Origin of the sequence: Actinoplanes sp. G11-F43 (genome assembly GCF_050589265.1) — a bacterium.
Classification (GTDB): Bacteria; Actinomycetota; Actinomycetes; order Mycobacteriales; family Micromonosporaceae; genus Actinoplanes.
The window spans coordinates 114,010-226,090 of the sequence record NZ_JBNZCE010000014.1 but is presented as its reverse complement, the minus strand read 5'-3'; the positions used below and the strand labels follow the sequence as shown (position 1 = coordinate 226,090).

108 protein-coding genes and 2 tRNA genes (2 of these 110 running past the window's edge) are annotated in these 112,081 nt (G+C 71.2%); 48 read left to right on the top strand and 62 right to left on the bottom strand.

Annotated features, from left to right (window positions below):
• Positions 1-485: the final stretch of a hypothetical protein gene (locus tag ACQ0O7_RS16355; RefSeq protein WP_430782916.1), read on the top strand. 631 nt of this gene lie to the left of the window's left edge; 485 of the gene's 1,116 nt are visible here — the last part of the coding sequence; its start codon lies beyond the left edge, outside the window; it ends in the stop codon at positions 483-485.
• A gap of 72 nt (positions 486-557) precedes the next feature.
• On the opposite strand, the gene ACQ0O7_RS16350 is transcribed toward ACQ0O7_RS16355, so the two are convergent.
• Complete coding sequence (locus ACQ0O7_RS16350) at positions 558-1,604, bottom strand: LCP family protein (protein WP_430782915.1); 1,047 nt, start codon at positions 1,602-1,604, stop codon at positions 558-560.
• A 233-nt stretch (positions 1,605-1,837) separates the two neighbouring features.
• On the opposite strand from ACQ0O7_RS16350, the gene ACQ0O7_RS16345 reads away from it, so the two are divergent.
• Entirely contained in the window at positions 1,838-2,308 is a 471-nt protein-coding gene (locus tag ACQ0O7_RS16345; protein ID WP_430782914.1) for a QsdR family transcriptional regulator, read from the top strand.
• Here ACQ0O7_RS16345 and ACQ0O7_RS16340 read toward each other — a convergent pair.
• On the bottom strand, positions 2,298-3,179 hold the full coding sequence (locus ACQ0O7_RS16340; RefSeq protein WP_430782913.1) for an alpha/beta hydrolase family protein: 882 nt from the start codon (positions 3,177-3,179) through the stop codon (positions 2,298-2,300). The two genes, ACQ0O7_RS16345 and ACQ0O7_RS16340, sit on opposite strands and share 11 nt — an antisense overlap.
• Positions 3,180-3,520: 341 nt before the next feature.
• Here ACQ0O7_RS16340 and ACQ0O7_RS16335 point away from each other — a divergent pair, with 341 nt between their 5' ends.
• Complete coding sequence (locus ACQ0O7_RS16335; RefSeq protein ID WP_430782912.1) at positions 3,521-4,339, top strand: hypothetical protein; 819 nt, start codon at positions 3,521-3,523, stop codon at positions 4,337-4,339.
• Here the strand turns inward: ACQ0O7_RS16335 and ACQ0O7_RS16330 are convergent.
• Positions 4,336-4,893, bottom strand: a complete 558-nt coding sequence (locus tag ACQ0O7_RS16330; protein ID WP_430782911.1) for a TetR/AcrR family transcriptional regulator — start codon at positions 4,891-4,893, stop codon at positions 4,336-4,338. The genes ACQ0O7_RS16335 and ACQ0O7_RS16330 overlap by 4 nt on opposite strands.
• 83 nt (positions 4,894-4,976) lie before the next feature.
• Between ACQ0O7_RS16330 and ACQ0O7_RS16325 the strand changes: the two genes are divergently transcribed.
• The gene (locus ACQ0O7_RS16325) at positions 4,977-6,170 is read left to right on the top strand and encodes an MFS transporter (RefSeq protein ID WP_430782910.1); all 1,194 of its coding nucleotides are present in this window, start codon (positions 4,977-4,979) and stop codon (positions 6,168-6,170) included.
• A gap of 320 nt (positions 6,171-6,490) precedes the next feature.
• Positions 6,491-6,772, top strand: coding sequence for a hypothetical protein (locus ACQ0O7_RS16320; RefSeq protein WP_430782909.1), 282 nt, complete (start codon positions 6,491-6,493; stop codon positions 6,770-6,772).
• A 124-nt stretch (positions 6,773-6,896) separates the two neighbouring features.
• On the opposite strand, the gene ACQ0O7_RS16315 is transcribed toward ACQ0O7_RS16320, so the two are convergent.
• Positions 6,897-7,523: a phosphatase PAP2 family protein gene (locus tag ACQ0O7_RS16315; protein ID WP_430782908.1), complete on the bottom strand. Its 627-nt coding sequence runs from the start codon at positions 7,521-7,523 to the stop codon at positions 6,897-6,899.
• A gap of 142 nt (positions 7,524-7,665) precedes the next feature.
• On the opposite strand from ACQ0O7_RS16315, the gene ACQ0O7_RS16310 reads away from it, so the two are divergent.
• Positions 7,666-8,814, top strand: coding sequence for an MFS transporter (locus ACQ0O7_RS16310; protein WP_430782907.1), 1,149 nt, complete (start codon positions 7,666-7,668; stop codon positions 8,812-8,814).
• A gap of 2 nt (positions 8,815-8,816) precedes the next feature.
• Entirely contained in the window at positions 8,817-9,827 is a 1,011-nt protein-coding gene (locus tag ACQ0O7_RS16305) for a zinc-dependent alcohol dehydrogenase (RefSeq protein WP_430782906.1), read from the top strand.
• An 844-nt stretch (positions 9,828-10,671) separates the two neighbouring features.
• Here the strand turns inward: ACQ0O7_RS16305 and ACQ0O7_RS16300 are convergent.
• Positions 10,672-11,418, bottom strand: coding sequence for an SDR family NAD(P)-dependent oxidoreductase (locus tag ACQ0O7_RS16300; protein ID WP_430782954.1), 747 nt, complete (start codon positions 11,416-11,418; stop codon positions 10,672-10,674).
• A 17-nt stretch (positions 11,419-11,435) separates the two neighbouring features.
• Positions 11,436-12,500 (bottom strand): ADP-ribosylation family protein, encoded by a 1,065-nt coding sequence (locus tag ACQ0O7_RS16295; protein ID WP_430782905.1) that lies wholly within the window; start codon positions 12,498-12,500, stop codon positions 11,436-11,438.
• 73 nt (positions 12,501-12,573) lie between these two features.
• Between ACQ0O7_RS16295 and ACQ0O7_RS16290 the strand changes: the two genes are divergently transcribed.
• Positions 12,574-13,347 carry a carbon-nitrogen hydrolase family protein gene (locus ACQ0O7_RS16290; RefSeq protein WP_430782904.1) on the top strand — a complete coding sequence of 258 codons (774 nt, stop codon included), beginning with the start codon at positions 12,574-12,576 and terminating at the stop codon, positions 13,345-13,347.
• A gap of 66 nt (positions 13,348-13,413) precedes the next feature.
• A complete protein-coding gene (locus tag ACQ0O7_RS16285) occupies positions 13,414-13,995 on the top strand; it encodes a GNAT family N-acetyltransferase (RefSeq protein ID WP_430782903.1) in 582 nt (193 codons plus the stop codon).
• A gap of 212 nt (positions 13,996-14,207) precedes the next feature.
• On the opposite strand, the gene ACQ0O7_RS16280 is transcribed toward ACQ0O7_RS16285, so the two are convergent.
• Entirely contained in the window at positions 14,208-14,573 is a 366-nt protein-coding gene (locus ACQ0O7_RS16280) for a DUF2203 domain-containing protein (protein WP_430782902.1), read from the bottom strand.
• 86 nt (positions 14,574-14,659) lie between these two features.
• Here ACQ0O7_RS16280 and ACQ0O7_RS16275 point away from each other — a divergent pair, with 86 nt between their 5' ends.
• Both ACQ0O7_RS16275 and ACQ0O7_RS16270 read left to right on the top strand, forming a co-directional pair.
• The gene (locus ACQ0O7_RS16275; RefSeq protein ID WP_430782901.1) at positions 14,660-16,429 is read left to right on the top strand and encodes a DUF2079 domain-containing protein; all 1,770 of its coding nucleotides are present in this window, start codon (positions 14,660-14,662) and stop codon (positions 16,427-16,429) included.
• A gap of 421 nt (positions 16,430-16,850) precedes the next feature.
• Positions 16,851-17,054, top strand: a complete 204-nt coding sequence (locus tag ACQ0O7_RS16270; protein WP_430782900.1) for a cold-shock protein — start codon at positions 16,851-16,853, stop codon at positions 17,052-17,054.
• A 404-nt stretch (positions 17,055-17,458) separates the two neighbouring features.
• Here ACQ0O7_RS16270 and ACQ0O7_RS16265 read toward each other — a convergent pair whose 3' ends face one another.
• Positions 17,459-17,989: a GrpB family protein gene (locus tag ACQ0O7_RS16265; protein ID WP_430782899.1), complete on the bottom strand. Its 531-nt coding sequence runs from the start codon at positions 17,987-17,989 to the stop codon at positions 17,459-17,461.
• Between the two features lie 44 nt (positions 17,990-18,033).
• Between ACQ0O7_RS16265 and ACQ0O7_RS16260 the strand changes: the two genes are divergently transcribed.
• A complete protein-coding gene (locus tag ACQ0O7_RS16260) occupies positions 18,034-18,468 on the top strand; it encodes a hypothetical protein (protein ID WP_430782898.1) in 435 nt (144 codons plus the stop codon).
• Positions 18,469-18,713: 245 nt separating this feature from the next.
• Here the strand turns inward: ACQ0O7_RS16260 and ACQ0O7_RS16255 are convergent, their stop codons facing one another.
• Both ACQ0O7_RS16255 and ACQ0O7_RS16250 read right to left on the bottom strand, forming a co-directional pair.
• Positions 18,714-19,100, bottom strand: a complete 387-nt coding sequence (locus ACQ0O7_RS16255; protein WP_430782897.1) for a VOC family protein — start codon at positions 19,098-19,100, stop codon at positions 18,714-18,716.
• Between the two features lie 224 nt (positions 19,101-19,324).
• Positions 19,325-20,482 carry an MFS transporter gene (locus ACQ0O7_RS16250; RefSeq protein WP_430782896.1) on the bottom strand — a complete coding sequence of 386 codons (1,158 nt, stop codon included), beginning with the start codon at positions 20,480-20,482 and terminating at the stop codon, positions 19,325-19,327.
• A 194-nt stretch (positions 20,483-20,676) separates the two neighbouring features.
• On the opposite strand from ACQ0O7_RS16250, the gene ACQ0O7_RS16245 reads away from it, so the two are divergent.
• On the top strand, positions 20,677-20,970 hold the full coding sequence (locus ACQ0O7_RS16245; protein WP_430782895.1) for a DUF6232 family protein: 294 nt from the start codon (positions 20,677-20,679) through the stop codon (positions 20,968-20,970).
• A 345-nt stretch (positions 20,971-21,315) separates the two neighbouring features.
• Here ACQ0O7_RS16245 and ACQ0O7_RS16240 read toward each other — a convergent pair whose 3' ends face one another.
• From ACQ0O7_RS16240 to ACQ0O7_RS16215, 6 genes are all read right to left on the bottom strand, one after another.
• A complete protein-coding gene (locus ACQ0O7_RS16240) occupies positions 21,316-21,909 on the bottom strand; it encodes a class I SAM-dependent methyltransferase (protein WP_430782894.1) in 594 nt (197 codons plus the stop codon).
• Between the two features lie 40 nt (positions 21,910-21,949).
• Positions 21,950-22,828 carry a respiratory nitrate reductase subunit gamma gene (gene narI / locus ACQ0O7_RS16235; RefSeq protein ID WP_430782893.1) on the bottom strand — a complete coding sequence of 293 codons (879 nt, stop codon included), beginning with the start codon at positions 22,826-22,828 and terminating at the stop codon, positions 21,950-21,952.
• Positions 22,825-23,442 carry a nitrate reductase molybdenum cofactor assembly chaperone gene (gene narJ, locus ACQ0O7_RS16230; protein ID WP_430782892.1) on the bottom strand — a complete coding sequence of 206 codons (618 nt, stop codon included), beginning with the start codon at positions 23,440-23,442 and terminating at the stop codon, positions 22,825-22,827. The genes narI and narJ overlap by 4 nt, the downstream gene beginning before the upstream one ends.
• Complete coding sequence (gene narH, locus ACQ0O7_RS16225) at positions 23,439-24,992, bottom strand: nitrate reductase subunit beta (protein ID WP_430782891.1); 1,554 nt, start codon at positions 24,990-24,992, stop codon at positions 23,439-23,441. Before narH ends, narJ begins: the two co-directional genes overlap by 4 nt.
• Positions 24,992-28,582 (bottom strand): nitrate reductase subunit alpha, encoded by a 3,591-nt coding sequence (locus tag ACQ0O7_RS16220; RefSeq protein WP_430782953.1) that lies wholly within the window; start codon positions 28,580-28,582, stop codon positions 24,992-24,994. Before ACQ0O7_RS16220 ends, narH begins: the two co-directional genes overlap by 1 nt.
• A 134-nt stretch (positions 28,583-28,716) precedes the next feature.
• A complete protein-coding gene (locus tag ACQ0O7_RS16215) occupies positions 28,717-29,649 on the bottom strand; it encodes a helix-turn-helix transcriptional regulator (RefSeq protein WP_430782890.1) in 933 nt (310 codons plus the stop codon).
• 61 nt (positions 29,650-29,710) lie between these two features.
• On the opposite strand from ACQ0O7_RS16215, the gene ACQ0O7_RS16210 reads away from it, so the two are divergent.
• Positions 29,711-30,103: a VOC family protein gene (locus tag ACQ0O7_RS16210; RefSeq protein ID WP_430782889.1), complete on the top strand. Its 393-nt coding sequence runs from the start codon at positions 29,711-29,713 to the stop codon at positions 30,101-30,103.
• Here ACQ0O7_RS16210 and ACQ0O7_RS16205 read toward each other — a convergent pair.
• From ACQ0O7_RS16205 to ACQ0O7_RS16195, 3 genes are all read right to left on the bottom strand, one after another.
• Positions 30,090-32,816 (bottom strand): ATP-binding protein, encoded by a 2,727-nt coding sequence (locus ACQ0O7_RS16205; protein ID WP_430782888.1) that lies wholly within the window; start codon positions 32,814-32,816, stop codon positions 30,090-30,092. The genes ACQ0O7_RS16210 and ACQ0O7_RS16205 overlap by 14 nt on opposite strands.
• A 343-nt stretch (positions 32,817-33,159) precedes the next feature.
• Positions 33,160-33,528 carry a VOC family protein gene (locus ACQ0O7_RS16200; protein ID WP_430782887.1) on the bottom strand — a complete coding sequence of 123 codons (369 nt, stop codon included), beginning with the start codon at positions 33,526-33,528 and terminating at the stop codon, positions 33,160-33,162.
• A 287-nt stretch (positions 33,529-33,815) separates the two neighbouring features.
• Entirely contained in the window at positions 33,816-35,186 is a 1,371-nt protein-coding gene (locus tag ACQ0O7_RS16195; protein WP_430782886.1) for an MFS transporter, read from the bottom strand.
• 39 nt (positions 35,187-35,225) lie between these two features.
• Here ACQ0O7_RS16195 and ACQ0O7_RS16190 point away from each other — a divergent pair, with 39 nt between their 5' ends.
• Together ACQ0O7_RS16190 and ACQ0O7_RS16185 are read left to right on the top strand one after the other, a co-directional pair.
• On the top strand, positions 35,226-35,774 hold the full coding sequence (locus tag ACQ0O7_RS16190; RefSeq protein ID WP_430782884.1) for a hypothetical protein: 549 nt from the start codon (positions 35,226-35,228) through the stop codon (positions 35,772-35,774).
• Between the two features lie 84 nt (positions 35,775-35,858).
• Positions 35,859-36,314, top strand: coding sequence for a hypothetical protein (locus tag ACQ0O7_RS16185; RefSeq protein ID WP_430782883.1), 456 nt, complete (start codon positions 35,859-35,861; stop codon positions 36,312-36,314).
• Positions 36,315-36,513: 199 nt separating this feature from the next.
• Here ACQ0O7_RS16185 and ACQ0O7_RS16180 read toward each other — a convergent pair whose 3' ends face one another.
• Together ACQ0O7_RS16180 and ACQ0O7_RS16175 are read right to left on the bottom strand one after the other, a co-directional pair.
• Positions 36,514-37,173 (bottom strand): response regulator, encoded by a 660-nt coding sequence (locus ACQ0O7_RS16180; protein ID WP_430782882.1) that lies wholly within the window; start codon positions 37,171-37,173, stop codon positions 36,514-36,516.
• Complete coding sequence (locus ACQ0O7_RS16175) at positions 37,166-38,164, bottom strand: sensor histidine kinase (RefSeq protein ID WP_430782881.1); 999 nt, start codon at positions 38,162-38,164, stop codon at positions 37,166-37,168. Before ACQ0O7_RS16175 ends, ACQ0O7_RS16180 begins: the two co-directional genes overlap by 8 nt.
• A 207-nt stretch (positions 38,165-38,371) precedes the next feature.
• Here ACQ0O7_RS16175 and ACQ0O7_RS16170 point away from each other — a divergent pair, with 207 nt between their 5' ends.
• The 9 genes from ACQ0O7_RS16170 to ACQ0O7_RS16130 all read left to right on the top strand — a co-directional run bounded on the left by ACQ0O7_RS16170 (position 38,372) and on the right by ACQ0O7_RS16130 (position 46,517).
• Positions 38,372-38,842 (top strand): cation:proton antiporter regulatory subunit, encoded by a 471-nt coding sequence (locus tag ACQ0O7_RS16170; protein ID WP_430782880.1) that lies wholly within the window; start codon positions 38,372-38,374, stop codon positions 38,840-38,842.
• Positions 38,836-41,655, top strand: a complete 2,820-nt coding sequence (locus tag ACQ0O7_RS16165) for a Na+/H+ antiporter subunit A (RefSeq protein ID WP_430782879.1) — start codon at positions 38,836-38,838, stop codon at positions 41,653-41,655. Before ACQ0O7_RS16170 ends, ACQ0O7_RS16165 begins: the two co-directional genes overlap by 7 nt.
• Positions 41,652-42,086, top strand: coding sequence for a Na(+)/H(+) antiporter subunit C (locus ACQ0O7_RS16160; protein ID WP_430782878.1), 435 nt, complete (start codon positions 41,652-41,654; stop codon positions 42,084-42,086). Before ACQ0O7_RS16165 ends, ACQ0O7_RS16160 begins: the two co-directional genes overlap by 4 nt.
• Positions 42,083-43,573, top strand: a complete 1,491-nt coding sequence (locus ACQ0O7_RS16155; RefSeq protein WP_430782877.1) for a Na+/H+ antiporter subunit D — start codon at positions 42,083-42,085, stop codon at positions 43,571-43,573. The genes ACQ0O7_RS16160 and ACQ0O7_RS16155 overlap by 4 nt, the downstream gene beginning before the upstream one ends.
• Positions 43,570-44,148, top strand: a complete 579-nt coding sequence (locus tag ACQ0O7_RS16150) for a Na+/H+ antiporter subunit E (RefSeq protein WP_430782876.1) — start codon at positions 43,570-43,572, stop codon at positions 44,146-44,148. The genes ACQ0O7_RS16155 and ACQ0O7_RS16150 overlap by 4 nt, the downstream gene beginning before the upstream one ends.
• Entirely contained in the window at positions 44,145-44,774 is a 630-nt protein-coding gene (locus tag ACQ0O7_RS16145; protein ID WP_430782875.1) for a monovalent cation/H+ antiporter complex subunit F, read from the top strand. The genes ACQ0O7_RS16150 and ACQ0O7_RS16145 overlap by 4 nt, the downstream gene beginning before the upstream one ends.
• Positions 44,771-45,148, top strand: a complete 378-nt coding sequence (gene mnhG, locus ACQ0O7_RS16140) for a monovalent cation/H(+) antiporter subunit G (protein WP_430782874.1) — start codon at positions 44,771-44,773, stop codon at positions 45,146-45,148. The genes ACQ0O7_RS16145 and mnhG overlap by 4 nt, the downstream gene beginning before the upstream one ends.
• A gap of 144 nt (positions 45,149-45,292) precedes the next feature.
• A complete protein-coding gene (locus tag ACQ0O7_RS16135; RefSeq protein ID WP_430782873.1) occupies positions 45,293-45,925 on the top strand; it encodes a hypothetical protein in 633 nt (210 codons plus the stop codon).
• Positions 45,926-46,067: 142 nt separating this feature from the next.
• Entirely contained in the window at positions 46,068-46,517 is a 450-nt protein-coding gene (locus ACQ0O7_RS16130) for a hypothetical protein (protein ID WP_430782872.1), read from the top strand.
• Between the two features lie 64 nt (positions 46,518-46,581).
• Here ACQ0O7_RS16130 and cysK read toward each other — a convergent pair whose 3' ends face one another.
• Both cysK and epsC read right to left on the bottom strand, forming a co-directional pair.
• Positions 46,582-47,502 carry a cysteine synthase A gene (gene cysK, locus ACQ0O7_RS16125; RefSeq protein ID WP_430782871.1) on the bottom strand — a complete coding sequence of 307 codons (921 nt, stop codon included), beginning with the start codon at positions 47,500-47,502 and terminating at the stop codon, positions 46,582-46,584.
• Positions 47,499-48,074, bottom strand: coding sequence for a serine O-acetyltransferase EpsC (gene epsC / locus ACQ0O7_RS16120; protein WP_430782870.1), 576 nt, complete (start codon positions 48,072-48,074; stop codon positions 47,499-47,501). The genes cysK and epsC overlap by 4 nt, the downstream gene beginning before the upstream one ends.
• Before the next feature lie 360 nt (positions 48,075-48,434).
• Between epsC and ACQ0O7_RS16115 the strand changes: the two genes are divergently transcribed.
• From ACQ0O7_RS16115 to ACQ0O7_RS16095, 5 genes are read left to right on the top strand one after another with little or no spacing between them, the layout of a single operon-like run.
• Complete coding sequence (locus ACQ0O7_RS16115) at positions 48,435-49,097, top strand: helix-turn-helix transcriptional regulator (RefSeq protein WP_430782952.1); 663 nt, start codon at positions 48,435-48,437, stop codon at positions 49,095-49,097.
• Positions 49,094-50,212: a hypothetical protein gene (locus ACQ0O7_RS16110; RefSeq protein WP_430782869.1), complete on the top strand. Its 1,119-nt coding sequence runs from the start codon at positions 49,094-49,096 to the stop codon at positions 50,210-50,212. Before ACQ0O7_RS16115 ends, ACQ0O7_RS16110 begins: the two co-directional genes overlap by 4 nt.
• Positions 50,209-51,381 carry a hypothetical protein gene (locus tag ACQ0O7_RS16105; protein ID WP_430782868.1) on the top strand — a complete coding sequence of 391 codons (1,173 nt, stop codon included), beginning with the start codon at positions 50,209-50,211 and terminating at the stop codon, positions 51,379-51,381. The genes ACQ0O7_RS16110 and ACQ0O7_RS16105 overlap by 4 nt, the downstream gene beginning before the upstream one ends.
• On the top strand, positions 51,368-52,591 hold the full coding sequence (locus ACQ0O7_RS16100; RefSeq protein ID WP_430782867.1) for a multicopper oxidase domain-containing protein: 1,224 nt from the start codon (positions 51,368-51,370) through the stop codon (positions 52,589-52,591). The genes ACQ0O7_RS16105 and ACQ0O7_RS16100 overlap by 14 nt, the downstream gene beginning before the upstream one ends.
• On the top strand, positions 52,588-53,316 hold the full coding sequence (locus ACQ0O7_RS16095) for a YwiC-like family protein (RefSeq protein ID WP_430782866.1): 729 nt from the start codon (positions 52,588-52,590) through the stop codon (positions 53,314-53,316). The genes ACQ0O7_RS16100 and ACQ0O7_RS16095 overlap by 4 nt, the downstream gene beginning before the upstream one ends.
• A gap of 431 nt (positions 53,317-53,747) precedes the next feature.
• Here ACQ0O7_RS16095 and ACQ0O7_RS16090 read toward each other — a convergent pair whose 3' ends face one another.
• The 6 genes from ACQ0O7_RS16090 to ACQ0O7_RS16065 form a co-directional block, all read right to left on the bottom strand.
• Entirely contained in the window at positions 53,748-54,335 is a 588-nt protein-coding gene (locus ACQ0O7_RS16090; RefSeq protein WP_430782865.1) for a TetR/AcrR family transcriptional regulator, read from the bottom strand.
• Positions 54,336-54,412: 77 nt separating this feature from the next.
• Positions 54,413-56,707: a putative bifunctional diguanylate cyclase/phosphodiesterase gene (locus ACQ0O7_RS16085; RefSeq protein ID WP_430782864.1), complete on the bottom strand. Its 2,295-nt coding sequence runs from the start codon at positions 56,705-56,707 to the stop codon at positions 54,413-54,415.
• Between the two features lie 430 nt (positions 56,708-57,137).
• The gene (locus ACQ0O7_RS16080; protein WP_430782863.1) at positions 57,138-58,886 is read right to left on the bottom strand and encodes an acyl-CoA dehydrogenase family protein; all 1,749 of its coding nucleotides are present in this window, start codon (positions 58,884-58,886) and stop codon (positions 57,138-57,140) included.
• 11 nt (positions 58,887-58,897) lie between these two features.
• Positions 58,898-59,443 carry a PadR family transcriptional regulator gene (locus tag ACQ0O7_RS16075; RefSeq protein ID WP_430782862.1) on the bottom strand — a complete coding sequence of 182 codons (546 nt, stop codon included), beginning with the start codon at positions 59,441-59,443 and terminating at the stop codon, positions 58,898-58,900.
• Between the two features lie 95 nt (positions 59,444-59,538).
• The gene (locus tag ACQ0O7_RS16070; protein ID WP_430782861.1) at positions 59,539-60,333 is read right to left on the bottom strand and encodes an IclR family transcriptional regulator; all 795 of its coding nucleotides are present in this window, start codon (positions 60,331-60,333) and stop codon (positions 59,539-59,541) included.
• Between the two features lie 155 nt (positions 60,334-60,488).
• The gene (locus tag ACQ0O7_RS16065; protein WP_430782860.1) at positions 60,489-62,003 is read right to left on the bottom strand and encodes a sodium:solute symporter family protein; all 1,515 of its coding nucleotides are present in this window, start codon (positions 62,001-62,003) and stop codon (positions 60,489-60,491) included.
• Positions 62,004-62,178: 175 nt separating this feature from the next.
• Here ACQ0O7_RS16065 and ACQ0O7_RS16060 point away from each other — a divergent pair, with 175 nt between their 5' ends.
• On the top strand, positions 62,179-62,367 hold the full coding sequence (locus ACQ0O7_RS16060) for a tautomerase family protein (protein ID WP_430782859.1): 189 nt from the start codon (positions 62,179-62,181) through the stop codon (positions 62,365-62,367).
• Positions 62,368-62,687: 320 nt separating this feature from the next.
• Here the strand turns inward: ACQ0O7_RS16060 and ACQ0O7_RS16055 are convergent, their stop codons facing one another.
• Together ACQ0O7_RS16055 and ACQ0O7_RS16050 are read right to left on the bottom strand one after the other, a co-directional pair.
• A complete protein-coding gene (locus ACQ0O7_RS16055) occupies positions 62,688-63,701 on the bottom strand; it encodes a nitronate monooxygenase (protein ID WP_430782858.1) in 1,014 nt (337 codons plus the stop codon).
• A complete protein-coding gene (locus ACQ0O7_RS16050) occupies positions 63,689-63,985 on the bottom strand; it encodes an alpha/beta fold hydrolase (protein WP_430782857.1) in 297 nt (98 codons plus the stop codon). The genes ACQ0O7_RS16055 and ACQ0O7_RS16050 overlap by 13 nt, the downstream gene beginning before the upstream one ends.
• A 56-nt stretch (positions 63,986-64,041) precedes the next feature.
• Between ACQ0O7_RS16050 and ACQ0O7_RS16045 the strand changes: the two genes are divergently transcribed.
• Complete coding sequence (locus ACQ0O7_RS16045; protein ID WP_430782856.1) at positions 64,042-65,022, top strand: helix-turn-helix transcriptional regulator; 981 nt, start codon at positions 64,042-64,044, stop codon at positions 65,020-65,022.
• 47 nt (positions 65,023-65,069) lie between these two features.
• On the opposite strand, the gene ACQ0O7_RS16040 is transcribed toward ACQ0O7_RS16045, so the two are convergent.
• The 15 genes from ACQ0O7_RS16040 to ACQ0O7_RS15970 all read right to left on the bottom strand — a co-directional run bounded on the left by ACQ0O7_RS16040 (position 65,070) and on the right by ACQ0O7_RS15970 (position 79,350).
• Positions 65,070-65,657 (bottom strand): hypothetical protein, encoded by a 588-nt coding sequence (locus ACQ0O7_RS16040; protein WP_430782855.1) that lies wholly within the window; start codon positions 65,655-65,657, stop codon positions 65,070-65,072.
• Positions 65,654-66,985, bottom strand: coding sequence for a hypothetical protein (locus ACQ0O7_RS16035; protein WP_430782854.1), 1,332 nt, complete (start codon positions 66,983-66,985; stop codon positions 65,654-65,656). Before ACQ0O7_RS16035 ends, ACQ0O7_RS16040 begins: the two co-directional genes overlap by 4 nt.
• On the bottom strand, positions 66,982-67,785 hold the full coding sequence (locus ACQ0O7_RS16030) for an ATP-binding cassette domain-containing protein (protein ID WP_430782853.1): 804 nt from the start codon (positions 67,783-67,785) through the stop codon (positions 66,982-66,984). The genes ACQ0O7_RS16035 and ACQ0O7_RS16030 overlap by 4 nt, the downstream gene beginning before the upstream one ends.
• A gap of 12 nt (positions 67,786-67,797) precedes the next feature.
• Positions 67,798-68,592, bottom strand: a complete 795-nt coding sequence (locus ACQ0O7_RS16025) for a zf-HC2 domain-containing protein (protein ID WP_430782852.1) — start codon at positions 68,590-68,592, stop codon at positions 67,798-67,800.
• The gene (locus ACQ0O7_RS16020) at positions 68,589-69,134 is read right to left on the bottom strand and encodes an RNA polymerase sigma factor (RefSeq protein WP_430782851.1); all 546 of its coding nucleotides are present in this window, start codon (positions 69,132-69,134) and stop codon (positions 68,589-68,591) included. Before ACQ0O7_RS16020 ends, ACQ0O7_RS16025 begins: the two co-directional genes overlap by 4 nt.
• Before the next feature lie 62 nt (positions 69,135-69,196).
• Entirely contained in the window at positions 69,197-70,042 is an 846-nt protein-coding gene (locus tag ACQ0O7_RS16015; protein ID WP_430782850.1) for a hypothetical protein, read from the bottom strand.
• A 227-nt stretch (positions 70,043-70,269) separates the two neighbouring features.
• Positions 70,270-71,451 (bottom strand): vWA domain-containing protein, encoded by a 1,182-nt coding sequence (locus tag ACQ0O7_RS16010; protein WP_430782849.1) that lies wholly within the window; start codon positions 71,449-71,451, stop codon positions 70,270-70,272.
• Positions 71,441-72,619, bottom strand: a complete 1,179-nt coding sequence (locus ACQ0O7_RS16005; protein ID WP_430782848.1) for an AAA family ATPase — start codon at positions 72,617-72,619, stop codon at positions 71,441-71,443. Before ACQ0O7_RS16005 ends, ACQ0O7_RS16010 begins: the two co-directional genes overlap by 11 nt.
• Positions 72,616-74,097, bottom strand: coding sequence for an ankyrin repeat domain-containing protein (locus ACQ0O7_RS16000; protein ID WP_430782847.1), 1,482 nt, complete (start codon positions 74,095-74,097; stop codon positions 72,616-72,618). The genes ACQ0O7_RS16005 and ACQ0O7_RS16000 overlap by 4 nt, the downstream gene beginning before the upstream one ends.
• A 25-nt stretch (positions 74,098-74,122) precedes the next feature.
• Positions 74,123-74,197 (bottom strand) — tRNA-OTHER (locus ACQ0O7_RS15995).
• A 47-nt stretch (positions 74,198-74,244) separates the two neighbouring features.
• On the bottom strand, positions 74,245-75,828 hold the full coding sequence (locus tag ACQ0O7_RS15990) for an ankyrin repeat domain-containing protein (protein WP_430782846.1): 1,584 nt from the start codon (positions 75,826-75,828) through the stop codon (positions 74,245-74,247).
• On the bottom strand, positions 75,825-76,931 hold the full coding sequence (locus tag ACQ0O7_RS15985; protein WP_430782845.1) for a gala protein: 1,107 nt from the start codon (positions 76,929-76,931) through the stop codon (positions 75,825-75,827). The genes ACQ0O7_RS15990 and ACQ0O7_RS15985 overlap by 4 nt, the downstream gene beginning before the upstream one ends.
• Before the next feature lie 35 nt (positions 76,932-76,966).
• A tRNA-OTHER gene (locus tag ACQ0O7_RS15980) sits at positions 76,967-77,039 on the bottom strand.
• Positions 77,040-77,062: 23 nt separating this feature from the next.
• The gene (locus tag ACQ0O7_RS15975) at positions 77,063-78,658 is read right to left on the bottom strand and encodes a beta-1,3-glucanase family protein (RefSeq protein ID WP_430782844.1); all 1,596 of its coding nucleotides are present in this window, start codon (positions 78,656-78,658) and stop codon (positions 77,063-77,065) included.
• 77 nt (positions 78,659-78,735) lie between these two features.
• Positions 78,736-79,350, bottom strand: a complete 615-nt coding sequence (locus tag ACQ0O7_RS15970) for a TetR/AcrR family transcriptional regulator C-terminal domain-containing protein (protein ID WP_430782843.1) — start codon at positions 79,348-79,350, stop codon at positions 78,736-78,738.
• A gap of 45 nt (positions 79,351-79,395) precedes the next feature.
• Here ACQ0O7_RS15970 and ACQ0O7_RS15965 point away from each other — a divergent pair, with 45 nt between their 5' ends.
• Complete coding sequence (locus ACQ0O7_RS15965; protein WP_430782842.1) at positions 79,396-79,968, top strand: DUF4386 domain-containing protein; 573 nt, start codon at positions 79,396-79,398, stop codon at positions 79,966-79,968.
• A gap of 764 nt (positions 79,969-80,732) precedes the next feature.
• Here ACQ0O7_RS15965 and ACQ0O7_RS15960 read toward each other — a convergent pair.
• The 4 genes from ACQ0O7_RS15960 to ACQ0O7_RS15945 form a co-directional block, all read right to left on the bottom strand.
• A complete protein-coding gene (locus ACQ0O7_RS15960) occupies positions 80,733-81,062 on the bottom strand; it encodes a hydrogenase maturation nickel metallochaperone HypA (protein ID WP_430782841.1) in 330 nt (109 codons plus the stop codon).
• A 92-nt stretch (positions 81,063-81,154) separates the two neighbouring features.
• Positions 81,155-82,759, bottom strand: coding sequence for an acyl-CoA dehydrogenase family protein (locus ACQ0O7_RS15955; RefSeq protein ID WP_430782840.1), 1,605 nt, complete (start codon positions 82,757-82,759; stop codon positions 81,155-81,157).
• Positions 82,756-84,177: a patatin-like phospholipase family protein gene (locus ACQ0O7_RS15950; protein WP_430782839.1), complete on the bottom strand. Its 1,422-nt coding sequence runs from the start codon at positions 84,175-84,177 to the stop codon at positions 82,756-82,758. Before ACQ0O7_RS15950 ends, ACQ0O7_RS15955 begins: the two co-directional genes overlap by 4 nt.
• A complete protein-coding gene (locus tag ACQ0O7_RS15945; RefSeq protein WP_430782838.1) occupies positions 84,174-84,815 on the bottom strand; it encodes a TetR/AcrR family transcriptional regulator in 642 nt (213 codons plus the stop codon). The genes ACQ0O7_RS15950 and ACQ0O7_RS15945 overlap by 4 nt, the downstream gene beginning before the upstream one ends.
• A gap of 150 nt (positions 84,816-84,965) precedes the next feature.
• On the opposite strand from ACQ0O7_RS15945, the gene ACQ0O7_RS15940 reads away from it, so the two are divergent.
• From ACQ0O7_RS15940 to ACQ0O7_RS15930, 3 genes are read left to right on the top strand one after another with little or no spacing between them, the layout of a single operon-like run.
• Positions 84,966-85,262 carry a hypothetical protein gene (locus ACQ0O7_RS15940; protein ID WP_430782837.1) on the top strand — a complete coding sequence of 99 codons (297 nt, stop codon included), beginning with the start codon at positions 84,966-84,968 and terminating at the stop codon, positions 85,260-85,262.
• Between the two features lie 43 nt (positions 85,263-85,305).
• Positions 85,306-85,731, top strand: a complete 426-nt coding sequence (locus ACQ0O7_RS15935) for an Rrf2 family transcriptional regulator (protein ID WP_430782836.1) — start codon at positions 85,306-85,308, stop codon at positions 85,729-85,731.
• The gene (locus ACQ0O7_RS15930; protein WP_430782835.1) at positions 85,728-86,267 is read left to right on the top strand and encodes an NIPSNAP family protein; all 540 of its coding nucleotides are present in this window, start codon (positions 85,728-85,730) and stop codon (positions 86,265-86,267) included. The genes ACQ0O7_RS15935 and ACQ0O7_RS15930 overlap by 4 nt, the downstream gene beginning before the upstream one ends.
• On the opposite strand, the gene ACQ0O7_RS15925 is transcribed toward ACQ0O7_RS15930, so the two are convergent.
• Positions 86,248-89,742 (bottom strand): DEAD/DEAH box helicase, encoded by a 3,495-nt coding sequence (locus ACQ0O7_RS15925; RefSeq protein WP_430782834.1) that lies wholly within the window; start codon positions 89,740-89,742, stop codon positions 86,248-86,250. The genes ACQ0O7_RS15930 and ACQ0O7_RS15925 overlap by 20 nt on opposite strands.
• A gap of 103 nt (positions 89,743-89,845) precedes the next feature.
• Positions 89,846-91,003, bottom strand: a complete 1,158-nt coding sequence (locus tag ACQ0O7_RS15920; RefSeq protein WP_430782833.1) for a PucR family transcriptional regulator — start codon at positions 91,001-91,003, stop codon at positions 89,846-89,848.
• 97 nt (positions 91,004-91,100) lie between these two features.
• On the opposite strand from ACQ0O7_RS15920, the gene ACQ0O7_RS15915 reads away from it, so the two are divergent.
• On the top strand, positions 91,101-93,323 hold the full coding sequence (locus ACQ0O7_RS15915) for an aminotransferase class III-fold pyridoxal phosphate-dependent enzyme (protein ID WP_430782832.1): 2,223 nt from the start codon (positions 91,101-91,103) through the stop codon (positions 93,321-93,323).
• Positions 93,323-94,927 (top strand): xylulokinase, encoded by a 1,605-nt coding sequence (locus tag ACQ0O7_RS15910; protein WP_430782831.1) that lies wholly within the window; start codon positions 93,323-93,325, stop codon positions 94,925-94,927. Before ACQ0O7_RS15915 ends, ACQ0O7_RS15910 begins: the two co-directional genes overlap by 1 nt.
• Positions 94,928-95,376: 449 nt before the next feature.
• Here the strand turns inward: ACQ0O7_RS15910 and ACQ0O7_RS15905 are convergent, their stop codons facing one another.
• Positions 95,377-96,021, bottom strand: a complete 645-nt coding sequence (locus ACQ0O7_RS15905) for a TetR/AcrR family transcriptional regulator (protein WP_430782830.1) — start codon at positions 96,019-96,021, stop codon at positions 95,377-95,379.
• A gap of 48 nt (positions 96,022-96,069) precedes the next feature.
• On the opposite strand from ACQ0O7_RS15905, the gene ACQ0O7_RS15900 reads away from it, so the two are divergent.
• Positions 96,070-96,414 (top strand): hypothetical protein, encoded by a 345-nt coding sequence (locus tag ACQ0O7_RS15900; protein WP_430782829.1) that lies wholly within the window; start codon positions 96,070-96,072, stop codon positions 96,412-96,414.
• Between the two features lie 208 nt (positions 96,415-96,622).
• Here ACQ0O7_RS15900 and ACQ0O7_RS15895 read toward each other — a convergent pair whose 3' ends face one another.
• Positions 96,623-97,156 (bottom strand): DUF6817 domain-containing protein, encoded by a 534-nt coding sequence (locus ACQ0O7_RS15895; RefSeq protein WP_430782828.1) that lies wholly within the window; start codon positions 97,154-97,156, stop codon positions 96,623-96,625.
• Between the two features lie 291 nt (positions 97,157-97,447).
• Between ACQ0O7_RS15895 and ACQ0O7_RS15890 the strand changes: the two genes are divergently transcribed.
• The 5 genes from ACQ0O7_RS15890 (at position 97,448) to ACQ0O7_RS15870 (ending at position 99,631) form a co-directional block, all read left to right on the top strand.
• Positions 97,448-97,612: a hypothetical protein gene (locus ACQ0O7_RS15890; protein WP_430782827.1), complete on the top strand. Its 165-nt coding sequence runs from the start codon at positions 97,448-97,450 to the stop codon at positions 97,610-97,612.
• Between the two features lie 79 nt (positions 97,613-97,691).
• On the top strand, positions 97,692-98,165 hold the full coding sequence (locus tag ACQ0O7_RS15885; protein ID WP_430782826.1) for a carboxymuconolactone decarboxylase family protein: 474 nt from the start codon (positions 97,692-97,694) through the stop codon (positions 98,163-98,165).
• A 63-nt stretch (positions 98,166-98,228) separates the two neighbouring features.
• Complete coding sequence (locus tag ACQ0O7_RS15880) at positions 98,229-98,501, top strand: sigma factor-like helix-turn-helix DNA-binding protein (RefSeq protein ID WP_430782825.1); 273 nt, start codon at positions 98,229-98,231, stop codon at positions 98,499-98,501.
• A gap of 156 nt (positions 98,502-98,657) precedes the next feature.
• Positions 98,658-99,383: a dienelactone hydrolase family protein gene (locus tag ACQ0O7_RS15875; RefSeq protein ID WP_430782824.1), complete on the top strand. Its 726-nt coding sequence runs from the start codon at positions 98,658-98,660 to the stop codon at positions 99,381-99,383.
• Positions 99,384-99,445: 62 nt separating this feature from the next.
• Positions 99,446-99,631: a hypothetical protein gene (locus ACQ0O7_RS15870; RefSeq protein WP_430782823.1), complete on the top strand. Its 186-nt coding sequence runs from the start codon at positions 99,446-99,448 to the stop codon at positions 99,629-99,631.
• Here ACQ0O7_RS15870 and ACQ0O7_RS15865 read toward each other — a convergent pair.
• Positions 99,628-99,990, bottom strand: coding sequence for a VOC family protein (locus tag ACQ0O7_RS15865; protein WP_430782822.1), 363 nt, complete (start codon positions 99,988-99,990; stop codon positions 99,628-99,630). The two genes, ACQ0O7_RS15870 and ACQ0O7_RS15865, sit on opposite strands and share 4 nt — an antisense overlap.
• Before the next feature lie 67 nt (positions 99,991-100,057).
• On the opposite strand from ACQ0O7_RS15865, the gene ACQ0O7_RS15860 reads away from it, so the two are divergent.
• Positions 100,058-101,038 carry a helix-turn-helix transcriptional regulator gene (locus ACQ0O7_RS15860; protein WP_430782821.1) on the top strand — a complete coding sequence of 327 codons (981 nt, stop codon included), beginning with the start codon at positions 100,058-100,060 and terminating at the stop codon, positions 101,036-101,038.
• On the opposite strand, the gene ACQ0O7_RS15855 is transcribed toward ACQ0O7_RS15860, so the two are convergent.
• Complete coding sequence (locus ACQ0O7_RS15855) at positions 101,021-102,052, bottom strand: hypothetical protein (RefSeq protein ID WP_430782820.1); 1,032 nt, start codon at positions 102,050-102,052, stop codon at positions 101,021-101,023. The two genes, ACQ0O7_RS15860 and ACQ0O7_RS15855, sit on opposite strands and share 18 nt — an antisense overlap.
• A gap of 105 nt (positions 102,053-102,157) precedes the next feature.
• Here ACQ0O7_RS15855 and ACQ0O7_RS15850 point away from each other — a divergent pair, with 105 nt between their 5' ends.
• Complete coding sequence (locus ACQ0O7_RS15850) at positions 102,158-103,096, top strand: alpha/beta fold hydrolase (protein ID WP_430782819.1); 939 nt, start codon at positions 102,158-102,160, stop codon at positions 103,094-103,096.
• Positions 103,097-103,205: 109 nt separating this feature from the next.
• On the opposite strand, the gene ACQ0O7_RS15845 is transcribed toward ACQ0O7_RS15850, so the two are convergent.
• A complete protein-coding gene (locus tag ACQ0O7_RS15845; protein ID WP_430782818.1) occupies positions 103,206-104,165 on the bottom strand; it encodes a lysostaphin resistance A-like protein in 960 nt (319 codons plus the stop codon).
• Between the two features lie 99 nt (positions 104,166-104,264).
• Here ACQ0O7_RS15845 and ACQ0O7_RS15840 point away from each other — a divergent pair, with 99 nt between their 5' ends.
• Positions 104,265-104,786, top strand: a complete 522-nt coding sequence (locus ACQ0O7_RS15840) for a GNAT family N-acetyltransferase (protein ID WP_430782817.1) — start codon at positions 104,265-104,267, stop codon at positions 104,784-104,786.
• A gap of 18 nt (positions 104,787-104,804) precedes the next feature.
• Here ACQ0O7_RS15840 and ACQ0O7_RS15835 read toward each other — a convergent pair whose 3' ends face one another.
• Both ACQ0O7_RS15835 and ACQ0O7_RS15830 read right to left on the bottom strand, forming a co-directional pair.
• A complete protein-coding gene (locus ACQ0O7_RS15835) occupies positions 104,805-107,522 on the bottom strand; it encodes a beta-galactosidase (RefSeq protein WP_430782816.1) in 2,718 nt (905 codons plus the stop codon).
• A gap of 73 nt (positions 107,523-107,595) precedes the next feature.
• Entirely contained in the window at positions 107,596-108,351 is a 756-nt protein-coding gene (locus tag ACQ0O7_RS15830) for an SDR family oxidoreductase (RefSeq protein WP_430782815.1), read from the bottom strand.
• A 454-nt stretch (positions 108,352-108,805) separates the two neighbouring features.
• On the opposite strand from ACQ0O7_RS15830, the gene ACQ0O7_RS15825 reads away from it, so the two are divergent.
• Positions 108,806-109,534 (top strand): hypothetical protein, encoded by a 729-nt coding sequence (locus tag ACQ0O7_RS15825; RefSeq protein WP_430782814.1) that lies wholly within the window; start codon positions 108,806-108,808, stop codon positions 109,532-109,534.
• Positions 109,535-109,848: 314 nt separating this feature from the next.
• Here ACQ0O7_RS15825 and ACQ0O7_RS15820 read toward each other — a convergent pair whose 3' ends face one another.
• From ACQ0O7_RS15820 to ACQ0O7_RS15810, 3 genes are all read right to left on the bottom strand, one after another.
• Positions 109,849-110,637 (bottom strand): PmoA family protein, encoded by a 789-nt coding sequence (locus ACQ0O7_RS15820; RefSeq protein WP_430782813.1) that lies wholly within the window; start codon positions 110,635-110,637, stop codon positions 109,849-109,851.
• A gap of 173 nt (positions 110,638-110,810) precedes the next feature.
• A complete protein-coding gene (locus ACQ0O7_RS15815; RefSeq protein WP_430782951.1) occupies positions 110,811-111,935 on the bottom strand; it encodes an ROK family protein in 1,125 nt (374 codons plus the stop codon).
• Between the two features lie 117 nt (positions 111,936-112,052).
• A protein-coding gene (locus tag ACQ0O7_RS15810; RefSeq protein WP_430782812.1) for a hypothetical protein crosses the window boundary here: on the bottom strand, positions 112,053-112,081 show its 3' portion. The gene runs 208 nt beyond the window's last position; the window shows 29 of its 237 coding nt (coding positions 209-237); its start codon lies beyond the right edge, outside the window; the stop codon is at positions 112,053-112,055.

Genomic DNA, 112,081 nt, shown 5'->3' with positions numbered 1-112,081 from the left:
TGGTGACCGGCGGCGCGGTGAGCCCGGACGGCCGGCGGCTGGTGTTGCGGACCTACGCCGACGCGTTCGAGTTCGACGTCCCCGAGGGCCAGACCGATGCGGCGGGCCTGATCGAAACCATCAGCGCCGGTACGTCACGGACGATCGCCCTGCCCGACGAGCCCCAGGGCGAGGCGATCACGTACTCCGCGGACGGCACCGAGTTGCTGACCATCTCCGAGATGACCGGCGGCGCGGACCGTGCCGACCTGCTCGGTTATCCCCTCGGCGACCGGGAGCCGATCGTCGCGAAGGAGACCACGGAACCCGCCGCGACGGAGACCGGGGCACGCACCGCGACGACGCCGGAGACCCGCGCGGTGCGGACAGGGGAGGAGAACGAACCGGCGACCGGCGTCCCCACCGGCGCGCTGATGGCCGGCGGCGTCCTGGCCGTAGCCGCCACCCTGATCGGGCTGGTGACGGCCCGGCGGCGCCGCCGCTGAAGCGCTCCGGGTGGTCAGCCCGTGTGCCGGCTCGATTCGAGCCGCGAGCCGGCACACGGACGGAGACCTTCGCTAATCGACCATGGACGGGTGGTCCGTCACGTAGCGCGACACCCGGTCGCCGTTCACCGCGGCGAAGAACTCGCGGGCGCCGGGGTCGAGCTGCTCGCCCAGGTAGCGGCCGTCGTCGAAGAGCGCCCGGCCGGGCAGCGTGACCGACACCGGCGTGCTCAGCCGGAGATCCCGGACCGCGCCGGCCCAGGCCAGCGCGCCGTGTGCCCCGCCGATGAAGGTGAGCGAGTCGCCGAGCGCCCCGATCACAGCGGGCAGCTTGGCCGGGTCGGCGACGACATCCCGGGCCACCTGCCCGGCGAGGGCTTTCACGAGCTGCCGCTGATGCCGCTGCCGGTCGTAGTCGACCCGGGGCAGCCCGTACCGCTGCCGCACGTAGTCGAGCGCCTCCCAGCCCCGTAGACGTACCGGAACACGGCTCTTGCGGTACGTCTTCTGCACTCCCACGTACGGCCGCAGGCACTTATGGTGTCCCTGGCACCCGGGCCGGCGGTCACGGGGCCGCCCGTCGGGTTTGAGGTGTTCGGAGACCACGTCCTGGTCGATGACCATGGTGACGCCGCCCAGCACGCTGACGAGTTTCCGGAAGCCCTCGAAGTTCAGCACCGCCCCGGCGTCGAACTTGCGGATGCCGGTGACCGATCCGACCGTACGGGAGAGCAGGTCGAAGCCCTGGGCCACGTCGTACTTGTCGGGGCCGACCCGGCTGCCCAGCGCCATCGCGGCGTTGATCTTCGTGCGCTGGGCGGGACTGCCGCTGCGGGGGTAGGCGTGGATGCCGACGACCAGGTCGCGGGGCAGCGAGAAGAGGTAGACGCCCCGCCGGTTCGACGGGATGTGCGCGATCATGATGGTGTCGGCGAGCGGTTTGGTGTGGGTGCCGCGTGGATCGATGCCGACGAGCAGGAAGTTGACCGGCCCGTGCGGATCGATCGCCGGGACGCTGGGCGGGGGCAGCACGGCCAGGGCGCCCACGGCCGGCACCAGCAGCAGGCTTCCGACGGCGATGCCGAGCCGCGCCCACAGACGTTTACCTGATCTGGTCACCTGTGGATTACACACGTACGTCCGCTTCTGAGGGGTTTGATAAATGCTCGCCACCCATTCGGATGATATTTCCCGGAGGATTGAACCGAACGGCCCCCGATCCCGTATTCACCCCGGTCGGACACCATTCTCACGGAGGGGGTTCAGCCATTCCCACCGCTCGGCGTGTCATCGCTCCGGAGGTTCTTCTGCGGGGCGCGGCGAACCATTTTCTCCAGCATTCGACGATTGACATGGATATGCTCGCCGGGGAGCTGGCGATCAGCCGGGCCACGCTCTACCGGGCGGCCGGCAGCCGGGACACCCTGCTCGGCGAGGTGTTCTGGGCGATCGCGGAGATCCTGATCGCGGAGGCCGCCGGGGAGACCGGTGGCACCGGGCCGGACCGGGTGATCGGCATCTCCCGGGTGTTCGCCGAGCTGCTGGATTCGGCGCAGCAGATGCGGCGGTTCGTGGCCGGCGAGCCGGATGCCGCGGCGCGGGTGCTGTTCACCGCGGCCGCCGGGGTCAAGAGCCGGTCGATCGACGCTCAGCTGCGGATATTCATGGACTCCGGCATCGAGGGCGACCCCGGCGACCTGCGCCGGCGGGCCGCCCTCTACGTGCGCACCCTGGAGGGGGTGCTGTACGGCCCGCTGCTGGGCAGCGGGCCGATCGCCTTCGAGTCGGCCGAGCCGGCTCTGCGGGCGCTGCTCAGACCGTGAAGTCGCCGCAGGTCGCGGTGTACTCCTCCACCGCCGGGCCACGTCCGGGCCCGGGGCAGACGAACTGCTGGTAGCGGGTGTCGCCGTCGACGAACAGTTTCAGCCACGAGATGCTGAACTTCGCGATTGTGGTGTTCGGTGTGTTCGGCGCGAAGTGGCTGGCGTTGTTCAGCTCCAGGTAGCCCTTGCCGGGTGCGGCCGGCAGGCTCTGGAAGAACGGCTCGGAGTGGTTGCGCACCGGCGCGACAGTGTCCGCCTCGGCACCGATGACAAGCGTCGGGACGGTCACATCACCGAACCGTTTGGCCAGGTTGAAGGGGGTCAGCGGGATCGCGGCGGCCAGTTCCGGCCGGCTCCGCGCCGCTTCCAGGGCGCCACCTCCGCCCATCGAGTGCCCGGCGACGGCCACCCGGTTCGGATCGATCCGGGCCCGGACGCTGCTCTGCCTGGTCAGGAAGTCGGCCGCCGCGAGCAGCTGCCGGCCTCGGCTCGCGGGCTGATCCGAAGTGGTCACGGTGTCGATGTTGAACACCACGAAGCCCTGTGTGGCCAGGCGCGGGGCCAGCCACGCCATGCTCGATTTGCGGGCGGTGAAGCCGGGTGCGATCACCACCGCGCCGAAGGTGCCCGCGCTGGTGTCGGTGGGGGCGTAGATGTCGCCGCCGCCGAAGCCGGAGACCGAGGCGCGGGACACGCCGCTCTGCGTGATCGCGAACGGCCCGCGCACCGCCGAGATACTGGACTCGCTCGGTGCCGGGCCTTTCGCGAATGACGCGGTGGCCGCGTCGGCGTCCGGGATCAGCGTGATTCCAGCAGCACCGAGAGCGACGGCGGCGGCGATTCCGAATACCTTCGGGATTGTCTTGCCCATTCTCTTCCTCCCACTGGATAAAACGGTGTCTGGGATCGAGTGTTCATTTGCCGGGGGCCGGCCGACAACGGTTCCCGGCGAATTGAGACGGCGGTCCAGGCAAAGCTCCCGAAACGGACAGCCACCGAATTCCCGCCGTTCATCCATCGTCTCCAATGGACATTTGGCGTCCGCCACACGGACCGGCGAACCCCGCCGCGCACCACCGTGACCGGGCCCGCGTGTTCACCCGGCCGGCAACCGTCTCCACCTCTCCTCACAGCGCGTGACCAGCGGATCCTCGTCGGGTGGTATCGCGTACCGCGTCACCGGGACGTTCCGGACCTGACACGATCGACCTCATGGACCGGGTGACCGAGTTGCTGGACGGGTGGCGTGTCTTCGCGGACTGGCAACGGGACGTCTTCGGCAGGCCCGGCCCGCGCAAGTGGAACGCGCACGTCGATCGGCTGACGGCGCTGGCGGAGGTGGCGGTCGGCGTCCCGGCCGAGGTGGCCCGGCTGCGGGAGATCGCAGAGACCCACCCCGACGATTTCGTACGCCGGGAGGCCCGGTTCTGGGTCCACCCGCCGGTGCCCCGGCCGCCCGAGCGGGAACATCTTGATCGGTGGCTCCGGCATCCACTCGTCGATCTGGCCGGCAGCGGTGTCGAACCACGGGCGGGCGTCGTGCTGCTCACCGATCGATACACCAGTCCGGAATCGATCACCTGGTACGGCGGTGCCGGGGAGCAGATCGCTCAGCTGGGTCTCCCCGGTTCGCCGATGGGCTTCGAGCCCTGGACGCTGCTGCCGGAGGACGGCGTCCTGCGGTTCTTCCGGGACGGCCGGGTCATCCACGTCCCGGCGCCGGATGACGATCAGGACGACGAGCCGGAACATCACCGCCCGGACGGCGCGCGACCCGCCACCGCCATAGACGTCTGGACCTTCCCCGACGCCCTGGAGAGCGCCAACCGGCGGCTGGTGAGAACGGTCTTCTCCAACTGGGGTCTGGAGGAGGACTACGGCCCGGTCCACCCGCTGCCCACGATTCTCGGCGTCACCCGCGACGACGGCCACCGGCGGCTACTGCACCTGCCGGGTGTGCTGGACATCTGGATTCCCGAGGAGGATCTACTCCAGCGGGACTTCTCCCGGACGTACACCAGAAGCCTTTAACGCACCTGCTCCGCGATCGCCAGCACCGTGGCCCGGACCAGCGCGCGATCGAGGGGCTCCCGCTCCCAGGCCTGGTGCATCGGCCAGCCCTCGATCAGCGCGTCGATGGCCCGGCAGGCGCGCGGGGTGAAGTGCACGGCCAGGCTGTCGCGGCTGCGGCCCATCCAGCGGCGGCAGGCGTCGGCGACGGCCGGATTGTGGTTGGCGTACGCGTACATCTCATGAATGATCGTCAGCTCCTGATTCGTGGCGTACTCGTCACCACAGATCAGGTCGGTGACCGCGTCGCAGGCGGCGAGCCGGTCCGGCGCCCCGGTCAGCGCCGTGTGGTACCTCTCGGACATCGAGGCGGCGAGCAGCTCGAAGGCCTGCTCGAGGATCGCGCCGAGGCTCTCGAAGTGGTAGGTCAGCGAGCCGAGCGGCACACCCGCCTGGTCGGCGATCCGGCGGTGGGTGGTGCGGTGGACACCCTGCTCGGCGATGACCGTCAAGGTCGCGTCCAGAATGCGCTGTTTGCGCAGCGGGTCGTTGGCCACCCGCCTGGGCCCACCCATATGTGATCCTCCTCGCCCCGGACGGCCCATTGTAGGACCCACCCAAAAGTGCGTACGTTTGTACGCACTAGGAAAGGGACCTGATGGACCACGCCACCGCACGCCGGCGCACCGCGCTCTTCGCACTCTTCTTCCTGCCCGGACTCGGGCTCTCCTCCTGGGTGACCCGCACCCCCGACGTCCGCGACCTGCTCGGCGCCTCCACCGCCGAGATGGGCCTGGTGCTGTTCGGCCTCTCGGCCGGCTCGATGATCGGCATCCTCGGCTCCGGTGTGCTGGTCAGCCGGTTCGGCACCCGGCCGGTGGTCACCGCGGGCATCCTGGCCACCGCGGTCAGCACCCCGGTCATCGGGCTCGGCGCCGGGCTGTCCAGCAGCGCGATCGTCGCGGCCGGGCTGTTCCTGTTCGGGTTCGGGGTGGGCGGCGGCGAGGTCGCCATGAACGTCGAGGGCGCCGACGTCGAGCGGGTCATCGAGCGGGCCGTCCTGCCGCTGATGCACGGGTTCTTCAGTCTCGGCACGGTCGTCGGGGCGATCGCCGGCATGTCGCTCACCGCGCTCGCCTTCCCGGTCACCTGGCACCTGACCGTCATCGGCCTGATCACCGCGCCGGTCGCGGCGATCGCGATCCGCCAGCTGCCCACCGGGGTCGGCATCCAGCAACCGGCCGCCCAGGCCACCACGGTGAAATCCGGCGCACCCGTCTGGCGGGACACGACGCTGCTGCTCATCGGCGTGGTGGTGCTCGCGATGGCCCTCGCCGAGGGCGCCGCCAACGACTGGCTGCCGCTGCTGATGGTCGACGGGCACGGTTTCGGCGCCGCCGTCGGCTCGGCGATGTATGTCATCTTCGCCGCCGCGATGACCATCGGGCGGTTCGGCGGAGGCTGGTTCCTGGACCGGTTCGGCCGGGCCGTGGTGCTCGGCGCCAGCGCGGTGATCGGCGGTGTCGGGGTGGCCCTGGTCGTCTTCGTCGACAACCAGATCGTCGCCGGTGTCGCCGTCCTGCTCTGGGGCATCGGCGCCGCGCTCGGCTTCCCGGTCGCACTGTCCGCGGCCGGCGACTCCGGCGACAACCCGACCGCCCGGGTCTCCCTGGTCGCCACCGTCGGTTACATCGCGTTCCTGGTCGGCCCGCCGGCCCTGGGCTTCCTCGGCGAGCACTACGGCCTGCGCTACGCGATGATCGTCGTGCTGGCGCTGCTGGTGGTCGCCGCGGTGCTGGCGCCCGCCCTCAACCGGGCCAGGACCACGTCAGAGGCACATCCCGTCGCCTGAATCCCGCGTGCCGATCTGTGGCTCGATTCGAGCCACAGATCGGCACGTTCGCCACACTCCCCTACCGTGACGGTGTGATGGTCCTGGCGACTGTGGCGTTCTGCATCGGTGGCCTGCTGACGGCCGCGTCCGGCATCTTCCTGCTGCTCGTGCTCGGTGACCCGCGCGCCCACGATCATCGACCGCGGCCACCGCCTCCCGGTCGACCCACGCCTGGTGGCGCCCCCGCGCACCCGGTTCGACCCGATCCAGGCCGAACCCCGTACCGCCATCGTCACGGTCCTGGAACACCGCCGTCCGCACCTGCCCCGCTGCCCCCGATGGTCGCCACCGAGATCCTCGGCGACCTCCGAAGATCCGAACGGCTCCGCCTGATCGAGGTACGCGTCCCGCGCTCGGTCCCGGTCTTCGCCACCGGACGCGTGACCACCCGCGGCCTGGTCCCGTCCCGGACGGGCCTGACCCTGCTGAACACCGGCACCCGCGCCGACATGATCGAGGCCCGCCGTGAATCACTACGAACCGGCGGCACCATCACATCGATCCTGACATCGACAGGATTGGCCATCCCCGCCGCACTGTGGCTCACATTGACGACTTGACCAGTCATGCCATGCGCCGGCTCCCCACACCGGACGCCTGCCGGCTCCCAGGCTGCGGATGTCAGCGCGGCGCCGGGCGACCCGCGCGGGCATCGACGCTACGCCGGGCAGACCGCCGCGGTTGTCAGCGCAACGTCGGATAGAGCAGGCCCGTGGCGCACGCGCCGACGACCGCGCCGGCCAGGACCTGCGCCTGGGTGTGGTCGCCGAGGCGGACCCGGGACCAGCCGACCGCGCCCGCCAGCGGCCAGGTGAACAGCAACGCCCAGCCGAAGACCACCGTGAACGTCACCGCCGTACCGGCCGCGACCAGCGAGTGGATGGAGATCTTCCAGCGGGCCAGCAACGTGATCGGGGTGGCGACGACCAGCGCGGCGGCCATGCAGGCGATCAACGCCAGCAGGTCACGCGGCGCGCCCACGGCGGCCAGTGCCAGCGTGCCGGAGGCGGTGGATCCCAAGCACACGAGCATCGGCAGGGTGCGCTGGGCCCGCTCCCCGACATGCCGGTCGGTCCAGGCACCCCGGCGAACCCCGCGCAGGATGTAGGCGATCGGCAGGAAACTGGCGGCCGCCGCCGCGATCACCCCCATGACCAGGGCGGACATCGGCGACTCCGCGGAATCCCAGGCCACCGCGAACAGCACCACAGCCACCAGCACCGCCGGCGACAGAACCTCGGTGAACACCAGGGCCACCCGATCCCCCACGGTCCGCCGCCCCACCTCATCCACCCGATCGACGGTCGCCATGACATGGATCATCGCAAAGCGCCCGGATCGAGGCCGCCCCGATGCCAGTGCTCCTCACGGCTGCCGGCTAGCCGGCGCGCTGGGGCGGCGTACCCCATCGGGATCTTGATTTTGTGAATGTGGCCGTAAGAGGCTCGGGGGCGTGAAGCGCTTACTTCCGGCCGCCACCATCTTTCTCGTCGCGCTCTGTCTGCGGCCGGCCATCACCGCGGTGGGGCCGCTGCTTCCGCAGATCAGCGTCGATGAAGGGCTCGGTGAGGTCGCTCAGGGGCTGCTCGGTGCGCTGCCGTTGCTGGCGTTCGCGCTGGTGTCGCCGCAGGTGCATCGGGTCTCCGGGCGGCTCGGGATGGAACGGGCGGTGCTGGTGGCGCTGCTGGTGCTGGCGGCGGGCACGCTCGTGCGGTCCTGGACCGGCCACCTCGGGCTCTGGGCCGGCACGGTGATCATCGGATGTGCGATCGCGGTCGGGAACGTGCTCGTGCCGGCGATCGTCAAGCGTGACTACGCCGCGAACGTGTCACGGGCCACCGGGTTCTACACCGCGTTCATCACCATCGCCGCGTCACTGGCCTCGGCGGTCGCGGTGCCGATCGCGGACGCGGTGGACTGGCGGCTGTCGCTCGGGATCTGGGCCGCGCCGGCGCTGGCGGTCGCGGTCGCCTGGGCACCCCGCGCCCGGGGCGGCCCGGCACCCGAACCGTCGGCGACTGCGGTCGACATCGTTCTGTGGCGGCAACCCTACGCATGGTTGATCACCGCGTTCATGGGATTGCAGTCGACATGTTTCTACGTGCTGGTCACCTGGCTGCCGACGATCGAAGTCGCGAACGGGGTGTCGGAGCGGACCGCCGGGCTGCATCTGTTCCTGTTCCAGGGCATGGGCATCCTGGGCGGGCTGGCGATCCCGGCACTGCTCGGCACCCGGCCACGGGCCGGCGCCGTGACGGCCAGCCTGCCGGTGATCATCGCGGTGCTCGGGCTGCTGCTCGCACCGGGACTCGCCGTGCTGTGGGTGGCGATCGCCGGGCTCGGGCAGGGCGCCGCGCTGGTGACCGCGCTGACGCTGATCAGCCTCGGTGGCCGGACCGCCGCTGAGACCACGCGGCTGTCCGGGATGGCCCAGTCACTCGGTTACCTGCTCGCGGCGGGCGGGCCGGTGGCGGCCGGATTCCTGGCCGAACGGACCGGGGCGTGGCGGGCGACGCTGGTCATGGTGGTCGTCCTCGGCGTGCTGCAGACGGTCGCGGGGGCAGCCGCCGGGCGTACCCGGGAAGGCGTCCTAAGATCGTGATCATGATGCGTGCGCTGGTCCTCACCGGGCCCGGTAAGGCCGAGGTTCAGCAGGTCCCCGTTCCGGTCGCGGCCGCGGGCCAGGTCGTCGTCGATATCGACCGGGCCGGAGTCTGCGGTACCGACGTCGAGCTGTTCACCGGCGAGATGAGCTACCTGCACAGTGGGGTCTCGTCGTACCCGCTGCGCCCCGGCCACGAATGGTCCGGCACCGTGACCTCGGTCGGCCCCGGAGTCGACCCGTCGTGGACCGGGCGCCGGGTCACCGGGGACACGATGATCGGCTGCGGACGTTGTCGGCGTTGTGTGGCGGGTCGCCACCATGTCTGCCCGGACCGGCACGAACTCGGCATCCGCGACGGGCTGGCCGGTGCGCTGGCCGAAAAGCTGGCGTTCCCGGCCGCCTACCTGCACGCGCTGCCGGACACCGTCGACGCCGGGACCGGTGCCCTCGTCGAACCGGCCGGCAACGCCCAGCGTTGTGTGGAGGCCGCCGCGCTGGCTACCGGCGAACGGCTGCTGGTCCTGGGGACCGGCACGATCGGCCTGCTCACCGCGATGCTGGCCCGGGCACGGGGGATCGAGGTGCACCTGCTGGCGGAGCGGCCGGAGTTCGCCCGGTCACTCGGGTTCGGCGATACGTGGACCCGCGGCGAGTTGCCGGAGCTGCCCTGGGACGCGGTCGTCGACGCGTCCAACGGCCCTTCGCTGCCCGGGTTGGCGGTGTCCCTTGTCGAACCCGGTCGGCGGGTGGTCTATATCGGGCTCTCGGGCACTCCCAGCATGATCGATACCCGGGATGCGGTCCTCAAGGACGTCACGGCCGTCGGAATCCTGGGCGCCTCGGCCGGGTTGGCCCCGGCCATCGCCGCCTTCGCGTCCGGCGCGGTCGATCCCCGGCCGTTGGTGGCCGGCACGGTCGGCCTGGACCACGCCGCCGACATCCTCGCCGGCCGCCGCCCCGCCGGCAGCTCGCCAGCCCCCAAGATCCTGATCAACCCGGCCGCCCGGTAGGCCTTCCGCCCCGCACGCGGCCGATCCCCTGAACGAGCGCTCCGCCCGGGCGGGACCTGCCGTGCGCTCCGCCCCACCAGGACCTACCGTGCGCTCCGCCCCACCAGGACCTACCGTGCGCTCCGCCCCACCGGGACCGCTGCCGGTTCCCACCGTCGCAAGCCTTTCGTCTCGCTCGCCGGCCCTCGATGCCATTGCCCGAGTGACCCTCCCAGCGGGGATCGTGAAGGATCACCCACCGTTTTGAGTCTTGTTCTCGGCTGCCGGCCCGCTCGCGGCCAATTCCCCGCGAGAGTGGGCACTTCCGGCTCCATCCCTGGCCGATCTTGGTGTTTTTACCACCTTTTCGAGTCTTTCTCTGGGCTGCAGGCCCGTCCGCGGCCAATTCCCCGCGCGGGTGCCCGCCTTCCGGCCCCGCCCTGGCCGATCTTGGAGGATTTTCCACGGGATAGACGCTTCTTCTCGGCTGATGGCCCGCTCGCGGCCAATTCCCCGCGCGAGTGTCCGCTTCCCCGCCCCACCCGGGCCGATGTTGGTGGATTTACCACCGTTTCCGGTGGTAAATCCACCAAAATCTCTGCTGAGCAGGGCGCCCGCGCGAGGGATTGACCGCAAGTGATCAGGCAGCTGAGGACAAGACTCTTTCCGGTGGCAAATCCGCCAAGATCGCCGCTGGGCGAGTCGCTCGCGCGAAGGATGACCGCGAATGGTCGGGCGGTCGAGAACAAGGCTCTCTTCGGTGGCAAACCTTCAGGTCGGCTGCGGGGCGACGACGCGGCTGTCGAGGTTTGCCGGGGCTGTGTGATCAGGGATGGTTTGCCGGGGCTGTGGGATCAGGGATGGTTCACCAGGTCAGGTCGGGGCCGTCCAACGACAGGTAGCTCGGGGACGGCGGGCCGCCCCGCTCGATCAGCTTTGCCAGGCGGGCGGCTGCCTCCTCTGGTGAGGTGTGGGCGTCCACCGAGGCCATCGCGGTTGTCAGGGCGCCTGGATGCACCGCCCAGCAACGGACCCGGCCGGCCAGCTCCTGGGCCAGGGCGATCGTCAGCATGTTCTGGGCGGCCTTGGAGATCCGGTAGGCGTAGCTGGTTCGCCGGTCCGCGAACCGGCCCTCGGCCTGCGCGCTCAGCGACCCCAATCGGGACGTGATGTTGACGATCAGTGGATCGGGGGCCGTCAACAGTTGAGGGAGTATCGACTGGACCATCCGCATCGGCCCGGCCACGTTGACGTCGACCGCGTTGAGGATCGTCTGCGGATCAGTGGAGTCGAGCGGTTGGGCCGGGGCGCCGATGCCGGCGTTGTTGACGAGTACGTCGATCGGGCCGTCGCCGAACAAACCAGCATCGACCGGATCGCGCACATCATGGATCACCGTCCGGATGCGCGGATGATCAAATGATCCGTTGCGGACAAGGCCGGTGTCACCAGCGCTGGCAACGTCAAGGGCACCGATAGCGGCACTGGAGACGGAACCAGCGGCGGCGCCCGAGACGGCTCCGGAACGGACGCAGGCGATGACGTCCCAGCTCTGATTCGCGAGGCACAGGGCGAGCGCACGGCCGAAACCACGACCCGCCCCGGTGATCACCACTCGTCGTCCGGCCGTCACGGCCGCCCCGGATCCGCGGGACGAAGACCTGAAGCATCCGCCTGGCGAGGGCCTGAAGCATCCGCGGGACGAGGGCCTGGAGTATCTGCCGGGCGAGGGCCTGAAGCATCCGCGGGACGAGGGCCTGGAGTATCGGCGGGGCGAGGACCTGGAGCGAGGATCTGGACCGAACGCAGATCCCGATGCCCGGCATGCAGTTCGGCGATCTCGGCCAGCGCGTCCCGGCCCAGCGCCCGGTACGCCCCGACCAGCAGCTCCCGTCCGGCCGTCCGGTAGTCGTCATGATCGAACCAATGCAGTTCACCGCCGATCGCCAGGGCCAGGGCGGGACGTCCGGCGGCCAGTTCCCGTTCGGCGTCGGCGATCCACGCGCCGGTGCCGGCCGGGTCGTCGCGATAGGTGGTGAGGCGCATGTCGGATTCGGTCAGCCGCGGATCCCCGGCGGAGGCGGGCAGGATCGGGAAGAGCGACACCGCCGTGTACGCCCGGGGCGTCCCGGCCCAGCGCGGCGGCCCGTCCCGGCGGAGCGCCTCCTCGTCGGCGGCCGCGTACCAGTCGAGGGCTTCGAGCAGCGGATCGACCCGTCGTGCGTCCTCCTCCTCGTCGCCGTAGTCGGCGAGGAAGTCGGCCACTTCCCGGCGGAGTACGCCCAGCAGGCTGTCCGGCCCGGAGACCCACGTCTCGGCGGAGTCGCGAGCGTAGTTGTGCACGATGACGGTCGGTAGTTCAGCGGGATCGTCGTACCACAGCCCGTAGTGCAGCCCGTCGGTGCCGCCGTTCATCACGGTCACGAATTCGGCCGGGTCGCAGCGGAACCGGGCGTGCAACCGCTCGTCCAGGCCGTCCCGCCCGATCAGGTCGAGGCCGCCGTCGGCGAAGTAATCGGTGACACCCCACGGCGAGTGCGTCAGCTCGCCGACCGCGCACGAGTCGCTGGCCCACAGCGCGGCGAAGACCGCCACGTGCCGGGGCAGGCGGAGCCCGAAGACCTGCCGCACCCGCTCCGCGACCAGGGGAAACCGCTCCGTCATGGTGGCCAGTGCCGTCTCCCGCGATGTCACGCCAGGATCCTAGACGCCACGGTTGCCGACGGCGGGGACAGGTTCACCCGGTCAGGTGGGGCAGGATCACCCTGTGCGGATCAACGTTGTGATCGCCCAGGTTCCCGCGGTGTGGGACGTCGCCACCAACCTGCGGACGGTCCGGGACGTCCTGGACGAGACCGAACCGGGTGATGTGGTGCTCTTTCCCGAGGGCATGCTCTCCGGTTACGGGGAGGACCTGACACCGCTGGACCGAATGGATCCGGCCGAGGTCTCCGACGCCGTTCTCCGTCTCGCCGAAACGGCCACCGCCGAACGGGTCGAGGTCTTCCTCGGGACTCTGCACCCGGAACCGGAGGGCTGGAGCAACGCCGCCGTTCACCTGTCCCCCGGCCGGAAACCGGAGATCTACCGCAAAATCAATCTGGCGATGAACGAACGGGGCCGGCTGATTCCGGGCGGTAGCCTGACCGTCACCGGCACGATGGCCGGTATTCAGCTGTGCCGCGAGATCCGGTTTCCCGAGCAGTGGCAGTTCCTGGCATCCGAGGGCGCGCGGTTCTTCGCCTATCTGACGAACGCCGCCAACCCGCGCGAGCCGGCCGGCGTGTGGCGCAGTCATCTGATCAGCCGGGCGGCCGAGAATCAGCGTTTCGTGTTGTCGGCGAACATTCCACACCCCGATCAGCACTGCCCGAGCATGGTGGTGGATCCGCGCGGTGTCGTGGTGGCGGAACTGCCGGCGGGCCGTCCGGGCGTGCTGCGGTGCACGATAGACCTCGCCGATTCCGGTGACTGGTATCTCGGTCAGCGCCGAACCGACGTGGTCGCGGTCACGTATCACGCCGCCGAGGACCGGATGTGACGTGGATGACTGTGACGCTCCTAATGGGAAAGGTCATCTCCGGTGGGTTTGTGGCACTCTTCCCCGGTGCCACAGTCACACCCCGACGTACGCATCCTTCACCTGACCCCCGCGGCGTTCCACGCGCTCGCCGACGGAGACGCGGCCACCGCCGCCCGGGTCATTCCGGTTCCGGTCACCCCCTATCTGCTCGGCGACGACTGCCGCCCGGTCTGGCGCATGCGCGCTGTTCAATGTGACGCCGATCCGCGCGCCGCGGCCTGGGTCACCGGATTGGTGTGGGCAGGTTCGCTGAACAAGGCGGTCGGCGCCGCCGGATTCCACGGCCCGCCGGATTCCTCCGGGGTGGTGGAGATCGGTTACGGCATCGATCCGGAGCACCGCGGAAACGGTTATGCCCGCACCGCGCTGGACGATCTGCTGTCCCGCGCGATCCGCAATCCCCGGGTCACCCGGGTGCGGGTCAGCATCGCCCCCGACAATGTCGCCTCCCGGTCGCTGGCCACCGGTTTCGGTTTCCGCCAGATCGGCGAGCAGTGGGACGAGACCGACGGCCACGAGCTGGTCTACGAGCGCGCCGCCCGCTGGCCCGAGGTCCGTTGTGCGACCCGGCGGCCGGTCCGCGAACTGGCCGCTCTCGCCCGATAGAACCCTTATTCGGTACGCCCCACAAAACGGTCCCGCATCGTCCCCGCGAGGTGGTCCCGGCGAACCACCGAAACGCGGCCGCCGGGCTGAACGCGGTGGCCGCCGGCCGGTGAGCGTCGCATTCGCCCGGCGGTCGCGTTTCGGTCCGGACCCGTCGTCATCTCGCGCGGACGAAACGGTCGGCGTTGTGGTGGGGCGTACCGCAAAAGGGTTTAATCCGGCAGCGGACGGCGACCGCCGAAGCCGAGATCAGCCCGGTGATACCAGGTTATGTCGGTGTCCCCTTCCAGCCAGCACAGCAGGACCGGAACACCGTCCAGATCGGCCGGGAAGTCCAGGAGCAGCGGCGCCACGCCTTTGAGCTCGGCGCCGGTCTGTTGAATCTCGGTCATCAGCTCGTTGAGCCTGGCCTCGGCGGCCTTGCGCTCCGGCAGACCGCCGAGATCGGTGGGTTCGCCGCCGGGGACCAGAGCGGCGGAGAGTTCCACCATGTCGGCACGCAGAGTGATGACCTCGGCGATCACCGGTCGTAGCCGGGCCAACTCGGTGCGGGCCTCGTCGAGCGTGAACAAACCCATGCGCCCAGCCTACGGATCCGCCCCGGCGGACGGCCGACGGGCGGCGGGTTCCGCAGGCTGGCGGCGATCGACTAGGTTGTGCGGCCGTGCTCCTGAAAGTGCGGCGGACGCTGCTCTCCCCCTGCGGCTGGATCGTCGCCCTCGCCATCTACTTCTTCTCCGGCTGGGCTCGCGCCCAGTACGAGGCCTACAGCGTCGGCGCCTGCGACCTGGGCATCTTCTACCAGGCTGTGCAGGGCTGGGCGACCGGCGGCTGGCCGATGGTGCCGATCAAGGGGTATGTGCAGCTCGGCGACCACTTCTCGCCGGTCTTCGCCCTGCTCGCGCCACTCGTGTGGATCCATGATGACGCGATCACCCTGGTGTACGCGCAGGTCGTGTTGATCTGCCTGTCCGGGATACCTATCTACCACATCTTCCGGCGCCGGCACGGCATCCTGGTCGGCTCCGGGATGCTCATCGCCTACCTGGGCAGCCACGCCGTCTTCGGGACCATCCAGTTCCCGGTGCACGAGGTGATGTTCGGCGCACTGTTCCTCGCCTGGGGCCTGGAACGGATGCTCGCCGGGAAGTGGACGCAGGCCACCGCCCTGTTCGCGCTGCTCATCACCGTCAAGGAGGACGGTGGGCTGATGTGCGCGATGCTCGGGGCGTACGCACTGCTCAACCGCCGGTGGAAGCACGGGGCGTTCCTGATCGGGTGGGGTGCGCTGTGGTTCGTCGTGACGCTGAAGTTCATCATCCCGAACCTCAACCCGGGCGGATTCACGTACGCGCGGGACTATCAGGCGAGTCTGCACGCGGACGGGATCTTCGAGGGGATCCCGTACATGCTGACCCATCCCGGCGAGATCCTCGGGTTGATGGTCGACAACGAGGTCAAGTTGACGACCTGGGAACAACTGCTGATTCCGGTCGGGTTCGCGGCGTTGACGTCCCCCCTCGTCCTGTTGATCGTCCCGATCATGCTCAGCCGGATGCTGTCGGCACGTGACACGCAGTGGTCGTCCACCCTGTACTACGACATGCCGCTGATCCCGATCCTGTTCGCCGCCGCCGCGGACGGTTTCCGCCGGGTCGGGAGCCTGGTCGACCGGCTGCGGGGACTCGGCCCGGCGCCCGATCCGACGATGGCCCCGCGAGCCAGGGCGTCAGCGCCGGATTCCCGGTCGCCTTCGTCACCTCCACCGACCGTGCAGTCATCTACCGAGACGTCGGCCGCGCTGTCACGGTCGGCGGCCGAGGACTCGGAGGAGCGTGCTGAGCTCTCGCAGGGGTCGGCTGATCCCTCGCAGTCCTCTTCCTCGCCGTCGCCGTCGCCGTCTCCCTCGACCTCGACCTCGCCCTCGCCCTCGCCGGATGATTCCGACATTTCCGGTTCGTCGGAAACGCCGTCGCCGCGCCGTTGGCAGCCACGAACCGCGACCATCCTGGCCGCGATCGCCGCACCGGTCTTCATCTGGTTCGCCTACCAGGACGCTCAGGAGATGGCCGTCACCCAGTGGTACCAGGGCACGGCCAAGCCCTTCCACAACGTCCCGATCGTCGAAGAGGCCCCCGAGGCGCTGGCCAAGATCCCGCCGGGTGTGACCGTCCGCGCGACGAACAACCTCGTCATTCCCCTGCTGCCGACCAACAAGGTCACCCTGATCGGCTCGAACGTCGACGAGGGCGACTGGGCGATCGTCGACACCGTCAACCCGAGCTGCCCGATCGGCAAGAAGGAGGTCCCGCAGGTCATGCGGCAGCTCGACCAGATGGGCTTCCGAACCGTCTACTCATCCGGCCGCATCGAGGTCCTGCAGCGCACCGGTCCGGCCGTCCAGCCGATCCGCGGCACCGGAACCCAGAGCTGAGACGTCCCGCACATCCGGCGCCCTGGTGAGCGGCGCCGGATGTGCGGAACCAGGCACAGGTCAGCCCCGCTCGCACAGGTCGCTCCGGCTTCGCATGGGGCGTTCCGGCTGCGCATGGGGCGTCACGGCTTCGCGCGAGGGCGTTCCGGCTTCGCGCGAGGGCGTTCCGGCTTCGCGCGGGTCGCTCTGGTGGGGACTGACGTGATCCGCCGGTCGCCCGGTGCATCCGGTCCGGTCGGGCTCGTGCTACGGTCGGTTCAGTTGCTGTTTTGATTTCCGTAGACGTTGCCGGCGCCTGATGGGTTATCTGAACCCGGTCAGGCGCTTTCGTTTTCTCGTGTCGATTCCGGCGCAGGTCATCAACACCGCGGCAACCGAGTTCGCACCGTGCGAGCTCAAACAGCCTGCGAAGGAGTAGGACATGGCTACTGGAACCGTGAAGTGGTTCAACGGCGAAAAGGGCTTCGGCTTCATCAGCCAGGACGACGGCGGCCCGGACGTCTTCGCGCACTTCTCCGCGATCGAGTCCTCCGGCTACCGGACCCTCGAGGAGAACCAGCGGGTGGAGTTCGAGATCACCCAGGGCCAGAAGGGCCCGCAGGCGTCCGGGATCCGCACCATCTGATCCCGCATTCGCACCGACGGCGGCCCGGCTGGTTTCAGCGGGGCCGCCGTTCGTGTCCCACCCTGCGGTTCATGTCCCGCCCTGCGGTTCGAGTCCGGCCCGCCGTTCATGTCCCACCCTGCGGTTCATGTCCCGCCCGCCGTTCGAGTCCAGCCCGCCGTTCATGTCCCGCCCTGCGGTTCATGTCCCGCCCGCCGTTCGAGTCCAGCCCGCCGTTCATGTCCCGCCCTGCGGTTCGTGTCCAGCCCGCCGTTCGTGTGTGGCCCGCCGGCCCGGCATGTCGCCGCGGAAGGAACCCCCGCCCGTCGCCACGGTCAACCGATGGCCGCGCTGCCATCACCCCGGATGACGGCGTTGCCATCAACGGGACGCGACGCTGAAATCAGCGGGATGTGGCGCTGACGTCAACGGCTACTCCTAGCCAGGACGGCACGGATGAACGGCGCTTTGCCCGCCCGGTAACGCGGCCGGTCCCGATCGTCCTCGGCAGCCAGCGCGGTCTTGATCCGCCCATACTCGGCCGCGTCCTCCGGATGTGACCGCAGGTGGTCACGGAAGGCGATCAACGACTGCGGTAACAGGCTCCCGGACTCGTAGACGTGCAGGTGATGGGTGCGCCGAATCGGGTCGGGCCGACAGAACGACCACTTGCGCCCTACCTCGTCGTCCGGCTCCGGCGCATGCACCCATCCGACCCGGTCGAGTTCAGCGATCGCCTCCGATCCCGCGTCATAGCTGCTGACGCACGCCATCATGTCGATGATCGGTTTCGCCGCCAGGCCGGCGACCGCCGTGCTGCCGATGTGCTCGACCGGCCCCACCAGCCAAGGGGCGAGAGCCCTTTCGACCAGCGCCCGTTCCCGTTCGAAATCGGCCGCCCAGGCGCTGTCGTGGGGAACCATCCGAATCGGGTCCTGCCGTTCACCGTCCGACATGTCACCATGCTACGGACTCGACCATGGCGGCATGAGGAGCATCGATGGCCGACCCGCAGACGGTACGGGCCGTGGTGGCCCGGGCAGGTTTCACCGTCGAGGACTTCGTGGACCCCGAACACCGGCCGGACCCGATGACCGTGTGGCGGCCGTTCATCCGGTCCGGAGCCGTGCCCGTCGTCCGGGTGCCCGACCACGAACCTCATCCGAACCGTCACCTCGACCGCGAATGGCTCCGGGTGAGCCGGGAGAACGGCACGATCGCCGCCGACGGAACAGTCCTGCTCTCGGTCGAGGGCGCCGGTCGCCTTCCCTGGCTGCGTGCCCGGGTCGGCACCACTCCTCCGCACGCCAGCCGCCTCGGCCTGCCGGGCCAGTCGATCGGTTTCGTCGCCCTCGCCCCGGACGGCCGGGCAGCCACCTCGGTGAGCACCGAGGAGTGGGAGACCTGGATCCTGGCCGCCGAGATCCAGCCCTGACCAGCCGACCCGGACACGTCCGACCATCGCGAACCAGTCGACCCGGACACGTCCGACCTCGACGAACCAGCCCACCCGGACACGATCGGCTACTACGAACCAGTCGACCCGGACACGTCCGACCTCGACGAACCAGCTCACCCGGGCACGATCGGCCACCACGAACCAGCCGACCCGTCGGACCGGACACTCGGCCGCTGTAATCGAGCCCTGATCCGCAGCGCTGGACGGGATCGGATTCGCCCTCATCTCCGCTTCGCGACGATCTCCACCAGGTTGCCGTCTGGGTCCCGGAGCAACGCGGTGCGATTGTCATTGCCGGCGTCTCGAGGTGGCTGGATCACCGGAACGCCAGCAGTGACCAGATGCTCGAACGCCTCGTCGACATCCCGGGCCCAGACCGCCATGGCCATCACCGGCCGGCCTGGCTCGGGCTCGACACCGTGCGCGCTCCGGGCCGCCTCGACCGCGCCCAGACCGATGGTGAACCCGCCCAGCCGAAGCTCGACGTGTGCGGGGGCACCCTCTCGCGGGGTGCGGAGGGTCTCCTCGAACCCGAGAAGGTCACGGTAGAAGTGGATGCCCGCCTCGATGTCGCGGGTGTAAAGATTCACAAGCACAGTATCGAACATGTGTTCTATTTTATGAGGCCACCGGGCCTTCCCGAGGCAGCCTGTGGACAGCCGGACCACTCCGGGGTCGATTGTGGATAACCGGCAGGCGCCCTCGCGCAATGCGGCAGGATGGAGGAACAACCCCGCATGGGCCGGCCACCCGGGACGGTGACCGACCCCTGGAGGAGGCCCGGATAAAGCCTGACGAAAGGCCAACGAAGGCCCACCGCGAAGACGTCGAGTCAGACCGTGACCGGTGACCGGCGGCCCACCGAGAAGACGTCGAGGAGGAGAGCGGCCAATGCGACCACACCGAGCAGGGCGAGACCCAGCGCGTAGGACTGGAACTGGCCGTAGATCGCGCCCATCACCAACGGCGGGACGAAACCGCCGAGGCCACCCGCCGCGCCGACCACGCCGGTGACCGCGCCGACCTGATTGGCCGGGGCGAGTTGGGCGACCAGGGCGAAGGTCGCTCCGCTGCCGGCGCCGAGGGCAGCCGCCATGGCCAGGAAGGCGATGGTGCCGACCGGGGCCAGCCCGGGTGTGAAGGCCTGGACCGTGGCACCGGCGACGACCACTCCGAGGGCGACGGCCAGGACGCGGCTGGCGGCGAAGCGGTCGGAGAGCCAGCCGCCGACCGGGCGCATGATCACGGCGAGGAGGACAAAACCGGCCATGCGGTTGGCGGCGTCGGCCTGGGTGAGGCCGTAAGCGGTCTTCAGATAGGCGGGGAGGTAGACGGAGAAGGCCACGTACCCGCCGAAGGCGACGGCGTAGAGGGCGGAGGCCTGCCAGGTGACCTTGAGACGCAGGACGGCACCGAGCCGCTGGGTGAGCGGGGCGGTGGGTACCGGACGGTCCGGGGCGTCCCGCAGGACGAGCCAGGAGACGACGGCGTACACGGCCAGCGCGCCCGCCGTGATCAGGAAGGGAGTGGCTGTGCTGCCCATGTCGACGAGACGGACCGTGGTGAGGGCGCTGATCGCGGTGCCGCCCATGCCGACGCCGAAGATTCCGACCGCGAGGCCGCGGCGCTCCGGCGGGAACCAGGCGTTGACGAAGGGGACGCCGACGGCGAAGGCGGTGCCGCCGATACCGAGAAAGAAGCCGCCGACCAGCAGTGCGGCGAGCGCGTCGTGCCCGAACAGACCGAGGTAGAGGACCGGGAAGATGGTGGTCAGTGAGATGAGCGGGAACATGATCCGGCCGCCGTAACGGTCGGTGAGCGCGCCGACCGGGATGCGTCCGAGCGAGCCGACCACGACCGGCACCGCGACCAGCAGCGCCTGCTGGAACGGAGACAGACCGAGGGCCGCCTGGAATTTCGTGGCGAGAGGGCTGAGCAGGGCCCACGCCCAGAAGTTCACGGCGAACCCGACGGTTGCCAGGGCGAGCATCAGTCCCGCTGGGCCACCTCGGCGGGTGGCTGGGTGCTGCGGTGTGCTCATGATCCACTCCAAGATCCGGTTTCCGATGCCGACCTCAGCATTCGCCCGCGGAACCCCGGGCGGCAGGGACCTTGTACCCGACGTGACAGGACCTGAAATCCCGACACATTGAGCACCGTCTACGGCCGTGTGACCATGACCTGGTGCGAAGGGTGGTGTACTACCGCGGGCCGACCGCCGAGGTGACGAACGAACGGTTCGTGCACCACACGGCGGACGGTCAGGCGGTGTACGCCATCAGCGAGATCCGCGACGTCACCACGGAGACGCTGGACGGGCCGTGGTGGCGTGCGCGGCGGCCCCGGGGTTACCGGCTGCGGGCGTGGCACCGGGGTGTGCTGGTGGTCATCTACGAGCACCCCGATCACCGGGTTTTCAACATGGTGTGCCGGGCGCTCGTCCGGGCGCTGGAGAACCACCCGGAGATCTCGTTCTAGCCCGAAACACGCGACCCGGGCGGGCTCGGACGCGCGACCCGGGCGGCGCGAGGCAGGCGACCCGGGCGAGCTCGGACGCGCGACCCGGGCGGCGCGAGGCAGGCGACCCGGGCGGCGTGAGACAGGCGACCCGGGCGAGCTCGAACGCGCGACCCGGGCGGCGCGACCCGGGCGACCCGGGCGACCCGGGCGGCTTGAAACGGCCGACCCGGGCGGCTCGGACGCGCGCTCCGGGCGGTGTGAAACGGGCGACCCAGGCGGCACGAAACAGGGGACCCGGGCGGCGCGGACGGCGTGAAAAGGGCGGACCGGGGAGGCTCGGACGACGAACGGGACGGCCTCGGTCTAGGCGGCGCGGAGCACGGCTACCAGGAAGTCGGCGGACGGGGTGAACGGGCGCAGGTCCCAGGTGCTCAGCAGCATGTCCGGGAAGAGGCCGCCCTTCTCGGCGTCGGCGATGAAGTCGTCGAACTCGTAGCCACGGCCGGCGCCGAAACCGACGACGGCACGGCCGCCGCCGGTGAGGTGTTCGGCGAAGCGCCGCAGGATGTCGGCGCGCTGGGACGGGCCGGCGAAGGCCATCACGTTGCCGGCGCAGACGATGGCGTCGAAGCGGTCCGGCAGGTTGATGGTGCTCAGGTCACCGACCTGCCAGTGCGAGCCGGGGTGCTGGGAGCGGGCCTCGGCGATGAGTTCGGCGTCCAGGTCGACACCGGTGACGCGGTGGCCGGCGGCGGCGAGGTGGCCGCCGACCCGGCCGGTGCCGCAGCCGGCGTCGAGGATCCGGGCGTTGCGCGGCACCATGGCGTCGATCATCCGGGCCTCGCCGCCGAGGTCGTCGCCGCGGGCGGCCATGGTGCGGAAGCGTTCGATATACCACTGGGAGTGGCCGGGGTCAGCGGCGATCTTCTGGAGCCAGAGGTTGTCGGTGCTGGTCATGACGTCGCGTTCACCTCGTTGTCGCGGATGTAAATGTGGATCACCGGTTCACCGTATCTCCGGGCGAAGCGGCTCCGGCACCCGGAGAGGCTGCGGAGGGCGTGGGCGAGCCGACGGTCCGGAGAGCCGCCGCGCCGGGCGAGCCGACCGGCCGGAGAGCGGCCGGGCCGGGCGAGCCGGCGGTCCGGAGAGCGGGCGGGGCGACGGTCCGGAGAGCGGCCGGGGCGGGCTGCGGGGCGGGAGCCGGGCTGCGGCGGCCCCGGTAGACGACGTAGGGACGCCACAGGTAGGCGAGTGGAGCCGACCACACGTGGACCAGGCGGGTGAACGGCCACAGGGCCAGGAACAGGAAGCCGCCGATCGCGTGCAGCTGGAACACGAGAGGAGCGTCGGCCATCAGGGCGGGGTCGGGCTGGAGATAGAAGACGCCACGGAACCAGACGGAGATCGTCTCGCGGTAGTTGTAGCCCTCGCCGAAGAGGTTGATCAGCACGGTTCCGGACATCCCCAGGACGACCATGGCGGCTAGGGACGCGTACAGAATCCGGTCCATGGTCGTGGTGACCCGGCGGATGCGGCCGCTGACGAAACGGCGGGCGATGAGCAGGGCCAGGCCCACCACCAGCATGACTCCGGTGGTCACGCCGCCAGTCACCGACACCAGGTGGTAGGTGTGTTCGTCGATGCCGATCGCGGCGGTGAACGACGCCGGGATGAGCAGACCCATCGCGTGGCCGGCGATCACCCCGAAGGCGCCCAGGTGGAAGAGCGGGGAGCCGAGCCGGAGGAGGCGGTTCTCCAGGATCTGGCTGGTGTGGGTGGTCCAGCCGAACTGGTCGCGACGCCACCGCCACACGTGACCGGCGACGAAGACGGCCAGGCAGGCGTAGGGCAGGACGATCCAGATGAGGGTGTTCATCGCGATACCCCAGAGGAGTGGGTGGGAGTGCAGGAGACGAGGGACATGTCGGGGCCGAGACCGACGGTCTCCTCCGGTGGGCCGTCCACGGCCAGGGAGGTCAGTGCGGCCCGGTCACTGTCCGTGAGCTGCGGGAGGGCGTCACAGACGACGTCGAGGATCAGCGCGTACGGGGTCCGGGCCTCGTGCAGGGCGGCACGTAACAGTTCGATGCCCTGCCGGTGCTGGCGCAGCGGGGCCTCGCCGTCGCCGGGGCCGGCGACGGCGGCGAATTCGAGCACGATCGGCAGCAGGTCGGGCAGGTCACCGTCGGCGATCTGGAGGCCGTGCGCCCGGTACCGCTGTTTGAGCATGAGCAGCGCCATGCCCCGTTTGCGGGTGTCGCCGTGCAGATAGTAGGTGAGGTAGAGCCCGGACCGGCGGCGCAGATCGAACGTCTGCACGTAGTGGCTCTGCGCCTCGATCAGGGTGCCGGTGAGCAGCCAGTCGAGGAACCGCTCGTACTCCTCGACGCCGTCGGCTGCCGCCCGCAGCGCGGGACCGGCGTCGATCAGCTCCCGGTCGGGGTAGGTGAGCAGCAGGGACGCGAGCTGGAACAGGTCGGAACGGTTCATGACCGGCCCCGGCTGGTGGGGTTGAGGTTGAGGCCGCGGCGCCCGTCGGTACGGCGGAACCGGACGTCTTCGGTGATGTGGAATCCGCCGCCGGGCCCGCCTTCGCAGTCCAGCGAGCAGGAGTCCTGGGCGGTGGCCTGGGCTTCGAGGGCGGCGGCGTCCCGGGCGTGGGCGGCGGGGATGACGTACCGCTCGTCGTATTTGGCGATGGCGAGCAGCCGGTACATCGCCTCCACCTGGGCGCCGGTCATGCCGATGCCGTCGAGGAGTTCTTCGGCGACGCTGCCGTCGAGGGTGCGGGCCCGCATGTAGGACCGCATGGCGGCGAGTTTCATCAGCACTCCCCCGGCCACTTCGGTGTCGCCGGCGGTGAACAGCGAGGCCAGGTATTCGACGGGGATCCGCAGGTCCTGGATGGTGTGGAAGATGTCGTCGGCGTCGGTGTCGTCGCGCCCGGCGGCCCCGGCGGCGTCGAGGACCGGTGACAGCGGCGGCACGTACCAGACCATCGGCAGGGTGCGGTATTCCGGGTGCAGCGGCAGCGCGATCCGGTATTCGCTGATCAGCTTCCACACCGGGGAGGCCTGCGCGGCCTGGATCCACTCGTCGGGGTGGCCGGCGTCGCGGGCGGCCTGGACGACTGAGGGGTCGAACGGGTCGAGGAACACCGATCGTTGGGCGTCGAGCAGTTCCGCGTCGGGGACCGAGGCGGCGGCCAGGACGGCGTCCTCGTCGTACCAGAGGATGCCCAGGTAGCGGAGCCGGCCGACGCACGTCTCGGAGCAGATGGTCGGCTGGCCGGCTTCGATGCGCGGGAAGCAGAGGGTGCACTTCTCGGCTTTGCCGGTGGCGTGGTTGACGTAGACCTTCTTGTACGGGCACGCCGACACGCACATCCGCCAGCCCCGGCACCGGTCCTGGTCGACGAGGACGATGCCGTCCTCCTCGCGCTTGTACATGGCCCCGGACGGGCAGGCCGACACGCAGGCCGGGTTGAGGCAGTGTTCGCAGATGCGGGGCAGGTGGAACATGAACGTCTTCTCGAACTCGAACTTGACCTTGTCGGCCAGCCCGGCGAGGTTCGGGTCGCCGGCCATCGAGTCGCCGCCGAGGGAGTCCTCCCAGTTGGCGCCCCAGGTGATCGCCATCGGTTCGCCGGTGAGCGCCGAGTAGGGCTGCTTGACCGGGGTGTCGGTCAGCCCGGCCGGGGCGTTGACCAGGATGTCCTTGTCGAAGGTGGCCGGTTCGTAGTAGTCGTCGATGGTCGGCAGGTCGGGGTTGGCGAAGATCCGGGACAGGCGCTTGACGCGGCCGCCGGAGCGCAGCACCAGCCGGCCTCTGCCGTCCAGTTTCCAGCCGCCCTTCCAGCGTTCCTGGTCCTCGTAGAACTTCGGGTAACCGATGCCGGGTTTGGTCTCGACGTTGTTGAACCAGACGTACTCGGTGCCTTCCCGGTTGGTCCATGTCTGCTTGCACGTGACCGAGCAGGTGTGGCAGCCGATGCACTTGTCCAGGTTCATCACCATGGCGACCTGTGCGCGGATCCGCATCAGTACTCCACCTCCTGCGTACGGCGGCGGATCACGGTGATCTCGTCGCGCTGGCTGCCGATCGGGCCGTAGTAGTTGAAGGCGTAGGTGAGCTGGGCGTGCCCGCCGGCCAGATGACTGGGTTTGATCAGCAGGCGGGTCATCGAGTTGTGGTAGCCGCCGCGCTTCTTCGACTTCTCCGCCTTGGGTACGTTGACCGTCCGCTCCGGCGAGTGGTACTGGAAGACGGTGCCCTCGGGCATCCGGTGGCTGACCACGGCCCGCGCGACGACGACACCGTTGCGGTTGTGGGCCTCGATCCAGTCGTTGTCCCGGATCCCGATCTTGGCGGCGTCCTGGACGCTCATCCAGATCACCGGACCGCCCCGGGACAGCGCGAGCATCAGCTCGTTGTCGTGGTACATCGAGTGGATCGACCACTTGGCGTGCGGGGTGAGGAAGCGGACGGTCACTCCCCCGTCGACGGCTTCGCCGGGTTGCCCGAAATGCCGGGCCATGTTGAGTGGCGGCCGGAACGCGGGGAGCTGTTCGCCCAGTTCGGCGACCCAGTCGTGCTCGACGAAGAAGTGCTGACGGCCGGTGACGGTGTGCCACGGCTTGAGCCGCTCGACGTTGATCGTGAACGGGGAGTAGCGACGGCCGCCCTTCTCCGACCCGGACCACTCGGGGCTGGTGAACACCGGCTGGGGCGCCAGCTGTGTCTCGGCGTACGTGATCCGGTCCTGTTCGTGTCCTTCGATGAGATCCACGAAACCCTGGCCGGTACGTTTCTCCAGCTCGATGAATCCGGCGTGCGCGACCCGGCCGTTGGTGGTTCCGGAGAAGGCGAGGATCGCCTCGCACATCCGGTCGGCGGTGGCGAGTGACGGCCGGCCGTCGATCACGCCGTTCTGGTGTTTGAGGTATTCGACCTCGGCGTTCACATCGACGGTGATCGCCTTGGTGGTGGTGCCGAGCTTGTCCATCAGCGGCCCGACGGTCCGCATCTTGTGCCCGATCCGGGTGTAGTCACGTTCGATCTCGATCAGCTTCGGCATGGTCCGCCCGGGGATCGGGGCGGTCTCGCCGAACTTCCAGTCCCGGACCCGCCCGCCGGGCATGGCCAGTTCGTCCGGGGTGTCGTGCTGCAGCGGCGCCGCGAGCACGTCGGTGCGGACACCCAGGTGCACCTCGGACAGCTCGCTCACCTTGTCGGCGAGAGCCAGGAACGTGTCGTAGTCGGTGTGCGCGTCGGCCGGCGGCTCGACGGCCGGGCTGAACGCGTGCACGAACGGGTGCATGTCGGTGGTCGAGATGTCGTGTTTCTCGTACCAGGTGGCGGCGGGCAGGACCAGGTCGGAGTGCAGACCGGTATTGGTCATCCGGAAGTCCATCGTGGCCAGCAGGTCGAGCTTGCCGGCCGGGGCCTCGTCGCGCCAGGTGACGTCGCGGGGCCGTTCGCCGGGGCCGCACTCGGTGGCGCCGGCCGACGAGTCGACGCCGAGCAGGTGCCGCATGAAGTACTCGTTGCCCTTGCCGGAGGAGCCGAGCAGGTTGGCCCGCCACAGGGTGAGGCAGCGCGGGAAGTTGGCCGGGTCGTCCGGGTCCTCGGCCACCGTGCCCAGCGTCCCGTCCCGCAACGACGCTACGACGTACTCCTGGACCGATTTGCCCGCCATCCGGGCAGAGTCGGAGATGTCCAACGGGTTCCGGTTGAAGAACGGGTGCCCAGGGCTCCACCCCATCCGCTGCGCGGCGGCCACCGTGTCCGCGAATGACATGCCCTTGAACCGCCCGGCGCCCAGCGGGGAAGCGAGCTCGTCGGCCGCTACCCGCTCGTACCGCCACTGATCGGTGTGCAGGTACCAGAACGGCGTCGACGCCTGGTGCCGCATCGGCCGCTGCCAGTCGAAGGCGAAACTCATGTGCTGCTGGCCGGTGACCGGCCGGGCCTTCTCCTGGCCGACGTAGTGCGCCCAGCCGCCCCCGTTCACCCCCTGGCAGCCGGTGAGCGTGACCAGCGAGATGAACGCGCGGTAGGTCATGTCCGAGTGGAACCACTGGTTGGCCCCGGCCCCGAGCACGATCATCGACCGGCCTCTGCTGCGCTCGGCGTTGCGGGCGAACTCCCGGCCGATCCGGGCCGCCAGCGAAGCCGGTACGCCGGTGATCTTCTCCTGCCAGGCCGGCGTGTTCGGCGAGTCGGCGTCGTCGTAGCCGCTCGGCCACTCCCCGGGCAGATCGCCGCGACGCACCCCGTAGGTGGCCATGACCAGGTCGAACACCGTAGTGACCAGGTGCTCGCCGACCCGGCGGACCGGAACGCCGCGCCGGATCGTGGCACCACCCTCGGTGTCACCGATGTCGAACCGGGCCATCTCGATCTCGACCGACTCGTCCCCGTCGATACCGAGGGCCGGCACCACGTCACCGAGGTCGAGGTTCCACCTGCCGGGTTCGGCGTACCGGAAGCCCAGAGATCCGTTGGGCACGACCAGCTCACCGTTCCGGGAGTCGATCAGCACCGTCTGATGCTCGCCCTCGGACGAGCCCAAGTCGGCGGCTGTCAGAAAACGATCAGCCTTGCCGTCGACGATGGTCACCAGGAACGGCAGGTCGGTGAAACGACGGACATAATCATTGAAGTACGGGACCTCGCGCTCGACGAAGAACTCCCGCAGCACCACGTGCCCCATCGCCATCGCCAGGGCCCCGTCCGTACCCGGATGCGGGGCCAGCCAGTCGTCGGCGAACTTCACGTTGTCGGCGTAGTCCGGCGACACCGCGACGACCTTCGTGCCCCGGTATCGGGCCTCGGCGAGGAAGTGCGCGTCAGGCGTACGCGTGACCGGGATGTTGGATCCCCACATCATCAGATAGGTGGCGTTCCACCAGTCGCCGGCCTCGGGCACGTCGGTCTGGTCACCCCAGATCTGCGGCGAGGCGATCGGCAGGTCGGCGTACCAGTCGTAGAAGCTGAGCAGGGTGCCGCCGAGCAGCGCGTGATAGCGGGTGCCGGCCGCGAACGACGCCATCGACATCGCCGGGATCGGCGAGAACCCGACCACCCGGTCCGGGCCGAACGTCTTGACCGTGTAAACGTGCGCGGCGGCCATCAACTCGATCGCCTCGTCCCACGACGCGCGCACGAACCCGCCCCGGCCGCGCTGGGACTTGTAGGCCAGCGCCTTCAGCGGGGTCTCGACGATCTCGGCCCACGCGGCGACCGGGTCACCGAGGCGGTCCCGCGCCTCCCGGAACATCTCGGCCAGAACACCGCGGAGGTACGGGTGACGAACACGCGACGGCGAGTACTCGTACCAGGAGAAACTCGCTCCCCGAGGGCAGCCGCGGGGCTCGTAGTCGGGCGCGTCCGGCCCGGTCGTCGGGTAGTCGGTGGCCTGGTGCTCCCAGGTGATCAGCCCGTCCTTGACGAACACGTTCCACGAGCAGGAGCCGGTGCAGTTGACGCCGTGGGTGGAGCGCACCACCTTGTCGTACTTCCAGCGGTCCCGGTAGAACGAGTCCCACTGGCTGTCGTCGACCTGGTGCAGCGTACGACCGTGGTCGCCGACCGTCGCACGGGTGAGAAAACGCCGTGCCCCCAACAGTTCCTGTGCCACGGTGAAAGTCCTCGACTGGTCGGCGGCCGTCCGGGCGGTCGCCCGGCACCCCTCCACCCTGACCGAGCACAATCGGGTCCCGCCTGGGCCCGGAGTCCGCGGAATTCGGGACCAAGGTCCCCTCAACCAGCGGCGTACAGCCCCGCCAGCTCGGTGCCGATCCGGGCCAGCTCGGCCCGCACCGCCGGCGGTTCCAGGACCTCCACCGCCGAACCCCAGCCACTGAGCGTACGGGCGATGTCCCTCGGTTCCGGCGCGCCGACCCGCACCCGGGCCCGCCCGTCCGGCAGCACTTCCAGCTGCTCACAGTGTGGTCCGAAGTGGTCGCGCAGTACCCAGGCGAACCGTTCCTCGATCAGCAGGACGGCCTTGGTCCGGGCCCGTTTCTCCTCCACCGCGCCGGCCACCTCACGCCACACCTCGTCCAGGTCGAACGTGGACGGCCGCTCGAACGTGGCCCCGGTCGGCTCCAGCCCGGCGAACCGGTCCACCCGGAAGGTGCGGCGGCCCCGCTCGGTGCCGGCGATCAGGTACCAGACGTCGCCCTTGCCGACCACACCCCACGGATCGGCCTCGCGCGGCTCGCCACGGTAGGTGAACCGGACCCGACTACGCTGCACCACCGCCACCTGCAGCCGGTCGACGATCTCCGGGCGGGGCTTGACGTTCGCACCCCAGCCGGCCGGGTCGACGAGGGTGGCCCCGGCGGCGGCCTGCGCGTCGGCACGAAACGGGGCCGGCAGGGCCCGTACCAACTTGCGCAGTGCCGCCCGAACGTCCGGCGAGACCCCCGCGACCGGCCCGGCCAGCAGGAACAACGCCCGCGCCTCGTCGGCCGACAGGCCGCTCAGGTCGGTACGCGCGCCGCCCACCAGCGACCAGCCGCCGTGCCGTCCGGGCTGCGGATAGACCGGGACACCGGCCGCGGACAGCGCCTCCAGATCACGCCGCGCGGTGGCCACCGACACCTCCAGCTCGGCGGCGAGTTCGGCGGCGGTGACCCGGCCGCGGGCCTGCATCAGCAGAAGGGTGGCGACGAGACGGTCAGCGCGCATGCCCCGAGATTGCCAGGAAAAGTGCTCAGAAGGTGAGCACTTAACCGCCGACGCTGTACGCATGACACTTCGCGGATTCACCACGGTGACCTTCTTCGCCGACGACCTGGACGCGGCCCGCGCCTGGTACACCAAGGTGTTCGACGCCGAGCCGTACTTCGTCCGGGAACCGGCCTACCTGGAGTGGCGGGTCGGCGACTACCAGCACGAATTCGGCATCCTGCACACCCGGTTCGCCCCGCACACCCCCGCGCCGGGAGCGCTCGTCTACTGGGCGGTCGACGACGTCGAGGCCTCCTATCAGCGGCTGCTCGACCTGGGCGCGACCGAACACGATCAGCCCACCGAACGCGGCCCCGGCTTCGTGACGGCATCGGTCACCGACCCGTTCGGCAACATCCTCGGCGTCATGTTCAACAAGCATTACCTGGAAGTGCTGGTCAGCCGGTCTTAGCCGCCACCTCGGTACGGGAGGAGACGCCCAGTTTGCGCAGGATGTTGGAGACGTGCACGGCCGCCGTCTTCGGGGAGATGTAAAGGCGGCGCGCCAGCTCGTTGTTGGTCAGCCCGTCACTGATCAGCACCGCCACCTCCCGCTCCCGTGGGGTGAGCGCCGCCGGCCCGGACACCGCCTGTTCCGTTTCGGTCATCCCCAGCCGGGACCGCACCCGGGCCAGCTCCGCCACCCGCCAGCCGCCCCAGTCCGCCAGCAGTGACGCCGCCGCCCCCGCGTGATCGGCGGCCTCGCCGGGACGGCCGGTGGCCAGCAGGCAGCGCGCGACGTTCACGTGCACCGTTCCACGGACCACCGGTCCCAGGATGTGCGCCTCGGCGATGGACAGATAGCCGTCCCGCGCCTCCGCGTGCCGGCCCCGGGACTCGGCGATCTGGGCGTCGACCAGCACCCGGTGGGCATCCCACACCTCGATCTCCAGCAGGGCGCCGGCCAGCCGGTCCATCCGGTCCGGCGCCAGCCCCAGCTCCAGCGCCGCCGAGACCAGGTCGTGCGCCTGCTCGCCACTTCGCCACGCCTGCCCCGGCAGGGCCGCCAGCAACTCGTCCAGGCTGCGCTCGGCGCGCGGCAGATCACCCCGGCGGCAGGCCAGATGGAACTCCAGCCCGGGAATCACCGCCGGCGGATTGTTCGGCACCGCCGCCAGGTCGGTGAGCAGCCGCTCCACCCGGTCCAGCTCGCCGGCCTCCAGGTAGAGACCGGCCAGGAAGACACCGTGGTACTCCGCCCAGCGGCCCCGCCGCCGGTAGTTGCGATCCCGCTCCCGCCCCTCCTCCAGCGCCTCGATCGCCGCGGTCAGATCGCCGGTGCGCAGCGCCAGCCGGGCCCGGCCCCGGTAGTAGGTGGCCACCGCCAGCGACTCGAAACCGGCACGCTCGGCGTTCACCCGCATCCGCTCCAGGGTCGCGGCGTGCTCGGCCGGGGAGGTCGGCGGCTCCCCGTCGACCAGGGCGTGCAGCGCCCGCGCGGCGAGCACCCACTCGCCGGCCGCCTCCGCCTCGCCGACCAGCCCGGACAGGATCCGGCGGCCCTCGACGGTGGTCCGGCCCCGGTCGATCAGCATCGATCCCTTCTCCACCAGGGCGGCCAGCCGCACCCCCGGCAGGTCGAACTCGTCGGCCAGCGCCAGCGCCCGGTCCGCCCACGACACCACCGTGCCGAAGTCGTCACACAGATACGCCGACTGGGCGATAGCGGTCATCGCCCGTGCCTGGTCGGCGCCCGGCGGAAGCGTCGCGACCATCGTCTCGATGTCCCTGGTCAGCGCCGCCATCTCATCCGTCGCCCGGCTCTCCCAGGCCACCCGGACCAGCAGGTAGAGCGACTCGGCCCGCTCCGTCGCGCTGCCGGCCCGGTCACGCCAGCACCGGCCGTAGCGCATCGCGTCGTCGATCAGGCCCGCCAGCCACGCCGACCGGGCCGCCAGAGCCAGCAGCTCCACATCGTCCGGCAGCTCGTCCAGACCCATCTCGGCCAGCTGCAACGCCTGATACGCCGACCCGATCGACAGGTACAGGGCGGCACCCCGCCGGGCCGCCGCGATCATGTCGTCGTACCGTCCGGCCCCCCGCGCGTGATGCGCCACCATCGCCGGATCCGACGACCCACCCCGCAGCAGTACGTCCAACGCCGCCTCGTGCAACCGCCGCCGCTGCCGGCCCAGCATCTGCCCGGCGATCGCCTCCCGGACCAGCGCGTGCCGGAACGCGAACTCGTCCTCCCCCGCCTCCACCAGCACACCCCTGGTCACCAGGTCCCGCAGCACACCGATCAGCTCGTCCTCGCCCGCCCCGGTCACATCGGCGAGCAGATCGAACGGGATCCGGTGACCGAGCACGGTGGCCGCCTCGACGATCCGGTGACTGACCGCCTCCAGGTCGTCGACCTGCCGGCGCAGCACCTCGGCCAGACTCCACGGCAACGGCTGCTCGACCAGCTCCTCCAGCCCCAGACCAGGCAGCGCCCGCAGCAGCTCCTCCAGGAAGAACGGGTTACCGCCGGTCCGGTGATGCAGCGCCGTCGCGGCCCGCAGCGGTGCCGGTGCGCCGGTCGCGGCCGCCAGGAACGCCGCGGTCTGCGACGGCGACAGACGATCCAGCCGTACGTGTGAGACCGTGTGCCGTCGCTCCATCCTCGCCAGCAGTCCCGCCACCGGCTGACGGCGGGTCACCTCCTCCGGCCGGTAGGTGCCGATCAGCAGCCGGGGGCCACGCTGGTCGGCGAGCCGCTCGAACAGGGCCGCGCTCTCCGAGTCCGCCCAGTGCAGATCCTCGAAGACGATCACCGCCGGCGCCTCCCCGATCAGGTCGGCCACCAGCGCCAGGCCGGCGTGCAGGCGCTCGACCGGGCTGAGCCGCGCGTCGGTGAGCCGCCCGGCCTCCTCGCTCACGTCCGTCGCGAAGCCGTCGACGGCGTCCAGCAGCACCTCGTAGGGCCGGGACAGCGACCCCGGCTCGGCCTGCCCGACCAGCACCACCGTCGTCGCCGGCAACGTGGCCAGCAACTCGTGCACCAGCCGGGTCTTCCCGATCCCCGGCTCGCCGGCGATGATCGCGACCGCCGGATCGGGCGACGAAGCGAGCCGCGCCAATCGACGCAGCTCGCTCTCCCGTCCGATCATCACCGGGCCGGCACCGCCGCGGAGGGTTCGCACGACGCCAGGGTACCGGTGGAGCGTCCCCACGCCGCCGGTCCGATACTCGCCGACGCTTCTACCCATGCTGCGGCTCCTCCCCTCGCCGCCCCTCCCTTCTTCGCTCTCCACCGCCGTGCCAGGGTGAACAGCCGGTCCCGGTCCGCGTCGGCGATCAGCTCACGGTTGCGGTCGGCGGCCAGATCCATCAACACGCTCGGGTGTACCAACATGGCCCGTCTCCCATCGTCGTTCCGATGGTTCGATCCTGCGCCCTGAGGTACCACCGCCACATGCGGAGCGGTTCCCTATATTCGCAGTTCAAGACCTACTTATCGGCGGTACGCCGGGGGCCTAGGTATACCTACGAGACGTCCTGGACCGACCGGCTGAGCACACAGAACTCGTTGCCCTCCGGGTCGGCGAGCACCACCCACGACACGTCCGGCCCCTGCCCCACGTCGGCCCGCCGCGCCCCCAGTCCGAGAAGCCGCTCGACCTCCATCTCCTGGGTGGAACCGTCTGCCCGCAGGTCCAGGTGAAGCCGGTTCTTGCCACTCTTGAGCTCCGGAACCCGGACCACGTCAACGGTCAGCCACCCGGCCTCACTGCCGATGGTCAGCACCTCGTCGTCGCGTTCCAGAATCCGCCATCCAAAGACGGCCGTCCAGAACTCAGCAACCCGCTCCGGATCAACAGCGTCGATGGCGATAGTGGCGATACGGCTGGTCATACCTGCTCACATACCCGGCGATCCGCCAGGCTCACCGGTTTCGCCTCGCACCCGGCGATCCGCCAGGCTCACCGGTCGCGCTTTTCGCCCGGTGAGCCCACCCGGCCCTGACCCGCGCCTCACACCCCCTGCCTGCCACCCGGCGTCTCCGCCCGGCCCTGCCCCGCGCCTCTCGGCCCCTCTGCAGTCCACCTCGCGCCCCGCCCAGCCTCTCGCCTCGCGCCCCGCCCAGCCTCTCGCCTCGCGCCCCGCCCAGCCTCTCGCCTCGACTCCAGGCCTTGCGTGTCTCACCTCGCGCCGACCTGTGGTCGAGCCGCCAGCCGGATGCTGCCCGCGCTGGCGGCGACGAAGAGCGCCAGCACCACCGGAATCCACAGCGCGGCGGTCAACCCGACGACAGTCGAGGCGGCGCCGATGGCGATCGGGCCCAGCAGGAACCCGAGATAACCGATACTCACCACGGTCGACAGCGCCTGCCCGGCCCGGCGTGGATCGCTCCCGGCGGCCGCGGTGAAGAACTGCGGGGCCACACACGACAGCCCGAGCCCGAGCAGCCCCCACCCGGCGATCGCGGCGACCGGATGCGCCACCAGCAGTCCGGCACCGAGACCGAACGCGGCGATCAGCCCACTGGCCCGGATCACCGCGAGCGGCCCGAAACGACTGGCGGCCCGGTCCCCCACAAAACGGCCCAGGGTCATCAGGATCGCGAAGGCGGCATACCCATACGCCGCGATGCTCTCCGAAGTGCCCAACTCGTCGTGCAGATGGACCGCGCTCCAGTCGGCGGCCGCACCCTCACCGACTAGCGTGCAGAGCACCACGAACCCGTAGAACACCAGCAGGCCCCGCCGTCCACCCCAACCCGCGCCGCCCGGCCCGCCATCGCCCCGCCCCGCGCCGCCCGGCCCTTTATCGCCCCGCCCCGCGCCGCCCGGCCCGCCATCGCCCCGCCCCGCGCCGCCCGGCCCTTTATCGCCCCGCCCCGCCCCGTTCGGTCCCCTATAGTCCAATCCCACGCCGGCCGGTCCCCCATCATCCGACCTCGCGCCGCCTGGGCCTGGCCGCCCCGGCTCGCCCGCAGCGGGCCCGGTGGCACCCGGCACGGAGCGCAGCACCCAGACGGCAGCCCCAGCCGCCATGATCAGCGCGGCCAGCCCGACAGCCGTCAACGTCAGCCCGACACCCACCCCGGCACGAGCGAAGAAGCTGCCCAGGACCGCACCGAGAAACCCGCCGATGCTGTAGACGGCATGGAACGACGACATGATCGGCCGCCCGGCGGCCCGCTCGACCTCGGCCGCGTTGGCGTTCATCGCGATGTTGAGGGTGCCGTGCACCGCCCCGAAGGCGAACAGCGCGACGCATAGAACCACCAGCCCATCGCTGAACCCCGGTGGGATCAGCAGCAGCCCCTCCAGCAGCGCGGCCGGGATCATCACCCGGGAACTGCCGAACCGGTCGGTCAACCGCCCGATCAGCACCATCCCGCAGATGCACCCGGCGGCGAACGCGAGCAGCGCGATGCTGAGCAGCCCGTCGTCGAGGCCGAGCTTCTCCTTCACCGCCGGGATGCGGGCCGTCCACACGCCCAGAGCCGTCCCGAACAGCAGGAAGACCAGGGAGGTGGCGATCCGGCCACGGCGCACGAGATCCATGCCGCAAACCCTAGTCACCCCCTCTGACAGAATTGCCCCATGTCGATCTATAAATCGATACCCGCCCTGTCGCTGGTGGCGACGAGCCTGGCCGCAGCCTCCGCCGGATGCAGTCCAGCACGGAATCCCACCACGCCGAGCACCCCCGTAGCGAGCGTCCGCACCGACTGCACCGCGTCGATCGACCAGGTGGCCGAGCCCTCCGACGGCTACCGGATCGTCGCCGGGAACGTGGCCCTCCCACCCGGGGACGACTTGCTCGATGCCCTGCCGAACTCCACCGGCGACGGTCCGGTGCGGATGTTCGCCAAGTGGGGCCTGCTGCTCCGCACCGGCTCGACCGCGACGCTGAGCCTGTCCCCGGACTGGGCCGGGCGCGCCCGGATCGGCTGGGGCGGCACCGGCCCGGTCACCACTATCGAACTGACCGCCTGCCCACCCGGGACCGGTGGCGGCGGATGGTCGGTGTTCGCCGGCGGCACGTGGGTGGCCGAGGCCGACTGTGTCCCGATCCACATCGTGTCCGGAAACGAGCAGGCCACGGTGGAGATGTCGGTGGGCGCCGCGTGTGCCCGACCCGGTGGCTGACGCAGGTGCCGGGACCGGTTGCCACTCACATCCGGGACGTCCGTCCCTGCCCGCACGGGCCATCGCCGCACCAGACTCGGCGGCATGATTGAGACACTCCTCGGCCTGGTCGGCGTGGCTCTGCTGGTCGCCGCCCCGATCATGATCTTCCAGGGCGTCAGCGGCCGCCGTAACGTCACCCGTGAGCTCGTCCAGCAGCGTATCTCGTTCCCGCCGTCCGGCCTCCCGGCGGCCCTGTGCGCCTACGCGGGCCGTCCGGTGCGCACCGGCATCGAGGCCCGCGCGTATTCCGATCTGATCGCCGACCACGTGGTCTCGGCGACCGGTGGCCGAACCTACGCGGAGATCTCCGCCGAGGCCCAGAAGAACAAGGGTGACGAGAGTCTCGGCAAGCTGCGGGAGATGGCGTTCATGGGCGAGACCCTGCGCGGTGCGCTACTCGGCGCATATCAGGCATGGCAGGTGACGCTGCTGGTCATCGGCCTGGGAGCGCTGTGCGCGGCGATGGGGGTGGGCTTCCTCGCTCTCGCCCTGCGGTGAGGCGGCGCGGGAACGGCCGCGATCGTCGGCATCGGCGCGGCCTTCCTCGGCGAACCACCGAACACCCCATTCCCTTTCCCGTACGGTCCAGGATCTCCTCAACCGCAACCACTCGTCCCGCGTCGTCCGCGCGAGGCGCTGCCTGGTCCCGGCCGTCAGCGCGACCGCCGGGCGGACGCGTCACTCACCGGACACCCCGTCAAGGCTCGATCAGACCGGCCCGAATCGCATACCTCGTCAGCTCCAGCCGGTCCCGCAGACCCAGTTTCTGCAGCAGGTTGGACCGGTGCCGCTCGACCGTCTTGACACTGATCACCAGCAGGTCGGCGATCTCCTTCGAGGAATGCCCCTCGGCGACGAGTTTCAGCACCTCCTCCTCCCGGTCGGTGATGGCCCGCCCGGATGGGTCCTCCCCGTCGGCGACCCGCTCCAGATAGTTGCGGATCAGGGCGTTGACCGCCCCTGGGTAGAGGAAGGGCTCACCCCGCACCGCCGCCCGGCACGCCTCGACCAGGTCCCGGTCGGCGACCGACTTCAACACGTACCCCGAGGCGCCGGCCTTGAGCGCCTCGAAGAAGTACTGCTCATTGTCATACATCGTCAGGATCAGAATGCGCAGGTCGGGCATCTGCCGGGACAGCTCACGGGCCGCCTGCAGCCCGGTCAGCCGGGGCATGGCGATGTCGAGGATGGCCAGGTCGGGAGTCTCCGCGCGGGCCTGTGCCACCGCCTCGGCCCCGTCGGAAGCCTCGGCGACCACGGTCAGATCGGGCTCGTTGTCGAGGATGAGCCGGACCCCGCGGCGAACCAGCGCGTGGTCGTCGGCCAGCAGGATGCGGGCGGGACTGCCGTCATTCATGGATGGGTTCCTCTCCGCCGAGTGACACACGCAGCATGACCTCCGTGCCCCTCCCGGGGGCGGGCCCCACGGTGAGTTCGGCACCGATCAGAAGAGCACGCTCACGCATGCCCGTGATCCCGGCCCCCTCGGGGGCGGCACCCACGCCGGTGCCGTCGTCACGGATCCGCAGCTCGATCAGGGGCGGACCGGCCGCCGAACCGGGAACGTGCGACAGGCACAGGTTGACCTGACGCGCACCCGAGTGCCGGGCCGTGTTGGTCAGCGACTCCTGCGCCACCCGGTACAGCACCAGTTCCGTGTCCTTTCCAAGATCGGGCAGGTCACCGTCGATATTGCGGCGCACTGTCAACCCGGCCGTGGAGAACTCGCCGGCCAGCGACTTCAGGGCACTGGCCAGCCCCAGCTCCTCGAGGACGCCGGGCCGCAGCCGGCGGGCGATGCGCCGGATCTCGTCGAGGCCGTTGCGGATGGTCTCCTGCACCTGGCGGACCTCGCCGGAGACCGGCTCGGGGGCGTGGTCGGCGACTCGTTTCAGCTCCAGCAGCACGGCTGTGAGGGTCTGCCCCACCTCGTCGTGCAGCTCCTGGGCGATGCGTTTGCGCTCGGCTTCCTGCGCCGACAGCGCCCGGGCGGCGCTGGTGGCGCGTTCGGCCTCAAGGCGGTCGAGCATGGTGTTGAAGCTCCTGATCAGGTCTGCGATGCCGCTGCGGCCGGTGACCGCGAGCCGATGACCAGGACGAAGAAGATCGACCGTGGCCATGGTGCGGGCGACCCGCACCAGCGGGGCGAGCCCCAGCCTCAGCAGGCCGGCGTTGGCGATGAGCATCACCACCAGCACCCCGCTGAGCAGCACCGCCTCGGTCATCAGGACCGGGGCGGACACCGTGAAGGGCCCGAACATGAGGAAGGCGAACGCCACCGTCACGACCGCCGCGTTGAGCAGGAATATCCGCCAGAACAGGGACAACCGCTGTGTTTCTCGCATCATCCCGCCCATCATCACCTCTGTCCGGCCCAGCGTCCCTGATCAGGGCACCGCACGTCCATACGGGCAGCCACCCATTAAAGGTTCGGCTGTCCGCACTAGGAATGGGTGGCTACCCGCACGGGAAATGGAGAGCTGACCGGATGGTCACCGGCGGCACCCCAGACTTGGATTGGGGAGGTGCGGAAAACGAGAGTGGGAGGTGCCGCTATGACACTGGAACGGATCGGTCTGCCCGGAGTCGGCGTGTCCCACCTGCTCACCACCCGGGATGGGGAGCGGCTGGGCATCGTGGCGCGGCCGGACGGTGGCCGGGACATCGCCTTCTACGACCCGGCCGAGCCGGACCGGGTGGCCCGGTCGGTGGTGCTCGGCCCGGATGAGGCCCATCTGGTGGCCGACGTGCTGCACGCGACGGTGACCCTCGACCACGTCGACGGCCCGGCACAGCCCGCGAGCGGGGTGCAGGCGGTCCGGATCCGGGTGCCGGCCGGGTCGGCGTTCACCGACCGGCCGCTGGCGACCCCCCACGGTGTCGAGGTGGTCGCGGTGATCCGTGGGACCCGGGTGCTCCCCCACCCGGACCCCACCCTCAAACTTCTGCCCGACGACGTGCTGATCGCCGTCGGCGGCTCCCCCGCGCTGGCCCGGCTGCACGACCTGCTGGCGGCGCCGTGCTGATCCTGCTCGGAGTGCACCTCGTCGCGGCGGTGCTGGCCCCGGCCCTGGTCCGGGTTTTCGGCGCGCGCGCGTTCTACCTGCTGGCGCTCGTGCCGCTGGCCGTGTTCGGCTGGTCGGTCACCAATGTCGGCGGCCCGCCCCGGGAGTGGGTCGTCCCCTGGGTGCCCGATCTCGGCCTGAGCCTGGCGTTCCGGGTCGACACGCTGTCCTGGCTGCTGGTGGCCCTGGTCGGTGGGGTCGGTGCCCTGGTCCTGGCGTACTGCGCTCGGTATTTCTCCACCGGTGACCCCGGGCTGGGCCGGTTCGCGGCGGTGTTCGTCGGCTTCGGCGGCGCGATGCTGGGCCTGGTGGTCAGCGACGACCTGTTGTTGATGTATGTGTTCTGGGAGCTGACCACGGTCTTCTCCTATCTGCTGATCGGCCACAACGGCACGGCCCGCCCGGGCCGCCGGGCCGCGTTGCAGGCGCTCATCGTCACCACCGCGGGCGGCCTGGCGATGCTGGTCGGCATCGTCATCCTGGGCCAGCACGCGGGCAGCTACCGCTGGTCCGAGATGTCCTCGGCGCTGCCGGAGGGCACCCCGCTGGTAGTGGCCGTGGTGCTGATCCTGGCCGGTGCGCTCTCCAAGTCGGCGATCTTCCCGGTCAGCTTCTGGCTGCCGGCCGCGATGGCCGCGCCCACCCCGGTCAGCGCCTATCTGCACGCGGCCGCCATGGTCAAGGCCGGGGTCTTCCTGGTGGCCCGGTTCGCCCCGGCGATCGTCGCCGCGGGCGGCACCGCCGCGGTGACCTGGCAGGCCCTGGCCGTCGGGCTGGGGCTGGTCACCATGCTCATCGGCGGCTGGACCGCGCTGTTCCAGCACGACCTGAAACTGCTCTTGGCGTACGGCACGGTCAGCCAGCTGGGCCTGCTGACCGCGGTGCTCGGCTTCGGCACCCCGGAGATGGCTCTCGCCGGGGTGGCGATGCTGCTCGGGCACGCGCTGTTCAAGGCCGCGCTGTTCCTGATCGTGGGGGTCGTCGACAAGACGACCGGCACCCGTGACCTGCGGCAGCTCAACGGGCTGGGCCGGCGCGCCCCGGTGCTGCTGGCCGCCGCGGTGCTGGCGGCCGCGTCGATGGCGGGCCTGCCCCCGGCGATCGGTTTCGTCGCCAAGGAGGCGGTGTTCGCCGCGCTGCTCGACTCCGGGACCACCGGCTGGATCGTGCTGGCGGGCGTGGTGGCCGGTTCGGTCATGACGGTGGCCTACACGACCCGGTTCCTGTGGGGCGCCTTCGCCGACAAGGGTGGCGAGCGGACCGAGCCCGAGCGGGCCGGCTCCCTGCTGTTCGCGCCGGTCGTGCTGGCGGTCGCCGGTGTCGGGGCCGGTGTCGCGGCGGGGGCCGTCGATCACCTTCTGGCGCCGTACACCGATGAGTTCTGGAACGGCCCGGCCACCGCCCACCTGGCGCTGTGGCACGGACTCGGTGTGCCGCTGCTGCTGTCGGTCCTGGTGGTGGCCGGTGGTCTCGCGCTGTTCCGGCTGATGCCGGCCGGCAAGGCCGGGCCGAAACCCGGCGGCGGGGTGTACGAGCGGATCATGACCGGGATGGACCGGCTCGCCGTCGAGGTGACCGGTGCGACCCAGCGCGGCTCGCTGCCGTTCTATCTGGCGACGATCCTGGTCGTGCTGATCGCGACGGCGGGCCCGGCGATGATCGCCGGCTGGCCGTCCGGGGCGGAGTTCCGTCTCTGGGACACCCCGCTGCACCTGCTGCCGGTGGCCGTCTCGGTGGTCGCCGCGATCTTCGCGGTGCCGGCCCGGCGGCGGCTGACCGCGGTGATCCTGGTCGGCATCACCGGTTACGCCAACGCCGGCATCTTCCTGCTGCACGGCGCGCCCGACCTGGCACTGACCCAGTTCCTGGTGGAGACGGTCACGCTGGTCATGGTGGTGCTGGTGCTGCGGCGGCTGCCGAGCCACTTCTCGCAGCGGCCGGGATCGTGGCGGCGCCGGGTCCGGGTCGGGATCGGCCTGGCCGTCGGCACGGTGATGGCCGGTGTCGGCTACCTCGCGGTCGCGGCCCGGCAGGCGGTCCCGATCTCGATCGACTTCCCGGAGCTGGCGGTCACCTACGGCGGCGGCACCAACGTCGTCAACGTGATCCTGGTCGACATCCGCGCCTGGGACACCATGGGTGAGATCGCCGTGCTGGTCGCGGTCGCCACCGGCGTGGCCAGCCTGACCTTCCGGCACGCCGGTGAGCTGCACCGGCGTGGCCCGGTCGGCACCCCGACTGATCCGCCACCGGGTGAGCCGGTGTGGCTGATGGCCGGGCACACGCTGGAGGCCGGCCGCCGTTCGACCATGCTGGAGGTGGTCACCCGGCTGCTGTTCCACGTGATCATCCTGCTCTCCGTCTATCTGCTCTTCACCGGCCACAACACCCCGGGTGGTGGTTTCACCGGCGGGCTGGTGGCCGGGCTGGCACTGACCGTGCGCTATCTGGCCGGTGGCCGATTCGAGCTGGCCGCCGCGGCTCCGGTGGACGCCGGCGCGGTGCTCGGCGCGGGACTGCTGACCGCGGTCGGCACCGGTGTGGGCGCGCTCGTGCTGGGTGGCGAGGTCCTCCAGAGCGCGATCATCGACCTGCACATCCCGCTGCTCGGTCACCTGCATCTGGTCACGTCGGCCCTGTTCGACATCGGGGTCTACCTGATCGTCGTCGGCCTGGTGCTGGACGTGTTGCGCAGCCTCGGCGCGGAGATCGACAGGCACGCCCAGCCCACTGTCCCGACACACGAGAAGCGGCCTCAGGAGGAACTGGTATGAGACCGAGCGTCGTGTTGCTGATCGCGGTCGGCGTGTTGTTCGCCGCCGGCACGACCCTGTTGCTGGAACGCACCCTGACCCGGGTGCTGCTCGGCGTGATGCTTCTCGGCAACGGCGCCAACCTGCTGGTGCTGACCGCCGCCGAGGCGGGCGCGCCACCGATCGTGGGCACCGCCGACCCGTCCGAGATGACCGATCCGCTGCCGCAGGCGATGATCCTGACGGCCATCGTGATCACCCTCGGGATGACCGCGTTCCTGCTCGCCGTCGCCTACCGCAGCTGGCGCCTGTCCGGCCACGACGAGGTGCAGGACGACGCCGAGGACCGCCGCGTGCGGGAACTGGCCGAACGCGACGAGGGCTCGGACGCCGAAGAGGCCGACGCCGAGGAGACCGACAGCGAGCCCGAGACCGAGGGGGCCCGCCGATGACCTGGCTCGTGCCCCTGCCGGTGATGATGCCGCTGATCGGCGCGGCCGCCACCCTGCTGATGTTCCGGCGCCCCCGGGTGCAACGGGTGATCAGCGTGAGCGTGCTGGTCGCCACCCTGGCCGTGTCCGCGTTCCTGCTGGTCCTGTCGGCCAACGGCCCGCTGGTCGTGGCGGTCGGCGGCTGGCCGGTGCCCCTCGGGATCGTGCTGGTCGCCGACCAGCTCGCCACCCTGATGCTCGTCGTCTCCGCCGCGGTGACCCTGTGCGTGCTGCTCTACTCGATCGGTCAGGGCGGCGCGGACGGTGACGAGGAGAACCCGCTCTCGGTGTTCCACCCCACCTATCTGATCATGACCGCCGGGGTGACCAACGCGTTCCTCTCCGGTGACCTGTTCAACCTGTACGTCGGCTTCGAGATCCTCCTCGCCGCCAGCTACGTGCTGATCACCCTGGGCGGGACCGAGACCCGGATCCGCGCCGGTACGACGTACGTGGTGGTCAGTCTGCTCTCCTCGGTCATCTTCCTGAGCGGGATCGGCCTGGTCTACGCCTCGACCGGCACGCTGAACATGGCGCAGCTGGTGGAGCGGCTGGACGCCCTGCCGGACGGCACCCGGATGGTGCTGCAGGGCATGCTGCTACTGGCGTTCGGCATCAAGGCGGCGATCTTCCCGCTGTCGGCCTGGCTGCCGGACAGCTATCCGACCGCACCGGCTCCGGTCACCGCGGTGTTCGCGGGCCTGCTCACCAAGGTCGGCGTCTACGCGATCATCCGCACCGAGACGCTGCTGTTCCCCGGCGGCCGTGTCGGTGACCTGCTGATGCTGGCCGCGCTGTCGACCATGGTGGTCGGCATCCTCGGTGCGGTGGCTCAGTCCGACATCAAACGGTTGTTGTCGTTCACCCTGGTCAGCCATATCGGCTACCTGCTCTTCGGGGTGGGTCTGGCGTCCCGTGCCGGGATCGCGGCGGCGGTGTTCTACACGTTGCACCACATCGTCGTGCAGACGACGCTGTTCCTGGTCACCGGCCTGATCGAACGCCGTGGCGGCAGTACCGCCCTGGACCGGCTGGGTGGTCTCGCCCGGACCGCTCCGGTGCTGGCCGTGCTGTTCTTCCTGCCGGCGCTCAACCTGGCGGGGATCCCACCGTTCTCCGGGTTCCTCGGCAAGCTCGGGCTGATCCAGGCCGGTGTGGCCGACGGCAGTGTGCTGTCCTGGATGCTGGTGGCGGGTTCGGCGATCACCAGCCTGCTCACGCTGTACGCGCTGGCCCGGGTCTGGAACCTGGCGTTCTGGCGCAGCCCGCCGGAGAGCGTGCCGGCGGCGCCGCTGAAGTCGCCGAAGCTGATGGTCTCGCCGACTGCCGCACTGGTCATCGCGGGCACCGCGATCACCCTGGCCGCCGGTCCGCTGTACGCACTGTCCGACAGCGTCGCCGGTGACCTGCTGGCCCGTACGCCCTACGTCGAGGCGGTGCTGCCGTGATCGCCCGCGCCCGAGATCGTTTCCTGGCGCTGGTCGCCCTGACCGTGACGTGGATGCTGTTGTGGGGCGTGTTCTCCTGGCTGACGTTCGCCGGTGGGCTGCTCGTGTCCGCGCTGGTGCTGGCGGTGTTCCCGCTGCCGCCGGTGACGTTCGCGGGCCGGTTGCGGCCGGCCGGCCTGTTCCGGTTCGCGATCCGGTTCATGACCGACCTGGTGGTGGCCAGCGCCCAGCTCGCCTGGACGGCCATCGGCTCCCGGCGGGTGCCGCACAGCGCGGTGCTCGCGGTCCGGCTGGCGGTGCGCTCCGACCTCAACCTGACGCTGTGCGCCGAGGCGGTGTCGCTGGTGCCGGGCAGTCTGATCGTGGACATGGACCGGGCCGAAGGCATCCTCTACATCCACGTCTTCGACGTGCACAGCCCCGAGGACACCGAGAAGTTCCGGCAGGACGTCCGCGACGTCGAGGAGCGGATCATCCGGGCGGTCGGCTCGGACACCGAGATCGCCCTGCTCACCCACCTCGGCGCGGAGCGGTCGGCCGTTCCCGCCGGACTCGGCGAAGGGGGACCGAAATGATCGTCATCGCAGTGGTGGTGGCGGTGTTCCTGGCCGCCGCCGCCGGCATGGCCCTGGTCCGGATCATCCGCGGCCCGTCGACTCTGGACCGGATCGTCGGCACCGACGTGCTGCTGGCCATCACGGTCGGTGCGATCGCCACCGAGGTCGCCTACAGCCGCGACGCGACGGGCCTGCCGATCCTGCTGGGCCTGTCCCTGCTCGGCGCCGTCGGCTCGATCGCGGTCGCCCGCTTCGCCGACCCGGCCGCCCGCCGGGCCGGCGCCACCACCGGCGCGTTCGCCGTGTCCGCTCCATACACGTCGCCCGGCGACAACGCTTCGGCGGACGCCGTCTCCGGCAGCAACGGTTCCGCGGACGCCACCGGCCCGGCCGCTGCGTCCGGAGACCGTTCAGGCTCCGGGCCGAGCCAGACGTCCGCGCCGAAACCCGTGGTGCTCGACTCCGGGCTGGGCGACGCCGCAAACCCGGACCCGGGCAGCTCGCCCCCGCCCGAACCCGGCGCCACCCCACTCTCGGGCACCGACGACCCACCATCGGCCGGTCTGGACACCACCGCATCCGCGCGGGAGGACGAAGCACCCGGTGATGACCGTGACGACTCGGAGAAGGGCGGCCGGGCATGACGCTGACCGGAGTTCTGGACACCATCGCCGGTGCGTGCCTGATCGGCGGCGCGCTGCTCAGTCTGGCCGCGGGTGTCGGTCTGCTGCGCTTCCCGGACCTGCTGTCACGCATGCACGCGGCCACCAAGCCACAGGTCCTCGGCCTGCTGCTGATCCTGGCCGGGACGGCGATCCGGTTGGGCACGGTCGTGGACATCACCACGCTCGTCCTGGTCGGCATCTTCCAGCTGGTCACGGCTCCGGTAGCGGCCCACATGGTCGGGCGGACCGCCTACCGCGCCGGCCTGTTCCGCCGCGACCTGCTGATCGCCGATGAGCTGGCCACCTCCCGCCACTCCCCGAGTGACACCCCGCCGGACAACGGCTCCCGGTAGCCGGCTTCTCCGGAAAGCAATCCCCGGTGACGTTCCACGGCGCTCGCTCAGCCTCGGCCCTCGCCCGCGCTGCCTGTCCCCAGCGATTCCGGTCGGCGGGGACGGGCATGTCTGAACCGGCGCCGGGCGTGCATGATCGTCACCGTGCTGCTGATATCGATCGTGGCGGGCCCGATGTTCCTGCTGTGGCTGTTCATGTCACGGCTGTCCGGGGTCCGGTGGACGGTCGGCGCGGTCCTCGCGTCACTGAGCGTCCTCGGCGGCCTGCTGGCGCTGTGGCAGCCGCGCGCATTGTGGGAGATCCTGATCGCCGTCGTGGTGCTCGGCAGCTCGTCGGTCATCACCGGCCGGTGGACGGAGCGACGGCGCGTGGGCCGGGCTCCGGTTCGGTGGTCCGCCAACCTGTTCGCCGGGTGGCTTCTGATCGTGCTGTGTGGGCTGGGTGTGCTGCTGCGACCGGGCCCGTTCGTCCCGGCGACGGATCTGGTGCTGCCCCTGCCGGACGGCCTGACGGCCACTCCCTCGTCCAGCGAGGAGGGGATCTGCGGCTCCGGCTCGTGCACCCGGACGATCACCGTGACCGGCCGCCCCGGACAGTCCGGAGCCGACCTGCTGAGTGAGGTGCGCGCCCACCTCCAGGTGCGTGGACTGCCGGATCAGGCCTGCCGGCCGATGGGCTGGCTGCTCGACACGAGCGCCACGTGCGTCGAGTTGTCGACGTCGGACACCGCGGTGACGATCGCTCTGTCCGGTGCGCGGAGTGCCCCGGGCAGATAGGCCGTTCGGTCTCCTCGAAGAGCCGCCGGGATGAGTCCACTATCGATCGATCAGCCAACTTGATCATGAAACATATGATCAACTACCGTCTCGCTGTGTGATTTCTGTGCGAATTGCCACTGTTGTGCTCACCGGTGTTTCGATGATGGGTCTGGCCGCGTGCGGGGGCGGCGACGAGGCCACGTCGGGCGCCGCCGCGCCGGCTGCGACCACCACCTCCGCTGCGGCGCCCGCCGCCACCGAGGCCGCCCCCGCCGCCGACGCGCCCGATGACAAGGCCGTCTGTGAGGCCGCGAACAAGGCGAGCGACTCCCTCAAGAAGGCCATGCTCACCCTGATGCAGAACGGTGCCGAGGACCTCCCGCCCTCCGACATGAAGCTGCTGCTGACCGATTTCGCCAAGAGCCTGAACGAGGCGGCCGGCAGCTCGGACAGCAAGGCCGGCGCGGCCGTCAAGCTCATCGCCACCCAGTCGACCGAGGCCGCCGCAGCCGCCGACCCGTCCAAGGCCCTGGACGAGGACGCGGCGACGAAGGCCGGCAAGGACCTCAACGCGGCCTGCAAGGCGGCCGGCGTCACCACCAACTTCTGAGTCCGATGATGACGTCCCGGCGCATGATCCGCGCCGGGACGTCCCGTTTCCGGGGGCACCCGCCTCAGGAGGCGGAGAACAGCGGCGTGCTCAGATAGCGCTCACCGGTGTCCGGCAGGATGACCACGATGGTCTTGCCGACGTTCTCGGCGCGCCAGGCCAGCTCGCGCGCGGCGTGCAGTGCGGCACCGCTGGACACCCCGGCCAGGATCCCCTCGGTACGGGCGAGCTGCCGGCCGGCCTCCCGCGCCTGCTCGACGTCCACCCGTACCACCTCGTCGTAGATCGTCGGGTCCAGCACCTCGGGCACGAACCCGGCACCGATGCCCTGGATCCCGTGCGGTCCCGACTCTCCGCCGGACAGCACCGGCGACTCGGCCGGCTCGATCGCGTAGACCTTCAGCTCGGGACGCTTCTCCTTGAGGATCTGACCGACTCCGGTCAGCGTCCCCCCGGTGCCCACCCCGCCCACGAACAGGTCGATCTGCCCGTCGGTGTCGTTCCAGATCTCCAGTGCCGTCGTACGCCGGTGCATGTCCGGGTTGGCCGGATTGTCGAACTGCATCGGCAGCCAGGCCCGCTGCTCCTCGGCGATCTCCAGAGCCTTCTTGACGGCGCCCTTCATACCCTCGGCCGCGGGGGTCAGGACGAGTTTCGCGCCGTACGCCAGCAGCAGCGCCCGTCGCTCCGCGCTCATGCTGTCCGGCATCGTGAGGGTGAGCCCGTACCCGCGGGCCGCGGCCACCAGGGCCAGCCCGATGCCGGTGTTCCCACTGGTCGCCTCCACGATCTTGGAACCGGGGCGCAGTTCCTCAGTGGCCTCGGCGGCCTCGATCATGGCCAGCGCGATCCGGTCCTTGACACTGCCGCCGGGGTTGGCGGACTCGAGTTTGGCGATCAGCCGAGCCGGCAGGCCCGGTTCGAAACGGCTCAGCCGCACCATCGGGGTCCGGCCGATCAGCTCGGTGACATCGCTGTAGATCATTTCCTCGCTCCTGTGTTGACACCGGCGGTGGTGGTGAGATGGTTCTCCGAAGCTGACGGGACAGGCACGGGTTCGGCGGCAGGCGCCCGCAACCGGGCACCCGCGGGCACATCGGAGAACACCAGGGCGAGCGCGCCGATCTCCGCATCGTCCCCGATCCGGACCGGGCCGAGAATCGTGGCGCCCACCCCCAGCACCACCCGGTCGCCGACCTCCGGATGCCGGCGGCTGCCCTTCGCATCCCGCTGCCAGCCCCGGCCTCCGAGAGTGACCTGGTGATACATGGTGACGTCGTCGCCGATTCGCGCCGTCTCACCGATGACGACACCCGCGCCGTGGTCGATGAACAGGCGTCTGCCGATCACCGCGCCCGGATGTATCTCGATCCCGGTGAACAGCCGCATCAGCTGGGACACCAGACGGGGCAGGAACGGGACGCGGGCGCGGTGCAGCAGGTGGGCTATTCGATGACCCCAGAGCGCCCACAGCCCGGGATAGAGCAGTACTTCGGCCACCGCCGGCCCATACAGGGCGGGGTCACGCCGGCAGTAGGCGCGGATGTCTTCCAGCACGGGTCTTCCTCAGGTGACGAGTGGGCGGAGGCGGGAACAACGCCGGCCCCGGCCAGGGCAACCGTGACACACCGGCCCAGGGCCGCCGGAGGCGGGGCGTTTCAGAAGCGCGGGCTGGGACAGCGCTCGTCGAACACCCGTCGCACGTGCGGGCCCGCCATCGGCACGGCGAACCGGTAACCGGCCAACCGTCGCTGGGACTCCCGCTCACTCATACCGGCCAGGCTAGCCGATCACCGGCGGGCCGTTCAGGGGCCGTAGGGCCCGGCCGTAGGGCCCGGCCGTAGGGCCCGAACCGGCGGGACCTGTCGCCCTGGTTAGCACGTCGTTCACCGTCATAACGTCCGGCTCGTGGACACGATGGGAACCCCGCAGCACCGGGCCCTCGGCTCAGCGAGCCGGGCGACGATCATGCGAATGGTACGGGCGGAGCGGGGTGGGCTGACCGCCGCCGAGGTGGCCGCGGAGACGGGTCAGCACCTGTCCACCACCCGGGCCCACCTCGACCGGCTGGTCGCAGCCGGGCTGCTGGTGAAGGCACGGGCCAGCGGCGGTATGCCCGGCCGGCCCGCCTGGCGGTTCCGGGCCGCCGCCACCGATCCGGCGCCGGCCCCGTACCGGGCTCTGGCCATGGCTCTGCTGGAGGATCTGCAGTCGGGTGACCGGGACGGCGCCGCCCGCGTCGGCCGGGACTGGGGTCGCCGGCTCGCCGTCCACACCACCGCTGCCGACCCGGCCGACGCGGTCACCGATGTCCTCGACGGCCTGGGGTTCGCCGCCGTCCGCGACCGGTCCGCGCCCCACGCCCCCGAACGGGTGCTGCTGCGCACCTGCCCCTTCCTCGATCTCGTCGGCCGTAACCCCGACGCGATGTGCGGCCTGCACGCCGGCATGGTCCGCGGTGTCCTCGATCAGCGGGGCGCCGACAGCGAGGGCACGGTCCTCGAACCCTTCGGCACCTCCACGGCATGCGTGGTCCATCTCCCGCCCACGCTGCGGCCCGCCGGCCGGGCCGCGTCATGACCACCGCGGGCGTCCCGGTCCGATGGCGGCTGCCGACCATGGCCGGGGCGGCGGTGGCGTTGCTCGGCGGCCTCTATGCCGCGCTTCTGCTGCTCGGTGTGCCGGTCCTCGCTCCGCCGAGCCCGGTCGAGGACGTCCATGGTCCGGTCATGGTGTTGGGGTTCGCCGGAACCCTGATCGCGCTGGAACGCGCGGTCGCACTGGGCCGCCGCTGGGCCCTGCTCGCGCCGGCGTCGTCGGCGCTCGGTGCCGTGGTCCTGCTGGCCGCCGGGCCGGTCTGGCCCGGCCGGCTCCTGATGGTCATCGCCGGGGCCGCTCTCCTCGGCGTGTACCTCGCGCTATGGAATCGTCAAAGAACACTGGCACTGCTCGCCCAGGCGGCGGGCGCCTTCGCCTGGTACGCGGCCGCCCTCCTCTGGCTGGCCGCCTTCACGATCCCGGAGATCGTCCCGTGGCTGGCCACCTTCGTGGTGGCCACCATCGCCGGTGAACGCCTGGAACTCGCCCACGTCGTCGTCCTCGGCCGTGACGCCGAGCGTTGGTTCCGGATCGCTCTGTTCGCTCTCGTCCTGTCCGCCACCGCCACCACCGTGGCCCCGGTGGCCGGCACTCATGTCTTCGGTCTGAGCCTGCTCGCCGTGACGGCCTGGCTGGCCGTCTTCGACGTGGCGCGGCGAACCGTCCGCGCCACCGGCCTACCGCGGTACGCTGCGACCGGTCTCCTCACCGGGTACGCCTGGCTGGCCCTGGCCGGCCTGCTGTGGGCGGGTGCCGGCCCGGCCCACGACGGCGCTCGTTACGACGCCACTCTGCACGCCGTCTTCCTCGGCTTCGTCATCTCGATGATCTTCGTGCACGCCCCGGTGATCCTTCCCGCCGTCCTCCGGCGCCCACTCCCCTACCATCCGGTCCTCTACCTGCCGCTGGCCCTGCTGCACCTCTCGTTGCTCGTCCGTGTCGTCCTCGGTGACGCCGCCGGCCTGGAGCCGGTCTGGCGCTGGGCCGGAACCGTCAACGTCCTGTCCCTCCTGCTCTTCGCCGCCTGCGCGGTCACCCTCTCGATCCGCCGGACCCGGACGCCCGGCACCACTGATCGGACCGGGGTGCTGTCATGACCGGTCGTGCCGCCTGGCACCGCCGTGCCGGGCTTCTGCCTCTCGCCTACTTCGCCGCGCTCGTCGTTCTCGCGTTCACTCACCCCTTCCTGCCGCAGTGGCGCTGGCTGGCCGTCCACATCCTGCTGCTGGGCGGCGCCACCAACGCGATCCTGATCTGGAGCTCCCACTTCACCGCCGCGATCCTGCGTGTCCCGGCACCACCGAACCGGCGGGCCGAGACCGTCCGGTTATTCCTGCTCAACACCGGCATCGTCCTCGTACTGACCGGCGGTCACCGTGGGGTGGCCGGGGCCGCTCTCGTCTTCACCGCCGTCGCACTCCACCTCCGCTGGCTGGTCGTTCGCCTGCGCACCGCGTTGCCCTCCCGTTTCACGATCACCGTCCACTACTACGCCGCCGCGGCCGCCGCCCTGCTCACCGGCATCCCGGTCGGTGCCTGGATGCTGGTCACCGACGACGCACTCCGCCCGAGACTGGTCCTGTTCCACGCCCACGTGAACCTGCTCGGCTGGATCCTGCTCACCGTCCTGGGCACCCTCCTCACCTTCTGGCCGACCGTTCTCCGTACCAAAATGGATCCCCGCGCCATCGCCGCGGCCCGCACCGCGCTGCCCACCGCGATCACCGGTGTCGTCGCGCTCTCCATCGGTGTCCTCGCCGCATGGCCGATGGTGGCCGCGACCGGTGTCGCCGTCTTCGCCGTCGCCGTCCTGCTGACCCTCCTTCCGGCCGCCCGCACCGCCCGCAACCGCCCACCCGAGTCCTTCGCCGCGTGGTCGATCGCCGCCGGAGCCGGCTGGCTCCTCGTCGCCCTCGTCCTGGACGCACACGCCCTGATCACCGGGAGCGACCAGCTCGCGAACGTGCTGTTCCCCCTACTCGCCGGGGCGGTCGCACAGATCCTGCTGGGGTCGCTCGCCTACCTCCTGCCGATGGTTCTCGGTGGTGGACCGTCACTGGTCCGCGAACGCAACGCCGTCCTCGACCGGCACTGGCCGCAACGCATCGCGATGACCAACGGCGCCCTGCTCGCCATGCAACTCCCCGTCGGCTCCCACGCCCGCATCACCACCTCGTTCCTGCTGCTCATCGCGCTCCTCCAGTTCCTGGTGCCGGCGCTGCGGCTGCTGATCACCGACCGGAGGCAACCCCGTGTCCCCGCATGAGGGCGGTTTCGCCGCCGGCATCGCACTCGTCCTGCTGGCCGTGCTCACCGGCACGGCGGTCCAGCACGCGTCCACACCCTCCGCCGTCACCGCCGAGACCACGACGGTGACGCCGACCGGGCACACCACGACCGTCGCGGTCACCGCCGACAAGATGCGTTTCACCCCGTCGACGATCACCGTGCCGGCCGGAGATCGCCTGGTCATCGAGCTGACCAACAACGACGAACGCCGGCACGACCTGGTCCTGGCAACCGGTGCCAAGACCGGGACGGTCGCTCGTGGAGAAACCGTACGCCTCGACGCCGGGATCACCGGGGCGCCTGTGGACGGCTGGTGTTCGCTCGCCGGGCACCGGACGGCCGGGATGACTCTCACCATCACCACCGAGGCCGGCTCGCACACCTCACATCAGACGACCGCACCCACCACGACCAGCAGGGACGCCACCGCTCCGGTCACCCCGGCCGGGCGTCTCCACAAGATCGGCCTGGTTGTCAAGGAGGTGAACGGGAGCCTGTGGACATACAACGGCACCGCGCCGGGGCCGGTTCTGCGAGGTAAGGTCGGCGACACCTTCGAGGTCACGCTCACCAACGACGGCAGTGTCGACCACGGGGTCGACTTCCACGCGGGCGCACTGGCACCGGACGGCCCGATGCGCCCGATCGACCCCGGCGAGACACTGACGTACCGGTTCACGGCCACCAAGGCCGGGATCTGGATGTACCACTGCTCGACGATGCCGATGCTGTTGCACATCGCCAACGGGATGTACGGCGCGGTCATCATCGATCCACCCGACCTGCCCCCGGTCGATCGTGAGTATGTGCTGGTCCAGTCCGAGTTCTACGGCGACGATCCGGAGACACCGACCGCGGTCACCTTCAACGGGCAGGCGAATCAGTACGATCACCAGCCGCTCACCGCACGAACCGGCGAGCGGGTCCGGTTCTGGGTGCTCAACGCCGGGCCCAATCGCGGCAGCTCGTTCCACGTGGTCGGAGCCCAGTTCGACACCGTCTACGCCGAGGGCCGCCGCCGGCTCGGCCCGTCGGACCCCGGTGGCGCCCAGGTGCTCGACCTGAGCCCGGCCGCCGGTGGTTATGTGGAGACGGTGCTGCCCGAGGCCGGGCACTACCCGTTCGTCAGTCATGTCATGGTGGACGCCGAGCGCGGCGCCCACGGCCAGATCGAGGTGACCCCGTGACCAGCACGACCACACGCCGGCGGACGGTCCGGCAGTTCGTCCCGCCACAGCACGGGGCGTGGGCGATGCTGCTGGTCCCCTACCTGGCCGGCCTGTTCGTCGCCGGGTTCCGCTGGCCGGACCTGCCGCTGCTCGGCGCCTGGCTGTCCGGCTACCTGCTCTCCTACTACCTGTTCCAGGCGATCAAAACCCGCAGGATCACCCGATTTCGTACGCAGATCCAGCTCTATGGTCCCGTCACCGTTGTACTCGGCATCACTGTGCTGGCGGTCCGGCCCGAGCTAATGTGGTTCGCACCCGCCTACGCCGTTCTGCTCGGTGTCAACGCCTGGTTCGCCTGGCGACGTGACGAGCGTGCCCTGCTCAACGACCTCGCCTCGGTGGTGCAGAGCTGCCTGATGATCCCGGTCGTCACGGTGATCGCCGGGGCCGAGCCTCGGTGGGAGCCGTTCCTGATCGTCCTGCTGTACTTCACCGGCACGGTCCTCTACGTGAAGACGATGATCAGGGAACGTGGCAGTGTCGCCTACCGCCGGGCGTCGGTCGGCTACCACCTGGCCGCGCTCGCCGGGGCTGCGCTGATCGGCCCGGTCAGCGGCGTGGTCTTCGCGTTGCTGCTGGTCCGGGCGTGGGCGCTGCCCGGCCGCCCGCTGTCGCCGAAACAGGTCGGCCTCATCGAGATCGCCGCCAGCACGCTGATCCTGGTCGCGGCGGCAACCGCCTGAGCCGCCCTCGCCGGTACGGGCAGAAACCGGACAGTGCCCGCGGCGGAAGGCTGCCAGACGGCCGGCCGCGGACAGCCAGGACGGCGGCCAGACGCGGACAGGCCAGGCGACAGCACGGCCGGGCCGAACCGCGGGTGGAAGCAGGCCGTGCGTGGACGGCGTCGGGACGCGCGGGGCCGGGACACACGGCATCGGGACGCACGGGGCCGGGACGCACAGGGCCGAGACGCACGGGGCCGCTCGGGGCCGGGCGTGGCCGAGACACGCGGGGCCGCTCGGGGCCGAGACGCGCGGGGCCGGGCGCGGCCGGGACGCTCGAGGTCGGGACGGACGGCGTCGGCACGCACGGGGGGGCCGGGACGGGCGGCATCGGGACACACGGAGGGCCGGGACGGGCGGCATCGGGACTGGACGGGCCGGGCCGGCAGAGTTCAGGCCAGGAGGGCTCGCACGCCGTTCATGTAGAGGCGGCGATCCACCGTGCCCAGCAGGATCCGCTGCAGGATGTAGCCCTGGACCAGGCCGAAGAAGGCGGCGCCGATCCCGGCCGGGTCGGCGTCGGGTGGGAGCTGGCCGGTGGCCTGGGCTCGCTCGGCGGTGCGGACGGCACGGTCGCGGACCCGGCCGTAGATGTCCGCCACGATCGCGCCCACCTCCGGATCGTGGACGGCCTCGCCCCACACCTGCACGGCGATCTGGATCGGGCCGCCCTCGTCCACCGCGCCGTCGACGATCTCCAGGACCTGCTCCAGCACCGAGGCGATCGGCGGCATCGGCTCGACTTCGAGGAGTTCGTCGAGGACGCCGGTGACCGCGGAGATCTTCTCGGTCGCGATGGCGGTGATCAGCTCGTTCTTGCTCCTGAAGTAGCGGTAGAACGCACCGACCGACAGTCTTGCCTCCTTGATCACGTCCTGCATCGACGTCTGGTGGAAGCCGTTGCGGGTGAAACACCGCGCGGCAGCGTCGAGGATCTGCTGACGGCGGGCGGCGAGGTGAGCTTCGGAGACGCGCGGCACGATCAAAACCTTAACCATGCCGTACGAGTGAGCAGAGCACGATGCCCGCCGCCGGGATGGCCGGGCGCTGAACGGCCTCAGGCGCTGATCAACTCAGCGGCACGCATCGCGGAGATCCGGGCCGGCGGGACCGGGCGGGAGTAGAGGTAGCCCTGACCGTACTGGTATCCGAGCCGGTGCAGCAGGTCACGCTGCTCCTCGGTCTCGATGCCCTCGGCGACCGAGGCGAACTCCAGCGCCGCCGCCATCTGGCTGACCGCGGTGGCGACCGCCGCCTGACGGCTCACCGTGGTGATCGACTCGACGAACGAGCGGTCCAGCTTGAGCGAGTTGACCGGGCACGTCAACAGCAGGCCGAGCGACGACGCGGCGGTACCGAAATCGTCGAGGGCCAGTCGCAGCCCGAGATCACGCAGGGCCTCCATGGTCGCGTGGGACTGCTCGTCGTCCAGCACCGCGGTCTCGGTCACCTCGATCAGCAGCGCGTCGGCGGGCAACCCGGACGCGGCCAGCGCGGCGGACACGTCGGCGACCAGGTTCGGGTCCCGCAACTGCCGGCCGGCGACGTTGACACCGACATAGATGGGGGTACGGCCGGGGAACTCGCCGATCCACGCCGCTGCCTGCCGGCACGCCTCGCGCAGCGCCCAGCGACCGATGTCCACGATCTGCCCGGTGCGCTCGGCGACCGGGATGAACTCGATCGGCGACACCAGCCCGCGGGTCGGATGGTTCCACCGGATGAGCGCTTCCACCCCGCTGATCGTCCCGTCGGAGAGCCGCACGATCGGCTGATAGACCAGCACGAACTCATTTTCGTCGATGGCCCGGGTCATCTCCCGGATCAGCACCGCCTCGGCGGAGATCCGGAAACCCATCTCATCGGTGTACGACACCGACATGCCCTTGCCCCGGCGCTTCGCCTCGTACATCGCGATGTCGGCGGTGGAGAGCAGTGTCGACGGGTCGTCACCGGGGTACGCGGTGGTGACGCCGACACTGGCCCGGGTGACCACGGTGTGCTGGAGCAGCATGATCGGCTCGGCGAGCGCGCCCAGCATCCCGCTGACGATCAGGTCCGCGTCGGCGCCGGTGGTGTGCGGCAGCAGGACCGCGAACTCGTCCCCGCCGAGCCGGCTGACCAGGTCGGTCTCGCGCAGGGCTCCGCGGAGCCGGCTCGCGACCGTGATGAGCAGGGCGTCACCGGCGGCATGCCCCATCGTGTCGTTGATCGTCTTGAAGTCGTCGAGGTCGATGAGGAGCAACGTCGATTCGGCGTCCAGCAGACGTACCGTCTCGGCACTGAAATGGGTCCGGTTGGCGAGACCGGTCAATCCGTCGAACAGGGCCTGATCGCGGAGTTCGCCGAGCGCGACGTCCAGCCGGTCGATCAGGTTCATGTTGTCGTGGAAGGCGACCAGCTGCCGGCCGGCGACCAGGCAGGTGATCACCACGACGCCGATGGTGGCCCCGACCAGCTGGGACGACGCGGACATCGGCAGCATCATGAAGAAGACCACGAAGGTCACCAGGATCATGCCGTACGGCAGCAGGCTGTACGGCCGGCGCTTGGCGGTGTAGCGGGCGTCGCCGGCACGCAGCACGATGATCTGGATCCACGGACCGACTGCGATCAACAGTGACGGCAGCAGGCGGATGACGTACACGTACGCGTGGTCAAGGGTTTGGAAGTGACCCGGCAGCACCGTGCTGACGCCTTGGACCATCGCCGCGCAGACCATCGGCCAGGCCGCCATCCGGGCCATCGGCGGGTCCTTGATCAGCGCGACCTTGGTGGCCGAGAACGTCGCCACCAGCACCAGCGCGGCGGTGACACTGGCGGTCAGCCGGTCGTTGGGTGAACCGCCGATCGGGTTGAACGCGAAACACCAGGCCACCACTCCGCCGCCGACCAGCACGGTGGCGGCGTCCAGCCAGAAGATGAACTTCTCCCGGCCGGTCCGCAGGCCCTGCGGGAAGATCAGGCAGGCGATGACGTTGCTGCTCATCCCGACGGTGAAACAGATCGTCTGGACGAGATTGCCGTTCAGTGACGGTTCGGCGGGGAAGATCAGGATGGACAGGGAGTGGTACGCGTCCCCGACGGTGAACGACGCCCCGGCGAAAGCGATCATCGACCAGAACCGGCGGTAGCGTTCGTGGGCGATCCGGCGCAGACGCCAGCCGCCGACCGCCAGCGCGGCGTCGAGTGGCACCTGGAAGATCCAGAAAATCTGCGTCTGCCGTGCCGGATTACCGCTGAAGAGCACGAACAGCACACAGCCGACCAGCGTGATCGCGATCAATCCGCGCAGCACCGGGTCACGGCGCAGGTGGTCGACCGGCCGCCCGGCGGGCTCGGTGCTGCTCAACGGCGGTCCTTCCAGCGCGGTCCGGTGGTCGCCGGTTAGATCGGACAACGCTTTCCAGATCCGAGCTTTCCCCGACCACAAAACAGCACGCGAACTGGCGGTGCAGGCAACGTGCCAACTTACGGCGCGAAACCAACCAAAAAACGGCACGCGAACCACGGGCACGGGCAACGTGCCAACTTGCGGTGCGGGAGCGACCGGAAAGCGGCACACGGGCTGGGGGCACGGGCACCGTGCCGACTTGCGGCGCGAAACCGACCACAAAACGGCACGCGAACCACGGGCACGGGCAACGTGCCAACTTGCGGTGCGGGAGCGACCGGAAAGCGGCACACGGGCTGGGGGCACGGGCACCGTGCCGACTTGCGGCGCGAAACCGACCACAAAACGNGATTTCCGGCGCGAAGCATGCCGGAAATCACCACACGGGTCAGGGGGTCATCTCGTAGGCGCCCACCAGGGACAGCACCTGCTCCCAGACGGCAGCGTCGCGGGCGGTGTCGGCCACCGGGCGGCGGATCCGGGTCAGTGCCCATTCCGCCTGTTCCGGGGTGGTCGCCGCCTTGCCGTGCAGTTCGGTGGCGAATCCGGAGAAGTCGCGCACCAGGATGGCGAAGATCTCGTCCAGCAGCCGGTCGTCGATCCCGGCCAGGGCGGCCTGCTCCAGGATCAGCTGACCGTAGACGATCAGCGCGAACAGGTGCCCGACCGACAGCAGGAAGTCCAGGTCCTTCTGCTGTTCATCGGTCGGGGCGTGCTGGCGCAGCAGGTCACAGAAGCCGTCGGCCTGTTCCCGGAAGCGGGCCACGTTCGGCAGATCGGCGCGGGCGTCGTAGGCGATCCGCCAGTCGTGGAACCGGATCGCCCCGAGCCCGCGCGCCGGCCCCTGCCGGAACAGGAACTCGTCGTCGGCGGGGTCGTGCCGGGTCGGCACCGGCTCGAACACGTCCGGGTTGAACAGGTACTGCGGCATGAACTTGAGGATCAACGCGAGATTCACATGTACGGTGCCCTCCAGCTTCGGCAGGCCGCGGATGTCCATCGCCGCCTTGTCGAAGTAGGTGTCCGCCTCGAAGCCCTTGGCCGCGATCACATCCCACATCAGATCGACGACCTTCTCCCCCTCGGTCGTCACCTTCATCTTCGTCATCGGGTTGAACAGCAGGTAGCGGCGGTCCTCGGGTCCCGCACTGCGGAAGTAGTCCACGGCCCGGTCACTGAAGAGCTTCATGGCGACGAGCCGGGCGTACGCGTCGGTCAGCTCCCGCCGCACGTGCGGGAACGCGGTCACCGGCCGGCCGTAGAGCATCCGCCGGTGGGCGTGGGTGACCGCCTCGTACATGGCGTGCTCACAGATGCCGATCGCGGCCGTGCACAGGTTGAACTTGCCCACGTTGACGGTGTTGAGCGCGGCGTCGAAGGCGGCCTTGCCGGTGTGCAGCACGTCGGCCGCATCGACGGGATAGTCGGCCAGCTCGAACGTGCTGACGTACATCTGCTTGTCGACCACGTTTTTGATCAGGTGGTAGTTCTCGTGCCTGCTGTCGGCGGCGAAGAACACGTAGCCGTCCGGGCCCTCGATGTCCGAGCGGCGGCCGAAGACCGAGACGAGACCGGCGACGTTGCCGTTGCCGATGTAGTACTTGGTGCCACTCGCGGTGAACCCGCCGTCCCCGGTCGGCGTCAGGATCATGTCGGTGGCGTAGATGTCGGCGCCATGACCACGTTCGGACAACGCGAACGCCATCACGTGCCCGTCGTCGAGCAGTTCGGCGGCCCGGCGGCGCTGATGGGTGTTGGCGCTCTGCCACACCGGTCCGAGGCCGAGCACGGTGACCTGCCAGGTGTACCAGTAGTCGAGTCCGTAGAACCCGAGGATCTCGCTGAGCGCGGCGTTGCGGGCGGTGTCCCAGCGTTTGTCCGGGACAGCCGGGGAGGAGGCGGGATCGGACACGGCGGTGGCGGTGGAGGAGGCGTCGGCGGCGGGGGTCAGGAACGTCGCGAACAGGCCCTGCTTGGCGGAGAAGGCGAGGAAGTCGTCGTACCACGTACGGTCGATGTAGTTTTTGATCAGGGTTTTCTTGCCCCGGTCCTCGAAGAAGGCGATCAGCGCGAGCAGTAGCCGCCGGGACTCCGCGTCCAGGTGCGTGGGGTCGTAGGTGTGCGGGTTGAAGAGCACAGCAGGTCCTTTCAGAGTGCCCGGAGCGTGTCGAGGACGTCGTCGAGCCAGTCGAGGAGCATCCGCTCGTAGGCGATGCCGCCGCGCAGCACCACATGTTGGAGCCGCTCCCCGGCATCAAGCCGCTCAAGATCAGGAAAATCCCTTTTCTCACCATTCACGTACGTGGCCAGCAGCGCCTCGTGGTCGGCCCGATACCGCTCCACCTCGGCCAGCAACTCGGCTCGGCCCGCCGCGCCGGTGAACGCCGCACCCCGGATCTTGACGGCCAGCTCGTGCCGCACCGCCTCCGGCTGCACCGGCGCCCGCAGCCACTCGACAAGCACGTCACGCCCGAGCGGCCCGACCGAGAATGTCCGCTTGTCCGGCCGCCCGTCCTGCCCGACGTCGCGCCCGGCGATCCAGCCGTCGCTCTCCATCCGCTTGAGCACCCGGTAGATCTGCTGGTGGGTGGCGGTCCAGAACCGGCCGATCGAGCGCTCGAACCGTCGCGCCAGCTCGTACCCCGAACCGGGTTGCTCCAGCAGCGAGACGAGGATCGCGTGTTCCAGGGCCATCCCCGCATCCTGCTATGCACCGAGTTGCATAGCAAGGGCGCCTCTCGGTGCTCGCCGTGCGCGACTCCGGCCTCGTCCCCCGCGACCGGAACGGATCAGCGGCCGCCGGGCAGGTCGGCGATTGATGGCGGGGCGGCCGACGGAGCGGCGGCGCCCAGCGCGGCGGACACCTCACGGGCCGCGGCCACCACGTCCGGGGCGCGGCCGGCCAGACCGGTCATGTCCATGTCCATCGCCAGAGTGGACACCGAGATGCCGCCCAGCACCTGACCGGTGTGATCGAAGACGGCCGCACCGACGCATCGGATGCCCGGCTCGTTCTCCTCGTCGTCGACCGCGTAGCCGAGGGCGCGCACCCGGGCCAGGTGGGTGAGCAGGTCCTCCTCGCTGGTCAGGGTGCGCGGGGTGCGCGCCGCGAGTCCGGTCCGCCGGCAGATCGCCAGGACCTCCTCGTCGCTCATCTCGGCCAGCACGGCCTTGCCGATGGCGGTGGTGTGCAGCGCGATGCTCATGCCGATCCGGGACGGCATCTGGTACGGCCGCCGGCCCTCCTGCTTGTCCACATAGACCGCCTCGTCGGCGCTGCGGATCGCGAAGTGGGTGGTGAAGCCGGTGGCCTCACGCAGCGCGAGCAACGCTCCGGAAGCCTGCCGGGCCGGATCGAAACGGTGCATGACCCGGCCGGCCAGGGTGAGGATCCGGGGGCCGGGCTCGTAGGTGCCGAGCCCGTCCGGGCGGGCGAAACCCCAGGTGACGAGCGCTTGCAGGATGCGGTGCACGGTCGACTTGGAGACGCCGGTCGCCGCGGCGATATCGGTCACGCGGTGGTGCTCGGCGAGCGCTTCGAGCACCGCCAGCGTCTTGTCGATGGAACTGCCTTCCCGGACCACGGATTCAGCCTACTGACCGGGCGGATCGGGCCGCGGCCACCACCGGCCGCCCGGCGCCACGACCAGGCGTGACGCCACCCGCCGGCAGCTCCGCCCCGCGGCTGGGCGCGACGCCGGCCGCCATCGACGCTCCGGCGGCACCCGGCGTACCACCATCAACGGTCCTCGGCGGCGGATGCGGTGACCGGGCGGGTGTCCGGTCCCGGATCGGTCTCCAGCGAGTCGACGAGGTCGTCGCGCTGAGCGGTGCGCTCCGGCTTGAGCAGGCCGATCACCACATACAGCACCAGCGAGGTGACCAGCGGGACACCGACCACCATGGTCTGGCTGGTCTCTTCCATGATCCACTTGACCACCACCCAGACACCCAGCCCGGCGGCCCACGAGACCAGTGCGGCGGTCGGCCCACTACGCCGGAACCAGGGCAGCAACCCGAGCATCAGCGGGATGGAGATCGGGCCCATCGTCGCCGCGACCAGATCGACCACGATCTTCAGAACCACGCCCTGACCCTCGGTGCTGATCGCGATCACCATACTGATCGCCACGAACGCGAACGTGGTGATCCGGGCGAACGTCAGCGCACCACTCTCGCTCAGGTCACGCACCCGCCGGACGATCCGCGGGGCGATGTCCCGGGTGACCACCGACGAGATCACGTTGGCGTCCGAGGACACCATCGCCATCGTGTGCGAGAAGAAACCGGCCAGGACCAGACCGATCACACCGGGGGGCAGCAGGATCTTGGCCAGTTCGACGTACGCCTGCTCGGGGTTGGCAAGTCCGGGAACGATCAGCGGCGCCGCGAACATCGGCAGGAACAGGATCAGCGGCCAGACCAGCCAGAGCCCGCTGGACAGCAGAGCCGAGCGCCGGGCCGCGGACCCGGACGGCGCGGCCATGTAACGCTGCGCCAGGTTCCACATGCCGCCGTTGTACTCGAACGTCTTGATGAACAACAGGGCGAGGAAGAACGTCAACGTGTACGGTCCACTGAACGGATCGCCGTGGCCCTCCGGCAGGTCGCCCCACATCGTCCACAGTGCCGACACCCCGCCGAGATGGGCCAGGAACGCGAAGAACATCGCGATGCCGGCCACACCTTGGATCACGAACTGCCCGAAGTCCGTCAGCACGTCGGCCCACAGTCCACCGGCGGTGATGTAGATCAGGGTGACCACGCCGGTGAGCAGGATGCCCCACAGGATCGGCACCCCGGCGAAACCGCGCAGCAGCACCGCGATGGCCACCCACTTGGCGGCGATGTCCACCACCTTGAGCGCCGCGCCGCTGTAGGCGAGTGCCTGCTGGGTGGGCACGTTGTAGCGGCGGGCCAGGTATTCCAGCGGCGAGGCCACCCCGTACTTGGAACGCAGCCGGTTCCAGCGGGCGGCGAAGACGAACGCGCCGATACCGACACCGATGCCGATGGTGAGGGCCCACCAGACGTACATGGCGAGCCCGTAGTTGTAGGCGACGGCCGCGAACGCGACGAACATGACCGCGCTGTAGCCGGACATGTGATGCGAGATCCCGGACAACCACCACGGGATCATGCCGCGGGCCGTGAAGAAGTCGGCGACGCTGTGGACGCGGCTCTTGGCCCACAGGCCGATAGCGATCATGACCAGGAAATATGCGCTGAGAACCGACCAGTCGAGCGCGGTCACGAGCTCCCCCTCCAGATGTGGCGTGGGTTACCGGAATGTTGCGCTGCGTGGATGTTCTGCTACATGAAACATCATGTCAATACACGGAACACAAAGATGTTCGTCCATGCACCAGGGGTTGACGGCGTTCTATGTGCCGGAACAATGTTCCTGTCGATGAAAACCGGGAGGATCGATGCCCAACATCACCGTTGAACTACTGTCCGGCCGGACGCTGGACCAGAGACGGGAGTTCGCCGAGGCCGTCACCGCCGCCGCGGTCGACATCCTCAAGGCGCGCAGAGCCTCGGTGCGCATCCGCTTCGACGAGATCGAACGGGAGGACGTGGCCAACGGCGGGGTACTGGAGTCCGACCGTCCCTGACACACCGGCGACGAGGGCCCGGTCGCGCCGCACGCGACCGGGCCGTACGCGGGCACAGACGCCCCGCGCCCGGTGGGGCAGCACGGTCCAGCGGTCGTGTTCCCCCGCCGGCGCCCTCGGACCGGCCAGCGGATCGGCCGGAGCAGGGGGACGTCCAGGTACGGTTCGGGGTCGTCGGCGTGGTAGCCGGGCCCGGTGACCTCGCGGCGCGTGGCGGCGACGGCCCGGCGGATCGCCCGGCCCTCCTCGACGGTGCCGAAGCGGTGACAGCCGGTTGAGGGAGCGTTCGACGACGTCGCTGTGGTCGTGGACGCCCTGGGCTACGCCGGGGTGGGCGACAGTTCCGCGACGAGTTCGGCGGTGCTGCCCGGGTGGGCGGCGGCGAATCCGGTGCCGGCCCACAGGTTCAGCGCGCCGGCGTCGCCCCGTTCGGCGGCGGCCGCCCGGATCGGTGCGGTCAGGTGATGCAGGGCCGGATAGCCGGCCGGGGCGGCCCCGGAGTACCCGTCGGTGAACCGGTTGCGCAGCGCCCGCGCCGGCTGGCCGGTGAACGCCCTGGTCACCACGGTCTCCTGGAAGTCGCGCGACAGCATGGCGGCCCGCTGCGCCGGCCGGGTCCCGGCCTCCGCGGCGAGCAGGAAGAACGTTCCGGCCTGTACGGCCACCGCCCCCGCCGCGCGCAACTCCCGCACGTCCGCCGCGCTCGCGGTGCCACCGGCCGCGATCACCGGCAGGCCGGTGACCGCGCGGACCGCCGCCAGGATCTGCCCGGCCGTGGTGTCCCCGCGATAGCCGGCCGGGCTGGTGGTCGACGAGTGCCCGCCCGCGGTGCCGCCCTGGGCGATCAGCAGGTCCGGCCCGGCGGCCAGCGCCCGGTGCGCCTCGGCGGCCGTGGTCACCGTGATCGCCACCGCCGAACCGGCCGCCCGCAGCGCCGTGACCACGCCGCGGTCCGGCACCCCGAAGGCGAAACTGACCAGCGGCGGCGCGTACGTGACCGCCAGCTCGATCTTGGCGGCGAAGTGGTCGTCGTCGCGCAGGCGCACCGGCGGGAGGTCCACCCCGTACCGGTCGGCCTCGGCCTGCAACAGCCGCCGATAGCGGTCGATCGCCGCCGGATCCGGTGGGGGCGCGGCCGGGACGAAGATGTTCAGCCCGTACGCCACCCCCTCGGCCCGCACCGCCCGCAGCTCGCCCTCGACCGCCTCCGGTGTCTTGTAGCCGGCCGCGAGGAACCCGGCCGCCCCGGCCCGGGCCGCCGCCACCACCAGGGCGGGGGTGGACGGCCCACCGGCCATCGGGGCGACGACGAGCGGCCGGATCAGATCACGCATCCCGCCGACAGTAGTAGGCCCGCCAACTCCCGCGGCGCGGAGAACATCCGGTCGGCGGCCGCGGTGGCCACCAGCCCGCCGTAGCTGTGCCCGGCCAGCACCACCTCGTCCAGCCCGCCGAGCAGCGTGGTGACATGCTCGATGTGGTCCTCTACGGTGGTGCCGGCGGCCAGGGACGGGGAGACCGCGTGCACCTCGTGGCCGTCCGCGCGCAGCCGGGCTGCGACCTCGTCCCACGCCCAACCACCCAGCCAGAATCCCGGTACCAGCACGTATGTCGTCATGTGAACCACGCTACGAGCTATACCGGACAGCAAACGCCCGATATAAAGTGTGGCTCATGCCACAGTCTCTGGGCCGGGTGCTCGGTCTGCTCGAACTGCTCCAGGCCAGCCCCGCCGGTCACACCGTCGGGCAGCTCGCCACCCGGCTCGGCGTCGACGAGCGCACCGTCCGCCGCTACGCCCTGCACCTGGCCGAGCTGGGCATCCCGGTGCAGGGGCGCCGCGGGCGGTACGGCGGTTACACCCTGGCCCCCGGATACCGCCTGCCGCCGCTGATGCTCACCGACGACGAGGCGGTGGCGGTGCTGCTCGGCCTGGTCGCCGGCCGGCGGACCGGGCTCGGCAGCACCGCCACCGCCGGGGAGACCGCCCTCGCCAAGATCCAGCGGGTGCTGCCGGCCCCGCTGCGCGCCCGGATCGACGCGCTGCTGGCCACCACCGGGTTCGCCACCGACCGGCCGGAGCCGCCGCACACCCCGGCCGGCACCCTGCTCACCCTGGCCGGGGCGGTCAGCGACCGGCGGCCGATCGCGTTCACCTACACCAAGCCGGATGCCGGGCCGGGCGGGCGGCGCCTCGATCCGTACGGGCTGGTCTTCCACGGTGGCCGGTGGTTCGTCACCGGGCACGACCACGATCGGGGCGCGGTCCGCACGTTCCGCGTCGACCGGATCGGTGCCGTCCAGGTCACCGACGGCACGTTCGAGGTGCCGGCCGGGTTCGACCCCGGCGAGCGGGTCGCGGCCGGGCTGGCGTCCGGGAACTGGCGGCACGAGATCTCCGTGCTGCTGGACACCGATCTCGAGCAGGCCCGCCGGCGGATCCCGGCGACGGTGGCGACGCTCACCCGTACCCCGTCGGGGGTCCGGTTGACCGCCCGCGCCGAGCGTCTCGACGGCATGGCCCAGATGCTCGCCGGCCTGGGCTGGGACTTCACCGTGGAGACCCCGGACGCGCTGCGCGACGAGATCGCCCGCCTCGCCGCCCGCCTGACCGCCGCCGGCAGAAGCGGAAGCGGCCCCGCCGACGCCGGCTGAACCGTGTGGTGATTTCCGGGGCGCTCCGCGCCGGAAATCACCACGGGTCAACCGGTCACCCGGCCGATCCGGGCGGCGTAGGCAATCAGCCCGGTCACCGCCAGAGCACCCGCCAGCAGCGCGGACGGCCGGCTGGCCGCCGGCTGCAGCAGCCAGAACACCATCTGACTCCACATCTCGTGTCCCGGCGAACCCATCGCCTGGACACCGGCCCACACCACCGGGGCCAGCCAGGCGAACTGCACCCCGGCCAGCGCCACCCCGATCCCGGCCAGCCCGGCCAGCCCGGCGCTGTTGCGCAGGATCTGCCCGGCGGAACCGAGGTCCACCCCGGCCGGCCCGGCCCCGGCGATCAGCACGAACGTCACCAGCGCGATCCCGGCCAGGTGCAGGGCCCGCCGGGGCGGCCAGCGCAGCGCGGCCGTCGACTCCAGCTCGTCGTCGTCACCGCTCATCGTGGAGATCAGCGGGGCCAGCACCAGGACCGCGGTGAGCACCGCCAGACTGGTGTGCACCTCGGGACGCCCGGCGAAGGCACGCCAGGTGACCCCGACCACGGTGACCGCCGCGGCGGACACGGTCACCGCGAGCGGAACCCGCCGTGAGCGCAGGTAGAGCGGAAGCCACCGGCTCACGACGCACGCTGCCCGGTCAGGATCGCGGTCAGATCCCGCTGCTCGCAGCGGTTCGCGGCGTCACGCAGGGCGGTGACCCGGCGTACCTGCTGCTCGGGGGTGGCCTTGCGCAGTTCCGCGAGGATCTTGCGATAGGAGTCGTCGGCCGGCAACATCCCGAACACGTAGTCCGTCACCTCCAGGGTGTCCCGGCCGGACAGCCACGCCCCGGCCGCCCAGAGCGCGTCCAGGTCCCGCGGCTCGCACCCGTTGGCCGTGGTCCCGGCGCCGGCCAGGATGCTGGCCTCCAGGTCCGGGTCGGTGTCCCGGGTGTCCACGTCGAGGCGGAACGCGACAGTGCCCGGCTCGATCCTCGGGGTGGCGCCGGTGTGGTCGAGGTCGTCGCCGGTGGCGACCTTCTCGGCACGCCACTCCACCGCCCGGGTCGGGGCGTCCGGCAGCCGGCCGAGTCTCTCCAGAGCGGCCCGGACCTGCGGGGTCACCGACGGAAGAAGATGCGCGTGTACGGCGGTGACACAGACCTCCGGGGTGCCGTCGGCACACACCAGCCGCTGTGCGGCCAGGTCGATGCGGTAGCGGTCCGGCTGGGTGTCCGGGGTGATCGCGACGGTGGCCGCGATCCCGGCCACCAGCAGCGCCACGCCCCCGACCCGGCTCAGCCAGAACACCGCGCCGGCCAGCAGCAGCCCCAGGGCCAGGCTCAGCCGGCCCATCAGCGCCTGATCGGTGAGCACCTCCCAGTGCGCGCCCGGCGGCTGGCCGTTGAGGTTGAGGCTGCGCATCGGGTTCGGCTCGCCGGCCGTCACCTCGATCTCGGCGGCCAGCTGCACCACAAGCGCGAGGGTGGCCAGCGCCGGCGGCAGGATCCGTGACGGCCAGGCCCGCCCGGCGGCGATCCCGGTCCACGCCGCACCGGCCAGCAGCACGGTGTCGACGAGCACCGACAGCACTCCCCGCGCGGCCAGCGCACCGCCGTTGGCCGCGATCACCGCGGCGCCGGTGCCGAGCAGCAGCAGGTGGCCGCCGATGACCGCGGCGGCCAGCGCGGTGGCGCCGGGCAGCATCCGCTGCCACAGCGGGCGGCCGGTGCTGCCCATCAGCTCGGCGGCCCGGGTGTGCCCGTCCCGGCGGCCCAGCATCGCACCGCCACCCAGGGCGATCGGCACCAGCAGGAACATCGCCGACGAGCCGGCAAAGGTGAACACGTTCCAGTACAGCAGCCAGGGGCCGCTGTGGGTGGCCAGCGCCAGCGCGCCGACGACGGCGACGGTCAGCGCGAGGGCCTTGCCCGGTCCCCGGCGCAGTTCGATCAGCAGAGGGCTGGTCATGCCGTCCTCCGGTGGCGTTTGAGCAGCACCGAGTAGCCGCGCTCGGCCGGGCTGTCGCCGATCCCGTCCGGGTCGGTCTCGCCCAGCCGGACGATGTCGGTGGGCAGCCCCTGGAAGACCAGGGTGCCCTTGTCCATCACGACCACGTCGGAGCAGGCCGCCACCACGTCCTCGACCAGGTGGGTGGAGACCAGCACGCAGCTGTCCGAACCGAGTTCGCGCAGCAGGTTGCGGAACTCGACACGCTGCTCCGGGTCCAGGCCCACGGTCGGTTCGTCGAGCAGCAGCAGCGCCGGGTCGTTGACGATGGCCTGGGCGATCCCGGCCCGCCGCAGCATGCCCCCGGACAGCGCCTTGAGCCGGGAGTCGGCCCGGTCGGTCAGGCCGACCCGGTCGATGGCCCGCTGCGCCGCCATCGGGATCGACGGTTTCGGCATCTCCCGCAGCCAGGCCATGTACTCCACGTAGTCGCGCACGGTGAACCGCGGGTAGTAGCCGAAGTCCTGGGGCAGGTAACCCAGCCGGCTGCGCAGCCCGCGCAGGCCCCGCCGGTCGGTGACGTCCGCGCCGAGCAGGCGCAGGGTGCCGCCGGCCGGTTTGACCACCGTGGACAGGGCCCGCATCAGGGTGGTCTTGCCGGCGCCGTTCGGGCCGAGCAGCCCGTGCACGCCCGGCCCCAACGACAGGTCCAGGCCGTCGACGGCCAGGTGCCGGCCGGCTTTCAGCCGCAGTCGTGCCGCCTCGACGTCCCAGGCGTACGCCCGGGGCCGTACCTCATGTGCGCTGACCGCGCGAATCATCGGGTCTCCCTCTCAGTTCCAGCTGTCGACCCTGGCCAGCGCGCCGGAGCGCAGCGGGACCAGAGCGGTGATGATCAGTGCGGCGATCGCCCAGCCGGGCGTGCTCGCCGGTTGCAGCAGGACCGGTGTCGCGGCGGCGGCCACGGCCGGGGCCGCGACGGCGAGCAGCCAGCCGCCGCCGAGCACCGCCGCCGCCCGGGACACCCCGATCAGGCTGCCGAGCAGCACCGTCGCCGCGGTGAAGGTGAGGCACGGCAGCAGCCACAGCGCCGGTTCCCGGTCCAGCGACCAGCCCGCGACGGCGAGCGGCGGCAGGACCCCGAGCAGGACCGCGACGGTGCGGCGCAACAGCAGCTCGAGCCCGGCCCGCGCGGTGCCCGCGACCACCTCCCACGACCTGTCGCTGTGCCGGGACCAGGCGAAACCCAGTCCGGCCAGCGGCGCCACCGGCGCGAACAGCAGCACCAGCGACGGCCGGTTCGGGAACACCCGCTCCAGCAGGAACGCCGCTGCCACCGCCAGCACCGTCACCGCCGCCACCGGGGGCAGCGACCAGGACGCGCCGTGCCAGGCCAGCCGCCGCCACCGGCTGCGCCGCACCGGGACCGGCCCGTCCAGCACTCCGGTGTCGATCCGCTGTTTGGCGCCGTCGAGCAGATCCCGCAGGTCAGCCGGGGCGGCGTCGGTGAGCCGGGCCAGGCAGTCCGGGCAGGACTCCAGGTGTGCCTCGACCGCCCAGGCGGTCACCTCGTCGAGATCACCGCCGGCGTACGCGGTGAGCGAACCGTTCGAGACATGCGTGGTCATGACAGTGCCTCCCGCAACGCCACCCGGGCCCGCCGGGCGCGACTCTTGACCGTGCCCTCCGGCACCCCGAGCAGGACGGCCGTCTCCCGGACGGTCAGCCCGTCGAGGACCATCGCCCGCAGCACCTCACGCAGGTCGGGGGCGAGCCGCCCGAGGGCGTCCCCGACCTCGTCGCTGACGGTGGCGGCGAGCACCTCGTCCTCGGCGGCCGGCACGCTGCGTTCCGGCAGCACCTCGGCCGGGGTCTCCCGGATGCGTTCCCGGCTGCGCAGGATGTCGACGAGCCGGCGGGCGGCGATGGTCCACAGCCAGCCGGCCGCGCCCTCCGCGCCGCGCGCGTCGCCGAACGAACCGGCGGCCCGCCACACGCTCAGATAGGTGTCCTGGATCGCCTCGGCCACGATCCCGTCGTCGGAGCAGCGCCGTCGCAGGCGCAGCGCGAGGTACGGCGACGTGCGCCGGTACAGCTCGTCGAACGCCTCACGGTCGCCGCGGGCGATACGCCGCAGCAGCCGCGCCTCACTCGCCTCGGTTACCTTCACACCCGACTGATCGTCGCGGCGCCCGCCCACGGATCACGAACGCGAGTGCAATGGATCACACCTCAGCCGAACAGGATCGTGGTGAGGCGGTCGCTGCTCTGCCGGTAGCCGGTGGACCCGGTCGGCGGCTCGACCAGGATCCGCCGGCAGCCGTCCTTCTCCACGTAGAGGATGCCGCCGCCCCCGAACTGCAGCACGGCGAAGCCGCTGGCCGGGGTGGCGCACGCGGCGGAGGCGGGCGCGGACGCCTCGATCTCGGCCCGGATCACGGTCCACTCGGCCGCCGGCATCGGTCCGCCGGCCCGGAAGTCACCGGCCGGTTTGGCGGTGCCGCGCTCCGCCTCCGGGACGAAGTAGACGCAGCGCTGGACCGTCGTGGTCGCCGGCAGCGGCGCGAGGGTGGTCGCGAAGTCGTTGCCGGTGCCGCCCATCGCCCACGCCATGTCACCCCAGGTCTGGGCGCAGCCGCTGCTCGCCGCCCCGTCGGACTCCGCCAGACCGATCACCCGGCTGCTGACCTCGGTGGTGGTCAGGGCGTAGAAGGCCTCGCGGTATTCGGTGCGGGGTTTGCCGCACTCGTCGATCGGCACCCCCGGGCGGATCCACCGGCCGTCCGCGTCGACCAGGACCAGCCAGGGCACGCTCGGCAGGTCCATGGTGCACACCTCGGCGCCGACGGTGGCGTCCGGCAGGCGCAGCCCGGCCAGCAGCGCACCCAGGCCGGTGGCACGTGACTCGGAGGCGACGATCTCGGTGCCGCCGCCCGGCCGCTCCCGGGTCCCGACCGCGCAGATCACCGCGGCCACCGGCTGGAATCCGTCGCCGAGCAGCGGCATGGTCAGCGCGTCCTGCGCGTCACCGCTCGGCTGCTCCGCCGACCGTCCGGGCGCCGTGTCGCAGGACTCCACCGGTCGTGCACGACCGGAGCCGACGGTCCGAGCCGCTCCGGCAGCTCGGTCGGGCCGAAGCCGACGTCCTCGGCACACCCGCCGGCGGCCACCAGCACCAGCACGGCGACCAGCGCCATCACCCGCTCACCCACCGGCTCAGTTTAGGCGGCGGCACACAAACTTCCGTAGTCGGCGAGGGGCGTGGAAGGCCTGCTTCGTGTGTCCCGGCGAAGGTTCTGTTCGTCCTACGCCGTCGTGCCGGTCGCCAGCGGGATCCGGATCGTCTCGATCCAGGCGGGCACGCTGCCGGGGGCCGTGCCGACCAGCCCGGCGACCACCCGGACGTTGCCGGGCCGGGCGTCCGGCCACGGGGTCCAGCCGTCGGTCAGGACGATGATGATGTGCGGCCGTTCCGGGCCCCGCAACGCCCGGTCGATGCCGACCCGCATGTCGGTACCACCGCCGCCGGCCAGCACCACGTCACCGATCGTGGCGGCCCGGCGCACGGTGTGCACGTCGGCGTCACACGACAGCACGGTCACCCGGTTGCGGCCGATGCCCACCGCGCGCAGCACCCCGGCCACCTCGCCGAGGACCGCCTTCAGCTCGCCGGGCCCCATCGACCCGGAGGTGTCGACCACCACCGCCACCCGGGGCATCGGCCGCCGCAGACTCGGGAAGACCACCCCGCGCACCGCGGCATCCCGCCGCGACGGGCGCTGATAGGTGTAGTCGACGGCGCCGGACGCCCACGCCGCGGCCTCCCGCACCGCCCCGGTCAGGGCGCGCCGCCAGTCGACGGACGGCTCCAGGATCTCGTCGGCCCAGCGCTGCCAGCCGCCGGGGATCCGGCCCCGGGCCTTGACGTGTGCCCGCATCTCCTGGGCGGTCTGCCGGCGGAGCGCCCCGGCCTCCACCGGGCTGACCCGGGCGGCCTGCGACGACTCCCACGGCATCGTCTGCCCGTGCGCTCCGGAACCGCACTGCGGATGCGGCGGGGTGGCCGGGATGCCGGGCAGGTACTGCTCGAACATCTGCCCCTCGGGCAGCCCGAAATGCTCCGGCCGCACCGCGTTGGTCGGCAGTGACGACAGGTCGTCGTTGATCTCGCAGTCCTGGGCCAGGTTGACCCGGCGATGGTCGTGGCGCACCCCGGCGGGCAGCAGATCAGCCCGGCCGTGATGGTCGCGCAGCAGGTGGGCGACCTCGTGCACCCACACCCCGGCCAGCTCGTGCACCGGGGTGGCGTCGACGAACCCCGGGTTGACGTAGCAGCGCCAGTGCCGGTCGACCCCCATCGTCGGCACGTCGTGGCTGGGCACCACGGTCAGGCTGTACAGGGCCGACGCCAGGTACGGCTGGGCGCCGGCCGCCTTCAGCCGCGCGCCCAGCAACCTCGTCCGGTCCAGTGACGGGTCAGGCGGCACCGGGCAGCATCCCCGACGCGGTCAGCACACCCAGGAACGCGTCGATCGACGCCGGCACCGGCCACTGCGGATCCCGCATCCGGGCCAGGTCGAACGCGGCCCGCGCGGCCACATCCGGCACCCCGGCGTCGACCGCCTTGGCCAGCACCTCCCAGCCGGCCTCCCAGCGCTGCCGGGTCACCGACGCCTCGATCGCGGCGACCACCGCGGTCAGGAACGCCAGCTGCCGGTCGCCGCGCTCGGGCAGGGCGAACGCCGACGGGTTGGCCAGCACCCGCTCCGGGTCCGGCAGGTCCAGCTCGTCCAGGTAGGTGGTGAACTCCAGCCCGGCGCCGTCACCGACCGCGCCGATCACCGCGGTGGCCAGCGCCTCCCGCCCGGTGCCCGCGCAGAAGTGGAAGACCAGAAGACGCAACACCATGTCCCACGTACGCGGTGAGGGCCACGCCCCGCCCCGCGCCTCCGCGTCCGACGGCAGGTGGTGGGTCAGGCCGGGCCGGGCGGTGAGGAACCCGGCGATCACACCACGGGCCTTGGCCAGCGCGTTCGCCGCCCGATCGGCGTCCACCGCGGGCACCTCGATCCTCGGCCACACCCCGGCCAGGCCCCGGGCCACGGTCCGCGGATCGTGCCTCCAGTGCAGGTGCACGAACCGGTTGGCCAGCGGCGGGCTCAGGTGCCAGCCGTCGGCGGCGCTGGACGGCGGGTTGGCCGCTGCCACGATCCGCACCTCCTCGGGCAGGACCAGGCTGCCGACCCGGCGTTCCAGCACCACCCGCAGCAGGGCCGCCTGCACGGCCGGCGGCGCCGACGACAGCTCGTCGAAGAACAGCAGCCCCCGGCCGCGGCGGGCCAGCCGGACCGCCCAGTCGGGTGGCGCCATCGGCACACCCTGCACGGCCGGGTCGTCGCCGACGATCGGCAGGCCGGCGAAGTCGGACGGCTCGTGCACGCTGGCGATCACCGTCTCCAGCGGCACCCCGAGACCGTCGGCGAGCTGGGCGAGGGTGGCCGACTTGCCGATGCCCGGCTCGCCCCAGAGCAGCACCGGCAGGTTCGCCGCCACGCACAGGGCCAGGGCGGTGGCCCGGTGGTCGGTGACCGGTTCGGTCCTGGTGACCCGGATCCGGCGCAGCAGCGAGTCGGCGGCGTCGAGCCGCGCGGTCATTGGTTCCTCCGGATGTGGGTGATGGCGGCCGTCAGATCGGGGTTCTTGCTCTCGCCCATGGCGGCGATGTACTGCCGGAGCGACACGCCCTGCACGCTGGCGCGGGTGTGGGCGCCCGCGTCGACCAGCGCGATGATGTAACGCGACGGCCAGTGCTGCTGGACCGCCTCGTACAGCGGGGTGTAGCCCTGCTTGTCGGCGGTGTTGACGTCCAGCCCGGCGGCGGTCAGCCGGGGCAGCAGCCCCGGATCGCCGAAGGTGCGCAGCATGTGGATCAGGGTGCGGCCGCCGGCGTCACGCAATCGTGGGTCCAGGCCGGCGTCCAGCATCGCCTCCAGCAGCCGCACCCCACCGTGCTCCAGGCGCAGCATCAGGTCACGGCGATGATCCCGGAGACCGCGGGGCAGCCGGCCGGGGCCACCGAACCAGGCCCGCTCGGCGGCGAAACAGCCGGACATCCGCCCACCGAACGCGGCGAGGGCGTGCTCCCGCTCGCGCTCGCTGTCGTGGTGCTCGGTCAGGTCGATGCGCCCGGAACGCACCCCCACCCAGTGCCAGAGCCCGCGGCAGCGGACCCGGAACATCTCGTCACGCAACAGCCCCGGCAAGGCGTCCGGCTCCGGTGTGGACGGCCCGGCCGGGAACAGCGCGGCCCGCACCAGCGGATGCAGCTGCTCGGGCCGGAGCACACCCGCGCCGACCAGTTGCAGGTCCACCGGTGGGCGAAGCATGTCCGGGTGCAGCATCAGCACCGGCCGTTGCTCCCGGTCGTCCCTGGTGTGCGGCGCGATCCGGAACCGGCCGTCCTCGGCCTTCAGACAGGCCCGCGGCGGCGAGGAGGACCACGCGGAGTGCAGCGGCCAGGTGGTGACCCCGAACTGGGCGATCACCCGGCGCAGCTCGTGCGCCACCAGCAGCGGGTTCAGCCGGGTCGTGTGCGGGTCGAACAGCGAGGCCCGCCGCGACTGGTCGGCCCGGTAGTCCCAGCCGGCGTCGAGCCACCCCTGCAGCTCGTCGGCCGTCGCGGCGGGTGCGGTGAACGACGCCGGCTCGCGCAGCTGCATCGCCCGGCGGGCATCCCACAGATAGGCCGGGACCACGATGACCGGCCCGGCCGCCAGCTCGCCCCACCGCACCGCCCGCAGGGTGAGGCGCTCGGTCGGGAAAGTCCGCACCAGCAGCGAGAACTCCCCGGCCGGCTCGGCGGCCAGCAGATAGCGCCGGTCGGCCCAGACCGCTGTGGAACCGTGCAGTGTGCGCGGCAGGTGCCAGCGCAACAGGTCGGGGGCGAACCCGGCCAGCAGATCGGCCACCGGCGCCTCGTCGTCGATGTCGACCTCGACCCCGGCGGCCTCGCAGGCGGCCCGCCAGTCGCCGCGCGCCCGGGCCGCGGTGCACTCGGCGATCATCCAGGTCGGCACCGCGTAGCGCCGGATCCGCTCCCAGTCACGGATGACCGAACTGTCGTCGCGGCTCATCCCGCCCTCCCCCGTGAACGTCACATGGTGGAGCCGGCCGGATTCGAACCGGCGTCCTCCCAGTTGATGCCGGGCGCGACGACCTCTGCGCTACGACCCCACCGCGCGGCGAGCATACGTGAGACCTCCGACATTTCCGCCACCGGTTTACGCCCGCTCGCGGATGTGGGCGACGGCCGTCGCGAAGTCCGGGTCCAGGTCCTCGCGGTAGTCCAGGACGTCGTCGAGGTAGTCGACGACCGACATGCCGTCCTGGTTGGGCGCGTGCGGGTCGGCGCCCGCGTCCACCAGGGCGATGATCAGGTCGGCCGGGGCCTGGTAGACGACCGCCAGGAAGAGCGGGGTGCTGCCCTCCAGGTCGCGGGCGCCGATGTCGAGTCCGGCGGCGAGCAGGCGGGGGAACAGCACCCGATGGTCGTACGACCGCAGTCGGTGCATCAGGGTCCGGCCGCGACTGTCACGCAGGTGCGGGTCCATGCCGTCGTCGAGCAGTTCCAGCACGGCCCGGGTGCCGCCGTGCAGCATCCGCTGCCACAGGTCCTCGCGGTGGGCGCGCAGGCGTTCGGGGAGCCGCCCGGCCGTACCGGACCAGGTCTGTTCGACGGCGAAGCATCCGGTGACCGCCCCGCCGAACGCCCGCATCGCCCGTTCGCGCCGCCGTTCCTCCTCGGTGTGCGCGGTCAGGGCGAGCCGCCCCCGGTCGACGCCGATCTCGTGCCACCGGCCGTGGCAGCGCACCCGCACCGGTTCCGGCGAAACCGGATCCGACGGACCGCTTGCCGGTACGCCCGGGAACAGCGCCGCCCGCACCAGCGGATGCAACTGCCCCGCGGTGAGGCGCCCGGCCCGGATCAGGTCGAGGTCGACGGCCCGGCGGGTCAGCGCGGTGTCGATCCGGTGCAGGTCACGCAGTGGTGAATCGCGGTCGGACCAGTTGAGGGTCTTCCATTCCACCCACACGGTGCTGTCGTCGACCACGATGTGCAGGCAGATGTGGTGGTCGATCCAGAGCGCCCACTCCCCGGTGCCGATCCGCGCGGTCAGCTCACGGGCCAGCCGGATCACCCGCGCCGGGTCGAGGACCGGGGCCAGGTCGCGGTCCGTCCACTCGCCCAGGATCTCGGCGCCCGCTTCGGTGAACGCGGCGGCCAGGGTGTCCCGGCGGTGGACCCGTTCGGTGCGGGCCGGCGGGTCGTCGCCGATGCCGAGCGCGTCGTCGGGCAGTGGGGTGCCGTCGGGGGCGAAGCCGGGCATCCGTTCGGCCGATCCGCCCAGCGCGGTCCGCAGTCCGGTGGCGTGCCGGGCGTCCCACAGGTGGGCCGGGACCGGGATCACCATCTCGTCGGCGAGGTCCTCCCACGGGACCGCGCGGAGAGTGAGCCGCTGGGAGCCGAACAGCGAGGCCGGGCTGTCCACGACCAGCGCGGGATCGGCCGGGCCGACGGTGCCGTCGCCGGGCACGAGCACGTAGCGGGTGTCCACGGCGATCGCGGTGTAGCCGCCGAGGGCGCGCGGGATGTGCCAGCGCAGCAGGTCGGGGGCGAACCCGGCGAGCAGGTGCCGGACCGGCCCGGCGTCGTCGATCAGCACGTCGACGTCACCGGCCGCGCACGCCCGCCGCCAGTCGCCGTCGGCTCGGGCCGCCGCACCTTCGGTGATCATCCGTTCGGGGACGGCGTAGCGGCGGATGCGCTGCCACTCGGCGAGCGCGGCCGGGTCGTGGCCGCTCACCGGTAGACGCTCACGATCGCGGTGATGTCCTCGTGCGGCAGGCCGGCCGCGCGCGGGGCCGCGCGCCGCATGCGCCGGGGCACGCCGCCGTTGATGCCCAGGTGGTCCAGCCCGGCGCCGGCGGCCAGCAGCAGTTTCGCGCCGCGCCCGGAGACCTCGGTGAACCGGACGTCGAGCCGCTTCAGGCTGCTGCCGGGCAGGGCCGCGGCGAGCAGGGCGGCGCCGGTGTCGCCGACGATGTTGGGGCTGCCGCCGAGGGCGCGTTCCGACGGCGGGCGGGACAGGTCGAGGGCGGTCCAGTCGTGCAGGTTCGCGGCCAGGGCGGTCATGTCGGTGATGCCGTTGCCGCCGAGGCCGAGCGTCATCGGGTAACCGGCCAGATTCGCCGCGAGGGCGGCCACCCCCTCGTCGCCGAGACGGTTGACCGACAGGAACAGCTCGCGCACCCCGCCCTCGACGACGAGGCGGGTCAGGACCCCGACGGCGTCGGGGCGCAGGCCGTTGCCGCCGAGGAAGAGCCGTTCCAGGACCGGCGGGCGGGTGGCCAGCACGTCGGCGAGCGGTTCCAGGCCGGACCCGGTCAGCCCGGTGTTGACCAGGTCCAGCGTACGCAAGGTGGTGTTCTCGGAGAGGGCTTCGGCGAGGCGGCGGACACCGTCGTCGCCGACCGGGTTGCGTTTGAGCCACAGGGCGCGGATCTCGGTGTCGGCGGCCAGCCGGTCGGCCAGGGCGCCGGCGCCGTCCACGTCGATCCGGTTGCAGCCCAGGTAGACGGTGCGCACGCCGTGTCCGGGGGTGAGTTGCCCGGCGACCGCGCGGGCGCCGTCGGTGCCCAGGCCGTTGGTGCCCAGCAGCAGGTGGGCGACGTGCGGGGAGCCGGCCGCGGCCCGGGTGATGATCGCGGCCTGGTCCGGGCCGACACCCTGTTTGCAGAGGTCGACCCGGCCGTCCGGGCGGATCAGGCCGCGGGCGAACTCCTGCGGCGCGGTGACCGGCTCGGGGGCGCCGAGCCGGCCGAGGATGCCGTCGAAGTCGCCCGGGTCGGCCAGGCCCAGGTCCGGGTTGCTGATGGCGGGACACCGCACGACGACCGTGTCGTCCACTGTGGCCTCCCCGTCCCGGATGAATCAGTCAGGGGCGAAGCCGGCCGGATTCGAACCGGCGTCCTCCTGCTCGATGCCAAGGCGCGACGACCTCTGCGCTACGACTTCGCCGCGCCGGAGCATACGTCATCTCATCCGCGGCGCCACTTCTGGTTGGCTCCGCCCTGGCATTCCCACAGGACCAGTCTGGCGCCGTCGGCGGCGTTGGAGGCGCCGATGTCGAGGCACTTGTTGGCCTGCGGGTTGACCAGGTCGCCGGCGCCGCTGAGCACCCACTGCTGGGCGGGGTTGCCGGAGCAGTTGGCGATCTGGATGGCCGCGCCGTTGGCGGTGGAGCCCCAGGCCACGTCGAGGCACTTGTTGTTGCCGGTCCTCAGGGTGCCGCCGGTGGCCTCCCAGCGCTGGGCGGCGGTGCCGTTGCAGGTCCACATCTGCACCTGGACGCCGTCGGAGAAGTTGCCGTTCGGCACGTCCAGGCACTTGTTGTTGAGGCTGCTGATCAGCGCGTTGCCGGTGGTGGGCGGTGGGGTGGTGCCGCCGCCGGTGAACGGGGAGATGATGATCGCGGCCGACCGGGGGTCGCCACTGTGCACGAGGGACTCGAAACCGCCGACATCGTCGTACGCGAATCCGTAGGCTTTTCCGTCGGCCATGTTCGCGTGCATGATCCGCGAATAGTGGTTGGCCGCGCTGTTGCGGTAGAACTGCGAGGCGTCCAGGACCGGTTCCTGCGTCGAGGTGCCGAGGGTGCCGCGGTTGAGGGCCGTACACAGGGTGCGTTTGATCTCGGGTTCGATGAACGGCGGGACGTTGGCGGCGTTGAACACCCCGTCACAGCCCCACACGTTCGAGCCGCTGGGTTTGGCGACCGTGGCGACCTGCGCGTTACTGGAGTCGGTGAAGACCATGTTGTTGCCGACGGTCCGGCCGAAGAACCGCCGGTTCGGCTCGTTCACCCGAGGCACCACGGTGAGGGTGCGGCTGGTGTAGGCGTTCCAGGCCGAATTGATGTACGCGTCCAGGTAATTGGCGTTCATCAGTCCCGCGCCGAGTGCTTTTCCGGGGGCGAGGACCCGCAGCACGGTGCCGTCCGACCGGGTGTGGACGGACCGGGCGAAGTCGGGGTTGGCGCGGATCTGGCTGATGATGTTCTCGCGGCCGTTGGCGATCGGGTCGCCGGAACGGATGGTGCGCCCGTCGGCTCCGGTGACGGCGACGGCGTGCGGCATGGAGAGCATGTCCACCTGGGAGCTGTTGAGCCACAGCCCCTCGTTGTTGTAGGTGAACTCGGACCAGTCGAACAGCACGTCGCGGTTGGGGTCGCCGGCGGCCCAGGGCGCGGGCTGGACCAGGCCGTCCGGGGTGAGCCGGAAGTCGATCTTGCGGCCGAGTGAGAAGTACAGCCGGGCGGAGATGAACCGCGGGAAGCGGACGGTGACGCTGGCGCCGTTGGCCGGGCCGGGGATGGACACGTCCGGGGCGGGTGTGGGCGGGAGTCCGCCGGCCGGCCAGTCGAAGTACTGTCCGGCCCCGTTGACGTACCCCAATCGCCCGGTGTTGATGTTCTTGGCGAGGATGTAGAGGTGGACGGCGTCGGAGCGGCCGGAGTTGTTGGTGACCGTGACCGGGAGCAGATCCGGGCCGACGGCTGCGGCGGGCGTGGCGGGGATGCTGAGGACGGCGGGCAGAGCTAGCAGGAACGCCAGAACGGCGCGTTTGACGAACAATGAAACCCCCTGGGGTGAGAGCGCTCTCACAGCATCGGTCCCATATTTAAGAGTGTCAACGCAGTCGATAAACTTTGTTACAAGTACGTCCGGTTGAGCCCGTCCAGCATCAGGTCCACGGTGAACTCGAACTCCACCCGGCTGTCACACCAGCCCAGCTCGGCCCCGTGCGACTCACTGGCCACCATGGCCATCAGATGCGGCAGCTCCATCACCCGGGGCCCCGGATCCCCACCGGTGAACGTCTCCTGGCTGAACCCCAGCGGCAGGCTGCCGAACGCGTGCAGCGCCCGGTGCGCGATCCGGTAGGAGAACCCGGCCCGCACCATCACCCGCAGAATCGCGTCGTAGTACTCGAACACCCCGAACGGCACCGCCTCCCGCGCGTTCAGCAGCCCCGGCCCCCACCGGTGGCGCAGCATCACCGACCGCGCGGCCAGGAACCAGCCGCGCAGACAGGCCCGCCACTCCCCCTCACCGGTGTCGCGCACCGCCGCCAGGATCTCCCCGATCAGCGTCTCCACCACCCCGTCGAGCAGCGCCTCCTTGTTGCGCACATGGTGGTAGAGCGACATCGCCTCCACCCCCAGCTCGGTCCCGAGCCGGCGCATGGTCAGCGCCCCGACCCCCTCGGCGTCGGCGATCGCCATGGCCGCGGCGAACACCCGCTCTCTCGTCAACGGCTTGCGCACGCCGCCTACCTTACAACGTAAGGCAGTCCTTTCCAGGAGGAACCCATGGTCCGCACCGCCCGCATCACCGGCCTGCTCTACCTCGGCCTCGCCGTCTCCGGCGCACTCGGCTTCCTGATCAACCGCCCGCGGGGCCTGTCCGGCACCCTGCTCACCTTCGAACTGCTGATCGTGCTCACCCAGGCCCTGACCGCCGCCGGCTTCTACCTGCTCTACCACCGCACCGACCCGCTCAGCGCCCTCGGCATCGGCGCGTTCGGACTGGTCAACTCGGTGCTGATCCTGGTCAGCGCGGCGATGCTGAAAGCCGGCTCACTGCCCATGAGCGACGCGGTGTGGGCGGTCAGCGCGGTCTTCTTCGGCCTGTGGCTGATCCCGATGGGCACCGCCGTACTGCGCACCGGCCTGATGCCCCGACCCCTGGGCTGGGTCCTGATCGCCGGCGGCATCGGCTACATCCTCAACGCCTTCCTGCCTCTGGACGCCCTCACCGTCGCGGCCTCGATCGGCGAGTTCTGGACCATCGGCTACCTGCTGCTCTTCGGCGTCCGCCGTACCCCGTCCACCATCGGGCCCGCCTCCGCCCCGCCCCTGCCCGCCCACCCGGCCTGCCCCTGACCAGCCGTCCACCCCGCGCCGTCCACCCCGCGCCGTCCACCCCGCGGCGGGCGCCCCGCGGCGGGCGTCACGTCAGGCCCGCGTCCGGCTGCGGATCCTCATTCAGGACCGAACCCGCTGCGAGCACGCCGACCGGCGGGGCGCCAACCCCTGCCCGCGCACACGCATGCCGGATCGAGTGCTCCCGGCGGTGCTCTCGGCCCGCCGGACGCTCACGATCCGGCAGGCGTGCGGCCTCGGCGGGCGGGGCGGCCCGGCGTTCACTCACCAACCTGATTCGTGGGGCACCGGCCGGCAGAGGCGTGATGCACCCGCCGCGCCGACACCTCCCCCAGCGGGCACCCCACTCATGATCACCACCATGCTGCCGCCGTTGGCATCGACACCTTTCATTGCAAGGCCCACCCGCCTCAGCAGGCAAATCCACAGTAGAGCCGACAAACAGCCCACAGCCCCGCAAACCCCGCAGGCGGCTAGCCGTCGCTCAGCGATGGAATGCGTCCTCCATTACCTGTCTGAGGTACAGCCGAGGTCGCCCGGCTGTACCTCAGACAGGTAATGCGGCCCTGATAAGACACCTGAGGTACGGCTAGCCGACTGACGGGCGGCGACGTGCGGACTGCAGGTAGCCGACTGACCGGCGACGACATACGGACTACGGCTAGCCGACTGACGGGCAGCGACATACGGACTGCAGGTAGCCGACTGACCGGCGGCGACATACGGACTACGGCTTGCCGGGCCGGCGGACGGGCGAGGGCTGGTCAGGCGGTCTCGACCGACACCACGTGCAGCTCACGGCCCATCGTCACGGTCACGTCGGCGCTGCCGCACGGGCACAGCGGGATGCGGTCGGGCAGGCGCTGGTCGGCCTGGCAGGCGCGGCAGAAGACCATCGCCGGGAGCAGGTCCAGGTCGAGGGCGGCGCCGTGGGCCGCGGTGCCCATCGCGGCCACGTCGAAGCAGAACCGCATGTCGTCGGGTACGACGGCGGTCAGGGCGCCGATCCGGACGGTGACCCGGCGGACCGGCCGGCCGGCGGCTTGTGAGCAGGCCGTTCCGACGATGTTCTCCGCTATCGCCAGTTCGTGCATGGGTGCAGACTCCCGGCATCGGTGACAGGGCGCGAACCAGTCTCACACGGGCGTGAGATCCCTGGTCACGCCCGTCACACCATCGGGACCATTTAGGCACGTGCCACGATCGGGGCCAGCGCGAGGGACGGTTCCAGGGCCCCGTATTCGAGGCTGCGGCCGGCGCCGAGCCGGGCGGCCACGAACGCGTCGGCGACGGGGGCGGGCGCTTCCCGGATCAGTACCGCGCCCTGCAACGCCAGGGCGAGGGCTTCCACCACCCGGCGGGCCGATGCCGGATCAGTGCCGGATCGGGTGATCAGCGCGCGGGTGGCGGCCACATGTCTGTCGTAGTCGCGGTGCACGCCGAGTGCCGACTCCAGTTCGGCGTCGACCGCCTCCACCGAGTCGGGTTCGCGGGTCATGGCGCGCAGCACGTCCAGGGCGATCACGTTGCCGGAGCCTTCCCACACCGCCATCACCGGTTGTTCGCGGTAGCGGCGGGCGAGCGGGAAGCTCTCGGTGTAGCCGTTGCCGCCGAGACATTCCAGGGCTTCGTACGCGTGGTGGGGCCCGCGTTTGCACACCCAGTACTTGCCGACCGCGGTGGCCAGCCGCCGGAACGCCACCGGCTGCCGGTCCTCGCTGTCGTGGGCGGCGGCCAGGCGCATCGCCGTCCAGGTGGCCGCTTCGGCTTCCAGCTGCAGGTCGGCGAGGACCGCGGTCATGGCCGGCTGGTCGGCGAGGACAGTGCCGAAGGCTTTGCGATGGCGTACGTGCCAGGCCGCCTCGGCCACCGACTGCCGCATCCCGGCCGCGCTGCCGAGCACACAGTCCAGCCTGGTCTGCGCCACCATCTCAATGATCGTGCGCACGCCGCGGCCGGGTTCGCCGAGCAGCCAGCCGACGGTGCCGTCGAGTTCGATCTCGGAGGAGGCGTTGGACCGGTTGCCGAGTTTGTCCTTGAGCCGCTGGATCCGGAAGACGTTGCGCCCACCGCCGGGCAGGATCCGCGGCACCAGGAAGCAGGTCAGCCCGGCGGGGGCCTGCGCGAGCACCAGGAAGGCGTCCGACTGTGGCGCCGAGCAGAACCATTTGTGCCCGGTCAGCCGCCATGTGCCGTCGCCGGCGTCGACGGCCCGGGTGGTGTTGGCCCGTACGTCGGATCCGCCCTGTTTCTCGGTCATCGCCATGCCGAAGATCGCCGACGTCTTGCCGTCGCGCAGTTGCGGGTCGTAGTCGCGCGAGTAGACCCGGGGCAGCCACTGTCCGGCCAGTTCGGGGCTGAACCGCAGGGACGGCACCACCGCGTGGGTCATGCTGACCGGGCAGGCGTGCCCGGCTTCGATCTGCGCGAACAGCATGAACGTGGCGGCCCGGGCGACGTGCGCGCCGGGGCCGGGCGCCGACCAGCAGGAGGTGTGCGCGCCGTGTGCGACGGCGGCGCCGATCACCCGGTGGTAGCCGGGGTGGAAGTCGACGGCGTCGACCCGGTTGCCCCACCGGTCGTGGCCGGCGAGGACCGGCGGATGGGTGTTGGCCAGTTCGGCGTCGCGCTGGAAGTCGGCCCGCCCGACCAGCTGACCGATCGCGGTCAGGTCGGGGAGAGCCCACTGGGCGTCGTAGCGTTTCACCGCCTCGGCCAGCGCCGGGTTGATCAGGAACTCGTTGAGCCCTTCCCGGGGCGGCGCCTGGTTGATCACCTCGTGGGTGGTCACAGCAGGAACCCGAGGCTTTCCCGGGCGGACGCTTCGGCGCCCTCGCGGGCGGCTCGCAGTGACACCTGGTCGCGGTCGAGGCGGCCGGGCAGCGGGTCGCTGAGCCGCGGGGTCAGCGCGAGGGTGCTCATCCCGTTGGACCAGCCGTCGCGGACCTGCTGCAACGTCTCCCGGTAGCGGTGCGGGCGGCCCCGGTACGCGGCGGCCAGTTCCGGGTTGAGCCGGCGCAGGTAGCGTTCCACCACCACGTCGGCGGCGCCGTAGGCGGGCTGGGTGCCGGGCGGCCGGGTGGCCAGCACGATGGCGTGGGTGGCGCCGCGGGCGGCCGCGGTCACCACCGGCACCGCCTCCACGATGCCGCCGTCCAGCCAGCGGCGGCCCCGCCAGCGCACCGGGTCACCGGCCAGCAGCGGCAGCAGCCCGGAGGCGTGCAGGCAGCTGATCAGGTCGTCGCGGTCGGCGAAGTCGGTCAGTGCCTCGGCCCGGCCGGTCTGCACGTCGGTGGCCACCATGGACAGCCGGCCGGCCCAGTCGGTGCCCGCGGCGGAACCGATGTTCAGCAGGTGGTCGACGTGCTCCACGATGCGGGAGCCGTCGATCACCGGGCGGCCGCGGGCGATCCGGCGCATGTCGATGAACTCCGGGGAGGCGAACACGTCGGCGTACGACTCGGCCATCAGCCCGGCCGAGCCGACGGCCAGGGCGGCGGCGTTGACCGCGCCGGCCGACGTGCCGACGATCATGTCGACGGTGTCGAGGATGCCCTCGCGTTCGATCACCGCGGCCATCGAGGCGGAGATGATGCCGCGCATGCCGCCGCCCTCGATGACCAGGGCGACGGTGGCGCCGTCCTGGTTGTCACCGGTGCGGCGGCGGTCGGTGAGGATCTGCTGGATGGTGGGGGTGCCGATCCGGCCCAGGCGTACGGCGGCGGCTCGTGTCGCTGTCCGTTCCTTGTCGCGCTGGGCGGGCGGAACGTCGGCCTCCGGTGCGGCTTTCTCGGCCGGCCGCACCAGGATGCTGCCTTGCGCGACCGCTACCAGGGTCGGCGTGCCGTCGGCGGCGACCGCGTGCAGCTCGCAGCGGCAGGACGCGCGGTCGCCGGCGACGCTGACCACGGTGCCGTGCGCGCGCAGTGTGGCACCGGTGGCGGGGGCCAGGTGGTCGACGGTGAGGCCGGAGGTGATCACGTCCGGGCCGAGGGCGGCGCCGCCGGCGAACAGCAGCGCGGTGTCCGCGGCGTACGCGATGATCCCGCCCTGCACCGCCCCGCGCCGGTCGGTGATCTCCGGGCGGATGTCGAGTTCCACGACGGCGCTGTGCTGGTCACCGTCCTGGCCGAAGGAGATCAGGCGGGCGCCGAGCGGCTGTCCGGCCAGGGCCCGCTGTGCGGTGGCCAGGGTGGGCGTCAGGGTCACGGTTGTCCTCCGTCTACGGGGTACGGGCTGCCGAGCGCCCGGAAGCAGAAGCCGCGAATCCCGTCGATCACGCGTTGCTGTTCCCGCTCGGTGGGTGGTGGGCTGTCCGGGCGGATCCAGCCGACCAGGGCCTCGGAGACCGCGCCCATGACCGCGCTGGAGGCCAGGCGGGCGTCCGGGGTGACGAAGACCCGGTCGGCCAGCCCGTCGCGGATGATCTGTTCGCCGAGGTCGGTGTAGCAGCGCCTGTACAGCAGGCGCTCGGCCTCGACGACTGGGCTGACCGGCTCGAACAGCAGCGCCCAGGCCATCCGCCGGCCGTGCAGCGCCCGCCCGCTGAAGATCCGGATGAGTTCGCCGAGGCGTTGTGCGGCGTGCTGGCCGGCGTCCTGGACGGCGGTGCGCACCAGGTCCACCTCGTGGCCGGCGGCGCTGCGGAACACCTCGGCGAGCAGCCGGTCGCGGCTGTCGAAGTACGAGTAGACGGATCCGACGCTGGCCTGGCAGCGCTGGGCGATGGCGGCGACGGTGGCGGCCTTGAACCCGTCGTCGGCCACCAGGTGCCGGGCCGCGCGCAGGAACCGGTCCCGCTTGTCTTCCGCGTTCTTCCTGGTCAACGCGGTGGGCCGATAGGGCATCCGGCGCCTCCGAAACTCTGAATCCGGATTCATTCGAAGACGAGAAGTGAATCACGGTTCATTTCCGCGCCACAACCACCCGGGCGGCCTGAGTCCCGGATCACCCGCGCCTTGATTGCGGCACTCCCCCGGCGGGCATGGACAGACGTCATGACCCAGCCCCGAAAGCGCCCCCGGCTGCTCACCGTCGACGGCGTCGTCTACCGCTGGCGCATCCGCCGCCGCCCGGCGATGGCGGGCCCGCTGGCCTTCGCCGTCGAACGCGCCGACCGCCCCGGCACGGTCCTGCTGGCCACCACCCCGGCCCGCCTGACCGACTCCCCCGGCACCCCGCTGCCGGCCCTGGTGGCGGCCCTGATCCGCGAGGCCCGCGCGGCGGGCTGGCGCCCGGAGTCGCGCGGCCCGGCCTTCCCGCTCTCGGCGAATCCGGACGTGCGTTCGCACTGATCGGCCTTTACCGACGGCGGCCGTTGTAATAGAAATGGTTACGATGGCGGCCAACAGCAGGGTGACGATCGCGGCGCACGCGCTGGCGTGGCTGGAGCTGGCCCGGCGGCGGGGCCGTCCGACGCTCACCTCCGGCGAGGTGGCGGCCAGCGTCGGGACGCATCCGGTGATCGTGCGGCGCAGTCTGGGGGATCTGCGGCGGGCCGGGCTGGTGGTGGCGCGCCGCGGCACCGGGGCCGGGTTCGCGCTGGCCCGGCCGGCCGAGGCGATCACCCTGCTGGACGTGTTCGACGCCGTCGAGGCCGAACCGCTGCTCGGGCTGCACGCCGCCGAACCCGACCAGCGGTGCCCGGTCGGCGCCGGGATCCGGCCCGTGCTCACCGGCGTCTATGACGAGGCCACGGCCGCGTTCCGGGCCGTGCTGGCCGGGCGCACGGTCGCCGGCGTATTGGAGGAGATTCTGTCATGATCGTGGAACTGCGGCGCTACACGCTGCGTGCCGGCCGCCGCGACGAGCTGATCGAGCTGTTCGGGCGGGAGTTCATCGCCCCTCAGGAACAGCTGGGGATGCGGGTGCTGGGCTGGTTCCGGGACCTCGACCGCGACGACGGTTTCGTGTGGCTGCGCGGGTTCGCTGACATGGCCGTACGCCGCACGGGTCTGGAGGCCTTCTATGGTGGCCCGGTGTGGCGCGAGCACGGTCCGGCCGCCAACGCCACCATGCTGGACTCCGACGACGTCCTGCTGCTGCGCCCCACAAGCCCGGTCCCGGACCGGCTGGACGGCGAGGTGTTCGCCACAATCTGGTATCAGGACCGGCCCTTCGAGCCGGTGCCGCCGGGCGACGAGACGGCCGCGTTCGTCACCGCGTACGACATCAATGATTTTCCCAGACTGCCGGTACGCGAGGGAGTCCACGCCCTGGTCCGCCTCGATCGCACAGCCGTCGACCGGCCGGTCCCGCCCGGGGTGCGCGCCGAACGGCTCAGGCTGGCCGGCTGCTGAGGAACCGCCGCAGGTGGCGGGCCCCGTTGCCGATGTCGGCGGCCGGCATCGCCCCGACGATCTCGGTGCGCTGCCGGGCCCGGGTGATGGCCACGTTGAGCCGGTGCCGGTCGGCGGCGCGTTCCGGCGGCCCGGACACGTCAACGATGATCACGTCGCGTTCGTCGCCCTGCACGTCGTCGACGACCTTGACGAAGAAGCCGTCCAGCGGGTCGCCGGTGACGTGCGGGCCGGGCCGGGCGGCGGCCACCGCCTCGCGCACCGCGTCCGCCTGCCCGGCCGAGAACACCACCACACCCAGCGACAGTTCCGGCCGGGTGGCGAAGTGGTGGATCACCCGGTCGGCGGCGGTGGCGGTGCCGGCGGCGAACACCTCCACCCCGGTTCCCGGCACGGTCCGCTGCGGTGCCAGCCGGCCCTCGTAGAACGAACCGTTGGCGAAGTCGATCAGATCCTCGTGCCGGGACCGGTAGTGCCGGTGCAGGCCGAGCATCCGCACCGCCGGCGAGTCGGCCATCAGGTCCAGGATCGACACGCTGTCGTGCACCGGTGGCAGCTGCTCCCGGTCCCCGAAGACGATCACCGCGTTGCCGTGCCCGACGGCCACCGCCGCCTCGGCCGGGCTGATCCGGCTGGACTCGTCGAACACCACCACGTCGAACCGTAGTTCCGGCGGCAGGTGCCGGGCGACGGCCGCGGGCGTGGCCAGAAACAGCGGCTTCAGCCCCTGCACGTTGCTGCGGGCCTGGTCGAGCAGGACCCGTACCGGCAGACGGTCCCGGGTCTTGGCCGCCTCGCGGCGGATCACCGCGGCCTCGATCAGATTGTCGCGGGGCCGCAGCTCGTTGCAGGCGGCGATGATCCGGGCCGCCGCGGCCGCGCCGGGATGCCCCTGGTCGCCGGTCCGCGCGTCTACCCAGGCCTGCAGAACGGCACGTTCCAGGATGCGCGGCAGCTGCGCGGGCGGCACCCGTTCGGTGACGCAGAAGTCGGCGGCGGCGTCCAGGCCCAGGTCGGCCAGGGTGGTGCGGGCGGCCCGGTACGCGAGCCACTCCTGCTGCCCGGTGGTGTCCTTGCGCAGCCCGTCGATCAGGTCACCGGCACCGTGATAGTCGTCGAGTTCGGCGCGCATGTCGGCCTGCCGGCCCGGATCGAACGCGGCCAGCAGCTCGATGCGGGCGTCGTCCCAGCCGCGGGCCAGCCGCGCGAACTGCGGTGTCGGCACCACCCGGCCCAGCGCGTCGGCCTGCGCCTCGGTGAGCGGCTCATCGAAACCGCTGACACCTGAGCGCATCCGCAACGCCCAGCTCAGCGCGGTCCGCACAGCGGTGATCACGGTGTGTTCGCCCCGGTACAGCGGCCCGAGGATCGCGGCGTACCCGTCGGCGCGCGAGTGCAGGCCGGCGTACGCGGCGTCGACGGTGGCCCGCGCCCCGGCCAGCTGGTAGGCCTCGGCGACGGTCAGGTCCCGGTTGGTGGCCTCGCTGGCGGCGACGGCCGCGGTGGCGGCGGCCCGCAGCGGCGCCAGATGCGCGCGCAGCCAGCCGGCCGCCGACAGCACCGGATGCCGGACCAGGTCGGGCGGGGCGGCCGGGTGCGGTTCCGGGGCCAGCCGGGACCGCCAGTCCCGCAGCCGGTGCCGGGTGCGGGCGGCCACCGCCAGGGCCACGTCGTCCGGGGAGGCGTCGCGGGCCAGATGGTTGGCCAGGGTCCCCAGGTCGTGGGTGCGGGCCCGGTGGATGGCGGTCGCGGCCACCGCCAGGGCCCGGTTGATCCGGTCGAAGTCGGTGCCACGGCCCTGGTAGTAGACGCCCAGCAGCGGCGCGAGCCGGCCCTCCGCCGACGCCAGCCCGAGCGCCGCCCGGCTCCACAGCAGGGCCAGGGGCAGGTTCTCCCGGGCGGTCTCCGCGTCCACACCGTCGCGGGTGATGTCGGCCAGCGCCCGCCGGTCGGCCCGGTAGGCGGGGGTGAGTTTCCTCAGCCCCCGGTTCTCCGCGGCCAGCCGGTCGGCCAGCCCCTCCACGTCGGCGCCGAGCAGAGCGTCGGTGAAGTACGGCGCAGCCGCCGCCTCGGCCTCACCCAGGTTGACGATCGCCTGGTAGAGGGTTTGCGCGGCCCGGCCGGCGGCGGTGTGCCCGTCGATCGACAGCCAGGCCCGCTCGGGCCGTTCCGGGGCGTGCGCCAGATCGATGACGGTCAGGGTGGAGTCGGCGTCGGCGAACGACACCACCGGCGGCAGCCCCATCATCACCGCCAGCCCGTTCAGCGACCGGATGGCCGCCTCCAGCATCTCGGCGTCCTGCTCGAACACCACGGCCAGCGAGGCGGCCTGCTGGGAGGTGAGCGCCTCGATCCGGACCGGGGCGACCGGCAGCCCGTGCAGGGCCGAGGTGTCCAGCGCCGGCACCAGGTCGGTGCCGGGCAGCCCGGCCCACGGCGCGGACGCGGCCCGCCCGGCCTCCTGCTGGGTGCCGCTCAGATCCCGCAGGTCGGCGGCGAGCCGGTCGACGGCGGCGGCCACCTCGTCCAGGACGGCCGCCTCGGTGGTCAGCCAGTGGTCGGGCACGTTCTCCGGGCGTTCGGCGGCGTGGTCGAGCAGCCGGGCCAGGTCGGGCACCTGCCGCAGCCGGCCGACGTCGAACGCCTCGGTCAGCCGGGTGTGCGGGATGGCGACACCGGACAGCGCGTCCAGGGCGGCCGCCGCCGCGTACAGCCGGCCGTCCAGCGATCCCTGGTGCTGCACCCCGCGCCAGATGAAGTCGCGGCCCTCGGCGGCCGGGCGCCACGCCCGCGCCAGCGCCGCCGCCGCGTCCCGGACGGCGGCCAGTCCCGCCGTGGTCAGGCCGGACGCGTCGAACCCGGCGGCCGGGGCGGCGGGCACGTCGGACCGGTCGGTGATCATGTGCCGGACGGTGCGCACCGACAGGCCCAGCGGCGGGCGCGGCGTGTCGTCGTCGCCGCCGGCCTGGCCGGGCACCTTGTCCAGGGCCTCGGCGAGGGCGGCGGCCACCCGATCCCCGGCGTCCAGATCCAGCAGGTACGGGCCCAGCCCCACCGCGTCGAGGCGGTGCCGGGCCGTCGCCAGGGCGGCGGGCGTGCCGGACACCACCAGCACCCGTTTCCCGGCGTGCAGCAGCGCCCCGGCCAGGTTCACCACGGTCTGCGACTTGCCGGTACCCGGCGGCCCGTCCACCGCGAACGACCGGCCGGCCAGCGCGGCGGCCACCACGGCCCGCTGCTCGGCGTCGGCGTCCAGCACCAGCGGCACATCCGCGGGCAGCACCGCGTCGTCGAACCGGAAATCAGGCACCCCGGCGGTCAGGGCGCGGATCACCGGATGCGCGGCGATCCGGACCTCACCGGCGGCCAGAGCTGTCTGGACGTCACCGTCGGGTCCGGCGGAATCGATCAGGCGGTCGCGCCAACGGCGCACCGAGGCCTGCGGCGGGGAGTGGGGTGGGGGGTCAGCGTTCATGGCGATCCACTCGAACGTAAGGGCTACGTTCAGTAGCGCGACTCCGCCTCCCGGTTGATCTCCAGAACGTAGGGACGATCTCCAGGACGTACGGACGAACAGGTCAGGCCCGATAGGCGAGAACCAACTGTAACTCGAATCGAGTCCGGGGGTCATCCAGATCGGCACCCAGCAACTCCCGGAGACGGTTCAGTCGGTAACTCACCGTCTGCGGATGGACGAACAGCTCACCGGCGACCGCCGTACGGGACCCCCAATGCCGCAACCAGCTGGAAAGAGTGACCAGAAGGGCAGCCCGCTGACCGGCGCGCAGCCCGGCCAGCGGCGCCAGCCGCCGGGCGGTCAGCACCGCCAGCGCCCCCGGCTCGCCCCGTAACGCCAGCGTGGCGAAGTGATCGTCGACGAACACCGGGGCCGGACCGGTGCCGATCAATTCGGCGGTACGTTCGGCGAACCGCACCGCCTGCGGCACCTCGGTCCAGTTCAGCTCCGGCCCGACCACCGCGCCCCGGTCGTGCAGCGCCTCGGCCAGCACCGGCCGGTCGGTGCGCGCCCCGGCCCGCAACAGCAGCACCGAATCCCGGCCCCGCTCGGCCACCACCCCGTCCGCACCGAACCGGAACCGGGCATCGCGCGCCTGATCGGCCGGCAGCAGCACCGGCACGATGCCCTCCACCGCGCTCCAGCCGATCCCGGCCGCCGCCTCCCGCACCACCTCCGGCGAACTACCCCCGCTGAGCAGCAGGTCGGCCACCTGACGACGGCGCCGGTCACCCTCCCCGGCCTGCTCGCGCAACTGCTGGGCCAGCCCGTCGGTGCACGCCGCGGCCAGCTCGTCGATGAACGCGTTGGTGGCGTCCGACAACTCCACCACCTCGGCCACACTGACCGCCCGCTGCTCGTCCAGCGCCCCCGTCGCGGTCCGCAACAGCAGCCGGCCGGCGATACGCAGCGACGCCAGCAGGGTCTCCGGGCCGCGGTTCTCCCGCGCCTCACCGGCGCCCAGGGCCACGAAGACCTCCCGGATGCGCGGGGGCAGGGCCGGCTCGTCGGTGCCGGGCAGATCCAGGAAACGATCGAGCGCCACCTGTACGGCGGTACGCACGTCCCGCTCGAACTTGTCCCCCGCCCCACCGGTGTTGACCGCGCTGACCACGGTGGCGATGTCACGTACCGCGTCGGGCAGCCGGGGGCGCATCGCGTCGGCCAGATCCCTCGGCACGTGGAACCACGGCCGCTTTATCACGTGGTGATAAGTCACCGGGCAATTCTTGCTGATTGCCGGACGATGCTTCGCCCGGGCGCCCGGACGACGATGGTGAACGGTAAGACGCCACGCTCACGGACGGACCCGCCTGATGAAATACCGCCTCTCCCGCCAGCACGTCGTCGACATGTGCGCGACGATGCTCGAACGCGGCTACCTGAAGGCGACCGAGGGCAACGTCTCGGTCCGGATCCCCGGCCACCAGCTCTACGCGGTCACCCCCAGCAACTACGACTACGACAAGATGCGCGTCGAGGACATCTGCATCGTCGACTTCGACGGCAGACACGTGCCCGACCCCGACGGCGCCGGCGGCCTCGTCCCGTCCATCGAGTGCGGCATGCACGCCAACGTCTACCGCGAGCGCCCCGACGTCAACGCCATCGTGCACACCCACCAGCCGTATGCGTCAGCCCTGGCCTTCCTGCGCAAACCGATCCCGGCCCTGACCGACGAGCAGGTCCGCTTCCTCGGCAAACAGGTCGCCATCATCGACTACGCCCCCTCCGGCACCGGCTTCCTCGCCAAGAACGTGCAGAAGAAGGTCGCCAGCGGCGACAACGCGTTCATCATCGCCAACCACGGCGTCGTCGCCCTCGGCACCGACCCCGACCGCGCCGTGTTCAACATGGCCCTGCTGGAGAAGGTGTCGATCGCCTACCTGATGGCGCTGACCAGCGAAGCCGGCAAGGTCTACACCATCCCGGACACCATCCGCGAGATCGCCTTCGGCAAACTGCGCAAGGACGAGAAACGCATCGCCGCGCAGATCACCGAGGCCGTCGAACCGATCCGGGTGCCCGACGAGGAAGAACTGCCGACCAGCACCGTGGTCGACACCCCGGCGGAGTCCGCCTCCAGCGCCGACCTCGGCTACTCCATCACCGAATACCTCGACGTCGACGACACCATGCGCCGCCTCAAGGCCCTGGTCGCCCAGCCGCTGCGCGGGCTGCGCCACGACGCCCTGCTCGACACGCTGAACTACTTCGAGACCAAGTGCACCGCCTCCAAGGAGATCACCGAACGGGCCAAGAAGTTCATCCCCGGCGGCGTCCAGCACAACCTGGCCTTCAACTACCCGTTCCCGCTCGCCGTCGACAAGGCCGAAGGCGCCTACCTCACCGACCGTGACGGCAACGTCTACATCGACTTCCTCCAGGCCGGCGGCCCCACCATCCTGGGCAGCAACTACGCCCCGGTCAACGAGCGCGTCGCCGAGGTGATCAAAGAGTCCGGGCCGGTCACCGGCCTGTTCCACGAGTACGAACTCAAACTCGCCGAGATCATCAACAAGTACATGCCGCACATCGAGATGTACCGGTCACTCGGCTCCGGCACCGAGGCCGTGATGGCCGCCGTCCGCGCCGCCCGCGCCCACACCGGCAAGAAGATGGTCATCAAGGTCGGCGGCGCCTACCACGGCTGGTCCGACACCGTCGTCTACGGCCTGCGCGTGCCCGGCAGCTTCCGGATGAACGCCAAAGGCATCCCGTTCGGCGCCACCGGCCGCACCCGCGAGGCCTTCCCGCACGACCTCGGCGCCCTCAAACGCAAACTCATCGAGAACCGGGCCCGCGGCGGCACCGCCGCCGTCATCGTCGAACCTCTCGGCCCCGAATCCGGCACCCGCCCGGTGCCGAAGGACTTCAACGCGCAGGTGCGCAAACTCTGCGACGAGTTCGGCACCCTGCTGATCTTCGACGAGGTGGTCACCGGCTTCCGCACCGGCCTCGGCGGCGCGGCCGGCTACTTCGGCGTCACCCCCGACCTCACCGTCTTCGGCAAAGCCGTCTCCGGTGGCTACCCGATGGCCGGCGGCGTCGGCGGCAAAGCCGCCGTGATGTCGGTGTTCGGCTCCGGCCTCGACGGCAAGAGCGGCGCCCACATCCAGGTCGGCGGCACCCTCTCGGCCAACCCGCTGTCCTGCGCCGCCGGCTACTTCGCCATCCAGGAGATGGCCCGCGCCAACGCCCCCGTCATCGCCGGGAAAGCCGGCGACCGGCTCACCCGCGGCCTGCAACAGCTGATCGACAAATACGGGCTGCCCTACGTCGCCTACAACCAGGGCTCCATCGTGCACCTGGAATGCAGCGGCGTCATGCTGCTCGACATGCGCAACCCGATCAAACTGCTCAAGGAGAACAAGGGCCGCAAGAAGCTGATGGAACAGATGGGCGCCGCCTACGCCGCCCACGGCATCATCACCCTCGCCGGATCCCGGATGTACACGTCGATGGCCGACACCGACGACGTCATCGACGACGCCCTCTCCCGCTTCGACCAGGTCTTCGCCCAGGTCGAAGGAGTCTGATGGTCATCGCGCCGCAGGTCCTGGCCGTCGACCTCGGGACATCCGGCATGAAAGCCGCCCTCGTCGCCGCCGACGGCACCGTCACCGGCTGGGCCGAACGGCCCGTCCCCCTGGTCGTGCTCCCCGGCGGCGGCGCCGAACAGGACCCGGTCGCCTGGTGGGACGCCCTCGCCGACGTCGTCGCCGACCTCGGCCGGGCGTTCCCCGACCACCTGCGCGCGATCACCACCATCTGCTCCTCCACCCAGGGCGAGGGCACCATCGCCGTCGACGCCGACGGCAACCCGCTCACCCGCTGCATCAGCTGGCTCGACATGCGCGGCGCCGACCACCTGCGCCGCCAGTTCGGCGGCTTCCCCTCCTACGACGGGCTCGCCGTCCGCCGCATCGTCCAATGGCTGCGCCTCACCGGCGGCATGCCCTCGGTGACCGGAAAAGACCCCGCCGCGCACATGCTGCTCGTGCGTGACGAGATGCCCGACGTTTACGAAAAGACCAAAACCTTCCTCAACGTCCTCGACTGGATCAATCTGAAACTGACCGGCCGCACGGTGGCCACCGTCGACTCGATCCTGACCTCATGGGTGACGGACAACCGGAAGGCCCCCCACATCCGGTACTCCCCCACCCTGGTCGCCGCCAGCGGGATCGACGCCGGCAAGTTCCCACCGATCGTGGCCTGCACCGAGGTGATCGGCACGCTGTCCCCCAGCGCGGCCGATCACCTCGGTCTCCCCCGCGACATCCAGGTCGTCGCCGGCGCCATCGACAACACCGCGGCCGCCATCGGCGCCGGCACCATCGACGACAACGAAACCCACCTCTACCTGGGCACCTCGTCCTGGATCGCCGCACACGTGCCCCGCAAGAAGACCGACATCACCACCGGCATCGCCTCCATCCCGTGCGCCATCCCCGACCGCTACCTGATGACCGCCCTCCAGGCCACCGCCGGCGCCAACCTCACCTGGCTCCGCGACAAGATCGTCGAATACGACGACCCGATCGTCAGCGCCGGCCACGTCAGCCGCGACGAAGGCACCATCTTCGACGCCTTCGACAAGATCATCCCGATGGTCCCGGCCGGCGCCAACGGCGTCCTCTACACCCCCTGGCTGTACGGCGAACGCGCCCCCGTCGACGACCCCCACCTGCGGGCCGCCTTCCTCAACATCTCCCTCGACACCACCCGCTCCGACCTGCTGCGCGCCGTCTTCGAAGGCGTCGCCCTGAACACCCGCTGGCTGGCCAAAGCCGTCGACAAATTCCTCGGCACCCCCGTCACCTCCATGGTGATCACCGGCGGCGCCGCCCGCTCCGACTCCTGGTGCCAGATCTTCGCCGACGTCCTCGGCACCGAAATCCGCCGCGACGCCAACCCGGTCACCGTGAACGCCCGAGGAGCCGGCTGGATCGGCGCGGTCGGCGCCGGCCTGATCACTTTCAGCGACATCCCAGCCCTGACCCGCAACGACCACGTCTTCACACCGGGCCCCGACCACCACCGCTACCTGGAGATCTACGACATCTACCAGGACCTCCACAAACGCCTGGCCCCCGTCTACCGCCGCCTGAACAGCCCACCACCCACCCCCACCCCGTAGTCCCAGCCGGCGAACAGCCCCCGCACAGCCGGCGGCCCCCCAGACACGCCCCGGCCCCGAGCCCACCCATCCCGGCTCACCACACCACCCCAAATCGCGTGCCAACTTGCGGCGCGGAACAAACCGGTATGCGGCACGTCGACACCCCCCTCCGCAATCATGGTGACTTCCGGCCCGGAGCCAACCACAACTCGGCACACCCGCCCCGCCCCGGCCCTGTGGTGACTTGCGGCCCGGAACGCGCCGTAAGTCGGCACACGCCGCCCCGCCCCCGGTCGCGTGGTGACTTGCGGGCCGGAACGCGCCGTAAGTCGGCACACCCCACCCCGCCCCCGGTCGCGTGGTGACTTGCGGGCCGGAACGCGCCGTAAGTCGGCACACGCCGTGCCGTTCCGGGCCGTGGGGTGGCCTTGGGGATGGGGGTGCTGCGGATGGGTGATCCCGGGTGGTCAGGTGCAGGTGGTTTCGAAGACCTCGGGGAGGGTCAGCGGGGACGGGGATAACGGTGGGCCGTCGTGGTCGGCGGCGAACGCGGCCAGGAAGTAGCCGACCAGGCGGCGGGCGTTGGCTTCGGCGGTGCGCGGGTACAGCTCGACCAGGCCGGCGACCGAGGCGACGATCAGGGACATGTCCGACGGTACGAAGTCCGGGCGCAACCGGCCGGCCGCCTGGGCACGGGCGACCAGTTCGGTGTAGCCGCGTACCGCCCGGGCACGGTCCTCACCGATGGTGCCCGCGTCAGGGAACGAAGCCAGGAACGCCGCGCCGAAACCCCGCTCCCGAGCCTGCAGCACGCACACGTCGGCGATCATCATCCGGAAACCACGCCACGGATCAGGATCGGACAGCGCGTCTTCAACTGCCGCCACACACGTCGCGAACTGTTCGGCGAATACCGCGGTGACCAGCTCGTCCTTGGTAGGGAACCGGCGGTACAGCGTGGCCGTCCCGATCCCGGCGCGGCGGGCGATCGACGCCATCGGCACCGCCAGGCCCCGCTGGGCGAACAGCTCCCGGGCCACCTCGACGATACGGTCCCGGTTGCGCCGGGCGTCGGAACGCAGGGACGGAAGTGGAGACGCCGGGGCACCCATTCTTGTCACTTTAGGCCGGGCGTCCGAAACCACCGGTACCGTCCCGGCATGCACAGCTCAGTGAAGCCGTTCGTCGACCGGTTCAACCGATGCGCCGTGGCGCTGCAGGACTCGCCGCGGGTGGGCCGGCTGGTGGGCCGGCGGATGACCGTGGTCACCTACTCCGGACGCCGGTCGGGCCGGGAGTTCAGCATTCCGGTCGCCTACTTCCGGCAGCCGGGCGGCGTCCGGATCGACGTGATGATGCCGGATGCCAAGAGCTGGTGGCGCAACTTCACCGGCGCGGGCGGGCCCCTGTCGCTCCGACTCGATGGCACGATCGTTTCCGGTCATGCCGTCGCACAGCGCACCGCCAAGGGCCGGGTAGAGGTGACCGTCACGCTGGCCGGCTGACCGGCCCACGATCCGGAACGCCGCGGCGCCGGAGAACGAGCGCCGCGGCCGGTCACCGCACGAAAGACGAAGCGGCGAGCCGGTCACCGCATGAAAGACGAAGCGGCGAGCCGGTCACCGCATAAAAGACGAAGCGGCGAGCCGGTCACCGCATGAAAAGGCGCAACGGCGAGCCGGTCGCCGCGTGAAAGGCGTGACGGCGAGCCGGTCAGGGTGTGAACAGGCGGCGGGCCTCGGTCGCCACCGCCGGGGACATCACCGGCTCCCACGCGGCGAACAGCCCGGTGAAGTGGTCCCGGTGCTCGGCCAGCAGCGCCGGGTCATGCTCCAGCACATCCAGCTCGTTGACCACCGACAGGTCCACGAACGGCGTCACCTGCCAGTCCGCAAGCCGCGTCACCGACCCGGTGAACCGGTCGGTCACCCGATGTGTGGCCGCCAGTTCCGGCCAGCTCTCGTCGCGATCGCAGGCACCGTACAGATAGACGAGTTCTTCCGCGTCCGGGCCGATCAGCTCGATCAGCGTGATCCGGTCCTGCCAGAAGACCAGGGCCAGATCAAAACCGTCCGTCCCGTACGCGGCATGCGTCAGCCCCGCCGCCTGCACCACCGGGTCGTGACCGATTCTGGCCAGCCGCTCCTCGACCCGGCACAGGTGCGCGTAGAGCGTCCCGCCTGGATGCGTGACACTTTCGGTGCCGCGTTCACGCAGCCACTCACGGACCTTCGGATCCACGTCCATGATCCAAAAGTAGGGGTTCGCCCGGCCTCAGTACAGCTTGACGTTATTCGCCTGCTGTGCATTCCGGCTGATGACAGGCTCGGGGCAACGGGCTTGCTCGATACCGTCGCCGATCGGGTCGCCGCCGGCGAGACCGTCACCTTCCGCTCGATGCGAGCCGCAACGCGGCACACGAGGGGAGGGCACGACCCCTACAGCATCCTAGGAGGATAGGCGGATAACCTCGGCCGTCCGGACGATCTTCGGAGCGGAACCCTGGAGAACTCGCTCCCGGTGCCGACGTGGACGGTCATGCCTGGATTCGTACACGCCAGCTTTCCCCCGGCCGGCCCCCTGGAGCCGATCGTCCGGACCACTCCGAGGCCGAGCCGCATCATCCGGCCACCGGTGGAGACGGCCGTCGCCGCCGATGTCCCGAGCAGGGCGCTGAGTCTCCGGGAGGAGCACGACGTGTGACGCGCGCCGCATCTGTCACATCGCGGTAGGCCGTCCTGTCTGAGAGGGCATCGGACGTACTACCGAGAAGGAGCAAGCCATGCAGGCTCGTCTCGACCTTTTCCGCAACCCGGTCGCCGGTGAGATCCTGAAGCACTTCGCCGCGGCCGGCGCCGCGCTGACGGGCTCCGGGCTGCCGGCGGCCACGAGGGAGCTGGTGCTGTTGCGGGCCAGTCAGATCAACGGATGCGCGTTCTGCGTCGACATGCACACCAAGGAGGCCGCCCACGCCGGTGAGACCGGCCAGCGGTTGCATCTGGTGGCGGTCTGGCGGGAGGCGACGGTCTTCACCGACGCCGAGCGTGCGGCACTGGAACTGACCGAGCGGGGCACCCGGATCGCCGACGCGGCCGGGGGTGTGCCGGACCAGGTGTGGGCGAACGCCGCGAAGCACTACGACGAGGACCAGTTGACCGCGCTGGTCGCGACGATCGCGGTGATCAACGCGTTCAACCGGTTCAACGTGATCGTGCGGCAGCCCGCCGGGTCGTACCAGGTGGGCCGGCAGCTGTGACGACGCCCGAGGAGAACGGCGGCGGCCGGTTACCGGCCGCCGCTGTTCTCCATCGCGTACGGGATGACCGGCTCGCTGTCGATGGCGTTCCTGGTGCTGTTGGAGACGTTGTCGCCGGTGGAGCGGGCGGTGTTCATGCTGCGGGAGGTCTTCGGGTACGGCTACCCCGAGGTGGCCGCGTTCGTCGGCCGGCCGGAGGCGAACCGCCGGCGGATCCGGTCCCGCGCCCGGCAGAGGATGACGGCCTCGGAGTCCCGGTTCGGATCATTCACCGGCCCGTCAGTCGGAGGCCGCCGAGTTGGCCGGGCGCTTCGTCGAGGCCGCCGCCGGCGGTGACATCGAGTCATTGATGGCGTTGCCGGCCCCGGAGGTGCTGATCGTGGCTGACGGGGGGGTGGCGAGGCCAGGGTGCTGGCGGCCCCGCCGTCCGGCCGCACCCGGGTGGCACCCTATGTGGTGATTTGCCGCAAACCCACGGCTAGCATGTGGATCATGAAGTTGCGTGAGGACGAGGTTCGTGTCGGCGACATCCGGACCGTGGTGATCCGGCCGGCCCGGGACGGCGGGACCTGGCCGGGAGTGCTGCTCTACACCGACATCTTCCAGCTCACCGAGTCGACGCTGCGGACCGCGCGACGGCTGGCGAGCGAGGGTTTCCTGGTGGCGGTGCCGGAGATCTATCCGCGCGGGCCGCTGGCCGGGGTCGCCCTGGAGTTCGACGACGCCGGGAAACAGCGGGGGCTGGCCGGGGCGGCGGCCACCTCGACCGCCGAGTTCGACGCGGACCGGCTGGCCCTGCTCGATCATCTGTCCGACCGCGACGATGTGGACCGGCTGTTCGTGACCGGGTTCTGCATCGGCGGGCACCTGGCGTTCCGGGCGGCGTTCGACTCCCGGGTGGAGGCCACCGTCTGCTTCTATCCGACCGGCCTGCACAACGGGGCGCTGGGGAAGGACGCCGACGCGGGGACGCTGCCGCGGGCCGGGGAGATCCAGGGCCGGCTGTCGATCGTGTTCGGCAGTCAGGATCCGCATGTGCCGGCGGACGCGAGACTGGACATCATGCGACGCCTGTACGCGGACGGGTTGACCGACCTCGAACTGCACGTCCACACGGGTGGCGAGCACGCGTTCATGCGTGACGTCGGCCCGCGGCACGACCCGGCACTGACCGACCGGGCGCTGGCCGGGGCGGTGGCCTTCTTCCGGGAGACCTAGCTTTCACAGGCTTCGATGTCTGAACATCCCGGGAAGAGTCTGCGTCTCCCGGCGTACCCCGGGTGCGGTTGTCCAGGGAGTCGGCGTACACGATGGAGACCACGGTCGCCGCCGTCACCGGGGGCGACGGCGGCGCGGACGACGTGGCACTCACCCCGAGCACCGCACGCCGTGTCCGGGTGACCAGCGTGACCCGGGCCACCCGGTACGGGCTGTCACTGTCCGAGCTGGAGGTCTACCGGCACTAGCTCATCACGGAGATGCAGAACGGGTGACCGGCCGGGTCCAGCAGGACCCGCCAGCGATCCGGCTGCGGCTGGAAGTCCGGCTTGGTGGCGCCGATCTCGATCAGCGCCGCCTCGCCGGCCTCCAGGTCCGGCACCGCCAGTTCCAGGTGCGCCTGCTTCGGCACCTCCTGACCGGGCCAGGTCGGCGGCACGTACTCGTCCACCTTGGCGAGCCCGAGGCCGGTGCCGGGCGCACCGAGGAAGACGAACTCGTCGCTGGTGAAGGTGGTCTCCAGGCCGAGCGCCGCGACGTAGAAGCCGGCGAGCGCGACCGGATCGTCGCAGTCCAGGGAGAAGCCGCTGTAGGTGGCGATTGCCATGATCGTGTCCTTTCGTCGCCACCCACCCTGTCAGTCATGACTGACATCCTGTGGCAGTCTTCTGAGAATGCGCGCCAGCCGGCTGATGTCAGTAGTCCTCCTGTTGCAGGATCGCGGGAGGCTCTCCGCCCACCAGATCGCCGCGGAGCTGGGGGTGTCGGTGCGGACCGTCTACCGCGACATCGAGGCCCTCGGCGCGGCCGGGGTCCCGGTGTATGCCGAGATGGGTGCCAACGGCGGATATCAGCTGGTCGACGGCTACCGGACCCGGCTCACCGGGCTCACCCCGCAGGAGGCCGCGTCGATCTTCCTGGCCGGGGTGCCGTCGGCGGCCGCCGAACTCGGGCTGGGCGCCGTCCTGACCACCGCCGAGCTGAAACTGCGGGCGTCCCTGCCGGCCCGGCTGAACCGGCACGTCGACGAGATCCGTGACCGATTCCACCTGGACCCGGCCGGCTGGTTCCGGGAGACCGAATCCCATCCCCACCTGGCCGCGCTGGCCGGCGCGGTGTGGAACCGCCGCCGCGTGCTGATGCGTTATCGCCGCTGGCGGGAGCCCCGCGAAGTGGACCGGGACATCGCACCGCTCGGCATCGTCCTCAAGGCGGGCGTCTGGTATTTCCTGGCTCTCGCCGGGCCGGGCACGCCGGAGATCCGCACCTACCGGGTGGCGACGATCCTGGATTTGACCGTTCTCGACGAGACGTTCGACCGGCCGGAGGACTTTGATCTGGCCGGCACGTGGGCGCGCTGGGCGGTCGACTTCGAGCGGCGCCTGCACCGCGCCGAGGCCACCGTGCGCCTGTCACCGGCCGCCCTCACCCGCATCCCCTACCTGATGACCCGAGCGATGGCCCGCAACGTCGACGACGCGATCGGCCCGCCCGGCCCCGACGGCTGGACGACGGTCACGCTACCGATCGAGTCGGTCGGACACGCCCACGCCGAGTTCCTGCGCCTCGGCGCGGACATCGAGGTCCTCGCCCCCGCCGAGCTACGCGACTCGATGCGGTCCACCGCACGATCAATGTCATCGATGTACGGCTGACCGCCTCGCAGTCCGCTCCACACGACCATGCCGAACCGGCTTCCACAGGTGTACGGCCGTCCAGCCTCGATCGACGGTGTACCAGAGTCCCGGTGACGCGGTCCGGGCCGTGCCGGTGACCGGAAACGGATAGGTGATCGGTCCGCTCGCGGTCATCGTGGTCAGGTCGATCAGCCAGTGCCGGGAGCCGTCCTCCGTCCCGACGACGGCGAACCCGTTCTCGGGGACGGCGCCCTCGAAGTCCCAGGGCGACCCGTCCACGCTGTCGAGTTCACGCAGTGTCGCGCCGTCGGACGTACGGTTCAGGTAGAGCGTCCCCTGACCGAGGTCGGTGGTCAGGTAGGACTCGCCGTCCGGGCTCACACCCAGCAGGATCTCCTCCGGATGCCGGCGCACCGTCAGGGCCTCACCGTCCCAGTGACCCCACAGGACGGGCGAGCCCTCCTCCCCCTCGGCGACGGTCAGGGCCATCCGGGACGGGTCGGGATGCGGGCAGTGGCAGGAGGCCGAGCCGACGGTCCCGGTCGGGGCCCGGCCCAGCACCGCACCGTCCGCCGGGTCGACGACCAGCCACTCCTCCTCGTCACCGGCCCGGACGTGCAGCCGGAGCAGGCGGCCGTCCGGGGAGAACGCGGCCGATCCCCGGTCGGCGTGCTGATGGTGACGGTCACCGGCGTACTCCGTGAACGACTCGTGCCCCACCTCGCACACGGTCTCGGACCAGCAGCCGTGCCGCAGCTCCCACCGCGTCACACCGGCACCGTCCACTGCCACGGCCGCGTGCACACCGGCGAACACCGCCAGGTCACCGGAGGGCGCCACGGTCACCGTGCCGAACTCGGCGGGCCACGGTGCCGGGAACTCACGATCCGGGCGGCGACCCGACGGGTCCCGTACCACCAATCGGGTCCCGCGACGTTGAATCAACGATCCATAGGTCATCACGGGTGCCTCCGCACCCGGCAGTGGAGCCTCGACCGTGGCGACGAGCAGCGCCTCAGGTCCCGGCCGCATGCGGCGACTCCTTCGTCACCGTGACGGGCGGCGGCGGGGCGGGGTTCGCGGCCGGCCCGTCGAGCACCGCGTCGATCCGCATCCGGTCAGCCTAGGGTAGGCCGTATGGCGATCATCGTGACGCCCTATCGGGTGGATGTTCCGGAGTCGTCGCTGACGCTGCTGCGGGAGCGGCTGGCCGGTGCCCGGTGGCCGGAGGCGTCGCCGGTGGACGACGCCTTTCCGCTGGTGCTCACGCACGGCTGGCCCGGGTCGGTGCTGGAACTCGCCGGGCTGGCCGGGCCGTTGACCGCGGCCGGGTTCCACGTGGTGATCCCGTCGCTGCCGGGGTACGGGTTCAGCGACAAGCCACGGACACCCGGGTGGGGTGTGGAACGGATCGCGGACACCTGGGCGGCGGTGATGGGCGCGCTGGGATACCGGCGGTTCGGGGCGGCCGGCAGCGACTGGGGTACGAGCGTGTCGAGCTGCCTGGCCGCCCGGCATCCGGATCGGGTGGCCGGCATCCACCTGATTCCGCCGCTGGCCGGGCCCGGCGACGATGACGACCGCACCGGCGCGGAACGGCGGGAGCGGGAGGAGCTGGCCGAGCGGGGGCGGAACTCGTCGGGTTACTCGGAGATGCACCGGACGGCGCCGCAGACCGTCGGGTACGCGCTGATGGACTCCCCGGTTGGTCTATGCGCGTGGATGGCCGAGAAGTTGATCTCGTGGGGTGACGGCCTGAGCCGGGACCAGATCCTGGATCAGGTCACGTTGTACTGGCTGACCGGCACCGCCGCGTCGTCGGCACGTCTGTACGCCGAGAGCATCGACGTGGTCTCCACATGGATCGACGGCGCCGGCGTCGATCCGGTCGACGTGCCCACCGGCGCCTCGATCTTCCGGCACGAGGTGCCCCGGCCGTCGCGCCGGTGGGCGGCCCGCCGCTATCCGGACATCCGGTACTGGGCCGAACACGGCCGGGGCGGGCACTTTCCGGCGCTGGAGGTGCCGGAGCTGCTGGTCACCGACCTGTGCGCCTTCTTCGACGGTCTTCGGTGACGCCGGCCGGAGACGGATCCGGTGACCGCGGAGGATCGTGGCGGGGCTGTCGACGCCGGCCTTCTTCCCGCGGGTCGGGCCAGGGGACTCCGGCTCCGGTCGTTCCACTTCAGACCGCGGCGCCGGGATGAACAGCGGTCACCGGGAGGCCGGTGCCGATCTCGGGGCCGCTGTCCGGGCTGACCGTGGCCAGTCGGCGACGGCGCGCCAGCCACACGATCACCGCGGCGAATCCGAGCAGGATCGGCAGGTCGGCCGCGGCCAGCTGCCACGGCATGTCCGCTGCGGTCTCGTCCATCTCGAGTTGCCCGAAAGCGCCCGCCACGACGCTGCTGATCAGGTTGTTCATGACGTGCAGGGCGATCGCCGCCTCCAGACCGCCGGTGAGCACCGTCACCCAGCCGGTGACCACGCCGAAGACCAGCAGATCGGCGAAGCCGAACGGCGTACCCCATCCGTGCAGTGCGGCGAACACCAGCGCCTGCGCCACGATCGGCACCCACGGACTGCGGAACCACGCGCCGAGCGCCTGCAGCAGCCAGCCCCGGCACAGGTACTCCTCCGCCGCCGCCTGCAACGGCACCACCAGGAACAACACCGCCGTGGACGTCAGGAACGGCCCCCACCCGGCCAGCGGGTCGTCGAGGCCGGCGTCCTGCCCGGTCAGCGCCCCGAGAGCCGTACCCCCGATCAGGAAGAGAATGATCGCGATCGCCGCGACCGGCACGCAGATCATCAGCCATCGCCAGCGGATCCGGCCCTCGACCGAGGAGAGGGTGCCCGCCGGGCGGCTCTGGATCAACCGGGCGGCCAGCAGGATCATCGGCAGCAGCGCGGCGATCGACAGGAACCCGACGGCGAGTTCGGCGAGCGGACCGAAACCGGCCATCCCGTCCGGGCCGTCCGGCCGCCCGCTCAGCTCGGCGGCGACGACGTAGGCGACGTAGACGAGCAGCACCACGGCGATGCCACCGAGGAGGGCGAAGAGCGTGCCGAGGAGGGTCCGCCACCAGCGGTGGGCGGGGGTCCGGGCCAATCGGTGGTACGGGGTTCCCGGAGGCGCTGTCATCAACATGTACTGAAGTCTCGTCAACGCCGGCCACGGACGGATCTGGCCCCGGCCGGATATTCATCCCTACCCAGCGATATAGACGTGCAGAATGCTGGCATGGAACCACCCGAGATGATCAATGCCGGCACCCTGGTCCTGAAGCGCTGGGAGCCGGAGTGGGCCGGCGAGCTCCTGGCTGCGGTCCGGGAGTCACTGCCCGAGTTGACGCCGTTCCTGCCGTGGGCGACCGACGACTACGAACTGGCCAACGCCCGCGCCTACCTCGCCGACGCCGATCACCGATGGGCGAAGGACACCGATTACCAATACGCGATCTTCACCTCGATCGGCGAACTGATCGGTGGCATCGGCCTGCACACCCGGGGCGGCCCGGACATGCTGGAGATCGGTTACTGGCTGCGGTCGCCGTTCGCCGGCCGGGGCCACATGACCACGGCGGTGGAGGCGCTGACCCGTGTCGTGTTCACGCTTCCCGGCATCACGCGGGCGACGATCCGGCACGACCCGCGCAACACCGCGTCCGGCCGGGTCGCCGAGAAGGCCGGCTACACCGAGGCGTCCCGGCGGGTGCTCGAGGACGGCACCACCGAGATCATCCAGGAGCGGGCCGCGACCTGAGCCCGCCGGGAGACGGCGTCACCGCAGGATCACCACGCCACGGGGTGGCAGGGTGGGCGGCGCGCCCGCCAGCGGGGACAGGTCGACCGGGCCGGCGGTCCGGTTGATCAGGAAGCGGGTGGTGCCGCGGATCGCGAGTTCGACCGGGCCCCGCAGCTCCGGCGGCAACTCGCTGGCGACGCCGGCCGGGCCGAGCAGATCGTCGAGGATCACCGCTAGGCCGCCGGGGCCCAGCCGGGTGGAGACGTAGGCCGCCGACCCCTCCCCCACCTCACGCCGGGTGACGGCCGCCCCGCCGTCGCGGTATCCGGCCAGCACCTTGACCGACCCGTCCACGACCTCGACGCTTTCCGACCACAGGGTGCCCGACGTGCCGTTGGTCAGCGGGGCCGAGTCCCCGTCGAGCAGTGGTGCGAACTCCTCGACCCGGATGCCGAGCAGGTCACGCAGCGCACCCGGGTAGCCGCCGAGCCAGGCGTGATCGTTCTCGTCGACGATGCCGGAGAAGTAGGTGGTCACCAGGTGACCGCCGGCCGACACGTACTCGGTCAGGCGCTGCCGGAGTGTCGCCGGCACCACGTGCAGGATCGGCGCCACCAGCAGCCGGTAACCGCTCAGGTCGGCGCCGGCCGGGACGACGTCGGCGCGGATGCCCCGGTCGAGCAGAGCGGTGTACCAGTCGAGGGCCTCCTGCCGGTAGCGCAGCCGGTCGGTGGGGTGTGAGTCGAGCTCGGCGGCCCACCACGACTCGTAGTCGATCAGCACGGCCACGTCGGCGGGCGTACGGGCGATACCGGCCACGTCCGACAGTGATCGCAACCGCGCGCCGAGTGCGGTGACCGACCGGAAGATCGCGCTGCCCGTCCCGGCGTGCGGCAACATCGCCGAGTGGTATTTCTCGGCGCCGGCCCGTGACTGCCGCCACTGGAAGAAGCACACGCCGTCGGCACCGTGGGCGACGTGGGTGAGCGAGTCGCGTTCCAGTTCACCGGGGAGTTTCGGCAGGTTGACCGGCTGCCAGTTGACCGCGCCGGTGGAGTGCTCCATCAGGAACCAGGGCCGGCCGGTGATCAGGTTGCCGGACAGGTTGGCCGAGAACGACAGCTCGTCGCGGCTCTGCGGGCCGGGGCGTACATAGTGGTCGTTGGCGACGAAGTCGACCTCGGCCGCCCAGTCGGCGTAGTTCATGTCGTTGATGTCACCGGCCACCATGAAGTTCGTGGTGACCGGGATGTCCGGGGTGATCTCGCGCAGGATCCGCCGCTCGGCCAGGTAGTGGTCCTTCAGCGCGTCCGACGAGAACCGGCGGAAGTCCAGCTGCTGGGTCGGGTTGACCGGTCCGTTGGCGTGGCGGGGCGGCAGGATCTGCTCCCACTCTCCGTAATTCTGGGACCAGAACGCCGTACCCCAGGCGCTGTTCAGGTTGTCCAGGTTCGTGTATTTGCGGCGCAGCCAGATCCGGAAGGCGCGCGCCGCGTCGTCGGAGTAGTCGTGGACGTTGTGGCAGCCCAGCTCGTTGTTGACGTGCCAGGCGGTGAGCGCGGGATGGTTCGCATACCGCCGGGCGAGCTTACGGACCAGTCGCAGCGCGTGATCGCGGAAGACCGGCGACGTGGGCCGCCAGTGCTGGCGTGCGCCCGGCCAGACCGTGCGGCCGTCCCGGTCGACCGGCAGGATCTCCGGATGCTTCGTGGTCAGCCACGGCGGCGGCGACGCGGTCGGGGTGGCCAGGTCGACAGCGATTCCGCTGTCGTGCAGCAGGCCGATCACCTCGTCGAGCCACGCGAAGTCGTAGCGGCCCTCGGCCGGCTCCAGGCGCGCCCACGCGAAGATCCCGAGCGACACGACGGTGACACCGGCCTCGCGCATGGCCCGCACATCCTCGGCCCAGATCTCGCGCGGCCACTGCTCGGGGTTGTAGTCGGCGCCGAACTCGATCCGCGGTTCGCCGTCCCGTTTCAACCATCGGGGAGCCTCTCGCGGTACGCGTAACGCGCTCGCGAAGAACCCCAGCGACACGTCCACCGGCTCGGGCTCGCCGAGCGGACGGTTGAGGTGGCCGTGTGTCGAACCGCGGGCCACCAGGGTGTCGACCTCGACGCCCACCTCCCGCAGCTGCCGGGCCAGCAACTCGCCGGAGGGGCGCAGGCCGTCGTGCTCGGACAGCAGGATGTGCACCGGCGGCAGGCCGTCGAGGCGGGCCGCACCGGGCAGCGCCTCGGGCGGCAGATCGCTGATCCGCCCGACATAGTTGCGGACCATGTCCTCGATGCCCTCGGGGTCGCGCTCCAGCCCGCCGGCCGGCACCGGGAAGTGCACGAACGGGTAGGCGAGCAGGATCAGATCCGGGCGACGGCCGGAGTCACGGGCGCGCAGCGCGGCGCCCAGGGCGAGGGCCGCTCCCGCGCTGGCGCCGCCGATCGCGCGGCGGTCCGGCAGATCGTCGCGCCCGGTCACCCACTGCCAGACGGCGTGCACGTCGTCGACCGGCACCGGGTAGCGCACCCCGTCGACGGCGAGGCGGTAGCCGACCGAGACGACGATCGCGCCGGCGCGCCGGGCCAGCTCGGCACCGACATGATCGGATTCGGGCATGCCGAGCGCGCCGTGCCGGAACCCGCCACCGTGTGCCCAGACCAGCACCGCGCCGGGGATGCCGTCCGGCTCGAAGACCCGCACCGGGATCGCTCCGTGCGGACCGTCGACCTGGATCTCGGTGTACATATTGCTCCGCACCTCATCACACCCCGGGCAGTGAAACGTATTAACTCACCCTAGGCACGGCCCCGGAGACCGGGCAAGCGATTCGTCAGGCGAACCCGCCGTTGCTCAGCAGCAACTGTCCGTTGATCCACTGCCCCTGCGGTGAGCAGAGGAACTCGACCAGGTTCGCGACGTCCCGGGGCGTGCCGAGCCGGTTCAGGGGTGTCGCCGCCAGGGCCGAGTCGCGGATCTCGTCGTTCATCCAGCCGGTGTCCACCGGTCCGGGATTGATCACGTTCGAGGTGATCCCGAGGTGGGCCAGCTCGCGGGCGGCGGCGATGGTGATCCGGTCGAGCGCGCCCTTGCTCGCCCCGTACGGCATGTTCCCCACGGTGTGATCGCTGGTCAGCGCGATGATCCGCCCGGTGCCGTGGGCGCCCCGGAACCGCCGGCCGTGCTCCCGGATCAGCAGCCAGGACGCCCTGGTGTTCACCGCGAAGTGCCTGTCGAAACTCTCCACGGTGGTGTCCAGCAGCCCCGAGTTCACCGACTCGCAGTGGCTCATGATCAGCGCGGTCACCGGGCCGAGCCGTCGCTCCACCTCGTCGAACACCACCGCGGGCGTCCCGGTGTCGGTGAGGTCGGCCTCGATCGCCATCCCGCGGCCGCGCAACGACGCCACGATCTCATCCGGCGCGCCCGCCTGCACACCCCACGTCATCCGCTCGTCGTAGCCGCTCCAGTAGGTGATCGCCACGTCCCAGCCGGCCGCGTCCAGCCGGGCCGCGATGCCGGCCCCGATCCCCACGGTCCGTCCCACCCCGGTGACCAGTGCCACCGGCCGCGCGCCACCGTCCACCATGGTGCCCTCCTCCGCTCGGCATCCCACTATAGGAACCGGCGGGAGTCATGCGATGCGGGCCGGAGGGTCCAGGTGGATCCGGTGTCGTCACCACCACCGGCCCGCGCCAGCCGGAGAACGGCGCGACCCCGCCGATCCGCTCCACCGGCACCGCCCCGGCCGTGCCGCACCTGCCCGGACTCCCCGAGGTGGCCGAGGAGTTCGCGAGGGAAGACCAGGCCGCCTGGGCGCTGGCCCGGCTCGAATCGGCGGCCGGACGGGCACCGTTCGACGCGAACGCGATCCCGGCGTACGGCGTCTTCTACACCGGATGGACCAACCGGCTGCGCGGCGGCCTGCTCACCTTACGTGACGACCCGGCGCAGCGGGCCCGGCTGATCGACGACTCGGCGGCGCTGGCCGCGGCGTTCGACGCGGCACCCACCCCGTTCCTGACCGCCTACCCCGGCCAGGCGTGGCCGTGCGACTCGGCGGTGGCGATCGCCTCGCTGCGGCTGGCCGACACGGTCACCGGCGGGACCCGGTTCGCGCCGACCGTGGAACGCTGGGTGCAGCGTTCCCGGGGCCTGCTCGACCCGGCGACCGGCCTGCTCCCGCACTACGTGGACGCGCTGACCGGCGCGCTGGTGGACGGCCCCGCGGCACCTCGCAGGCGATCATCCAGCGGTTCCTGCCGGAGATCGACAGCGGGTTCGCCCGCGAGCAGTACCGCACGTTCCGTGACCGGTTCCTGGACCGGCCGCTGGCGCTCGGCCCGGCGATCCGGGAGTACCCGCACGGCGCCGACGGCCCCGGCGACGTCGACTCCGGGCCGCTGATCCTCGGCATCAGCCTGTCCACCACCGTCGTCGCGCTCGGCGCCGCCCAGGCCAACGGCGACGCGAGCCTGGCCGGGGCGCTGGCGGGTTTCGGTGAGTTCGCCGGGCTGCCGGTCGGCACCCTGGACACCAAGCGGTACGCGTTCGGCCTGGTCCCGATCGGGGACGCCTTCCTGGCCTGGTCGAAATCGGCCATCCCGGCCATCGCTGACGGCCCGGAGCCGGCGCTGTCCGGCTGGTGGCGGCTGCCCCTGCTGACCGTGCTGCTGGTGATCGGGCTGGGCCCGTGGATCCCGGCGATCCGCAGGTCGGTGCGGGCACGCCGGCGGGCGCACCGGGTCCCGCACGACGATGTGCGTGCCTAGCATGACGTGCTCGGCGCCACCGGCGTCGCGCTCCAGGACCATCCGGGCCGCGGTCCGTCCGGCTCCCCATCCGGCACGTGCACGGTGGCCGGGCCGATGTCCCCGGCGGGCGGCAGGTAGCCGTACCGATGGTCGGGGCGGTTCATGCGGTCCCGCGGCGCGGGCGGACCACGCTGATATAGCGGCGGGTTCCGCCGGGAGGGATTCCTTCCACGGACGGGGTGGCCGGGCCCGCACCGAGCAACGGCACCGCCGCCGAACCTGCCCGGTGTTCCGCCTGCGCCCCCGTTGATCTCGCGCAGGCGGAACACCGGTCAGAGCGCGGCGATCTCCGCCCGGCTGAGTGCGCCGTCGGCGACCAGGACACTGATCTCCCTGGTCAGCGGCGCGCCGGGTTTGATCGTCAGGGTGTCCTCCCAGGCGTGGGCGACACAGACGCCGTTGTAGTCGCCGGTCCGGGCGAACCATCTGTCCTCGCCGGCCAGACCCCGGAACACCAGCGTGTACGCCCCACCGACGGTCATCGCCAGCCACTCGTCGGTGGCACCGTGCGCCTCCCCGCCGGACGGGACGAACGCCTCCGCCGCACCGGCCGTGGCCCGCCAGAAGAAGCCGCCGTAACCCGCCCCGCCGGTGCGGCCGTTGGTGGCCGGGCTGCCGACCGTCACCTCGGCCTGGGCGGGGGCGGCCAGCTCGTACCGGAAGTGCAGCTCCCAGCCGCGCACGGCGGACCGGGCGGTGACCGACCGCCGCTCCCGCAGGATGGTCCGGTCGGCGCCGTCACACCAGCGCAGGGTCTCGGTGAAACCGCCGTCGGCCGGCTCCCGCCCGTCGGACAGCACCCGGCCGTGGTCGTCGCGCCAGATGTAGCCCTCGTCACGCACGTAGGTGCGCCCGCCCCACACGTTGATCCCGTCGACGTCCTGCATCGTCACCGAGACGCCCAGGTGCCAGGGATGATCCTCCGGGTACTCGTCGGTGACGACCACACCGCCGAGGGTCCGGACCGGGTGCAGGTAGGGCCGTGGCGCCAGGCGGATGTCGACGTCGGGGGTGGCCACGTAGGTGGCGACGGGGGTCCCGTCGACGATCAGTTCGGTCATCCTCAACCCTCTCTCTGCGCAGCCTGCGGCCTGCGGGTAAGCGCTTTCCCTCCGGCAAACTAGCCGCCGGGCCGGGCGGAGGCAAGAACGGTGTGCTCCGCCGGCTCGAACCTGACCTCGGCCTGCCCCGCCCGGGACCCCGGCACAGTCGTGCCGGCACGATGGAGAACCGGTCAACCGACCGGTGAGAGGGCGGACCGGCCGATCGGGTCGGCCATCAACGCGCCGAAACCCCGCTCGGCGGCACCGATCAGCGTGGCGTCGTCGCCGAGGCCGGCCGGCAGCAGCCGGGCCCGCTCCCGGGACACCGGCATACCGTGCTGCTTGATCCGGGCGTTGACCTGTGGCGCGGCCGCCGCGTACAACTCACGCAGGGTGCCGCCGAAGACCACCACGCCCGGGTTGAACAGGTTGATCAGGTTGGCGACGCCGATGCCCAGCCAGTCCCCGGTCCGGGCGACGGCGCCGGCCGCGGCCCGGTCCCCCGCGGTGGCGTCGCGGACCACGGCCCGGACCGCGTCCCGGCCGAACTCACCGGCCCGGCCGGCCGCCTCCAGCAGGGCGTACTCCCCGGTCTCGGCCTCCAGGCAGCCGCTGGAACCACACAGACACTCCCGGCCGCCGTACGGGTTGACCAGCATGTGGCCGACCTCGCACCCGTACCCGCTCTCGCCGCCGAGCAGTTGCCCGCCGACCAGGATGCCGCCGCCCACCCCGACGTCGCCGTGCAGGTAGATCAGGTCCGGTGAGCCGATCCCGGCACCCCGCTGGAACTCGGCGAACGCCGCCAGGTGCGCTTCGTTGCCGACCGCGACCGGCAGGCCGATGCCGAGGGCGGCCTCCAGCTCGGTGCCGAAGGCCTGATCCACCCAGCCCATCTCCGGCCCGTACCGCACCATGCCGTCACCGGGCCGGATCATCCCGCAGTAGGACGCCCCGATCCCGGCGCAGACGGTGCCGGGTGGGGCCGCGTCGTAGAGTTCCCGGCCCAGCGCGGCCAGCCCGCCGACCACGGTGTCCAGGTCGGCACCGGTCCGCGGGCGGGTGGTCTCGCGCCGGTCCAGCACCGCGCCGCCGAGCCCGACCCGGGCCGCGACCAGCCGGTCCACCGCCACGTCGAAGGCGAGCACGAACACCCGCCGGGTCTCCGGCCGCACCACGAACGAGGGCCGGCCGGCCCCCTCCGGAACGGCCGGGCTCTCCTCGCTGACCAGCCCGGCCGCGGCCAGTTCGGTGGTCAGGGCGAGAATGGTGCTGCGGTTGACTCCCATCCGCTCGGCGAGCGCCGCCCTGGTCATCGGGCCGCTGGTGTGCACGTGGCGCAGCAGGGTGCCCAGGCTCTTGCGGTGCCTGCTCACGATCGGTGGTTCCTTGCGGGTGGAGCGGACGGGGGATCTCCACCCTCTCACAGGCTCCTACTCGACGCCGACCGGCGAGGGGAACC

Coding starts and splice junctions, on each gene's coding strand:
- ACQ0O7_RS16320 (WP_430782909.1), top strand. CDS start 6,491: ATGGTCGCCACCGAGATCCTCGGCGACCTCCGAAGATCCGAACGGCTC.
- ACQ0O7_RS15880 (WP_430782825.1), top strand. CDS start 98,229: ATGACCGGCTCGCTGTCGATGGCGTTCCTGGTGCTGTTGGAGACGTTG.
- ACQ0O7_RS16060 (WP_430782859.1), top strand. CDS start 62,179: ATGCCCAACATCACCGTTGAACTACTGTCCGGCCGGACGCTGGACCAG.
- ACQ0O7_RS16185 (WP_430782883.1), top strand. CDS start 35,859: ATGATTGAGACACTCCTCGGCCTGGTCGGCGTGGCTCTGCTGGTCGCC.
- ACQ0O7_RS16240 (WP_430782894.1), bottom strand. CDS start 21,909: ATGACCAGCACCGACAACCTCTGGCTCCAGAAGATCGCCGCTGACCCC.
- ACQ0O7_RS16305 (WP_430782906.1), top strand. CDS start 8,817: ATGATGCGTGCGCTGGTCCTCACCGGGCCCGGTAAGGCCGAGGTTCAG.
- ACQ0O7_RS16280 (WP_430782902.1), bottom strand. CDS start 14,573: ATGGGTTTGTTCACGCTCGACGAGGCCCGCACCGAGTTGGCCCGGCTA.
- ACQ0O7_RS16265 (WP_430782899.1), bottom strand. CDS start 17,989: ATGTCGGACGGTGAACGGCAGGACCCGATTCGGATGGTTCCCCACGAC.
- narH (WP_430782891.1), bottom strand. CDS start 24,992: ATGCGGATCCGCGCACAGGTCGCCATGGTGATGAACCTGGACAAGTGC.
- ACQ0O7_RS16160 (WP_430782878.1), top strand. CDS start 41,652: ATGAGACCGAGCGTCGTGTTGCTGATCGCGGTCGGCGTGTTGTTCGCC.
- mnhG (WP_430782874.1), top strand. CDS start 44,771: ATGACGCTGACCGGAGTTCTGGACACCATCGCCGGTGCGTGCCTGATC.
- ACQ0O7_RS15820 (WP_430782813.1), bottom strand. CDS start 110,637: ATGACCGAACTGATCGTCGACGGGACCCCCGTCGCCACCTACGTGGCC.
- ACQ0O7_RS15855 (WP_430782820.1), bottom strand. CDS start 102,052: ATGCGGCCGGGACCTGAGGCGCTGCTCGTCGCCACGGTCGAGGCTCCA.
- ACQ0O7_RS16130 (WP_430782872.1), top strand. CDS start 46,068: ATGATGGGTCTGGCCGCGTGCGGGGGCGGCGACGAGGCCACGTCGGGC.
- ACQ0O7_RS16170 (WP_430782880.1), top strand. CDS start 38,372: ATGACACTGGAACGGATCGGTCTGCCCGGAGTCGGCGTGTCCCACCTG.
- ACQ0O7_RS15940 (WP_430782837.1), top strand. CDS start 84,966: ATGACCCAGCCCCGAAAGCGCCCCCGGCTGCTCACCGTCGACGGCGTC.
- ACQ0O7_RS16105 (WP_430782868.1), top strand. CDS start 50,209: ATGACCGGTCGTGCCGCCTGGCACCGCCGTGCCGGGCTTCTGCCTCTC.
- ACQ0O7_RS16250 (WP_430782896.1), bottom strand. CDS start 20,482: ATGCTCGCCCTGGCAACCGTCGGGTTCGCCGTGAACTTCTGGGCGTGG.
- ACQ0O7_RS16190 (WP_430782884.1), top strand. CDS start 35,226: ATGTCGATCTATAAATCGATACCCGCCCTGTCGCTGGTGGCGACGAGC.
- ACQ0O7_RS15815 (WP_430782951.1), bottom strand. CDS start 111,935: ATGACCAGGGCGGCGCTCGCCGAGCGGATGGGAGTCAACCGCAGCACC.
- cysK (WP_430782871.1), bottom strand. CDS start 47,502: ATGATCTACAGCGATGTCACCGAGCTGATCGGCCGGACCCCGATGGTG.
- ACQ0O7_RS16260 (WP_430782898.1), top strand. CDS start 18,034: ATGGCCGACCCGCAGACGGTACGGGCCGTGGTGGCCCGGGCAGGTTTC.
- ACQ0O7_RS16075 (WP_430782862.1), bottom strand. CDS start 59,443: ATGGCCCTGGAACACGCGATCCTCGTCTCGCTGCTGGAGCAACCCGGT.
- ACQ0O7_RS16155 (WP_430782877.1), top strand. CDS start 42,083: ATGACCTGGCTCGTGCCCCTGCCGGTGATGATGCCGCTGATCGGCGCG.
- ACQ0O7_RS16050 (WP_430782857.1), bottom strand. CDS start 63,985: ATGACGACATACGTGCTGGTACCGGGATTCTGGCTGGGTGGTTGGGCG.
- ACQ0O7_RS16270 (WP_430782900.1), top strand. CDS start 16,851: ATGGCTACTGGAACCGTGAAGTGGTTCAACGGCGAAAAGGGCTTCGGC.
- ACQ0O7_RS16145 (WP_430782875.1), top strand. CDS start 44,145: ATGATCGTCATCGCAGTGGTGGTGGCGGTGTTCCTGGCCGCCGCCGCC.
- ACQ0O7_RS15935 (WP_430782836.1), top strand. CDS start 85,306: ATGGCGGCCAACAGCAGGGTGACGATCGCGGCGCACGCGCTGGCGTGG.
- ACQ0O7_RS15840 (WP_430782817.1), top strand. CDS start 104,265: ATGGAACCACCCGAGATGATCAATGCCGGCACCCTGGTCCTGAAGCGC.
- ACQ0O7_RS16005 (WP_430782848.1), bottom strand. CDS start 72,619: ATGACCGCGCGGCTCGACGCCGCCGACTCGCTGCTGCGCCGGATCCGG.
- narJ (WP_430782892.1), bottom strand. CDS start 23,442: ATGAACCGTTCCGACCTGTTCCAGCTCGCGTCCCTGCTGCTCACCTAC.
- ACQ0O7_RS15885 (WP_430782826.1), top strand. CDS start 97,692: ATGCAGGCTCGTCTCGACCTTTTCCGCAACCCGGTCGCCGGTGAGATC.
- ACQ0O7_RS15925 (WP_430782834.1), bottom strand. CDS start 89,742: ATGAACGCTGACCCCCCACCCCACTCCCCGCCGCAGGCCTCGGTGCGC.
- ACQ0O7_RS16255 (WP_430782897.1), bottom strand. CDS start 19,100: ATGTTCGATACTGTGCTTGTGAATCTTTACACCCGCGACATCGAGGCG.
- ACQ0O7_RS16055 (WP_430782858.1), bottom strand. CDS start 63,701: ATGCGTGATCTGATCCGGCCGCTCGTCGTCGCCCCGATGGCCGGTGGG.
- ACQ0O7_RS15875 (WP_430782824.1), top strand. CDS start 98,658: ATGAAGTTGCGTGAGGACGAGGTTCGTGTCGGCGACATCCGGACCGTG.
- ACQ0O7_RS16335 (WP_430782912.1), top strand. CDS start 3,521: ATGGACCGGGTGACCGAGTTGCTGGACGGGTGGCGTGTCTTCGCGGAC.
- ACQ0O7_RS16210 (WP_430782889.1), top strand. CDS start 29,711: ATGACACTTCGCGGATTCACCACGGTGACCTTCTTCGCCGACGACCTG.
- ACQ0O7_RS16025 (WP_430782852.1), bottom strand. CDS start 68,592: ATGACCACGCATGTCTCGAACGGTTCGCTCACCGCGTACGCCGGCGGT.
- ACQ0O7_RS16340 (WP_430782913.1), bottom strand. CDS start 3,179: ATGGGCAAGACAATCCCGAAGGTATTCGGAATCGCCGCCGCCGTCGCT.
- ACQ0O7_RS15830 (WP_430782815.1), bottom strand. CDS start 108,351: ATGGTGGACGGTGGCGCGCGGCCGGTGGCACTGGTCACCGGGGTGGGA.
- ACQ0O7_RS16315 (WP_430782908.1), bottom strand. CDS start 7,523: ATGGCGACCGTCGATCGGGTGGATGAGGTGGGGCGGCGGACCGTGGGG.
- ACQ0O7_RS15905 (WP_430782830.1), bottom strand. CDS start 96,021: ATGGGTGCCCCGGCGTCTCCACTTCCGTCCCTGCGTTCCGACGCCCGG.
- ACQ0O7_RS16180 (WP_430782882.1), bottom strand. CDS start 37,173: ATGAATGACGGCAGTCCCGCCCGCATCCTGCTGGCCGACGACCACGCG.
- ACQ0O7_RS15865 (WP_430782822.1), bottom strand. CDS start 99,990: ATGGCAATCGCCACCTACAGCGGCTTCTCCCTGGACTGCGACGATCCG.
- ACQ0O7_RS16195 (WP_430782886.1), bottom strand. CDS start 35,186: ATGGATCTCGTGCGCCGTGGCCGGATCGCCACCTCCCTGGTCTTCCTG.
- ACQ0O7_RS15895 (WP_430782828.1), bottom strand. CDS start 97,156: ATGGACGTGGATCCGAAGGTCCGTGAGTGGCTGCGTGAACGCGGCACC.
- ACQ0O7_RS16345 (WP_430782914.1), top strand. CDS start 1,838: ATGGATATGCTCGCCGGGGAGCTGGCGATCAGCCGGGCCACGCTCTAC.
- ACQ0O7_RS15900 (WP_430782829.1), top strand. CDS start 96,070: ATGCACAGCTCAGTGAAGCCGTTCGTCGACCGGTTCAACCGATGCGCC.
- ACQ0O7_RS15930 (WP_430782835.1), top strand. CDS start 85,728: ATGATCGTGGAACTGCGGCGCTACACGCTGCGTGCCGGCCGCCGCGAC.
- ACQ0O7_RS16175 (WP_430782881.1), bottom strand. CDS start 38,164: ATGATGCGAGAAACACAGCGGTTGTCCCTGTTCTGGCGGATATTCCTG.
- ACQ0O7_RS15965 (WP_430782842.1), top strand. CDS start 79,396: ATGGTCCGCACCGCCCGCATCACCGGCCTGCTCTACCTCGGCCTCGCC.
- ACQ0O7_RS16045 (WP_430782856.1), top strand. CDS start 64,042: ATGCCACAGTCTCTGGGCCGGGTGCTCGGTCTGCTCGAACTGCTCCAG.
- ACQ0O7_RS16035 (WP_430782854.1), bottom strand. CDS start 66,985: ATGACCAGCCCTCTGCTGATCGAACTGCGCCGGGGACCGGGCAAGGCC.
- ACQ0O7_RS16000 (WP_430782847.1), bottom strand. CDS start 74,097: ATGAGCCGCGACGACAGTTCGGTCATCCGTGACTGGGAGCGGATCCGG.
- ACQ0O7_RS15910 (WP_430782831.1), top strand. CDS start 93,323: ATGGTCATCGCGCCGCAGGTCCTGGCCGTCGACCTCGGGACATCCGGC.
- ACQ0O7_RS15890 (WP_430782827.1), top strand. CDS start 97,448: ATGCCTGGATTCGTACACGCCAGCTTTCCCCCGGCCGGCCCCCTGGAG.
- ACQ0O7_RS15860 (WP_430782821.1), top strand. CDS start 100,058: ATGCGCGCCAGCCGGCTGATGTCAGTAGTCCTCCTGTTGCAGGATCGC.
- ACQ0O7_RS16325 (WP_430782910.1), top strand. CDS start 4,977: ATGGACCACGCCACCGCACGCCGGCGCACCGCGCTCTTCGCACTCTTC.
- ACQ0O7_RS15960 (WP_430782841.1), bottom strand. CDS start 81,062: ATGCACGAACTGGCGATAGCGGAGAACATCGTCGGAACGGCCTGCTCA.
- ACQ0O7_RS16330 (WP_430782911.1), bottom strand. CDS start 4,893: ATGGGTGGGCCCAGGCGGGTGGCCAACGACCCGCTGCGCAAACAGCGC.
- ACQ0O7_RS15850 (WP_430782819.1), top strand. CDS start 102,158: ATGGCGATCATCGTGACGCCCTATCGGGTGGATGTTCCGGAGTCGTCG.
- narI (WP_430782893.1), bottom strand. CDS start 22,828: ATGAACACCCTCATCTGGATCGTCCTGCCCTACGCCTGCCTGGCCGTC.
- ACQ0O7_RS16110 (WP_430782869.1), top strand. CDS start 49,094: ATGACCACCGCGGGCGTCCCGGTCCGATGGCGGCTGCCGACCATGGCC.
- ACQ0O7_RS15945 (WP_430782838.1), bottom strand. CDS start 84,815: ATGCCCTATCGGCCCACCGCGTTGACCAGGAAGAACGCGGAAGACAAG.
- ACQ0O7_RS15915 (WP_430782832.1), top strand. CDS start 91,101: ATGAAATACCGCCTCTCCCGCCAGCACGTCGTCGACATGTGCGCGACG.
- ACQ0O7_RS16115 (WP_430782952.1), top strand. CDS start 48,435: ATGGGAACCCCGCAGCACCGGGCCCTCGGCTCAGCGAGCCGGGCGACG.
- ACQ0O7_RS15845 (WP_430782818.1), bottom strand. CDS start 104,165: ATGACAGCGCCTCCGGGAACCCCGTACCACCGATTGGCCCGGACCCCC.
- ACQ0O7_RS16030 (WP_430782853.1), bottom strand. CDS start 67,785: ATGATTCGCGCGGTCAGCGCACATGAGGTACGGCCCCGGGCGTACGCC.
- ACQ0O7_RS16200 (WP_430782887.1), bottom strand. CDS start 33,528: ATGACCAGCCGTATCGCCACTATCGCCATCGACGCTGTTGATCCGGAG.
- ACQ0O7_RS16215 (WP_430782890.1), bottom strand. CDS start 29,649: ATGCGCGCTGACCGTCTCGTCGCCACCCTTCTGCTGATGCAGGCCCGC.